This is a genomic window from Rhizobium binae (assembly GCF_017357225.1).
Taxonomy (GTDB): Bacteria; Pseudomonadota; Alphaproteobacteria; order Rhizobiales; family Rhizobiaceae; genus Rhizobium; species Rhizobium binae.
The window spans coordinates 337,059-450,401 of record NZ_CP071606.1 but is presented as its reverse complement, the minus strand read 5'-3'; the positions used below and the strand labels follow the sequence as shown (position 1 = coordinate 450,401).

Annotated in this window: 108 protein-coding genes and 2 pseudogenes (2 of these 110 running past the window's edge); 51 read left to right on the top strand and 59 right to left on the bottom strand. The window is 61.9% G+C overall.

All coding sequences use genetic code 11. The annotated features are described in order from the left end of the window. Positions 1–284, top strand: the 3' portion of a protein-coding gene (locus tag J2J99_RS26660) for an ABC transporter substrate-binding protein (protein WP_168297753.1). Its footprint begins 700 nt before the window's first position; 284 of the gene's 984 nt are visible here — the last part of the coding sequence; the start codon falls outside the window, past its left edge; the stop codon is at positions 282–284. 9 nt (positions 285–293) lie between these two features. Beyond that, positions 294–1,064, top strand: a complete 771-nt coding sequence (locus tag J2J99_RS26655) for an ABC transporter ATP-binding protein (RefSeq protein WP_168297754.1) — start codon at positions 294–296, stop codon at positions 1,062–1,064. Between the two features lie 90 nt (positions 1,065–1,154). Here the strand turns inward: J2J99_RS26655 and J2J99_RS26650 are convergent, their stop codons facing one another. Further along, positions 1,155–2,969 (bottom strand): chloride channel protein, encoded by a 1,815-nt coding sequence (locus tag J2J99_RS26650; protein WP_168297755.1) that lies wholly within the window; start codon positions 2,967–2,969, stop codon positions 1,155–1,157. A gap of 205 nt (positions 2,970–3,174) precedes the next feature. Here J2J99_RS26650 and J2J99_RS26645 point away from each other — a divergent pair, with 205 nt between their 5' ends. Further along, positions 3,175–3,612, top strand: coding sequence for a MarR family winged helix-turn-helix transcriptional regulator (locus J2J99_RS26645; RefSeq protein ID WP_168297756.1), 438 nt, complete (start codon positions 3,175–3,177; stop codon positions 3,610–3,612). A gap of 91 nt (positions 3,613–3,703) precedes the next feature. Here the strand turns inward: J2J99_RS26645 and J2J99_RS26640 are convergent, their stop codons facing one another. The 5 genes from J2J99_RS26640 to J2J99_RS26620 form a co-directional block, all read right to left on the bottom strand. Continuing rightward, on the bottom strand, positions 3,704–4,612 hold the full coding sequence (locus J2J99_RS26640; protein WP_168297757.1) for a homocysteine S-methyltransferase family protein: 909 nt from the start codon (positions 4,610–4,612) through the stop codon (positions 3,704–3,706). Between the two features lie 112 nt (positions 4,613–4,724). Continuing rightward, complete coding sequence (locus J2J99_RS26635) at positions 4,725–5,414, bottom strand: ABC transporter permease (protein ID WP_168297758.1); 690 nt, start codon at positions 5,412–5,414, stop codon at positions 4,725–4,727. Between the two features lie 15 nt (positions 5,415–5,429). After that, positions 5,430–6,155, bottom strand: coding sequence for an ABC transporter permease (locus tag J2J99_RS26630; RefSeq protein ID WP_168297759.1), 726 nt, complete (start codon positions 6,153–6,155; stop codon positions 5,430–5,432). 12 nt (positions 6,156–6,167) lie between these two features. Then, on the bottom strand, positions 6,168–6,941 hold the full coding sequence (locus J2J99_RS26625; RefSeq protein WP_168297760.1) for a transporter substrate-binding domain-containing protein: 774 nt from the start codon (positions 6,939–6,941) through the stop codon (positions 6,168–6,170). Positions 6,942–6,989: 48 nt separating this feature from the next. After that, on the bottom strand, positions 6,990–7,769 hold the full coding sequence (locus J2J99_RS26620; protein WP_168297761.1) for an ABC transporter ATP-binding protein: 780 nt from the start codon (positions 7,767–7,769) through the stop codon (positions 6,990–6,992). Between the two features lie 160 nt (positions 7,770–7,929). Between J2J99_RS26620 and J2J99_RS26615 the strand changes: the two genes are divergently transcribed. From J2J99_RS26615 to mctP, 5 genes are all read left to right on the top strand, one after another. After that, on the top strand, positions 7,930–8,394 hold the full coding sequence (locus J2J99_RS26615; RefSeq protein WP_168297762.1) for an Lrp/AsnC family transcriptional regulator: 465 nt from the start codon (positions 7,930–7,932) through the stop codon (positions 8,392–8,394). Positions 8,395–8,474: 80 nt separating this feature from the next. Next, the gene (gene mctS / locus J2J99_RS26610; RefSeq protein ID WP_168297763.1) at positions 8,475–9,848 is read left to right on the top strand and encodes a two-component system sensor histidine kinase MctS; all 1,374 of its coding nucleotides are present in this window, start codon (positions 8,475–8,477) and stop codon (positions 9,846–9,848) included. Beyond that, a complete protein-coding gene (mctR, locus tag J2J99_RS26605; RefSeq protein ID WP_168297764.1) occupies positions 9,845–10,516 on the top strand; it encodes a two-component system response regulator MctR in 672 nt (223 codons plus the stop codon). Before mctS ends, mctR begins: the two co-directional genes overlap by 4 nt. Positions 10,517–10,763: 247 nt before the next feature. Next, positions 10,764–10,961 (top strand): DUF3311 domain-containing protein, encoded by a 198-nt coding sequence (locus J2J99_RS26600; RefSeq protein ID WP_168297765.1) that lies wholly within the window; start codon positions 10,764–10,766, stop codon positions 10,959–10,961. Further along, positions 10,951–12,426, top strand: a complete 1,476-nt coding sequence (gene mctP, locus J2J99_RS26595) for a monocarboxylate uptake permease MctP (RefSeq protein WP_168297766.1) — start codon at positions 10,951–10,953, stop codon at positions 12,424–12,426. The genes J2J99_RS26600 and mctP overlap by 11 nt, the downstream gene beginning before the upstream one ends. Before the next feature lie 66 nt (positions 12,427–12,492). Here the strand turns inward: mctP and J2J99_RS34205 are convergent, their stop codons facing one another. Then, the gene (locus J2J99_RS34205; protein ID WP_246638496.1) at positions 12,493–12,729 is read right to left on the bottom strand and encodes a hypothetical protein; all 237 of its coding nucleotides are present in this window, start codon (positions 12,727–12,729) and stop codon (positions 12,493–12,495) included. Between the two features lie 5 nt (positions 12,730–12,734). On the opposite strand from J2J99_RS34205, the gene J2J99_RS34200 reads away from it, so the two are divergent. Continuing rightward, positions 12,735–13,052, top strand: coding sequence for a GGDEF domain-containing protein (locus tag J2J99_RS34200; protein WP_246763162.1), 318 nt, complete (start codon positions 12,735–12,737; stop codon positions 13,050–13,052). A 10-nt stretch (positions 13,053–13,062) separates the two neighbouring features. Here J2J99_RS34200 and J2J99_RS26585 read toward each other — a convergent pair whose 3' ends face one another. From J2J99_RS26585 to J2J99_RS26555, 7 genes are all read right to left on the bottom strand, one after another. Continuing rightward, positions 13,063–13,422, bottom strand: a complete 360-nt coding sequence (locus J2J99_RS26585) for a hypothetical protein (protein ID WP_168297767.1) — start codon at positions 13,420–13,422, stop codon at positions 13,063–13,065. 94 nt (positions 13,423–13,516) lie between these two features. After that, complete coding sequence (locus J2J99_RS26580) at positions 13,517–14,614, bottom strand: ABC transporter substrate-binding protein (RefSeq protein ID WP_168297768.1); 1,098 nt, start codon at positions 14,612–14,614, stop codon at positions 13,517–13,519. A gap of 49 nt (positions 14,615–14,663) precedes the next feature. Then, positions 14,664–15,704: an ABC transporter permease gene (locus J2J99_RS26575; protein WP_168297769.1), complete on the bottom strand. Its 1,041-nt coding sequence runs from the start codon at positions 15,702–15,704 to the stop codon at positions 14,664–14,666. An 18-nt stretch (positions 15,705–15,722) separates the two neighbouring features. Further along, on the bottom strand, positions 15,723–17,219 hold the full coding sequence (locus J2J99_RS26570) for a sugar ABC transporter ATP-binding protein (RefSeq protein WP_168297770.1): 1,497 nt from the start codon (positions 17,217–17,219) through the stop codon (positions 15,723–15,725). A 104-nt stretch (positions 17,220–17,323) separates the two neighbouring features. Beyond that, the gene (locus J2J99_RS26565; RefSeq protein ID WP_168297771.1) at positions 17,324–18,217 is read right to left on the bottom strand and encodes an NAD(P)-dependent oxidoreductase; all 894 of its coding nucleotides are present in this window, start codon (positions 18,215–18,217) and stop codon (positions 17,324–17,326) included. After that, on the bottom strand, positions 18,207–18,761 hold the full coding sequence (locus tag J2J99_RS26560; protein WP_168297772.1) for a gluconokinase: 555 nt from the start codon (positions 18,759–18,761) through the stop codon (positions 18,207–18,209). Before J2J99_RS26560 ends, J2J99_RS26565 begins: the two co-directional genes overlap by 11 nt. A 13-nt stretch (positions 18,762–18,774) precedes the next feature. Next, on the bottom strand, positions 18,775–19,539 hold the full coding sequence (locus J2J99_RS26555; protein WP_168297773.1) for an SDR family oxidoreductase: 765 nt from the start codon (positions 19,537–19,539) through the stop codon (positions 18,775–18,777). Between the two features lie 135 nt (positions 19,540–19,674). On the opposite strand from J2J99_RS26555, the gene J2J99_RS26550 reads away from it, so the two are divergent. Further along, positions 19,675–20,616: a 2-hydroxyacid dehydrogenase gene (locus J2J99_RS26550; RefSeq protein WP_168297774.1), complete on the top strand. Its 942-nt coding sequence runs from the start codon at positions 19,675–19,677 to the stop codon at positions 20,614–20,616. A gap of 10 nt (positions 20,617–20,626) precedes the next feature. Next, a complete protein-coding gene (locus J2J99_RS26545; RefSeq protein WP_168297775.1) occupies positions 20,627–21,658 on the top strand; it encodes an L-idonate 5-dehydrogenase in 1,032 nt (343 codons plus the stop codon). A 12-nt stretch (positions 21,659–21,670) separates the two neighbouring features. Here J2J99_RS26545 and J2J99_RS26540 read toward each other — a convergent pair whose 3' ends face one another. After that, positions 21,671–22,741: a LacI family DNA-binding transcriptional regulator gene (locus tag J2J99_RS26540; protein ID WP_168297776.1), complete on the bottom strand. Its 1,071-nt coding sequence runs from the start codon at positions 22,739–22,741 to the stop codon at positions 21,671–21,673. Between the two features lie 180 nt (positions 22,742–22,921). Between J2J99_RS26540 and J2J99_RS26535 the strand changes: the two genes are divergently transcribed. Then, a complete protein-coding gene (locus J2J99_RS26535) occupies positions 22,922–23,848 on the top strand; it encodes an SMP-30/gluconolactonase/LRE family protein (protein WP_168297777.1) in 927 nt (308 codons plus the stop codon). Positions 23,849–24,005: 157 nt separating this feature from the next. Here J2J99_RS26535 and J2J99_RS26530 read toward each other — a convergent pair whose 3' ends face one another. Together J2J99_RS26530 and J2J99_RS26525 are read right to left on the bottom strand one after the other, a co-directional pair. Continuing rightward, positions 24,006–26,066, bottom strand: coding sequence for a vWA domain-containing protein (locus J2J99_RS26530; protein ID WP_168297778.1), 2,061 nt, complete (start codon positions 26,064–26,066; stop codon positions 24,006–24,008). After that, complete coding sequence (locus J2J99_RS26525) at positions 26,066–26,593, bottom strand: RNA polymerase sigma factor (RefSeq protein ID WP_168297779.1); 528 nt, start codon at positions 26,591–26,593, stop codon at positions 26,066–26,068. The genes J2J99_RS26530 and J2J99_RS26525 overlap by 1 nt, the downstream gene beginning before the upstream one ends. A gap of 265 nt (positions 26,594–26,858) precedes the next feature. Here J2J99_RS26525 and J2J99_RS26520 point away from each other — a divergent pair, with 265 nt between their 5' ends. After that, positions 26,859–27,770: an alpha/beta hydrolase gene (locus J2J99_RS26520; RefSeq protein ID WP_168297780.1), complete on the top strand. Its 912-nt coding sequence runs from the start codon at positions 26,859–26,861 to the stop codon at positions 27,768–27,770. Between the two features lie 3 nt (positions 27,771–27,773). On the opposite strand, the gene J2J99_RS26515 is transcribed toward J2J99_RS26520, so the two are convergent. From J2J99_RS26515 to bcoG, 10 genes are all read right to left on the bottom strand, one after another. After that, positions 27,774–29,777: a CocE/NonD family hydrolase gene (locus J2J99_RS26515; protein ID WP_168297781.1), complete on the bottom strand. Its 2,004-nt coding sequence runs from the start codon at positions 29,775–29,777 to the stop codon at positions 27,774–27,776. A gap of 26 nt (positions 29,778–29,803) precedes the next feature. Continuing rightward, positions 29,804–31,435 carry an ABC transporter ATP-binding protein gene (locus J2J99_RS26510; protein WP_168297782.1) on the bottom strand — a complete coding sequence of 544 codons (1,632 nt, stop codon included), beginning with the start codon at positions 31,433–31,435 and terminating at the stop codon, positions 29,804–29,806. Continuing rightward, on the bottom strand, positions 31,428–32,255 hold the full coding sequence (locus tag J2J99_RS26505) for an ABC transporter permease (protein WP_168297783.1): 828 nt from the start codon (positions 32,253–32,255) through the stop codon (positions 31,428–31,430). The genes J2J99_RS26510 and J2J99_RS26505 overlap by 8 nt, the downstream gene beginning before the upstream one ends. Continuing rightward, a complete protein-coding gene (locus tag J2J99_RS26500) occupies positions 32,252–33,259 on the bottom strand; it encodes an ABC transporter permease (RefSeq protein ID WP_168297784.1) in 1,008 nt (335 codons plus the stop codon). The genes J2J99_RS26505 and J2J99_RS26500 overlap by 4 nt, the downstream gene beginning before the upstream one ends. A gap of 94 nt (positions 33,260–33,353) precedes the next feature. Then, entirely contained in the window at positions 33,354–34,943 is a 1,590-nt protein-coding gene (locus J2J99_RS26495) for an ABC transporter substrate-binding protein (protein ID WP_168297785.1), read from the bottom strand. A 118-nt stretch (positions 34,944–35,061) separates the two neighbouring features. After that, the gene (locus J2J99_RS26490) at positions 35,062–35,844 is read right to left on the bottom strand and encodes a carnitinyl-CoA dehydratase (RefSeq protein ID WP_168297786.1); all 783 of its coding nucleotides are present in this window, start codon (positions 35,842–35,844) and stop codon (positions 35,062–35,064) included. A 6-nt stretch (positions 35,845–35,850) separates the two neighbouring features. Beyond that, positions 35,851–37,905 carry an acetate--CoA ligase family protein gene (locus tag J2J99_RS26485; protein ID WP_168297787.1) on the bottom strand — a complete coding sequence of 685 codons (2,055 nt, stop codon included), beginning with the start codon at positions 37,903–37,905 and terminating at the stop codon, positions 35,851–35,853. A gap of 4 nt (positions 37,906–37,909) precedes the next feature. Further along, positions 37,910–39,070, bottom strand: a complete 1,161-nt coding sequence (locus tag J2J99_RS26480; RefSeq protein WP_168297788.1) for an acyl-CoA dehydrogenase family protein — start codon at positions 39,068–39,070, stop codon at positions 37,910–37,912. A gap of 10 nt (positions 39,071–39,080) precedes the next feature. After that, a complete protein-coding gene (locus tag J2J99_RS26475; RefSeq protein WP_168297789.1) occupies positions 39,081–40,568 on the bottom strand; it encodes a carnitine 3-dehydrogenase in 1,488 nt (495 codons plus the stop codon). Positions 40,569–40,575: 7 nt separating this feature from the next. After that, on the bottom strand, positions 40,576–41,478 hold the full coding sequence (bcoG, locus tag J2J99_RS26470) for a 3-dehydrocarnitine:acetyl-CoA trimethylamine transferase BcoG (protein WP_168297799.1): 903 nt from the start codon (positions 41,476–41,478) through the stop codon (positions 40,576–40,578). Between the two features lie 106 nt (positions 41,479–41,584). Between bcoG and J2J99_RS26465 the strand changes: the two genes are divergently transcribed. Beyond that, complete coding sequence (locus tag J2J99_RS26465) at positions 41,585–42,574, top strand: GlxA family transcriptional regulator (protein ID WP_168297801.1); 990 nt, start codon at positions 41,585–41,587, stop codon at positions 42,572–42,574. Here J2J99_RS26465 and J2J99_RS26460 read toward each other — a convergent pair. Then, positions 42,552–43,424 carry a LysR substrate-binding domain-containing protein gene (locus J2J99_RS26460; RefSeq protein ID WP_168297803.1) on the bottom strand — a complete coding sequence of 291 codons (873 nt, stop codon included), beginning with the start codon at positions 43,422–43,424 and terminating at the stop codon, positions 42,552–42,554. The genes J2J99_RS26465 and J2J99_RS26460 overlap by 23 nt on opposite strands. Before the next feature lie 111 nt (positions 43,425–43,535). On the opposite strand from J2J99_RS26460, the gene J2J99_RS26455 reads away from it, so the two are divergent. Further along, positions 43,536–44,441, top strand: a complete 906-nt coding sequence (locus tag J2J99_RS26455) for a DMT family transporter (protein WP_168297804.1) — start codon at positions 43,536–43,538, stop codon at positions 44,439–44,441. A 115-nt stretch (positions 44,442–44,556) separates the two neighbouring features. Here the strand turns inward: J2J99_RS26455 and J2J99_RS26450 are convergent, their stop codons facing one another. After that, a complete protein-coding gene (locus J2J99_RS26450) occupies positions 44,557–44,991 on the bottom strand; it encodes a hypothetical protein (protein ID WP_168297806.1) in 435 nt (144 codons plus the stop codon). A gap of 601 nt (positions 44,992–45,592) precedes the next feature. Between J2J99_RS26450 and fdhA the strand changes: the two genes are divergently transcribed. Next, complete coding sequence (gene fdhA, locus J2J99_RS26445) at positions 45,593–46,783, top strand: formaldehyde dehydrogenase, glutathione-independent (RefSeq protein WP_004674667.1); 1,191 nt, start codon at positions 45,593–45,595, stop codon at positions 46,781–46,783. A gap of 108 nt (positions 46,784–46,891) precedes the next feature. On the opposite strand, the gene J2J99_RS26440 is transcribed toward fdhA, so the two are convergent. After that, positions 46,892–47,698 (bottom strand): ABC transporter substrate-binding protein, encoded by an 807-nt coding sequence (locus J2J99_RS26440; protein WP_168297808.1) that lies wholly within the window; start codon positions 47,696–47,698, stop codon positions 46,892–46,894. Positions 47,699–47,822: 124 nt separating this feature from the next. Here J2J99_RS26440 and J2J99_RS26435 point away from each other — a divergent pair, with 124 nt between their 5' ends. The 3 genes from J2J99_RS26435 to J2J99_RS26425 all read left to right on the top strand — a co-directional run bounded on the left by J2J99_RS26435 (position 47,823) and on the right by J2J99_RS26425 (position 51,362). Continuing rightward, positions 47,823–50,195, top strand: coding sequence for a putative bifunctional diguanylate cyclase/phosphodiesterase (locus J2J99_RS26435; RefSeq protein ID WP_168297809.1), 2,373 nt, complete (start codon positions 47,823–47,825; stop codon positions 50,193–50,195). Between the two features lie 171 nt (positions 50,196–50,366). Further along, complete coding sequence (locus J2J99_RS26430; protein ID WP_168297811.1) at positions 50,367–50,951, top strand: cysteine hydrolase family protein; 585 nt, start codon at positions 50,367–50,369, stop codon at positions 50,949–50,951. Between the two features lie 150 nt (positions 50,952–51,101). Beyond that, positions 51,102–51,362: a hypothetical protein gene (locus J2J99_RS26425; protein ID WP_168297813.1), complete on the top strand. Its 261-nt coding sequence runs from the start codon at positions 51,102–51,104 to the stop codon at positions 51,360–51,362. A gap of 79 nt (positions 51,363–51,441) precedes the next feature. On the opposite strand, the gene J2J99_RS26420 is transcribed toward J2J99_RS26425, so the two are convergent. The 4 genes from J2J99_RS26420 to J2J99_RS26405 form a co-directional block, all read right to left on the bottom strand. Continuing rightward, positions 51,442–52,704, bottom strand: a complete 1,263-nt coding sequence (locus tag J2J99_RS26420; RefSeq protein ID WP_168297815.1) for an MgtC/SapB family protein — start codon at positions 52,702–52,704, stop codon at positions 51,442–51,444. Positions 52,705–52,854: 150 nt separating this feature from the next. Further along, positions 52,855–53,181: a hypothetical protein gene (locus J2J99_RS26415; protein WP_168297818.1), complete on the bottom strand. Its 327-nt coding sequence runs from the start codon at positions 53,179–53,181 to the stop codon at positions 52,855–52,857. Between the two features lie 164 nt (positions 53,182–53,345). Next, positions 53,346–53,801 carry a pyridoxamine 5'-phosphate oxidase family protein gene (locus J2J99_RS26410; protein WP_168297820.1) on the bottom strand — a complete coding sequence of 152 codons (456 nt, stop codon included), beginning with the start codon at positions 53,799–53,801 and terminating at the stop codon, positions 53,346–53,348. Between the two features lie 169 nt (positions 53,802–53,970). After that, positions 53,971–54,309 carry a TraR/DksA family transcriptional regulator gene (locus tag J2J99_RS26405; protein WP_168297822.1) on the bottom strand — a complete coding sequence of 113 codons (339 nt, stop codon included), beginning with the start codon at positions 54,307–54,309 and terminating at the stop codon, positions 53,971–53,973. Between the two features lie 214 nt (positions 54,310–54,523). Between J2J99_RS26405 and J2J99_RS26400 the strand changes: the two genes are divergently transcribed. Next, complete coding sequence (locus tag J2J99_RS26400) at positions 54,524–55,348, top strand: universal stress protein (protein ID WP_168297824.1); 825 nt, start codon at positions 54,524–54,526, stop codon at positions 55,346–55,348. Between the two features lie 89 nt (positions 55,349–55,437). On the opposite strand, the gene J2J99_RS26395 is transcribed toward J2J99_RS26400, so the two are convergent. The 4 genes and pseudogenes from J2J99_RS26395 to adhP all read right to left on the bottom strand — a co-directional run bounded on the left by J2J99_RS26395 (position 55,438) and on the right by adhP (position 58,901). After that, the gene (locus J2J99_RS26395) at positions 55,438–56,394 is read right to left on the bottom strand and encodes an ABC transporter transmembrane domain-containing protein (protein ID WP_168297825.1); all 957 of its coding nucleotides are present in this window, start codon (positions 56,392–56,394) and stop codon (positions 55,438–55,440) included. Positions 56,395–56,474: 80 nt separating this feature from the next. Continuing rightward, on the bottom strand, positions 56,475–56,858 hold the full coding sequence (locus J2J99_RS26390) for an SPW repeat protein (RefSeq protein WP_168297827.1): 384 nt from the start codon (positions 56,856–56,858) through the stop codon (positions 56,475–56,477). A gap of 17 nt (positions 56,859–56,875) precedes the next feature. Further along, complete coding sequence (locus J2J99_RS26385; RefSeq protein WP_168297829.1) at positions 56,876–57,598, bottom strand: CBS domain-containing protein; 723 nt, start codon at positions 57,596–57,598, stop codon at positions 56,876–56,878. 247 nt (positions 57,599–57,845) lie between these two features. After that, positions 57,846–58,901, bottom strand: a pseudogene (gene adhP / locus J2J99_RS26380) (alcohol dehydrogenase AdhP). A 188-nt stretch (positions 58,902–59,089) separates the two neighbouring features. On the opposite strand from adhP, the gene J2J99_RS26375 reads away from it, so the two are divergent. Further along, on the top strand, positions 59,090–59,926 hold the full coding sequence (locus J2J99_RS26375; RefSeq protein WP_168297831.1) for a universal stress protein: 837 nt from the start codon (positions 59,090–59,092) through the stop codon (positions 59,924–59,926). Positions 59,927–60,001: 75 nt separating this feature from the next. Then, on the top strand, positions 60,002–60,985 hold the full coding sequence (locus J2J99_RS26370; protein ID WP_168297833.1) for a zinc-dependent alcohol dehydrogenase family protein: 984 nt from the start codon (positions 60,002–60,004) through the stop codon (positions 60,983–60,985). An 81-nt stretch (positions 60,986–61,066) separates the two neighbouring features. Here the strand turns inward: J2J99_RS26370 and J2J99_RS26365 are convergent, their stop codons facing one another. Further along, the gene (locus tag J2J99_RS26365) at positions 61,067–62,134 is read right to left on the bottom strand and encodes an ABC transporter ATP-binding protein (RefSeq protein ID WP_168297835.1); all 1,068 of its coding nucleotides are present in this window, start codon (positions 62,132–62,134) and stop codon (positions 61,067–61,069) included. A gap of 339 nt (positions 62,135–62,473) precedes the next feature. Between J2J99_RS26365 and J2J99_RS26360 the strand changes: the two genes are divergently transcribed. The 6 genes from J2J99_RS26360 to J2J99_RS26335 all read left to right on the top strand — a co-directional run bounded on the left by J2J99_RS26360 (position 62,474) and on the right by J2J99_RS26335 (position 68,696). After that, a complete protein-coding gene (locus J2J99_RS26360) occupies positions 62,474–64,114 on the top strand; it encodes an extracellular solute-binding protein (RefSeq protein WP_168297836.1) in 1,641 nt (546 codons plus the stop codon). Positions 64,115–64,186: 72 nt separating this feature from the next. After that, positions 64,187–65,305, top strand: coding sequence for a carbohydrate ABC transporter permease (locus tag J2J99_RS26355; RefSeq protein WP_168297839.1), 1,119 nt, complete (start codon positions 64,187–64,189; stop codon positions 65,303–65,305). Beyond that, on the top strand, positions 65,305–66,216 hold the full coding sequence (locus tag J2J99_RS26350; protein WP_168297841.1) for a carbohydrate ABC transporter permease: 912 nt from the start codon (positions 65,305–65,307) through the stop codon (positions 66,214–66,216). Before J2J99_RS26355 ends, J2J99_RS26350 begins: the two co-directional genes overlap by 1 nt. 16 nt (positions 66,217–66,232) lie before the next feature. Further along, on the top strand, positions 66,233–67,261 hold the full coding sequence (locus J2J99_RS26345; protein ID WP_168297843.1) for a LacI family DNA-binding transcriptional regulator: 1,029 nt from the start codon (positions 66,233–66,235) through the stop codon (positions 67,259–67,261). Between the two features lie 44 nt (positions 67,262–67,305). Further along, complete coding sequence (locus tag J2J99_RS26340; RefSeq protein WP_168297845.1) at positions 67,306–67,767, top strand: RbsD/FucU family protein; 462 nt, start codon at positions 67,306–67,308, stop codon at positions 67,765–67,767. Continuing rightward, a complete protein-coding gene (locus J2J99_RS26335) occupies positions 67,764–68,696 on the top strand; it encodes a ribokinase (protein ID WP_168297848.1) in 933 nt (310 codons plus the stop codon). Before J2J99_RS26340 ends, J2J99_RS26335 begins: the two co-directional genes overlap by 4 nt. Before the next feature lie 57 nt (positions 68,697–68,753). Here the strand turns inward: J2J99_RS26335 and J2J99_RS26330 are convergent, their stop codons facing one another. Both J2J99_RS26330 and J2J99_RS26325 read right to left on the bottom strand, forming a co-directional pair. Then, on the bottom strand, positions 68,754–69,479 hold the full coding sequence (locus J2J99_RS26330) for a response regulator (RefSeq protein WP_168297850.1): 726 nt from the start codon (positions 69,477–69,479) through the stop codon (positions 68,754–68,756). Positions 69,480–69,624: 145 nt separating this feature from the next. Further along, positions 69,625–69,936, bottom strand: coding sequence for a hypothetical protein (locus J2J99_RS26325; RefSeq protein ID WP_168297852.1), 312 nt, complete (start codon positions 69,934–69,936; stop codon positions 69,625–69,627). A gap of 311 nt (positions 69,937–70,247) precedes the next feature. Here J2J99_RS26325 and hemN point away from each other — a divergent pair, with 311 nt between their 5' ends. Further along, positions 70,248–71,600, top strand: a complete 1,353-nt coding sequence (gene hemN, locus J2J99_RS26320; protein ID WP_168297854.1) for an oxygen-independent coproporphyrinogen III oxidase — start codon at positions 70,248–70,250, stop codon at positions 71,598–71,600. 515 nt (positions 71,601–72,115) lie between these two features. Further along, on the top strand, positions 72,116–72,310 hold the full coding sequence (locus tag J2J99_RS26315) for a hypothetical protein (protein WP_168297856.1): 195 nt from the start codon (positions 72,116–72,118) through the stop codon (positions 72,308–72,310). Positions 72,311–72,556: 246 nt separating this feature from the next. On the opposite strand, the gene J2J99_RS34195 is transcribed toward J2J99_RS26315, so the two are convergent. Beyond that, on the bottom strand, positions 72,557–72,775 hold the full coding sequence (locus J2J99_RS34195; RefSeq protein ID WP_168297858.1) for a hypothetical protein: 219 nt from the start codon (positions 72,773–72,775) through the stop codon (positions 72,557–72,559). A gap of 1,224 nt (positions 72,776–73,999) precedes the next feature. Between J2J99_RS34195 and J2J99_RS26310 the strand changes: the two genes are divergently transcribed. Continuing rightward, positions 74,000–74,149, top strand: coding sequence for a hypothetical protein (locus J2J99_RS26310; RefSeq protein WP_168297860.1), 150 nt, complete (start codon positions 74,000–74,002; stop codon positions 74,147–74,149). A gap of 163 nt (positions 74,150–74,312) precedes the next feature. Here J2J99_RS26310 and J2J99_RS26305 read toward each other — a convergent pair whose 3' ends face one another. Next, on the bottom strand, positions 74,313–79,868 hold the full coding sequence (locus tag J2J99_RS26305) for a trifunctional serine/threonine-protein kinase/ATP-binding protein/sensor histidine kinase (RefSeq protein ID WP_168297862.1): 5,556 nt from the start codon (positions 79,866–79,868) through the stop codon (positions 74,313–74,315). 761 nt (positions 79,869–80,629) lie between these two features. Continuing rightward, positions 80,630–81,268 carry a response regulator transcription factor gene (locus J2J99_RS26300; protein ID WP_168297864.1) on the bottom strand — a complete coding sequence of 213 codons (639 nt, stop codon included), beginning with the start codon at positions 81,266–81,268 and terminating at the stop codon, positions 80,630–80,632. A gap of 520 nt (positions 81,269–81,788) precedes the next feature. On the opposite strand from J2J99_RS26300, the gene J2J99_RS26295 reads away from it, so the two are divergent. Both J2J99_RS26295 and J2J99_RS26290 read left to right on the top strand, forming a co-directional pair. Then, on the top strand, positions 81,789–82,184 hold the full coding sequence (locus tag J2J99_RS26295; protein ID WP_168297866.1) for a response regulator transcription factor: 396 nt from the start codon (positions 81,789–81,791) through the stop codon (positions 82,182–82,184). Positions 82,185–82,444: 260 nt separating this feature from the next. Next, positions 82,445–82,756: pseudogene (locus J2J99_RS26290) on the top strand (DDE-type integrase/transposase/recombinase); the annotation flags it as partial. Positions 82,757–82,968: 212 nt separating this feature from the next. Here the strand turns inward: J2J99_RS26290 and J2J99_RS26285 are convergent. The 4 genes from J2J99_RS26285 to J2J99_RS26270 form a co-directional block, all read right to left on the bottom strand. After that, positions 82,969–83,448 (bottom strand): NUDIX hydrolase, encoded by a 480-nt coding sequence (locus tag J2J99_RS26285; protein WP_168297868.1) that lies wholly within the window; start codon positions 83,446–83,448, stop codon positions 82,969–82,971. A 396-nt stretch (positions 83,449–83,844) separates the two neighbouring features. Beyond that, the gene (locus J2J99_RS26280; protein ID WP_168297871.1) at positions 83,845–84,288 is read right to left on the bottom strand and encodes a pseudoazurin; all 444 of its coding nucleotides are present in this window, start codon (positions 84,286–84,288) and stop codon (positions 83,845–83,847) included. 321 nt (positions 84,289–84,609) lie between these two features. Next, the gene (locus J2J99_RS26275; protein ID WP_168297873.1) at positions 84,610–86,535 is read right to left on the bottom strand and encodes a hybrid sensor histidine kinase/response regulator; all 1,926 of its coding nucleotides are present in this window, start codon (positions 86,533–86,535) and stop codon (positions 84,610–84,612) included. 26 nt (positions 86,536–86,561) lie between these two features. Next, a complete protein-coding gene (locus J2J99_RS26270) occupies positions 86,562–87,293 on the bottom strand; it encodes a Crp/Fnr family transcriptional regulator (RefSeq protein WP_168297875.1) in 732 nt (243 codons plus the stop codon). A gap of 236 nt (positions 87,294–87,529) precedes the next feature. Here J2J99_RS26270 and ccoN point away from each other — a divergent pair, with 236 nt between their 5' ends. From ccoN to hemA, 15 genes are all read left to right on the top strand, one after another. Then, complete coding sequence (gene ccoN, locus J2J99_RS26265) at positions 87,530–89,152, top strand: cytochrome-c oxidase, cbb3-type subunit I (RefSeq protein ID WP_168297877.1); 1,623 nt, start codon at positions 87,530–87,532, stop codon at positions 89,150–89,152. 8 nt (positions 89,153–89,160) lie between these two features. Continuing rightward, positions 89,161–89,895, top strand: a complete 735-nt coding sequence (gene ccoO, locus J2J99_RS26260; protein ID WP_168297878.1) for a cytochrome-c oxidase, cbb3-type subunit II — start codon at positions 89,161–89,163, stop codon at positions 89,893–89,895. An 8-nt stretch (positions 89,896–89,903) separates the two neighbouring features. Continuing rightward, positions 89,904–90,056 (top strand): cbb3-type cytochrome c oxidase subunit 3, encoded by a 153-nt coding sequence (locus J2J99_RS26255; protein ID WP_168297880.1) that lies wholly within the window; start codon positions 89,904–89,906, stop codon positions 90,054–90,056. A gap of 1 nt (position 90,057) precedes the next feature. After that, a complete protein-coding gene (gene ccoP / locus J2J99_RS26250; protein WP_168297882.1) occupies positions 90,058–90,921 on the top strand; it encodes a cytochrome-c oxidase, cbb3-type subunit III in 864 nt (287 codons plus the stop codon). A 10-nt stretch (positions 90,922–90,931) separates the two neighbouring features. Next, positions 90,932–91,117, top strand: coding sequence for a hypothetical protein (locus tag J2J99_RS26245; protein ID WP_168297884.1), 186 nt, complete (start codon positions 90,932–90,934; stop codon positions 91,115–91,117). Positions 91,118–91,287: 170 nt separating this feature from the next. Further along, positions 91,288–92,856, top strand: a complete 1,569-nt coding sequence (ccoG, locus tag J2J99_RS26240) for a cytochrome c oxidase accessory protein CcoG (RefSeq protein ID WP_168297886.1) — start codon at positions 91,288–91,290, stop codon at positions 92,854–92,856. Beyond that, a complete protein-coding gene (locus J2J99_RS26235) occupies positions 92,853–93,338 on the top strand; it encodes a FixH family protein (RefSeq protein ID WP_168297888.1) in 486 nt (161 codons plus the stop codon). Before ccoG ends, J2J99_RS26235 begins: the two co-directional genes overlap by 4 nt. Beyond that, complete coding sequence (locus tag J2J99_RS26230) at positions 93,335–95,623, top strand: cation-translocating P-type ATPase (protein ID WP_168297890.1); 2,289 nt, start codon at positions 93,335–93,337, stop codon at positions 95,621–95,623. The genes J2J99_RS26235 and J2J99_RS26230 overlap by 4 nt, the downstream gene beginning before the upstream one ends. Then, positions 95,620–95,778, top strand: coding sequence for a cbb3-type cytochrome oxidase assembly protein CcoS (gene ccoS / locus J2J99_RS26225; protein WP_010029083.1), 159 nt, complete (start codon positions 95,620–95,622; stop codon positions 95,776–95,778). Before J2J99_RS26230 ends, ccoS begins: the two co-directional genes overlap by 4 nt. A gap of 27 nt (positions 95,779–95,805) precedes the next feature. Then, positions 95,806–96,471 (top strand): Crp/Fnr family transcriptional regulator, encoded by a 666-nt coding sequence (locus tag J2J99_RS26220; RefSeq protein WP_168297893.1) that lies wholly within the window; start codon positions 95,806–95,808, stop codon positions 96,469–96,471. A gap of 22 nt (positions 96,472–96,493) precedes the next feature. Then, positions 96,494–96,934 carry a c-type cytochrome biogenesis protein CcmI gene (gene ccmI, locus J2J99_RS26215; RefSeq protein WP_246735384.1) on the top strand — a complete coding sequence of 147 codons (441 nt, stop codon included), beginning with the start codon at positions 96,494–96,496 and terminating at the stop codon, positions 96,932–96,934. Further along, the gene (gene ccmE / locus J2J99_RS26210) at positions 96,931–97,443 is read left to right on the top strand and encodes a cytochrome c maturation protein CcmE (RefSeq protein WP_207600987.1); all 513 of its coding nucleotides are present in this window, start codon (positions 96,931–96,933) and stop codon (positions 97,441–97,443) included. Before ccmI ends, ccmE begins: the two co-directional genes overlap by 4 nt. Continuing rightward, positions 97,440–97,577 (top strand): hypothetical protein, encoded by a 138-nt coding sequence (locus tag J2J99_RS26205; protein WP_207600986.1) that lies wholly within the window; start codon positions 97,440–97,442, stop codon positions 97,575–97,577. The genes ccmE and J2J99_RS26205 overlap by 4 nt, the downstream gene beginning before the upstream one ends. 116 nt (positions 97,578–97,693) lie before the next feature. Further along, positions 97,694–98,371: a CBS domain-containing protein gene (locus J2J99_RS26200; protein WP_168302104.1), complete on the top strand. Its 678-nt coding sequence runs from the start codon at positions 97,694–97,696 to the stop codon at positions 98,369–98,371. A 510-nt stretch (positions 98,372–98,881) separates the two neighbouring features. Beyond that, entirely contained in the window at positions 98,882–100,096 is a 1,215-nt protein-coding gene (gene hemA / locus J2J99_RS26195; RefSeq protein ID WP_168302125.1) for a 5-aminolevulinate synthase, read from the top strand. A gap of 121 nt (positions 100,097–100,217) precedes the next feature. Here hemA and J2J99_RS34190 read toward each other — a convergent pair whose 3' ends face one another. Next, entirely contained in the window at positions 100,218–100,421 is a 204-nt protein-coding gene (locus J2J99_RS34190) for a hypothetical protein (protein ID WP_168302105.1), read from the bottom strand. 127 nt (positions 100,422–100,548) lie between these two features. Between J2J99_RS34190 and J2J99_RS26190 the strand changes: the two genes are divergently transcribed. Next, positions 100,549–101,112: a threonine transporter RhtB gene (locus J2J99_RS26190; RefSeq protein WP_168302106.1), complete on the top strand. Its 564-nt coding sequence runs from the start codon at positions 100,549–100,551 to the stop codon at positions 101,110–101,112. A gap of 157 nt (positions 101,113–101,269) precedes the next feature. Here the strand turns inward: J2J99_RS26190 and J2J99_RS26185 are convergent, their stop codons facing one another. The 5 genes from J2J99_RS26185 to J2J99_RS26165 all read right to left on the bottom strand — a co-directional run bounded on the left by J2J99_RS26185 (position 101,270) and on the right by J2J99_RS26165 (position 106,630). Next, entirely contained in the window at positions 101,270–102,184 is a 915-nt protein-coding gene (locus J2J99_RS26185) for an SMP-30/gluconolactonase/LRE family protein (protein ID WP_168302107.1), read from the bottom strand. A gap of 14 nt (positions 102,185–102,198) precedes the next feature. Further along, a complete protein-coding gene (locus J2J99_RS26180; RefSeq protein WP_168302108.1) occupies positions 102,199–103,149 on the bottom strand; it encodes an ABC transporter permease in 951 nt (316 codons plus the stop codon). Beyond that, the gene (locus tag J2J99_RS26175; RefSeq protein WP_168302109.1) at positions 103,146–104,093 is read right to left on the bottom strand and encodes an ABC transporter permease; all 948 of its coding nucleotides are present in this window, start codon (positions 104,091–104,093) and stop codon (positions 103,146–103,148) included. Before J2J99_RS26175 ends, J2J99_RS26180 begins: the two co-directional genes overlap by 4 nt. Further along, positions 104,090–105,541 carry a sugar ABC transporter ATP-binding protein gene (locus J2J99_RS26170; RefSeq protein ID WP_168302110.1) on the bottom strand — a complete coding sequence of 484 codons (1,452 nt, stop codon included), beginning with the start codon at positions 105,539–105,541 and terminating at the stop codon, positions 104,090–104,092. The genes J2J99_RS26175 and J2J99_RS26170 overlap by 4 nt, the downstream gene beginning before the upstream one ends. Before the next feature lie 72 nt (positions 105,542–105,613). Further along, the gene (locus J2J99_RS26165) at positions 105,614–106,630 is read right to left on the bottom strand and encodes an ABC transporter substrate-binding protein (RefSeq protein ID WP_168302111.1); all 1,017 of its coding nucleotides are present in this window, start codon (positions 106,628–106,630) and stop codon (positions 105,614–105,616) included. A 276-nt stretch (positions 106,631–106,906) separates the two neighbouring features. On the opposite strand from J2J99_RS26165, the gene J2J99_RS26160 reads away from it, so the two are divergent. Both J2J99_RS26160 and J2J99_RS26155 read left to right on the top strand, forming a co-directional pair. After that, complete coding sequence (locus tag J2J99_RS26160) at positions 106,907–108,214, top strand: GAF domain-containing sensor histidine kinase (RefSeq protein WP_246638713.1); 1,308 nt, start codon at positions 106,907–106,909, stop codon at positions 108,212–108,214. A gap of 13 nt (positions 108,215–108,227) precedes the next feature. Then, positions 108,228–108,950, top strand: coding sequence for a response regulator transcription factor (locus tag J2J99_RS26155; RefSeq protein ID WP_168302112.1), 723 nt, complete (start codon positions 108,228–108,230; stop codon positions 108,948–108,950). A 40-nt stretch (positions 108,951–108,990) separates the two neighbouring features. Here the strand turns inward: J2J99_RS26155 and J2J99_RS26150 are convergent, their stop codons facing one another. The 5 genes in view from J2J99_RS26150 to J2J99_RS26130 are tightly spaced (at most 58 nt apart) and all read right to left on the bottom strand, a layout consistent with a single transcriptional unit that may run on beyond the window. Next, positions 108,991–109,716 carry a ribonuclease activity regulator RraA gene (locus J2J99_RS26150; RefSeq protein ID WP_168302113.1) on the bottom strand — a complete coding sequence of 242 codons (726 nt, stop codon included), beginning with the start codon at positions 109,714–109,716 and terminating at the stop codon, positions 108,991–108,993. A gap of 12 nt (positions 109,717–109,728) precedes the next feature. Continuing rightward, the gene (gene araD / locus J2J99_RS26145) at positions 109,729–111,465 is read right to left on the bottom strand and encodes an L-arabinonate dehydratase (protein ID WP_168302114.1); all 1,737 of its coding nucleotides are present in this window, start codon (positions 111,463–111,465) and stop codon (positions 109,729–109,731) included. 38 nt (positions 111,466–111,503) lie between these two features. Further along, on the bottom strand, positions 111,504–112,373 hold the full coding sequence (locus tag J2J99_RS26140; protein WP_168302115.1) for an ABC transporter permease: 870 nt from the start codon (positions 112,371–112,373) through the stop codon (positions 111,504–111,506). A gap of 4 nt (positions 112,374–112,377) precedes the next feature. Continuing rightward, on the bottom strand, positions 112,378–113,196 hold the full coding sequence (locus J2J99_RS26135; RefSeq protein WP_168302116.1) for an ABC transporter ATP-binding protein: 819 nt from the start codon (positions 113,194–113,196) through the stop codon (positions 112,378–112,380). Between the two features lie 58 nt (positions 113,197–113,254). Continuing rightward, a protein-coding gene (locus J2J99_RS26130) for an ABC transporter substrate-binding protein (RefSeq protein WP_168302117.1) crosses the window boundary here: on the bottom strand, positions 113,255–113,343 show its final stretch. The gene runs 916 nt beyond the window's last position; the window shows 89 of its 1,005 coding nt (coding positions 917–1,005); the start codon falls outside the window, past its right edge — the gene reads right to left on this strand; the stop codon is at positions 113,255–113,257.

Here is a 113,343-nt window from a genome sequence, read left to right as displayed (position 1 = left end):
CCGCGAAGATCTTCGTCGAGCAATCGGCCCGCGCCCTCGACTATGCCCGCGAACATCCCGAGGAAACCAAGAAGATCCTGGCGAAGGCCCTGGCCGAACGCGGCGAAAACTCTGATATCGCACAATATTTCCGCGGCTACGGCGTACGCGCCGGCGGCCTGCCAGTCGAGCGCGACATCCAGTTCTGGATCGACGTCCTGGTTCGCGAGGGCAAGCTGAAGCAAGGCCAGCTGGCGGCCAAGGACATTCTCTTTACCGCCGATAGCAAGCCGGCCAGCAACTGAGGAAGCGTGATGAGCGTCGCTGAGGATATTCGCCGCGGAGAGGTGACGATCCGTCACCTCTCCAAATCCTACAGGCTGAACGGCAAGCCGCTGCAGGTTCTGAAGGATATCAATCTCCATATCCGCTCCGGCGAAAGCCTCGCCATCGTCGGCGCCAGCGGCTCGGGCAAGACGACCCTGCTCCGGGTTCTCGCCGGTCTCGAAGAGTCCGATACCGGTGAGGTGCTCGTCGACGGCGAGGCAATCCGCGGCGTCGGCGCGGAACGCGCCGTCATCTTCCAGGAGCCGCGCCTTCTGCCCTGGCTTGATGTGCTCGGCAACGTCGCCTTCGGGCTGGAAACGAGAGGTCTCACCCGCGAGCAGGCGAGGGGACGGGCGCGCCACTACGTCAAGCTTGTCGGCCTGCAGCAATTCGAGACCGCCTATCCCCGCCAGCTCTCAGGAGGCATGGCGCAACGCGTCGGCATCGCCCGGGCGCTTGCCGTTCAGCCGGAAATCCTGCTGCTCGACGAACCGCTCGGCGCGCTCGATGCGATGACCAAAATCGGCATGCAGCAGGAGCTCGCCCGGATCTGGCGCGACGAGGATGTGACGACCATTCTCGTCACCCACGATCTCGAGGAGGCGATCTATCTGGCCGACCGGATTCTGATCCTGCCGCGGGAGAAGGGCGGCGAGCCGCGCCTGATCGACATCGATCTGCCGCGTCCGCGCGACCGCAGCGCGCCGGAATTCGTCCGGCATCGCGAAGAGCTGCTCAATCTGTTCGGGCTGCATTGAAGGCCTTCAGACGCAAACACGCGTCGCATGGGACCTGATTCATGCGACGCGTGGCAGCTGCGGCAGAGATGCGAAAGAAACCGCAAAACGCTACCGCAACTTGCTCCTCGGACCAGCAGCAAGATAGGGCCGCCGGTCCAGTTCCGCGGACCTTAAGGAACTTCGCAGCCGCAGCAGATCCTTTCGGGCGATCAGGCCGCACAGTCTGCCCGATGCCGGATCGATGATCGGGATACGGCCATTGTCGGTCGACAGCATCAGATCGGCAATGAAGGCAACGGTATCGTCAGGGTGCCCGGCGGGAACGGAATCATCCGTGACGGTTTCGCCAAGCGTCTGGGCGGCGAGGTCGGGCTTGCCCTGCCAGAGCAGGGCATCGGCCCGCGAGACGATACCGGCCAGTTTTCCCTGAGCATCGACCACCGGGTAGATCCGGTGCGTCTTCTGCTCGGAGACGAAGAAATCGCAGGTCTCGCCCACCGTCATGGCAACGGGAAGCGTGTCGACATCGGTGATCATAATTTCCCTTGCCCGGGAGAGCTCGAAAGGATCGACGCCATATTCGCGGGAGATGTGCTGCCCGCGGCGCGCGATCTTTTCGGTGAGGATCGAGCGGCGCAACAGCAGCACCGTGACGGCATAGGCCACCACCGTTGTGGCGAGCAGGGGAACCAGTGCGCCGACGTCGCCAGTGATCTCCATCGCGAAGAAGGTGCCCGTCAGCGGCGCGCGCATGGTTCCGCCCATCATCGCCGCCATTCCAAGCAGCGCCCAGAAGCCGGGATCATTGCCAGGCATGACAAGCCCGACCAGCCAGCCGAGAGCGCCCCCGAAGATGAGAAGCGGCGCGAGCACACCGCCCGAGGTGCCCGACGACAGGGCAAACAGCCAGATGATCGTCTTCACCAAGAGGATCGACAGTACCGCCGGCGCAAGCAGCCGGTTGTTGAGCAGGCTGTCGATGATGTCGTAGCCGACACCCATCGCCCTGGGTTCGATAAGGCCGCCGAGGCCGATGACGAGACCGCCGAGCGTCGGCCACCACATCCAGTGGATCGGCAGTGCCTCGAACAGATCCTCGATCCTGTAGAGCAGCGTCGTCAGCAGCCCCGACTGCAGCCCAGAAATGATGCCCATCGCCGCACAGGCAAGAATCCCCCACCAGGGCAAGGTGACCTGGAAATGCGTCGGGAACAGCGGACCGACGCCGAAGAGCAGCGGGCGCCAGCAGATCGACACGCATGCGGCGACGGCGACGGGAATGAAGCTGCGCGGTTTCCATTCGAACAGCAGCAGTTCAACCGCCAGCATGACCGCGGCGATCGGCGAGCCGAAAATCGCCGTCATGCCGGCGGCGGCACCCGCGACGAGCAGCGTCTTGCGCTCGGCGGCGCTCATGTGAAAGAACTGGGCGAACAGCGATCCGATCGCCCCTCCGGTCATGATGATCGGCCCCTCGGCGCCGAACGGGCCGCCGGTTCCGATCGAGATCGCCGAGGATAGCGGCTTCAGGACCGCAACTTTCGGCGACATCCGGCTGCCGCCGATCAGAATGGCTTCGATCGCCTCCGGAATGCCGTGGCCGCGGATTTTTTCCGACCCGAAACGGGCCATCAGGCCAATGGCGAGCCCGCCGAGCGGCGGTACCAGCACCACCCAGAGCGACCGCGGCACGGCCGCCAGGGAAGCCGGCTCGATGCCGATCTCTCCGAACCAGACGACATTCGTCACCAGCGCAATCAGGCTGACGAGGCACCACGCCGCAAAGGCGCCTGATGTGCCGACGATGACGGCCATTCCGACCAGCACGAGGACCCGCCTGTCGGTGGTGAAATCACCGGCCTCGCGCCGGGAGAGACCGCCGGTGAAATCATGCGGCCGGTTGCTTGGTTGATGCTGCGCCATGGAAGCCTCTGCTACACGGAAAAGGGTCGGTTTGTGCGGGTCATTATATCGTATTACGATATAAATCAACCGAGGAACGTTGGGAGGCGAAAATGTCGCGGCAGGTACCTGACTTGACCGGCTTGCGGCTGCCCATCTATTCGGGATCTGCAATAGTGCGCGCAAGGATCGCTTGCTGCGAACCAAGCGGCAGAGGAGAACGAGTGTGAAGAAAATCCCGCCGCCGCTGAGACAGGAGGATTACGAGGCGCTCGCCGACCTCAGATTCGCGCTTCGCCAGTTCATGGACTTCAGCGCCTCAGCCGCCCAGTCGGAAGGATTGCCCGTCCAGCAGCATCAGGCGCTGCTGGCGATCAAGGGACAACGCGGCGCTGAAGCGATGACCATCGGCATGCTGGCGGAGCGGCTGATCATCGCGCCACATACGGCAACCGAACTCGTCGGACGACTGTCGGATGCCGGGCTCGTCGAACGCCATGCCGACCCGACCGACAGGCGCCGCCAGACGATCCTTCTGACCGAGAGGGCCGACGAGCTTCTGACGAGGTTGAGCGCCGTCCACCTGTCAGAGATCAGGGTGATGGCGCCGAAACTGATCGAGATTCTGCTCGAGCTTCAGAAGACGGCGCCGAAGGCGGAATAATTGGTTTCGACGCCCGCAGGCGAGGCCACCGAAAGAGCCCGAGCGCTGGGTGAGCGCCGGCAGTTCCCTCTCGGACGATCAAGCTTCAACATCAGCTTCGAAGCATCTTGCCGAGGCGATGGATATGGGCAGCGCCGATGCCGCAGCAGCCGCCGATGATCGTGGCACCAGCTTCGGCCCAAGAGCAGGCAAAGCGCGAATAGGCGGCATCGTTCAGATCGTCGCGCGTCTCGTGCAGGCCTTCATTGGCGGCCGATGCGCCCTGTTCCCCTTCGAAGGCATTGGCATAGACGCCGATTTCGATCTGGGCGGCCGCCTTCCGAAACGTCTGGGCGGCCGTCTCGACGGCGCGCTGCATGACCTCGGGCTTGCTGCAGTTGAACAGGAAGGCCTCAGCACCCGACGACACCGCCCAGAATGCCGCCGCCTCGACGCTTTCGCCGGAACGAAGCTTCGGCTCGCCGCTTTCGATATCCGACTTGTCATCGGCCAGCGTGAAGGAAATCCAGAAGGGTTTGCCCGATGCCGCCACCGCCTCGCGGACGGCCTCGGCCTCGGCGACCAGACTCAGCGTCTCGCCGAGCCATATGTCGACGAAGGGGGCGAGGTTTTCGACCAAGACCTTGAGATAGTCCTGCACCCGCTCAGGCTGAAAATTCTGCGGCTCGTAGGAACCGAAGATCGGCGGCAGCGAACCGGCGACCAGCACCTTGCGACCGGCAGCGGAATCGGCCGCCTCACGCGCCAGGCGGCCGGCAAGACGGATTAGTGCTGCGCCCTCCGTCTGAAACCGTTCCTCGCCGATATGGAAGGGCACCAGCGCATAGCTGTTCGTTGTAATGATCTCAGAGCCGGCGGCGATGAATTCCTGATGCACCTCGCGGACGATATCCGGCGAATTGATCAGCGCCAGGGCCGACCATTCCGGCTGTTTCAACTCGGCGCCGAGCCGCAGCAGTTCGCGGCTCATGCCGCCATCGAGGATTCGTGTCGTGCTCATGAAGGTCTCCATTCAGGCTGGCGCGCCGTTGCCGGCGGCGGGCTTTTCATAAGAAGCAAAGCGAGGCGCGCGTCGATACGCGCCGGGGTTCATCGCCGGTCCCTTCTCTCGGCTAACGCCGCACCGGCACCTGCGCTTCGAGACCTCGAAAGACGCGGGCGATGACGGCGGTCAGGGCGAGATAGAAAAGGGTGACGACAAGCAGCGGCTCGTAGACGAGCAGCGTGTCCTGGCGAACCTTGTTAGCCACGGCATAGAGATCCATCACCGTCACCGTGAAGGCGAGCGGCGTCGCCTTCAGCTGCATGACGATCTCGCCGGCAATCGTCGGCAGTGCGATGCGGATGGCGCGCGGCAGCCAGATGCGGCGGGTCAGCTTCCACGGCGACAGGCCGAAGGCCCGGCCGGCTTCGAGTTCGCCTTTGGGAACGGCGAGCAGGGCGCCGCGCAGCACCTCCGCCTCATAGGCGGCATAGTTCAGCGTGAAGCTGACCGCAGCGAAGAAGAAGCCTTCGCGCAGGATCGGCCAGAACAGGCTCTGGCGGATGCCGGGAACCATCGGCAGCAGCGAGCCGACGCCATAATAGAGGAGCCAGAGCTGGATCAGCAGCGGCGTGCCGCGGAAGAAGGTGCAGTAGCCGCGGGCGAGAAGCCGTGTCAGCCTGCCGCCGCTGACCTGCGCGAAGGCAAGACCGATCGCGATGATGAAGCCAAACACAACCGAAATGACCAACAGCGACACAGTCTGCCAGGCGCCGGTCAGAAGAAGCGGCCAATAGGAAGAGATCCAGGCGAAGCTCATGCGGCGGCGCTTTCTTCAGGCAAGACGAGGCTGTCCGCGTCGCACCCGTCCCTCGATCAACTTGAAGGCAACGTTGGAAACGAGCGTGATGGCGAGGTAAAGAAGGGCCGAGGCGAGGAAGAAGACGAAGTAATGCTTGGTGCTTGCACCGGCAAGCCGAGTGGCGAGCGCCAGTTCCTGGTAGCCGACGACGGCGACGAGCGCGCTGTCCTTGGTGACCGACATCCACAGATTGGCAAGCCCGGGCAGCGCGTTCGGCAAAAGCGCCGGCAGCAGGACGCGGCGAAACCGCAGCACCGGCCCCATGCCGAAGGCCTTGGCCGCCTCGATCTGGCCGGTGGGAATGGCGAGGATCGCGCCGCGCAGCACCTCGGTCATATAGGCGCCCTGTACGAAGCCGAGGACGGCAACGGCGGCGACGAAGCCGTTCACTTCGACCGGCGGCAGGTCCATCGCAGCCAGCAGCCGGTTGAGGCCGTCGGTGCCGGCATAATAGAGGCCGACGATCAGGATCAGCTCGGGAACCGCGCGGATGACAGTGGTGTAGAGATCGAGCACGAGGCGGAGCGCGCGATTGCCCGAAAGCTTTCCGAGCGCGCCGCCGGTGCCGAGCAGCAGGCCGATGGCGAAGGCACAGGCCGAGATGGCGACCGTGGAGACTGCACCTGTCAAGAGAACGCCGCCCCATCCCGGAGGATAGGGAGACAGCAGGTCCAGAATGCCTTGTTGCGCAGCCGCCATCGTTCCGACTGCTTACTTCGCGCCGTAGATGTCGAAGTCGAAGTACTTCTTGGTGATGGCGTCATACTGGCCGTTGGCGCGAACGGCGGCAATCGCCGCATTCAGCTTGGCTTTCAGCTCCGTGTCTTCCTTGCGCAGACCGCCCGAGACGCCGGCGCCGAGAATCTCCTTGTCGTCGGCGACATCGCCCATCTTGGCGCAGCAATCCCTGCCGCCGTCGCTTTTCAGGAATGCGTCGAGCGCCAGGGAATCACCGAAGACGTAGTCAATGCGGCCGGAAGCCAAGTCCTGGAACGCCTCGTCTAGCGTCTGGTAGGTCTTCTCCTCGGCAGCCTCGGCGAAATACTTCTTGTAATATTCCGACTGGATCGTCGACACCTGGATACCGATGGTCTTGCCCTTAACGTCTTCGGCCGTGGCGCCCGGCTTCTGGTCCTTGGGACCGATCAGGGTGCTCGGAGTGTTGTAATATTTGTCGGTGAAATCGATCACCTTCGAGCGCTCGGCGGTGTTCGACATCGACGACCAGATCACGTCGAACTTCTTGCTCTCAAGCGCCGGAATGAGCCCGTCCCAGGAAATCTCGACGATCGAGCATTTTTCCTTTATCTCTGCGCAGACGGCGTTCATCAAGTCGATTTCCCATCCCTGCCACTCACCCGACGCATCCTTGGCGAAGAAGGGCGGATAGGATTCGTTCATGACGCCGAAGCGGACTTCGGCCTGCGCGGCGACCGCCGAAAGCGCAAGGGCCGCGCCGGCAAAAAGCGTAGGGAGCAGTTTCATTCGCGGGGTTCTCCTGGTTCGTGTGTTGTCGATGATGGCTGACGTGGATCAGTGGGCGCTGAGACGGGTAAATTCCCGGCAGCGGGCGCTGACCGGCGCCCCGAAAACTTGCTCGGGCGGCCCTTCCTCTTCGATCCGCCCCTGATGCAGGAAGAGGACGCGGCTCGAAACATCGCGGGCGAAACGCATTTCATGCGTGACGATCAGCATGGTCCGACCTTCATCCGCGAGATCGCGGATGACCTTGAGGACCTCGCCGACCAGTTCCGGATCGAGCGCCGATGTCGGCTCGTCGAACAGCATGACGGCGGGATCGACGCAGAGCGCCCTTGCGATTGCCGCGCGCTGCTGCTGGCCGCCGGAGAGAAAGGCGGGATAGGCGTCGCGCTTGTCGAAGAGCCCGACCTTGTGCAGCAGGGCTTCCGCCTTTTCGATCGCTTCGCGCCTGGAAACGCCCATGACATGCACCGGCGCCTCGATGACGTTTTCGAGCACGGTGCGATGAGCCCAGAGATTGAAGCTCTGAAAGACCATGCCAAGTCCGGTTCGCAGACGCTCGACCTGCCGCCAGCTTTGCGGCTGCAGCCGCCCGCCGCGGCCGGTTTTGAGCGCGACCTCTTCGCCGTTTACGGCGATGCTCCCGCGATCCGGCGTTTCCAGGAAATTGATGCATCTGAGGAAGGTGCTCTTGCCAGAACCCGACGAGCCGATAATGGAGATGACATCCGACTTGCGGGCCTCGGTCGAGATACCCTTGAGAACCTGTTGCGAGCCGAAGCTTTTGTGGAGATCTTCGACGCGAAGAGCAGGAAAGGGTTGGTCCGACATGCATGGTTCCGGCTGAACTTGAGATGCGAAGGATAATGATAAATTGCGCGGTTTTTTCGCGCAATTTCGATCTCTTTTGCATTTTCTATGCAAAATAATCTTTCTCACGCGGCGAACACGGCAGAATGCGCCGCGCGAAGAGTTGGAAGTGGACAGGGCAATGGAACAACTGGATCGTTTTGACCGCGACATTCTCGATATCGTTCAGCGCGACTGCCAGCTGAAGGCGGAAGCGATTGCCGAGCGGATCGGCCTATCCGTCTCGGCCGTGCAGCGGCGGTTGAAGCGGCTGCGCGAGGAGGGGATTATCAAAGCGGAGGTCGCCGTCCTCGACCGGAAGGCAACGGGAACGTCGATGGTGTTCATCGTCGGAATGGAGATCGAGCGGGACAATTACGACGCGCTGGCGAAATTCCGCGTCTGGGCGGAGAAGCAGGATCATATCCAGCAGGTCTATTACGTCACCGGCGCGGTCGATCTGATCGCGATCGTCACCGCCCGGGATGTCGAGCATTATGACGACATCGCCGCCCTGATCATGGCTGACAATCCGCAGATCCGGCGCATGCACACCAATGTCGTGCTGCGCGACGTCAAGCTCGGCCTGTTCGTGCCGCTGGAATAGGATCGCGCCCGGGCAAGCGACTGGACTCAGATCGGGCAAAGGGCATAATTCCGGGCGCAGATCCTTGGGAGGAATGACCGTTGACGCTACGACACCAGATCATCGCATTGGCGATCGTTCCGCTCGTCATCTCGATCCTCGCGATCACCACCTTCATCACCTGGCAATCGGCAAACCTTGCCAAGAACAGCATCGACACGTTCGAGCAGAACATGCTGAAGACCAAGGAAGCCGAGATCCTCAATCTGACCAATCTTGCCCTATCCGCCATCCAGACGATCTATGACAAGGCCGGGGCCGACGACGAAGCCGCCAAGCAGCAGGTGGCGGCGATCCTGACCTCGCTCGACTACGGCAAGGACGGCTATTTCTTCGTCTATGATTACGACGGCAACAATATCGTCCATCCCCGCCAGAGTTTCCGGCATGGGCACAATTGGCTCGATCTCACCGATCCGGATGGCGATAAGGTCATTGCCGAACTGATCGCCACGGCAAAGGCCGGCGGCGGCCTGCACCAGTACAAATGGCAGAAACCATCGACCGGGCAGATCGCCGACAAGCTCTCCTTCGTCGTCAGCCTCGACAAATGGCAATGGGTCGTCGGCACCGGCGTCTATCTGGATGACGTCTTTGCCCAGAGCGCCGCCGCCAACAAGGTAATGCGCGCCAACATCAGGCGGACCTTCGTCATCGTTGCACTGATCGCCGTGCCTTCGGTGCTGGTGGTGTTCACCACCTGCATGCTGCTGACCTTCCATGAGCGCCGCATGGCCGACAGCCGGCTGAAGGAGTTGACGCAGCGGGTCATCGACACCCAGGAAGAAGAGCGCACACGGCTGGCGCGCGAGCTGCATGACGGCATCTCCCAGACCCTCCTCGGCGTGCGTTATGCGATGGATCTCGCCGGCCGCAAGGTCAGGACCAATGTCGACGATGCGGCGCTGACCATCGAGCGCGGCGTCGAGGCGCTGAACGGCGCGATCAAGGAAATCCGGCTGCTGTCGCATGATCTGCGCCCCCGCGTACTCGACGATCTCGGCCTGACGGCTGCGCTGGAGGCACTGTGTCATCACTTTGCCGAACGCACGGGGATCGAGACGGAGATCGACGCCTCGGGCTTTGCCGGCATGCTGAAGGCGGAAGCCAGTACCGCCCTTTATCGCGTCGCCCAGGAGGCCTTCAACAATGTCGAGCGGCATTCGGGCGCCTCGAAGCTTTCGGTCAAGCTTTGGAGCGACGGCGGCCGCGCCCGCATGACCATCTCCGACAACGGCACCGGCTTCGATGGCGCGTCCGGCGGCTCAGGCCTCGGCCTGCGCAACATGCAGGAGCGGATGGCGCACTTCCGGGGCCTGCTCCTCATCAACAGCAGCGAGACCGGCACGACGCTGACGGCGATGATGCCGAGATCGGCCAATATTGCCGCCGGCAAGCAGGCGGAAGCCGCATGACGGAACGCCCGAAAATCAAGGTGCTCCTGATCGACAACCATCCGCTGGTGCTGGACGGGCTGAAAGCCGTGCTCGAAACCTTCGATCACATCGAAGTCGCCGGCACCGCCGGCCTCGCGCAGACCGGGCTCGATGTCGCCCGGCAGATCCAGCCGCAGGTGGTGCTGATGGACATCAACATGCCGAAGCTCAGCGGCATCGATGCGATCGAGCTGTTCATGAGCGAACTTCCGCAGACCCGCGTCGTGATGCTCTCCATGCATGACAGCCGCGAGTATATTTCCTCGTCCGTCATGCATGGCGCCGCCGGCTACGTCCTCAAGGACGTCTCGACGGACGAGATCGTCGCGGCGATCGAAACCGTCGCCGGTGGGGGCACCTACTTCTCGTCGGGCGTCTTCGATGCATTGATGGGCGAACGCGCGGATGATGGGAGCGATCCCCTGACGCCACGCGAGCGCGATACGCTCGGGCTGATTGTTGCCGGCCGGAGCAACCGGGAAATCGCCGAGGCGCTCGGGATAAGCGCCGCCACGGCGGAAACCCATCGCAAGAACCTGAAGAAAAAGCTTGGCATCGCCACAACGGCGGGCCTCATCCGCTATGCCCTCGACCACGGCATCGCCTCGAAAATCGACGTGAATTCGCGCCTACCCACTTCTGGGTAGGTCCCGGTATTTCGCCACCGCGTGCGTCTTGTGAGGATAAAACCAACGCCCTAGGACTCCATTCGCGGCTTGCCAAGTGCCAAGCCGTTGGGAGGAATTCACATGCGTTACATCAGCTTCCGATCCGCCGGAAAAGCTCGAGCGACCCGAACCGGGTCTGCTGCCGCCGCCGGCTGACAGACCTGCCTTCCACGCCGACAACTGGAACATGGCGACCGCAACTGCGGCACCTGAAAGGTACTCCGACATGGAAAAACCACGTAGCAAGGCAGCGCTGTGGCTGCTGATCATTCCTTACATCGGTCTGCTCTGGCCGCCATTTTACAATCTCCGCGAGCCGTCGCTTTTCGGCTTCCCCTTTTTCTACTGGTATCAACTTCTCTGGGTGCCGATCACGGCAATGCTGACCTGGATTGCCTATCGGAGCGTTCGCCATGACGACTGACATCAACGGCACGGCGCTTGCCGTCTTCATCTTCTTCTTCGCCCTCGTCACCGTCATGGGCTTCGTCGCCAGCCGCTGGCGCAAGCCCGAGACGCTCGCCCATATCGATGAATGGGGCCTCGGCGGACGCAACTTCGGCACCTGGATCACCTGGTTCCTCGTCGGCGGCGACTTCTATACCGCCTATACCGTGATCGCGGTCCCGGCGCTGGTCTATACGGTCGGCGCCTACGGCTTCTTCGCGCTGCCCTATACCATTGTCGTCTATCCCTTCGTCTTCATGGTCATGCCGGTCCTGTGGAAACGCGCCAAGGAATTTGGTTATGTCACGGCCGCCGACGTCGTTCACGGGCAGTATGGATCACGCGGTCTCGAACTCGCCGTCGCGGCAACGGGCGTCATCGCCACCATGCCTTACATCGCCCTCCAGCTCGTCGGAATGACGGCGGTGCTGAAGGCGCTCGGGCTGCATGGCGAACTGCCGCTTGCGATCGCCTTCATCGTGCTGGCGCTCTATACCTATTCGGCGGGCCTGCGCGCCCCGGCGCTGATCGCCTTCGTCAAGGACATCATGATCTACATCGTGGTGATCGCGGCGGTCGCGCTCATCCCGTCGAAGCTCGGCGGATATGCCAATGTCTTCGCCTCAGCCGACGCGGCCTTCCAGGCCAAGGGCGCCGGCAACCTGCTGCTTGGCGGCAATCAGTACGTCGCCTATGCCACGCTTGCTCTCGGCTCGGCGCTCGCGGCCTTTATGTATCCGCATACGCTGACCGGCATCTTTGCCTCCAACAGCGGCAAGACGATCCGCAAGAACGCGATCATGCTGCCCGCCTATACGCTGCTGCTCGGCCTGCTGGCGCTGCTCGGCTATATGGGCCATGCCGCCAACCTGAAGCTCGACAGCGCCAATGACGTCGTTCCCACGCTGTTCAAGACGCTGTTTTCGGGCTGGTTCTCCGGCTTCGCCTTTGCAGCGATCGCCATCGGCGCACTGGTGCCGGCGGCGGTGATGAGCATCGGCGCGGCCAATCTCTTCACCCGCAATTTCTGGAAAGCCTATGTCGACCCCAAGGTCAGCGATGCGGGCGAAGCCAAGGTCGCGAAGGTGACGTCGCTGGTGGTGAAGGTCGGCGCACTTCTCGTCATCATCTTCCTGCCGACACAGTTCGCCCTCGACCTGCAGCTGCTCGGCGGCATCTGGATCCTGCAGACGCTTCCGGCCCTGGTCTTCGGCCTCTACACCAACTGGTTCCGGGCGCCCGGCCTGCTTGCCGGCTGGTTCGTCGGTTTCTGCGGCGGCACCTTCCTCGTCTGGGATGCCGGCTGGAAGCCGCTGCACCTGATCAGCCTCGGCGGCGAACCCTTCACCGTCTATACCGGACTGCTGGCGCTTGCGGCAAATATCGGCGTCGCCGTCATCGTCAACGCCCTGCTTCCGGCCAGGGCTCCGGTTCGGGCCTAAGATAAAAATACGAAGGGCAGCAATCGCTGCCCTTCGTTACTTCATTTTTCCCGATTGCCGTGTGGTTTAGAACTCTTCCCAATTGCCGGCCAATGCTGCGTCGCCCTGGATTGCCTTCCTGCGGCTCGCCGCCGAACAGCACGAGGCGGTGCTGGCATCGCGCGCCGATCCCTTCCCGGCCTCGGCAATCGGCGTGAACTGCAGCTCAAATGCGGGGATTGGCTGGAATCCGGCACAACCCATGCAGCCTTGCTGCTGTTCGACATCGACCATTTCAAACGTATTAACGACATCTTTTCCCATGCGTTGTGCGGCAGCTTGCCGGACTGCTGGGCAGCATCCGGCCGCAAGGCAGTCTGGCGATCTGCATGGGCGGCGAAGAATTCCTGCTCCTATTCCCCGGCACGCCAGCCGGCGATGCCTTTGCCGATGCCGAGCGGCTGCGCCTGCGGGTGCAGGACCATGACTGCTCCGAGATAGATCCGAAGCTCGAAGTCACCTGCTCCGTCGGCTTGGCGGACTGGTCTTTGACGGACAGGCTGGAGGCTGCGCTGCATATCGCGGATGCCAGCCTTTACGCCGCCAAAAATGCCGGCCGCAACCGCTGCATGGCGACGGCGGCGTAACGGTTTACGCTCACCGATTACCCGCCCGATGTCCGGCAATGGCCGGCGGGTATTCGTTGGCCGAGAAGACGTGATGATGCACCTTGCCCGTGAAAAGCTGCAGAAGCTCGCCGGTCACCTCGCGGCTCTGGAACCGCACGTCGGAGAGAAGCGCAGCGTTCACAGCCTCCATGTGAGGATAGCGAATGGCCAGGGCCATCGCATAAACAGGCGCGCCCTCATCGCGCTCCATGCCGTCCAGCACCCGGATTTCCTCCGCACCCGGAAATTGCGTCCAGAGAGGAACGAGCCGCTGTCGCACAAAATCGCGGAACTCCTGTTCCCGACCAGGATGGATTTCGCCCTCAAACAAAGCATAACGAATGATCATAGTTCTCTCTTCCAAAACTCGTCGGAGCTGGATCGGTATTGATTCGGTGTCGGGATGTCAGGGCGTACCGGTCGATACGCCCTGCTTGATAGGCTTATTTGCCCCAGATCTTCTTGTATTGATCGCGATAGCCGTTGTCGGGATCGAAGCTGTTTTTCGGTCCTCCGTCGAACTCGACGTTCTGACTGGTCACCACGTGCAGCGGCGATACATAGCCCGACCACGGGGCACCGGCAAAGGCGCGGTTCAGCTCATCGACCAGCTGCCAGCCCTGCAGGTTGAGCGGCTCGGCAACGGTGACGGCCTGATACTGCTTGGCGCGGATACGCTGATAGGCGCTCTCCGAACCGTCGCCGGCCGCGACATTCACCGGCTTGCCGTCGCCGGCGATGCCGGCCGAGGCAAGTGAGGGTCCCATGAAATCGTAATAGAGATCGTTGATCGCCAGCGAGTGCGTCCACTTCGCCCCGTACTTCTGCAGCAGCGACGTGGTCAACTGCGGCATGCGCTGCGAGGTTTCGGCGATCGGCGTGTCGACATATTCGAGCACGGTGCCGCCGAGATCCTCGATCTCCTTCTTCATGCGGTCGGCCTTGGCAATCGCGATCGCATAGGTCGAGTCGGTGAAGATGATGACACCCGGTTTGCCGCCGGCATCGGCGAAGGCCCAGTCCGCCGCGGACTTCGACACTTCCATCGCGTCGGTGGTCACATTGGCGAAAACGCCGACCTCAGGAACCGGGCCGACGGCCGAGGCGGCGTGCCAGGAAACCATCGGAATGCCGGCCGCCTTGGCCGCTTCCATCGCCGGCTTCTGTTCGACGGCGTCGAAGCCGTTGATGATGATACCATCGGGCTTCAGCGCCATGGCCTGGCCGAAGGCCGCCGTCCGTCCGCCGATCGAACCGGCGCCGTCCAGCGCCTTCACCGTCCAGCCCAGTGCGCCTGCCGCTTCCTCTACGCCGTTGACGACGCCGAGAATGCCGCCGTTCTTCATATCGGCGGCAAGAATGACGATGTTCTTGCCGCTCGCGCCCTTCGGGCCGCTCGTCGGGCCATCCCAGGCACTCACCTTGGACGCGTATTTGGCGACCACGGCCTTGGCGTCGGCCATCGAATCCGCCATCGCCGGCACGCTGAGCATAAGAGCGACGGTTGCGACCGTTGCCCGCATTAAAGTTCTGCGCTTCATTGTTCACTCCTCCATATTGTTTGTTATGAATGCCGGTGAGCCGGCATCCTCATTTGGATGCGGGCGTGATCCTCCTCACAGCCCCGCGCTTGCGCTGGGCGTAACCTGCAATGCCGATGGCAATCAGCAGGGTCACGCCGTTGAACAGCGGTTCGACGAAGAACGACCCGCCGAATTGCTGAATTCCTGAAATCCCGACCGCCAGGATGATGACGCCGATCAGAGTGCCCCAGACGTTCACCCGGCCCGGCTTAATCGTCGTCGATCCCAGGAATGCGCCGACCAGCGCCGGCAGCAGATATTCGAGGCCGACGCTCGCCTGGCCGATGCGCAGCTTCGAGGCGAGAAGCACGCCGGTCAGGGCCGCCATGAGGCCTGATGTGACGAAGGCGCCGATCACGAATTTGCGGACCGGAATGCCGTTGAGGGCGGCGGCCTTGGGATTGGCGCCGATGGCGTAGAGGTAACGGCCGATCGGCAGGTATTCGAGCACGACCCACATGCAGATCGCGATCAGGAGCACGTAGAAGCCGGTGATCGGCAGGCCGAACAGCATGGTGCCGTTCAACGCGTAGAAACCATCCGGCAACACGCCGACCACCTGCCGCCCGCCGGTGTGCCAAAGGGCAAGCGCGTAGAGGACGGTTCCGGTGCCGAGCGTGGCGATGAAGCTGTCGATCTTGGCGACTTCGACCAGCAGGCCGTTGATGAAGCCCGTGAGGACGCCGAGTGCGAGAACGATGACGACCGCGACCGGCCAGGGCAGGCCGTAGACCGTCTGAAGGCTGATGGCGAGAATGTGCCAGAGCACGATGCCGTAACCGACGGTCAGGTCGATGCGGCCCGCTGCCATCGGGATCATCGCGGCGAGCGACAGAAGCGCGATGATCGCTTTGTCGGAGACGATCGAGCGAACATTCAGCACGGTCGGGAACGTATCGGGCAGGAGGATCGAGAAGAGCACGATCAGGCCAACGGTCAGGATGACCAGCCCGTAGACCGGGATCAGGCGTCCGATCTTCTGGCCGGTGGACAGGCCGGCCATTTCGCTCTTGGTCGGCTCCAGCGCGGTGGATTCAATGGATTGCATGGCTGTTCTCCCGATGGCTCAAGCCGCTTCCGACGCAGAGGCGGCCGTGATGACCGCCTCCGTCGTCAGAGCGCTTCCACTCAGTTCGCTGACGATTTTGCCGCGCGAGAAAACCAGCGCGCGGTGGCAGATATGGGCGATTTCCTCGAAATCCGTCGAGACCACGACGACCGCGAGACCCGCCTCCAGCGCCTGGGTGATCAGGCGGTAGATTTCGGCACGCGCGCCGATGTCGACGCCCGCGGTCGGGTCTTCGGCGACCAAGAGCTTGCGGCCGGTCGCCAGCCAGCGTCCGACGACCACCTTCTGCTGATTGCCGCCCGACAGCGCTTCCGCCGGCAGATCCGGATCGTTCGGCCTGAGGCCGACGGAACGTCCGATCGCATGGGCGAGATCGGCTTCGCGGCGCGGCGACAGGAAGGAGAAAAGCCCGCGGCCGACGGCGCCCGGATTGAGGTAGGTGTTTTCGCGGATGGACAGCGACAGTGCGACGGATTCCTCGGTCCGGTCACGGGCGATCAGACCAATGCCCGAGGCCATGGCCTGCCGCGGGCTGGAAAGGTCTGGCGCCCGCTCATGCAGCAGAACCGAACCGTTGAACGGTTCGCAGCCGAACAGCGCCCGGCCGATCCGCTCCTGGCCGGCGCCGCGCAATCCGGCGAGGCCCAGCAACTCGCCCTGACGGATATCGAAGGAGATCGGGCTCGTGCCGGCGCAGACGAGGTCGCGGACCTGGACGATCGCCTTGCCGGGCTTGATCTCCGCCTTCGAAAACAGGCTGTCGCCGCTGCGGCCGATGATCATCGTCACCAGTTCGTCGGGCGTGGTCTCGCTGACGGGCTTCTGCCCGACCATGCATCCGTCGCGTAGGACGGCGACACGATCGGCAATGCGGAAGATCTCGTCGAGCCTGTGCGAGACGTAGATCATCCCGACGCCGCGCTCCTTCAGCGGGCGGATCGCGTTGAACAGCCGATCGACTTCGTCGGCGGGAAGGCTTGCGGTCGGCTCGTCGAGCACGAGAACATCGGCTTCGACGGCGAGCGCGCGGGCAATGGCGACGAGCGATTTTTCGGTGCGCGACAGGGCCGAGACCCGCGTCGTCGGATCGAAATCGCAGCCGACCAGCTTCAAGGCCTCCCGGGCGCGCGCCTGCGTCCTTCCCCAGTCGATCAGGCCGCTGCGCATTGAGAAGCCCTGCGACAGACCCATATTCTCGCCGACCGTCATCCACTCGATCAGACCGAGATCCTGATGGATGAAGGCGACCGGCTGCCGCTCGTTCGGTTTCGGCGGGCGATGATGGTAGCTCTGGCCACGAAAGAGGATGTCGCCATTATCCGGCTTGTAGATGCCGGCAAGCGTCTTGATCAGCGTCGATTTCCCGGCGCCGTTTTCGCCCAGCAGTGCCAGGATCTCGCCCTCGCGCAGATCGATCGATACGTCACGCAGCGCCTGCGTGCCGCCGAAGCTCTTGGTGATCGATTGGAACTCCAGCAGTCTCTTGGCTTCCACTGTGGCTCCTCCCAAAGCTGCAGCTATCCTCACGAAACGATGTTATCGATAACATTCGTCGGTAGTCAAGCGTAAAGTGACAATCTCCAAACGCCGTCGAAGAGTCAGTCGGCCGGCAATCCATCGAGAAGGCGCATCATCTCGGCCGAGTCCTTCGGCCCCAGGCCGGCGGCGCAGAGCAGGCGGTGGATCTCCACCACCGCACCGGTCATCGGCAACGGCGTCTTGGTCTTCAGCGCAAAGGCCTGGAGCGAATCCAGGTCCTTCAGCATATTGTCGATCCGGCCTGTCGGCGAGAAATCCCGGGCGGCGAATTTCGCCATGAATTCCTGCAATATCCGGCTGTCCGCCCTGCCGCCGGCAAGGGCTGCCGGAATTGCGGCGGGATCGACAGCGCCGGCTTCGGCGAGCTTGACGGCTTCGGCAACCGCCTGGAACAGCACCGCGCAAAACAGCTGATTGATCAGCTTGGTGGTCTGCCCGGCGCCGGAGGCGCCCATCAGCGTGTAATTGGCGGCAAGATGCCGCATCACCACCCGCGCCCGCTCGAAATCCTCGGGGCTGCCGCCGGCCATGATCGTCAATTTGCCGCCGAGCGCGCCGGGCACACCGCCGGAAAGCGGGCAATCGACCCATGCCATGCCCGTTTCCGTACGCAGCCGCTTCGCCATGTCGGCCGTCTCGGCGGGGTCAATGGAGGACATGTCGATCAGCAACTTGTCTACGCTGGCCGCCGCCGCGACCCCGTTCTCACCGAAGACGACGGCGCGCACGATGTTGGCGTGATTGAGGCTGAGAATGCAGAATTCCGAGGCCGAGACGGCACCCGCGACAGAGCTCGCCGCATGCGCGCCCTTGTCCACCAATGCCGCGACCTTTTCGGCATCGAGATCGAAGACCGATACTTTGTGGCCGGTCTCGATCAGTCGCGTGACGATCGCCGTTCCCATGATGCCGGCGCCGATGACGGCGACGTCTGCTCTATAATCATCCTGCATCAAACCCTCCCTTGATGGCCGCGCTCTTCAGCCCCTCACAGGCCAGCGCGACCATATCATCCAAACCCATATCGATCGCCACCGTGACCACACCGGCTTCACCGGTCGGCGGCTCGAGCGTCTGCATCTGGCTGTCGAGCAGCGACGCCGGCATGAAGTGGCCCTGTCGGGCCTGCATCCGCGACAGCAGCAGGTCGCGCGAGCCCTCCAGGAAAACAAAGGTCAGGCGCCCGCCCGCCGCCTGTCTCAACCGGTCACGATAGCTGCGCTTCAGCGCCGAGCAGGAAATCACCAGACCCTGCGACGCCTTTTGTGCGGTCTTTATTTCCTCGCCGATCCGGTCGAGCCAGGGCAGCCGGTCATCGTCGGTGAGCGGCATACCCTGCGCCATCTTCTCGACGTTTCGCGTCGGATGGAGTTGGTCGCCCTCCACAAACCGCACGCCGTTTCGCGCGGCGACGCCCGCTCCAACCGAGGATTTGCCGCAGCCACTCACGCCCATGACCACGACGGCCGGAAGCGGCGCTTGTTTCTCGAGCTCCATCGTCGCGTCTCTGTCAGAGGCAGGTGGTGATGCCGCCATCGACATAAAGCGTGTGGCCGTTGATGAAAGACGAGCCGCTGCCCGAGAGGAAAACGGCGGCACCCACCAGTTCCTCGACATTGCCCCAGCGTCCGGCCGGCGTCCGCTTCTCCAGCCAGCACGAGAATTCGGGATTGTCGACAAGCGCCTGGTTCAGCGGCGTCTTGAAATAGCCGGGCGCGATCGCGTTGATCTGCAGACCGTACTTGGCCCAGTCGGCGCACATGCCGCGCGTCAGGTTGCGCACTGCGCCCTTGGTTGCCGTATAAGGCGCGATGCCGGGGCGGGCGAGTTCGCTCTGCACCGAGGCAATGTTGATGATCTTGCCCTGACCGCGGGCGATCATGGCTTTGGCGACCGCCTGGCCGACGTAAAACACGCTCGAAATATTGGTGGTCAGCAGCAGTTCCCATTTGTCCGCCGGAAAGTCTTCCAGCGGCGTGCGAAACTGCATGCCGGCATTGTTGATCAGGATGTCGAGCGGCCCGATATCGGCCTCGATCGCATCGATACCCTGTTTGGCGGCGTCCTTGCTGGTCACATCGAAGATGGCCGCATGGGCAGACAGGCCTTGAGCCTTGAGGCTCTCGACGGCCCGTTTGACGCTTTCTGGCGTGCGGCCGTTGATGACGACCTCGGCGCCATGCTGCGCCAGGCCCTCGGCCAGCGCATACCCGATGCCCTGGCTCGAGCCGGTAATCAGGGCAAGCCGTCCGGTCAGATCAAACAGGTTCTTCATGCAAATAACTCCTCCGGTGTCGCTGCGAATGACGGCTTATACCGCCACTTCAGGTGAAACTCACTTGACATCGCTTGTCCGGATTATATGTTATCGATAACATAATCAACTATCAAAATGCGGGACGGAGACGGAATGCCTGAGGCAGAGATCTTGATGACCGGAGCCTATCCGGAATGGGATATGGTCGATCTGGAGGCGAAATATCGTGTTCACCGCCTGTGGGAAGCGACAGACCGGCAGGAACTGATCACAAGGGTCGGCAAAGATGTTCGCGCCATCGCGACGCGCGGTGAAATCGGCGCGTCCGCCGAGCTGATGAAGCAGTTGCCGAAGCTCGAGATCGTCTCCTGCTATGGGGTTGGCACCGACGCCATCGACCTCGCCTATGCCCGCGCCAACGGCATTCGCGTCACCAATACCCCCGACGTGCTGACCGAGGACGTCGCCGATATCGCCATCGGACTGTTGCTTGCCACGGCGCGGCAGATTCCGCAGGCCGATGTCTTCGTCCGCGCCGGCCAGTGGGGCAATGTCGCCATGCCGCTGGTGACGCGGGTCTCCGGCAAGAAGGTGGGACTGGCCGGCATGGGGCGGATCGGCAAGGCGATCGCCAGGCGGGCTGCCGCCTTCGGCTGCGACATCGCCTATTTCGCCCGCAATGAACACGCGGATGTCGCCTATGCCTACCAGCCGGACCTGGTGGCGCTTGCCGATTGGGCCGATTTTCTGATCGTCATCGTCCCCGGCGGACAGGCGACGATGAAGATCATCGACGCCGAGGTGCTGAAAGCCCTCGGTCCCAACGGCATGCTGATCAATGTTTCGCGCGGGACGACGGTCGATGAAGAGGCGCTGATCGCTGCCCTTGAGAACGGCACCATCCAGGCTGCCGGCCTCGACGTGTTCCTCAACGAACCGAAGATCGATGCGCGTTTCCTGACGCTGCAGAACGTGGTGTTGCAGCCCCATCATGGCTCCGGTACCGTCGAAACCCGCAAGGCCATGGGCCAGCTGGTCAGAGACAACCTCGCTGCGCATTTTGCCGGCAACCCGCTTACAACCCCCGTCGTGTGAGAGTTTCGCTATGAAAGCCATCGTCATTCATGCCGCCAAGGATCTCAGGATCGAGGAGCGCGAGCCCGAGGTTGCGGGGGAGGGGCAGGTGGAAATCGCCATCGAAGCCGGCGGCATTTGCGGCTCCGACCTGCATTATTACAATCATGGCGGCTTCGGCACCGTGCGTCTGCGCGAGCCGATGATCCTCGGCCACGAAATCGCCGGCACGGTCAAGGCGCTCGGCGCCGGTGTGAGCGATCTTGCCGTCGGCGACCGGGTTGCGGTGTCCCCGAGCCGGCCGTGCAATCGTTGTCAATATTGCCTGAAGGGACAGCAGAACCACTGCCTCAACATGCGGTTTTACGGCAGCGCCATGCCGATGCCGCATATTCAGGGCGGCTTTCGCCAGCGGCTGGTAGCGGAGCGCTGGCAATGCCACAGGGTTGCCGACGGCATCTCCATTCACGAGGCGGCCTTCGCCGAACCCTTTGCCGTGACGCTGCATGCCGCCAGCCGCGCCGGATCGCTGCTGGGCAAACGGGTTCTCGTCACCGGCTGCGGCCCGATCGGCATGCTGGCGATCGTTGCGGCGCGGGTTCTCGGCGCCCGCGAAATCGTCGCGACTGATGTGACCGACAGCGTTCTGGCGATCGCCCGCACCAGCGGCGCGGATCGAACGATCAATGTTGCCACGCATGCCGCCGACCTGGCCGCCTACGGCGCCGACAAGGGATATTTCGACGTCATGTTCGAAGCATCGGGCAATGAGCGGGCGGTGCGCGCCGGCCTGGAGGCGCTGAAGCCCCGTGCCGTTCTCGTGCAGCTCGGCCTCGGCGGTGATGTCTCCATCCCGCAGAATATGATCGTCGCCAAGGAAATCGAGATGCGCGGAACATTCCGCTTTCACGAGGAATTTGCGCTGGCCGTCGAGCTGATCAACGCGCGCCGCGTCGATTTGAAGCCGCTGCTCACAGGGGTCTTCAAGATCGATGAGGCCGTCGCCGCCTTCGAATTGGCGAGCGACCGCAGCAAGTCGATGAAAGTCCAGATCGCCTTCTGAGATCGGCTCTCATTATCGGGCGCGGCGATCCGTGCTTTCGCGCAGGACGACCCTGTAGCTGGTCAATGTGATCTCGTCCCCGGTCGCCTCGCTGTCCGCCTGCAGGGCATCCAGCAGGCGGACGGCTGCCTGGCGGCCGATGCCGTAACAGTCGACATTGATCGTGGTGATGCTGGGATGACAGATCGACGAGATCTCGTAATCGCCGAAGCCGGCAATGGCGATATCTTCAGGCACGCGCATCCCCCTGCGCTTGCACTCCATGATCGCGCCGAAGGCGGAAAGGTCGGAAACGCAGAGCACGACCTCCGTGTCGGGCCAGCGCTCCAGGAGGCTGACGACCGCCTGGCCGCCCTGTTCCATGGTAATCGGCGGCACACCGAAGGAAATCGCCCTGCCCGGTCCCAGGCCGAGTTCTTCGACAGTCTTCAGGAAACCGCTTCGCCGCTGGCTGCCGCGCGTATCGCGCGCTGTCGTACCGCCGATATAACCGAACCTGCGATAGCCCTGGCTCGCAAGCGTCCGCACCAGCAGCGACATCGCCTCGCTGTTGGAAAAGCCGACGACGTGATTGATCGGTTCTTCTGGAATTTCCCAGGTTTCAACCACCGGAATGCCGGCCTTATCCAGCATGCGCCGCGCCCGGGCGGTGTGCGAACCGCCTGTCAGGATAATGCCCTCGGGGCGCCGGCGCAGCATCGCCTCGATCAGCTTTTCCTCTTTTTCGGCGGAATAATCGGTATAGCCGAGAAGAAGCTGGAGGCCGGTATTTTCCAGGGCATCGGTGATGCCGCGTGCAGTGTCGGAAAAATTCGAATTGTTGATGGAGGGCACCAGCGCCACGATGAAGCCGCTGCGCCGCGACGAGAGACTGCCGGCGGAAAGGTCGAGTACGTAGCCAAGCGCATCGACCGCCTCCATGATGCGCTTGCGCGTCTCTTCGGAAACGCTTGCATCCTGGCGAAAGGCGCGCGAAACGGTCATGGCCGATACGCCGACATATTTGGCGACCTCAGCCATCGTCAGCTTTTGGGCGTCTCCTCCTTTGAGGCGCTTGTCTTTTGGCTCATCCTCGTTTTTCACTTGTCTCCGCCCCCAAACAGCTTCCGAGCTGGCAGTTGAGCACACGATAAAGTTATCGCTATCATCGCACAATCGATATTATTGCAGGAATGCAGCGTTCCACAGTCCGTCGTCCTCTGTACGAAGTCCGCGAAACCGGGCAGAATGATATCGCTAACAATTTGACACGAGGGGAGCATCATGTTCGGGGAAATCGAGGGTACGGGTTTTGAAGTTCTCGACCCGCGCTTTGAAAGCTGCTTCGTCGGCCATGCCCGCGTCGAGCGGCTTTGGACGGGCGGCCGCTGGCTGGAGGGACCGGCCTGGTTTGCCGCCGGCCGTTATCTGGTTTTCTCCGATATCCCCAACAATCGCATGATGCGCTACGACGACACCAGCGGGCAGACATCGGTCTTCCGCTCGCCCAGCAACAATTCGAACGGCAACACCGTCGACAACCAGGGGCGGCTGATCACCTGTGAGCATCTGGCGCGCCGCGTCACGCGAACGGATTTCGACGGCGGGATCAGCGTGCTGGCCGACCGCATTGCGGGCAAAAGGCTCAATTCGCCGAACGACGTCACCGTGAAGTCCGACGGCACCGTCTGGTTCACCGACCCTAGCTACGGCATCCTCCACGACTATGAGGGTGATTACGGCGAGGAGGAAATCGGCGGATGCCACGTCTACCGGCACGATCCGGCAACAGGCGCCACCGATCAGATGACCTCGGATTTCGTCAAGCCGAACGGGCTGGCTTTCTCCCCCGACGAAACGGTTCTTTATATCGCCGATACCGGGGCATCGCACCTGTCCGGCGGTCCGCGCCATATCAGAAAGCTCGCCGTGTGCGATACTGGCAAGCTCAGCGACCTCGGCATTTTTGCCGAATGCACCGCTGGCTTTTTCGATGGTTTTCGCGTCGACCGGAAGGGAAGGATCTGGACGAGCGCTGGCGACGGTGTGCACTGCTATGACCCAGATGGCACACTGCTCGGCAAGATCCATATTCCCGAGATCGTCTCCAATGTCGCTTTCGGCAGCGAGAAACGAAACCGCCTCTTCATCACCGCAACCACTTCGCTCTACGCTGTCTATCTCACGGCCAACGGCTCAAGGCTGGGATAGAGCGCGCGCATCGTCCCTTTCTCGGGTGGGGTTTGATATCAGAATCAGCCTGTGACCTGTATAAATGCGCGTGCCATTCAACTCATTGGCTGATTTTTTATATTCGCAGCAGAGGCCCGCCTTTGCAGGGCGGCCTCCGTCCTGTGATACCTCGCCTTTATCGCTGGCTGAGACCGTCAGCCAGTCTGACGAGACCGAGGAAGTCCGATCTGTAGCCGAAGGGATCGGCCCCCCGCGATGCCGCAGCGAGATCGGCAATCGCCTGATAAGGATAGGCATCGAGGGCGCTGGCACGGCTGAGTTTCTGGCCGAAGGCAGCGACGGCCACCGAGAAGCGAACATCTTGCGGCGCGGCGTCGATCGTGGCGACCGCGTTGGCGTCACCGACCGGCGTGGTGATCAGGGCGCTCTTGTCTTCGCCTGGCCGCTTGTAGCGCATCTTGACGAAGGCGAGCTCGCCCTGATGCGCGCTGACCGATGTCTCGGCCGGTGCCTTATTGGGCAGGCCGTACCGCAGATCGTCATTCATGACCGCGGGACTTCCCTTGGGCGTGATCTCGTAAATCGCCGTGACGCTGTGACCGGAGCCGATATCGCCGGCATCGACGCGATCATTGTTGAAGTCCTCGCGTTTGAGGGCGCGCGTCTCATAGCCGATCAGCCGGTATTCGGCGATCCGTTCCGAATTGAACTCGACCTGGAACTTGACGTCCTTCGCAATCGGAAACAGCGTCGATCCGGCTTCTTCGACCAAGGTCTTCTGCGCTTCCGCCAGGGTGTCGATATAGGCGGCACTGCCATTGCCATTCTGGGCGAGCGTCTGCATCAGGGAATCGTTGAGGTTGCCGCGGCCGAAGCCGAGAACGGTCAGGAAGATGCCGTCCTTGCGTTTCTCCTCGATGATGCGTTTCAGATCCTCGTCGCTCGACGGGCCGACATTGAAGTCGCCGTCCGTCGCCAGCATCACCCGGTTGACGCCGTCCTTGACGAAGGCCTTTTCGGCAAGATCGTAGGCCGCCTCGATGCCCTCGGCGCCGCCGGTCGAGCCTCCAGCCTCCAGCCTGTCGATCGCCGAAAGGATCTTCGCTTTCTCCGCCACCCGCGTCGGCTCGAGCACCGTGCCGGCATTGCCGGCATAGGTGACGATCGAGACGGTGTCGTCGGCCTTCAGCCTGTTGACCAGCAGCCGGAAGGCGCTCTTCAGCAGCGGCAGCTTGTCCGGCTCGTCCATCGAACCCGAGACGTCGATCAGAAAGACCAGATTGGCGTGCGGCGCGGTCGCCGGCGCGATATCATACCCCTTGATCGCCACGTGCATTAGTTCCGTGTCGTGGTTCCATGGGGTCGGCATCACCGTCACGGTCGCCTTGAAAGGCTGGTCGGCCTTCTCGGGACCCGGCCAGTCATAGGGGAAATAATTGATCATCTCCTCGACGCGAACCGATTGCGGATCGGGCATCGCCCCGCCGGTGAGCGATCGGCGGACAAAGGAATAGGAAGCGCTGTCGACATCGGCGGAGAAGGTCGAGACCGGATGGGTCGCGACACTCATGATCGGATTTGCCGCGGCATTGGCAAACCGCTCGCGGCTGGGATCGAGCTGGAGCTGGGCCCGTCCATCCGCCGGCGGGACAGGTGAGGGGGCGACGGCCATCGGCTCGGCTGGCTGCTGATCTGGGGCGACGATACCTTGTGCGATAGAGCGCTTGGCCCCTGCTGCTACCGTCCCGCCAGACTTGTCCAGCAGCGTCGTCGCTTCCTTGGCATCGAACTCGGCGATCTCAGCGCTCGTGGGTTTCGCGGCGGTCTGCGGCTCCGAGACTTGAGCGCTGTCGGCCGCCGCCTCGGGAAGCCGAGGCGCAGCCGTGACCGGCCCGGCCGGTTTCGTCACCTCATTTTTCGAAACAGTGCCGGCGATCTTTTCATGGTCGATAATCGATCGGTTTCGGGTCAGCTCGACGGTGAGATAACCCGCAGCGGGAATGATGAGCAACGTCGCAAGGGCTGAACCGGCGAGGAATTTCTTATTCACGGCAGGGCTCCATATCCAGTTGATGATGGAGCTTGGACGCCAGTCTTTTGCAATTCCTTGGGCTGCCGCTGCATTATTTTCCGCGCTGTCGAAGGCCTGCATCGCCGCCGCAAGGGCGCGCGCCCGCGCCTGCGGATCGAAGGCCGGCGGGGTGAGGCGGGAGAGTTTTTCGAGTTCCTTGTCCATCACACCTCTTCCTTGCCGAACATGGCCTTCAGCCGCTTGCGCGCCTCGTGGACCTGCCAGGACACGGTCGCCTCCGAGCAGCCCATGACATCGGCGGCGGCCGAGTGGCTGAGGCCTTCACCATAGACGAGCATCACGGCGTCGCATTGCCGTTCCGGCAAAGCGCGCACGGCCGCCCATAATGCGCTCGACATCTCGTCGTCTTCTCCGCCCGGCGCATCCGGCTGCTGCGGTTCGGCAGCATAGGCGCGGAATGTCTGCTGTTCTCGTACGCGTTTGCGTCTGTGATCGCGAGCGGCGTTGAGCGTCAGCGTATAAAGCCATGTCCTGAAGCGGCTGGTGCCGCGAAAGCCGCGGATGGCGGCACCGATTTTGACGCAGACCTCCTGGGCGATATCGTCCGCATCCGTGGAACTGCCCGACCATCGCCACGCCGTCGCGCGGACGAAATCATAGTGGCGTGAGACCAGTTGCCCGAAAGCCTCCCTATCGCCGCGCTGTGCTCGTTCTATGAGCTCCGCATCCAATGCGCACCTACCCCCAAGCTATCAAGCAAGATGCTATTTCAGGATTGAGACGTTTCTCCGATAGCTTTCCTTGGGTCGGCGACGAAAAAATTATCGGATCTTTTTTGAAAAAACGGCAAAGCCTTGGAAAGGCAGGGCCAAAATAAGAGAGCATCGCGACATCCACGGGTCGCGGCCAGACCGATTGCCTCCGCCGCAATGGCGCATGATGGACGCAGAGTCGGCCAAGGGCATGATCCACATGTCCCAATCGAAAGGACCCTCAATGTCCGCTCCATCGCCCGTCCCCACCGAAAAGGGCATCCTGCAATTTCTCCAGATTTGCGATAACCTCTATCCCGCGGACGCCGTCGAGGCGCCGGTCGAACAGCAACGGCGTTGGTACGATGCTCTTTGCGCGCGTTTCGATCGCCCGCTGCCCCCGGATATTATCTTTGCGGACGGTATGGTCCAACGCATACCGATCCGGCGCTACCGTCCGCGGAAAATCATCACCCGGACCATTCTGCTCTATATCCATGGCGGCGGCTTCGTGGTCGGTTCGCTCGAGAGCCATCACGCCATCTGCGCCGAGATCGCCGACTTTGCCGGCGCCGAACTCGTTTCCGTCGATTACCGGCTGGCCCCCGAATATCGCTGGCCGGCACAGACGGATGACGGCTTCGCCGTGCTCAAACATCTGCTTGCCGCCGGCAACAAAGTCGTGCTGATCGGCGACAGCGCCGGCGGCAACCTTGCGGCGGGCCTTGCCTTGCGGGCGCGCGATGAGGCGCTATCAGGCGTCGTCGGCCAGGTGCTGATCTACCCCACCCTCGGCGGTGACATGGACGCAGGATCCTATTTGGAAATGGCCGCCGCACCCGGCCTGACGACGGCCGATGTCGCCTATTATCGCGAGATCCTGCGGGCGCCTGAAGGAAATGAGATCGCCGAGCCGCTGCGGGCATCGTCCGTTGCCGACCTGCCGCCGGCCTTCATCACCGTCGCGCATTTCGACCCCTTGAGGGACGACGGCCGGCATTATGCCGCCCGGCTGTCCGCGGAGGGCATCGAAGTCTGGTTCCGGGAAGAGCCGCAGATGGTGCATGCCTGGCTGCGCGCCCGCCATATGAGCGATGGCGCGCGCGACGGGTTCCGTGCGGTCTGCGAGGCCATCGGGCATTTCGCGATGCTTTGACGATCACATCAGGTCGCGCGCAATCTTCTTTTCCGCGAAGATCTTTTCGAAGATCTGCACGTCGTCCTCGAACGCAGTGACGACGGCGCTGACGATCCAATCGGTTGCGGTACAGGCAATCCGCGCCGTTGCCACGCTCCGCACGAACCAGCCGGGACGGTGCATGTCGCAGGTCCAGGTGGACATGCCGGTCATCGACAGCGGATCATTTGGCGAAATCGACCAGACTTCCTCGCGCAATTGCCGGGTCGACAGGCCCGTCTCGGGATGTTCGTAGAGCCCGGTATCCTCGTGGATGCGATAGTCCGTCCGGTTGGCCGAGAGATCCCGGACAATCTGCCGTTTCGTCGCGGCAGCCGCGCGCTCGATATATCTCGGCAGGGGATCGGGATTGGCCGGTTCGTCGATCTCGATCCCGCGATGATCGCCGAGCACCGGCAACCCCAGGCCGAGCGAGGCGATATCGATGTCGATCCCTTCGTCCTCGGGCGGCGGCAGGATCATCGGCCAATAGGCAGTGGACAGCGAAAGGCGGATGCGATGCCCCTTGCGGAAGCGATAGCCGCAGGCATCGAGCACCAGCCGGATCGACATCGCCTCGCCCGGGACCAGCGGTTTCGGATCGGCATTGCCGTCGCGGTGGGTGAGATTGACGACGCCGAAGGCGACGCGCATTGCCGTGCCGTCGGGATGGACGTCGATCAGCCGGGCGCAGAGGTTTGCATGCGCCGCTCGGGAACGCAGCCTAAGTGTCAGCACGGGCCGGCCGAGATAGTCGCAATCAGAGGCAAGCGGCATGGTATCGAAGACCAGCGAGCCGGCATCGTCTGAGCGTTGATCGACCGCCATTTCCGCATCTGGCTTCAGCGTGAAATAGTCACCCGATGCCGTGCCGGTATCGAGAGGAGAACGCACATAGACCGGATGCTCGGGCGCATGCGGGATCGGCATGCCTTCGGTCAGCCTGCCGAATTGCTCGACGTAGAAACATTGCATGTGCGGCGGCGTCCAGACATCCCGCGCGATCCAGAAACCGGGATCGCTGTCGCGCCGCGGCGCCGGGCGGACGGCATCGAGAATATAGGCGCGGGCCTGCGGCAGCCTGTCGATGCCATTGTCCTCGCCACGCAGCCATTTGTTCCACCAGGCGATCGCTTCGCCGTGGAAATCGGCGCGCGGTTTCGGCCAGGCGAAGTGCGGATATTTGTGCACCCAGGGGCCGATCAGCGCCTTCGCCTTCTCGCCCAGACCCTCGACCGCCATCAGCGGCGTATTGCGGTAGCCATCCGCCCAACCGGCAATCACGAGCGTCGGGATTTCGACACTCGAAAAATCCTCCGAGATCGAGCCGTGGCGCCAGAATTCATCGCGCCGCTGATGGGCCAGCCACTCCTCCATGAAAAAAGGTTCGCCTGCCAGGCGCTCAAGCCACATCTCCTTCCAGCGCTCGCCGACAAGAGCCGGATCGGGCGGGCGCGACTGGTAGCCAAGCATCGTCGCCGCCCATGAGAGCTGGGCGGAGAGATGGCAGCCGTTCTTATAGTGGATATCGTCATTATAACGGTCGACGGTCGAGGCGATCGAGATCACGGCTTTGAGCGCAGGCGGGCGCAATGCGGCGACCTGCAGGCTGTTGAAACCGCCCCAGGAGATGCCCATCATGCCGACCGAACCGTTCGACCAGGGCTGCGCCGCGATCCAGGCGATCAGCTCGCAGGCATCGGCCAGTTCACGCTCGGTATATTCGCCGTCGATGACGCCGGCGGATTCCCCCGATCCGCGGATATCGACCCGCACGCCGGCAATGCCGGCGGCGGCGAACACCGGATAGGTCGACTCGTCCCGGGGGCTGGTCCCGTCCCGCTTGCGGTAGGGCAGGAATTCGAAGACGGCCGGAACCGGATCCTGCTCCGCACCGTCAGGCATCCAGATGCGCGCGGCAAGCCGCGTTCCGTCCTTCAGCGTGATCCATTCATTCTCGATGGTGGCGAAGCCGCGTGAGGCCATGCTCATTCCTTTCAGGCATCGGTCCTTCAGTGACCGGCGCTCTCCATACGCCGCGTGGCAAGCACGCGTTCCAGCCAGCCTATTTCCATCTCCGGCACCGATTTCAACAGCAGATCGGTATAATCATCGAAGGGTGGCGACAACGCCGTCGATTTCGGCCCGAAGCGCACCACCTTGCCGCGATGCATCACCGCCACACTGTCGGCGATCGCCCGGACGATCGCAATGTCATGGGTGATGAAGATGTAGGACAGCTGTTCCTCCTGCTGCAGCCGCAGCAACAGCTTGAGGATGCCTTCGGCCACCAGCGGGTCGAGCGCCGATGTCGGCTCGTCGCAAAGGATGAGCTCGGGCTTGGCGGCGAGCGCCCTCGCAATCGCCACCCGCTGCTTCTGGCCGCCGGAGAGTTCCGCAGGATAGCGGTCGATGAAGCCGTTGCCCATTTCGATCTGATCGAGCAATTCCTTCACTCTGGTCGTCTTCTCGGCACCTCTGAGGCCATAATAGAAGGTCAACGGACGGCCGATGATGTCGCGGACCGTCTGCCTCGGGTTCATCGCGGTGTCGGCCATCTGATAGATCAGCTGGATACGCCTGAGGTCGTCGTTCGGCCGGTTCTTCAGATCGGGCACCAGTGGCTTTCCGTCGAAGACGATGCGCCCGCTGCTTGGCGGCAAGAGGCCGGTAATGGCGCGTGCCAGGCTCGATTTTCCGGAGCCGGATTCGCCGACGACGGCAAGCGTCTGCCCCTTTGGCACATGCAGCGAGACATCATGCAGTACCTTGAAGCCGTTGGAATATTCGGCGCTTACATTCTCCACTTTGAGAAGTGCCGTGGACTGATCGGCGGCTTCCTCGCGATAGGCCTGCCTGACATTGACGAGAGCGCGGGTATAGTCTTCTCGCGGCGCCTCGATGATCTGCTGAACGCTGCCATACTCGACCTGCTTGCCATGACGCAGGACCATGATGTCGTCCGAAACCTGCGCGACGACAGCAAGATCATGGGTGATGTAGAGGGCAGCCGTATGAGTCTCCTCGATCGCGTGTTTGATTGCCGCCAGCACGTCGATCTGCGTGGTGACGTCGAGCGCCGTGGTCGGCTCGTCGAAGACGATAAGTTCAGGGTTCGAGCAGAGCGCCATCGCCGTCATCGCACGCTGCAGCTGGCCGCCGGAGACCTGATGAGCAAAGCGCTCGCCGAAGGTTTCAGGACTGGGCAGACCGAGGACCCGGAACAGATGAAGCGCCCGCTTGCGCGCCTGCTCCCTCGTCATCAGTCCATGCTTGACCGAAGCTTCGATCACCTGGTCGCCCAGCCTATGCGCCGGATTGAAGGCGGCCGCCGCCGATTGAGCGACATAGCAGACCCGGGCGCCGCGGATTTTCCGGATGCCGTTCTTGCCGAGCACCAGAATATCGGTGCCATCGAGCCGAACCTCGCCGCCGGTGATTTCGGCGCCGCCGCGGCCGTAGGCGAGCGCCGAGAGGCCGATCGTCGACTTGCCGGCGCCCGATTCTCCAATCAGGCCGAGAACCTTGCCCTTCTTGAGGTCGAAGGAAACGCCGTCGACGATCGTTACCCGCTTGGGCGGCTCGCCCGGCGGATAGCTGGTCGCCTCGATCTTGAGATTGCGAACGGAAAGAAGCTCAGGCATCGCCGCGCCCTCCCTTGAGGCTGGATGTGCGTTTCAGCAGCCAATCGACGACAAGGTTAACGCAGACGGCGAGCACAGCGATCGCCGTGCCCGGCACCAGTGCGGCCGATATGCCGAAGATGATGCCGTCCTTGTTGTCCTTGACCATGCCGCCCCAATCGGCCGCCGGTGGCTGAATGCCGAGGCCGAGGAAGGATAGCGTCGAGAGGAAGAGAATCGAGAAGGCGAAGCGCAGTCCGAACTCGGCGAGCAGCGGCGACAGGGTGTTGGGCAGGATTTCGCGGAAGATGATCCAGAGCTTGCCTTCGCCGCGCAGCTTGGCCGCCTCGACGAATTCCATCACCGCGACATCGAGCGCCACGGCACGGCCGAGACGGTAGACGCGGGTGGAATCGAGGACCGCCATGACAAGGATCAGGACGATGATATTCTGCGGCAGAACCGCAAGCACCACCAGCGCGAAGATCAGCGTCGGGATCGACATCATCAGATCGTTGAAGCGCGAGAAGACAGTGTCGATGAGGCCGCGCGAGACGGCGGCGGTGAAGCTCAGGATCACACCGAGCGAGAAGGAGATGATGGTGGCGGCGGAGGCGACCAAGAGCGTCGTGCGCGCGCCATAGATCAGGCGCGAGAGGATGTCGCGGCCGAGATTATCGAGTCCGAAGATGTATTTATCATCCGGCAGCTGCCAGACGTCGCCGACGACTTGCGTCTCCCCATAGGGGGCGATCCAGGGTGCGAAGATTGCGAAGATGAAGGCCAGGGTTATGCCGGTTATGCCGATCCAGGCGGTGATGGGAATGTCTCTCAATCTCATCGCGGATGCCTCAGCCTTGGATTGGCGACGATCGCTAGGATATCCGCCGTCATGTTGAGGAAGATATAGACGGCCGCGAAGATCAGGCCGCAGGCCTGTACCACGGGCATGTCCCGCACCGTGACTGCGTCGACCATGTATTGTCCCATGCCGGGATAGACGAAGACGACTTCGACGACGACCACACCGACCACGAGATAGGCGAGGTTCAGCGCGACGACGTTGATGATCGGCGCCAGCGCGTTGGGAGCTGCGTGTTTGACGATCGAACGGAAGGCGCTGAGGCCCTTCAACTCCGCGGTTTCCATATAGGCGGAGGACATGACGGAAAGGATCGCCGCCCGCGTCATGCGCATCATATGCGCGAGCACGACGAGCACCAGCGTCGCCGTCGGCAACGCGATCGCCTTCAACCGCTCGACGAAGCCCATGCTGTCGTAGACGGTCGCCGGAAAGGTCGCCATGCCGAACTTGACGGCGAAGAAGAGGATCAGCAGGTAGCCGATGAAAAATTCCGGCAGCGAGATCGCCGCAAGCGAGATCACGTTGATGATCTTGTCAGGCATGCGATTGCGGAAGTGCACCGACAGCATGCCGAGGCCGACGGCGAGCGGCACCGAGATCACCGCCGCGAAACCCGCCAGGAAGAGCGAATTGCCGAGGCGCTTGCCGATCTGTTCGCTCACCGAATTCTTGCTGGCCCAGGACGTGCCGAAGTCCCCCTGAACGGCGTTGCCAAGCCATTCGACGTAGCGCGTCGTCACCGGACGGTTCAACCCAAGATCCTCACGGATATTGGCAACGGCCTGCGGTGTTGCCGACTGGCCGAGATAGGTGGTGGCAAAATCGCCGGGCAGGGCTTCGAGCCCGCCGAAGATCAGGATGGAAACGGCAAAAAGCAGGACAAGGCTGAGCACAAAGCGCTCGAGGATAAGGGCAAGCAGCGGAAAACGCTGCCGAAACCCGAGGCCGGGCAAAATATTGCTTGGGGCAGGATCGGTCATGGCGAGGACCTCGCGCTTAAACGTCGGGAGGACCGCGGGTTTCACCCACGGTCCCGGCTGCGTTGGAGATCGGAGGGGCAAACGCCCCTTACCCTCAGGCGTCCAGCCAGACGCGCGTCGCGACGTAGCCGTTCGACATGTCGTTGCCGATATCGTGGACATAACCCTTCACCTGCTTGGTGGAGGCGTTCACGAAGTCGTTGAACATCGGCAGGATCACCCCGCCTTCGTCCCGCACCATCATCGCCATCGTGCGGTACATGTCCTTGCGCTTGGCTTCATCAAGTTCGGAGCGGGCCTGCAGGAGCAGCTTGTCGAAGTCAGGACGCTTGAACTTGGTGTCGTTCCAGTCCGCCGTCGAGAGATAGGCGGTGGAATACATCTGATCTTGCGTCGGACGGCCGCCCCAATAGGAGGTCGAGAAGGGCTGGACGTTCCAGACATTGGTCCAGTAGCCATCACCTGGTTCGCGCTTGACCTCGATCTCGATGCCGGCCTTCTTGCAGCTTTCCTGATAGAGAACGGCCGCGTCGACGGCGCCGGGGAAGGCGACTTCGGAGGTGCGCAGCAGAACCGAGCCGCTATGACCCGACTTCTTGTAATGGAAGGCGGCCTTGTCGGGATCGTAGGCGCGCTGCTCGATGCCTTCGGGAAACAGCGCATAGGTCGCATTGATCGGAAAATCGTTGCCGACCTTGCCGTAGCCGCCGAGGATTTTCTCCACCATGGTTTCGCGGTCCATGGCGTATTTGAGCGCAAGCCGCAGGTCGTTATTGTCGAACGGCGCCTTGTCGCAATGCATGATGAAGACATAATGGCCGCGGCCGGCGGTCGAGAGGATCTCGACGTTGGGGGCGCGTTTCAGGAGGTTGACCGTCTTCGGATCGACGCGGTTGATATAGTGCACCTGGCCGGACGAAAGTGCGGCGATGCGGGCGGTGGCGTCGTTCATGCCGATGATCTCGATCGAATCGACATAACCGCGGTCGCTGCGCCAGTCGTCGTTATTCTTCTCGAAGGTGGCGCGCACGCCCGGTTCGAAGCTCGTCAGCTTGTACGGGCCAGTGCCGATCGAGGCGAGGGGATCGTCGACGCCGCCATTCGGCTGGATGACCAGATGGTAGTCCGACAGCAGCAACGGCATGTCGGCGTTGCCTTCGCTGAGCGTCAGCACTAGATTGCCGCCGTCGGCCTTGATCTCCTTGATCGAGCCGAGCACGCCGAGCGCGCCGGATTCCGACTTTTTGTCGGTGTGACGCTTCAGTGTGGCGACGACGTCGTCGATCGTCAGTTCCTTGCCATCGTGGAACTTGACCCCCTTGCGGATCTTGAAGGTCCAGGTGACGGCGTCCTTCGAGGGTTCCCAGGATTCTGCGAGCGCCGGCACGGCCGCACCCGTCAGCGGGTCTGACTCAACCAGCATGTCGCCCCAGCAGCGGCCGACGCAGAACATGAATTGCGACAGAAATTTCGCCGGGTCCTTGGAATCGGTGGCGGCACCGCCTTCGAGACCGAGCTTCAGGTGGCCGCCGCGCTTCGGTTCGGCCGCTTCGGCGCTTTCGGTAAAGAGCTTGTCGGCGACGGCGAGTGTGATGCCCGCCGCCATGGCACGTCCCATGAATTCGCGGCGGCTGAGTCCGCCTGCGGTGACGCGGCTTGCGAGGTATTTCGTATAGTCGTTCATTCCCCAGTTCCTTCTTTGTAGTGCGTTGACAGAACTTCCGGGCAGGATCGCAGGCGGTTTCCTCTCCACCTCCGGTGCCCGCATCATGCGGGAAAATAGTGCGGTTGCCGCCGCCTCGTTATTTTCCTTTCCAAATGGGGCTTCGCTTTTCCGCGAAAGCCCGCGCGCCTTCCAATTGGTCTTCGCTCGAATAGAGCCGGTCGACCGTTTCAAACTGCCGCTTGGTGATCCTGTTCATGACAGTCTGGAACGTCGAACCTTCAGCTTCGCGCACGATCTCCTTTATCGCCGCATAGACGAGCGGCGGCCCGCCTGCGAGTAGCCGGGCAAGCTCCCAGGCCCGCTCCATCATCCTGTCGGCCGGCAGGACCTCGTTGACGAAACCCCAGCGATGCGCCTCGTGAACGTCGAGCCAGCGCCCGGTCAAAAGCATGTCCATGGCGATGTGATAGGGGATGCGCTTCGGCAGCTTGATCGAGGCGGCATCGGCAACGGTGCCCGAACGGATTTCCGGCAGGGCGAATGTCGCATGTTCAGCGGCGATGATCAGGTCGGCAGACAGTGCGATCTCCAGCCCGCCGCCGCAACAGATACCATTGACCGCTGCGATGACAGGCTTGTTGAGGTCGCGCAGTTCCTGCAGCCCGCCGAAACCTCCGACACCGTAATCTCCGTCGACCGCGTCGCCTGATGCAGCCGCCTTGAGGTCCCATCCGGCGCAAAAGAATTTTTCGCCGGCGCCCGAGACGATGGCGACACGCAATTCAGGATCGTCGCGAAAATCGCGGAAGATCAATCCGAGGGCACGGCTCGTCGCAAGGTCGATGGCGTTTGCCTTCGGCCGGTCGATGACGACTTCGAGCACGCCGCCGTCATGTCGCGTGCGAATGTGGTCGTTCAACCTATGCTACCTCCTCCGCCGTATCAGGACATCGACCGCGGCAACGCCGCGCCCTTCGGGAAGAACCATCAGGGGATTAATGTCCAGTTCCTCCAGGCATGACGCGTTCTTTACGACATAATCTGCCGCTGCTGAGATAACGGCGATTGCCGCTTCGACATCGCCTCTTGGCCGTCCGCGATAGCCATTCAGCAACTTCGCAAGTTTGAGGCGCGAAATCGCCGCATGGATCTCGGTTTTCGTCGCCGGAAGCGGCAAAATGACGGAATCTTCAAGCAATTCAACGAAGATTCCGCCCGCTCCCAGGGTCAGCGACAATCCGAAGACCGGGTCGCGGACGGCGCCGACAATGAGCTCGGCGACCGGCGGATCGATCATCTTTTCGACGAGATAGCCATCATTCGGCGGCATTGCCGCCACCGCATCCGACACGGCTTCAATATCCCATAGGTTGAGCGCAACGGCGCCAGCCTCGCTCTTGTGGGCAATGCCGAGAGCCTTCAGCACGACCGGAAAGCCGAGCCGTTCGGCCTGCTCGGCGGCCTCGTGGGAAGAAAAAGCCTGCAGCCCCCGGGGAACGGGAAGGCCGCAGGCAGCAAGTTCCGTCTTCGCATCAGCTTCCGTCAGCGTCTCGATCTCGCCGCCCCTGCAGGGCACGTCGAGTAGCGGCAGGGGAGGCGGCGCGTTCCAGGCGCGGCCGATGCCGGCTGCGACCTCCACCGCGGCAATGGTTTCGTCTATGCCTGAGAAGGCGACGATGCCATTTGCGAGCAAACGTCGGGCGATCGGCTCCGGCATGTTTTCCGGAAGCGTCGCCAGAATGCCGGCCAGCGCGCCGGTTGCGGCAGCCGCCATCGTGACGGCGTCCGCCGTCATCGCCCATTCGGCCGCATCGCAGCGATCAGCGCGCGGGAAGTCGAGAACGACGAGATTGAGAGCATAGCCGCCTTCGAACATGGCGCTGAAGGCTTCGGTCTGGCGGGCGAGATCACCCCAGACGAAGGTGTGGTAATCGAGCGGATTGGAAAGCGTCACCATCTCGCCGAGCGCCTGGCGCAGACGCGGCAAATGCTGCGGCGGCAGTGCGGAAAATTCGACATCGTGGCCGACGGCGGCGTCGGCCATCAGCGATGCCTCGCCCCCGGAGCAGCTCATCGAAGAGATCGAGCGGCTTTCGAGCGGCCCGGCGACATGCAGCAGTTTCAAGGTTTCAAGCAGTGCAGGCAAGGTGCCGACGCGGCCGATGCCGAGGCGGGCGAGCACGGCGTCGGCGACCGCATCGCTGCCGGCAAGCGAGGCGGTATGCGACACCGCCGCCCGTTTTGCCTGCTCAGACCGGCCGACCTTCAGCACGATCACAGGCTTCCTCGACTGGCGGGCGATGGCGGCCAGCCGTTCGAGGGAGGCGAGATCGCCGAAACCTTCGACGTGAAGGCCGATCGCCGTCACACGCGGATCGTCGATCAGCGCGCAGGCAACGTCGGCAAGCGAAGTCTGCGCCTGGTTGCCTGCCGTGACCACATAGGCGATCGGCAGCCCACGGGTCTGCATGGTCAGGTTGATGGCGATATTGGAAGACTGGGTGAGGATCGCCACGCCGCGCTCGATACGCTGCATACCGTGTTGATCGGGCCACAGCAATGCGCCGTCGAGACCGTTGATGAGCCCGTAGCAGTTCGGTCCGAGGATCGGCATGCGGCCGGCTGCCGAAAGCAGGGCCTGCTGCAGTTCGGCGCCATCGGCAAGTTCCGCCGTCGCCTCGCTGAAGCCCGAGGCATAACAGACCGCGCCGCCTGCGCCGGCCTCTGAAAGGCTGCGCACGATCTCGACGGTCAGCGTCCTGTTGACGCCGACAAAGGCAGCGTCCGGCGCGGAAGGCAGATCGGCGACGGAGCGATAGCAGCGGCGCCCGAGCACTTCGTCGAGCTTAGGGTGGACCGGCCATATCTCGCCGGCAAACCCCATGCGGTCGCATTGCTCGATGACCCTGCGCGCCTCGCGACCGCCGAAGACGGCGATCGTTTGCGGTCTGAGCAGGCGGTCGAGCGGGCTGGATGTCATCGGCTCAGGCTCCCAGAGGCCGAAGCAGGTCGCGGCTGATGATATGCCGCTGGATTTCCGAGGTGCCGTCCCAGATGCGCTCGACGCGCGCGTCTCGCCAGAAGCGGGCAAGCGGCAGGTCGTCCATCAGGCCCATTCCGCCATAGATCTGGATCGCCTCATCCGTCACGCGAGCCAGCATTTCGGAGGCATAGAGCTTGGCCGAAGCGATCTGCCGGTCGGCGGCAAGGCCGGCGTCGAGCCGCCAGGCGGCTGAAAGCGTCAACCAGTCGGCCGCGTCGATCTCGGTGATCATATCGGCAAGCTTGAACGACACGCCCTGATTGGCGCCGATCGGCCTGCCGAACTGCTTGCGTTCGGCGGCATAGGGCAAAGTCATATCGAAGACGCGCCGCGCCCGGCCGACGCAGGTGGCGGCGACCGTCAGCCGCGTACCGTAAAGCCATTGATTGGCGATATCGAAGCCGCGATGCACCTCGCCCAGTACCTGGGCTTCAGGAATGCGGCAATCTTCGAAACTGAGCGTCGAGTTGTGATAGCCGCGATGCGAAACGGAATCGTAGCCTTTGAGGATTTGAAAGCCCGGCGTGCCGCGATCGACGAGAAAGGCGGTGATCTTCTTCTTGATGCCCTTCGGCGTTTCCTCCTCGCCGGTCGCGGCAAAGACGATGACGAAATCGGCGACGTCTGCATGGGAGATGAAATGCTTCGTGCCGTTCAGCACGAAGTCGCCGCCATCGCGGCGGGCAGTGCATTTCATGCCGCGCATGTCGGAACCGGCATCCGGCTCGGTAATGGCAAGCGCGTCGATCTTCTCACCGCGCACCGCCGGCAGAAGATAACGCTCGCGCTGCTCGCCCTCACAGGCCATCAGAATGCCGGAGGGCCGGCCGAAGAAGACCGTCAGCCCGAGCGATCCGCGGCCGAGCTCCCGCTCGACCAGCGTGAAGGTAACATGGTCGAGGCCGGCGCCGCCGACCTCCTCGGGAAAATTGCAGGCGTAAAATCCGAGATCGAGGCATTTGCGCTGGATCTCGCGGCCGAGCTCCGGCGGGACGACACCGGTTCGCTCGACCTCGTTCTCGTGCGGATAGATTTCGGTCTCGACGAAGGCGCGGACCGTCTCGACGATCATTTCCTGTTCTTCGCTGAGACCAAGATTCATGCCGCTCCTCCTAGCGTTTCTGGCCGACGTGGCGGCCGGTACCGTCGGGCGCAGCCAGCTTCGCATGCGCTGCGGCGATCGCCATGGCCTTGCCGAGGACGGCGGCCGGCGCCGCCACCGCCTTGCCCGCCTTGCTGTCGACATGCAGCAGCATATGTTCGCCGGTAGCCAGGGCTTCGCGGGTCGCCGTGTCGTACAGCGTGTGGAAGACATGCAGCCGTTTCTCATCGACCGACAGGATCTGGCAGGTGGAATGGATTGCCTGGCCGAGCTTTGCCTCGCCGAGATGGCGGATGTGGCTTTCCACCGTGTAGTAGCTGTACCCTGCCTCGACATAGGCGAGATCGACGCCGATGAGGCGCAGCAATGCGTCTGATGTATCGCCGAACAGCTGGAGATAACGGTGCTCGGTCATATGGCCGTTATAGTCGACCCAGGCGGGACTGACCTTCGCGTCGACGAGCCTCAACGGCTTCGTCGGATCGAAGGACGCCGTCCCGCCGGCCCCGGCCCAGAGCGATTGCTCGAAGTCCTTCAACAGCTTGCCGGCGCCCCAGCCCTTGCCGCCGTGACCGCCCTTCAGCGCCTGGAGGATACCGACGAGGTTTTCGTCGCGGATGCGCTCGAGCTCGCGGATCGACAGGCCAGCCGCCTGTTCGTCGGATTGCCGGCCGATCTTTTCGATCAGCGCATCGTCGAGATCGACGACATCGGTGAGCTTGGTCCAGGGCCAGGCAAGGCAGGGGCCGAACTGGGCGAGGAAATGACGCATGCCGGCCTCGCCGCCGGCGATACGGTAGGTCTGGAAGAGGCCCATCTGCGCCCAGCGCAGGCCGAAAGAGTAGCGGATGACGTCGTCGAGCGTCTCGACCGTGCAGATATCGTCGTGGATGAGCCAGAGGGCCTCACGCCAGAGCGCCTCGAGCAGCCGGTCGCCGACGAAGGCCTCGATTTCCTTGGCGATGTGGACGCCCTTCATGCCGATCGGCGCCAGTCTTTCGATCGCCGTCTGGATTGTCGCCGCGGAGGTCTTCTCGCCGCCGACAATTTCGACGAGCGGCAGCAGGTAGACCGGATTATAGGGGTGAGCAACGAAGAGGCGTTCGGGATGCCTCATGTCGCGCTGCAGATCGGTCGGCAGCAGGCCCGAGGTGGAAGAGCCGATCAGCGCGTCCTGATGCGCCGCGGCATCGATCTCGGTCAGGACGCCGCGCTTGAGATCGAGCCTTTCCGGCACACTCTCCTGGATCCAGTCGGCACCCGCAACGGCTTCGGCGAGCGTCTCGCAGAAGGTCAGCCTGCCGCGCGGCGGCAAGGGCGCGCCGGTCAGCATGGAATAGGCTTTTTCGGCATTGGCTATCACTTCGCCGACGATGCGGCCTGCTTCCGGATGCGGGTCGAAGACATCGACGTCGATGCCGGCCAGCAGGAACCGGGCGATCCATCCGCCGCCGATGACGCCGCCGCCGATACAGGCCGCTTTGCTGATCTTGGTCATGATATCCTCAGCGCTTCGTCAGCTTCAGCTTCTTGCGGACATCCTCCGGTCCAATGATGCGCGCCCCCATGCCTTCGACCACCTGCACCGCCTTTTCGACGAGCTGCGCATTGGTGGCGAGCTGGCCCTTGCCGACGAAGAGATTGTCTTCAAGTCCGACGCGCACGTTGCCGCCGGCCAGCACCGCTGCCGCCGGATAGGCCATGGCGTTGCGGCCGATCGAAAAGGCCGAGAAGGTCCAGCTCGGAGGCACGTTGTTGACCATCGCTATGAAGGTGTTGAGATCGTCTGGCGCACCCCAGGGAATGCCCATGCAGAGCTGGATCAGCACCGGGTCTTCGATCAGGCCTTCCTCGGCGAGCTGCTTGGCGAACCAGAGATGGCCGGTGTCGAAAGCCTCGATCTCCGGCCGCACGCCGAGATCGGTCATCTTTTTCGCCATGGCCCGCAGCATGGCCGGCGTGTTCGTCATCACATAGTCGCCGAGGTTGAAGTTCATCGTGCCGCAGTCGAGCGTGCAGATCTCGGGCCGGCATTCGGCGACATGGCTGACACGCTCGCTGGCGCCGGCCATATCGGTGCCTTTCGCATTGAGGGGCAGGGGGCTTTCGACATTGCCGAAGACCAGATCCCCGCCCATGCCTGCGGTCAGATTGAGCACGACATCGACATCCGCCGAGCGGATGCGGTCGGTGACTTCCCTGTAGAGATCGTTGCGGCGGCTGGCCGCCCCCGTTTCCGGATCGCGAACATGGCAGTGAACAACGGCCGCCCCAGCCTTGGCGGCGTCGATCGCGGATTCCGCGATCTGCTTGGGAGTAATGGGAACGTGGCTGGATTTGGAAACCGTATCGCCGGCGCCGGTGACAGCACAGGTGATGAAAACATCGCGGTTCATCGCAAGCGGCATGTTTTTGTTCTCCTCGTCTTGTCAAGCATTAGGCGACAGGATGGGCTGCGATGCTTTGCATTTTCGGATCTCATCGATACATTATCGGAAACCGTAGGAGGTGGCCTTGCTGCAGCGATCGACGGAACGGCTCGATATCGACCTTCTCGTCCTGCCGGATACGAACCTGATCCTGATCGCATCGGTCATTGAACCGCTGCGCGGCGCCAACCGCATTGCCGGCAGCGAGCTTTACCGCTGGCGGCTGCTGACGCCGGACGGCGCCCCGGTGCCAACCACCAGCCACATCGCCATCCCGGCAGAAGGCACCTTCCAGGCCACGAACGAGGAAAAGCCGCTCTTCGTGCTGGCAAGTTACAACTGGCAACTGAGCGCGACGCCGGCGCTGAAGATGCAGCTTTCCAAGGTTGCCCGCTACCGCAGGATCATTGCCGGCATCGAGTCCGGCACGTGGCTGCTCGCCGAAGCAAGCCTGCTAGACGGGCTGCGGGCGACTGTTCATTGGGAGGATTACGAGGAGTTTGCACTCGCCTATCCTGAGGTCGGGGCCGTCAAGGATCGGTTCGTCATCGACGGCAAGCGGCTGACGACATCGGGTTCGCTCCCGACCGTGGACCTGATGCTGGAGGTGATCCGGCAGCGGCAGGGTTATTCGCTGGCGCTGGAAGTCAGCCGGCTGTTCCGCTATGAGCAGCCTTCCTTCCATGCCGGCGAAATGCTTTCCGCCGCTTCGGCGGGACTGCGCGCGCACGATCCGCGCGTGACGCAGGCGGTGCATCTGATGGAGGAGCATATCGAGCAGCCTCTGGTTTTGGCCCGGCTCGCCCGCAGGGTCGGCGTCAGCGCCCGGCATCTGCAGGATCTCTTCCAGCAGAGCATCGGCGCGCCGCCGCACGTGCATTATCTCGCCCTTCGCCTGAATACGGCGCGACGCAAGGTGATCGAGACGACGGCCTCCTTCGCCGACATCGCGGCGGCAACCGGCTTCAATTCAGCCTCGGCCTTTGCGAGAAGCTACCGGGCGAGTTTTTCCGAGAGCCCATCGGAAACGCGGCGCCGCTTGCGCCGCCGCATCATACCATCGGCGCCGACATAGGCTGGAATGCGTCCCGCAGCATTTCGGCCAATTCCCGCACGGCCTCGCTAGAGCGGAAACTATTGCGACGCAGCACGACCTTCGAGGAATCGACCGGCGGGAAGCCATCCTCGGCGGTCAGCTCGCGGCAGCCGGGCGGAATGCTGCTGCGGGAAAGCGTCGTGACGGCGAGGCCGGCGGTCAGGGCATTCTTCAGCCCCGAACCGGTGTCTGCGATGAAGGCGACCCGGTAGCTGCGGCCGATCTGCTCCAGCGAGCGGAGCGCAAAATCACGTGACCAGGAAGAGTTGCGATAGGTCGCAACCGGAAGGGGGTCGATGTCGTGCAGCCGGTGCACCACGGATGTCACCCAGACGGTCGGATCGACGCAGAGAACCTCACCCTTGTTCTGGTCGCTCCAGTCAAAAACGACGGCGAGATCGAGCTCGTCCCGTTCCAGGGCGGCGAGGTTGCGGGCCGTGTAGTCGCAGGAGACCGTGACTTCGACCGCCGGATGTCGAACCGCAAAAGCCGCAAGCGCTGCCGGCAGCACCGTCTGGCTATATTCCTCGGGAATTCCGATGCGCACCGGCCCGTCGAGCGGCTTGCTGCGGATCGTCGCGGCCGCCTCGTTGAGAAGATCGATGACCCTGCGGGCATAGGGCACCAGCTGAATGCCTTGGCGCGTCAGCAGCACGCCGCGGGCACCGCGCTCAAAAAGGCTTTCGCCGATCGCCGCCTCGAGCCTTTTGATCTGGGTGCTGACGGCAGATTGCGTCCGCCCGATACGCTGGGCGGCCGCCGAAAAGTTCGATGTCTCGGCGACAACAAGGAAGGTTCTGAGGAGGTCGCTTTCGATCGGCTCTTGCATCGGCAGTCATAGAAAAATTCGATGATAGCTATCACTACTATTCGTTTGTCTAATGTCAAATGCTGGCGCAGAAATGAGCGGCGTTCGACTTCCTTCTTTGAGAATCCCTGCGTGACCATTCAAAATCCGCCAAGACAGCTCGCAGGCAGCGAGCACGAGAAGGGTGTGCTTCTCATTGTTGCCGCGACACTTGCCTGGAGCGCGAGCGGCGTTTACTCGCGACTCCTCACCACCGACGTATGGACGGCGATCGCCTGGCGGTCGCTGTTCGGAGGCCTGTTCCTGCTGATCCCCTGCCTTTTCCTCGAAGGGGGCATCTCGCGGCGGCAATGGCGTTCCGTCTTCCATCCGTCAGGTCTTGCGATGATCGCATGCCAGACCTTCAGTCAGGGATGTTTCATTGGGGCGCTCTACATGACCACCGTCGCCAATGTGACGATGATCTATGCGACGACGCCCTTCATCGCGGCTCTGTTCGGCTGGCTCATCCTCAGGGAGAGGGTTGCCAGGCGAACGCTGATCGCCGGCGCCGTGTCCCTCTTCGGCGTCGGCGTCATCGTCGCCTCATCAATCGGCGGCGGCACCGGCTGGGGCGATCTGCTGGCGCTCGGCATGACCGCCTCCTTCGCGCTCGTCATCATCATTCCGCGCATCAATCCCGGCGTGCCGAGCCTGCCGCCGACCGTGGTCAGCGCCTTCCTGACCCTCGTCATCTTCGCGCCTTTCAGCTCGGTCGGCTCGCTCGACCTGCACAATTGGGTTGTCCTTGCCGCCTTCGGCGCCACAAATTTCTCGCTGGCGCTGGTGCTCTTCCTCGCAGGGGCAAAACGGATGCCGCCGGCGGAAGCCGCACTGATCGGCACGATGGAAATCGTGCTCACGCCCTTCTGGGTGTGGCTGCTATTTTCCGAAGAGCCGCCCGTCGCCACCTATTTCGGCGGCGCCATCATCCTCGGCGCCGTGCTCTGGCATACGGCAATCGACGCTAGACGAAGCCGTTGGTCGCACGACCGCTAAGCCGGACGGTCGTCGACCTACTTGGCCGGGTAACAGCGCAAGTCCCTGCAGGCCGGACAAGGCCGCAGATTTCACGCCGCTGGCGCGGCCGCCGTCGCGAGCTCTTTAGCCCCAATCAGCTAAAGAACGCACGAAGCTGAGCGAAAAACCCGCCCGATCTCGGATCTGCGATCCTTCGCACGCGGCGAGCAACTGCTGCAGCGCTGACGCTTTCGCCAAAATGACAGAAGCAGACAAGCTCGTGCAACTGTTCGTCGCTGAGTTCGAAGAACCGTTTCGCTTCTCCATAGCTGTCATTTTCCATTCCGGCCGCCCGCAGAATGGGATCAGCGAAAGCAACAGAGATCGGGGTGTCGTCATCCCGCAGGGCAATCCGATCTGCGATCGGCTGATATTCTGTTTCGTGAAGCGTCTTCAGAAACGGTTTGGGGCTGCGTTCGAGACTTTCGGCCCACCGTTCAATGCGTTCGCGCCGTGTCAGTTCAAGGCGCTTAAGGCTCGTGCTGATCTTGGCAACTGTTTTCAGCTGCTCCAGTGCGTACTGTTCCATTCCGGCCTCCTATCTTCGGAGAAATAGACGGTCCGCTCCCAGCAAATAGCGTGGCTCAGGTCGCAGCCGATGTCCAATCACGATTGACGACGGTTTCTGCCTCTTGCCGAACGGATATGATCACCTCAGGCCGGACGACTTTGCCGATTGTCGTCTTGAGGGGCACCCGTGTCGTTTTTCCGGGCTCTGTTTTTCGTCAGGCATGGTTTTCTTGTCATGTTCACGGCGCTGCCTAGCAAGCCAGCGACATGAAGTATGGCAGGCAGGCCGCCGGCGCGCTGCCCCGCGGTGATAGAAGAACTGAAATCCTCAGGAATCACCGGAAAGCGATCCTGACGGATCGAAAGGAGGTTCTGTAGCCTAACCAGCTCTTTCGCAGCAGATCTACGGATTGCGGCGGGCGAAGACGAGCGACACGACAGGCCAAGCCTATCGTGTTCACTCTCTCCTCGATCCAGTCTGTCCCCGCCTATCTGCGAAATTCGAACTTCGCCCGATGCGGCGTGTGAATGCCGGACTGCAGAGGAGGCAGCCCGGAGAAAGCTAATGCCATCGGCTGCATCGGCTGCAGATCCAGGCATTCAACAAATGGGAGGAATCCATGAGCAAGAATAGAGGCGTCGTTTACCTGAGGCCGGGCAAGGTCGAAGTTCGCGACATCGACGACCCGAAGCTGGAGGCGCCCGACGGCCGCCGCATCGAACACGGCGTCATTCTGAAAGTGATCTCGACCAACATCTGCGGCTCCGACCAGCACATGGTCCGCGGCCGCACGACGGCGATGCCGGGCCTGGTCCTCGGCCACGAAATCACCGGCGAGATCATCGAGAAAGGGATCGACGTCGAGATGCTCGACATCGGCGATATCGTCTCGGTGCCGTTCAATGTCGCCTGCGGCCGTTGCCGCTGCTGCAAATCCCAGGATACCGGCGTCTGCCTGACGGTCAATCCGGCCCGCGCCGGTGGCGCATACGGCTATGTCGACATGGGTGGCTGGATCGGCGGACAGGCACGCTATGTCACCATCCCCTACGCTGATTTCAACCTGCTGAAGATCCCGGATCGGGACAAGGCGATGGCGAAGATCCGCGATCTCACCATGCTCTCCGACATTCTGCCGACTGGCTTCCATGGCGCAGTGCGCGCCGGCGTCGGCGTCGGCTCGACGGTCTACATCGCCGGCGCCGGCCCTGTCGGCCTTGCGGCAGCTGCTTCGGCCCGCATCCTCGGCGCGGCCGTTGTCATGATCGGTGATTTCAACAAGGATCGCCTGGCGCATGCGGCCAAGGTCGGTTTCGAACCGATCGACCTCTCCAAGAGCGACCGTCTCGGCGACATGATCGCGGAGGTCGTCGGCAGCAACGAGGTGGACAGCGCCATCGACGCCGTCGGCTTCGAGGCCCGCGGCCATTCGGGCGGTGAACAGCCGGCGATCGTGCTCAACCAGATGATGGAGATCACCCGCGCCGCCGGCTCGATCGGCATTCCCGGCCTCTACGTCACCGAGGATCCGGGCGCCGTCGACAATGCCGCCAAACATGGCAATCTTTCGCTTCGCTTCGGCCTCGGCTGGGCCAAGGCGCAGTCCTTCCACACCGGCCAGACGCCGGTGCTCAAATATAACCGCCAGCTCATGCAAGCGATCCTCCACGACCGCTTGCCGATCGCCGACATCGTCAACGCCAAGGTCATCCCGCTCGACGAAGCCGTCCAGGGATATGAGAGCTTCGACCATGGCGCGGCGACGAAGTTTGTTCTCGATCCGCATGGAGAGGTCGCGAAAGCCGCCTGACGCTAAAACATGTCGCGCTAAAGTGGGCCGCGGCGCTTGAGCTAAAAAAGGAGATGGCCGGGAAGAACCGGCCATCTCGCAGCAGTCACACGAAAATTCTGTTGTCTGCTACTGGATGCTGAACGGGAAATATTTGGCATTGATCATGTCATAGGTCCCGTCTTCCTTGATCGCCTTCAACGCCTCGTTCAGGCGTGCAAGACGCTCCTTGTCGTCCAGACGCACCGCAATCCCGGCACCTTCGCCAAAATAAGTGACGTCGAGCAGATCCGGCCCCTTGAACGCGCAGCAGGTTCCCGCCTTCGTATTGGCGATCCAGTCGTAAATGGCGAGCTTATCCTCTAGGATAATGTCGACGCGCCCGTCCGACAGCCCTTTGTACAGTTCCGGCGACGACCGGAATACCGTCTTTTTCATGTCGGGATAGAAATGGTTGGCATAAGATTCCTGCGCCGTCGACGACGTCACCCCGAGATTTTTGCCACTGAGGGCGGTAGGGCTGATGTCACTGATCGGCGAATCCTTCCGAGCGATGAACACTGTCGGGCTGTTGTAATATTTCTCGGTGAAAGCGACCTTCTGACGCCGCTCCAGGCTCATCGACATGGATGAGATGATCGCGTCGTATTTTCCGGCAATGAGATCGGGAATCATGTCGTCCCACTTCTCGATGATGAACTCGCATTCGAACTTGCCGGTCTCGCAGAGGGCATTGGCAATATCGATGTCAAAACCCTGAAGTTTGTTGTTCGCATCGAGATAGTTGAAGGGCGGAAACGCACCTTCGACGGCAATTCTCATCGGCATTCGCTCTTGCGCGGCCACCGGCTGCGGCGAGACCGCAGCCAAAACGATACCCACTGCGCCCACCATCAGCGCTCCGCGCAATAAAGTCTGAATGGATATTCGCAACATCGCCGGAACCCCCTGGGCGTAATCGATCTCGCCCTATAGTGCGCCGCAGCCTTTAATTCTACGTGAACGCTTATTTGTTAGCGTTGGCGAACGCGCCCGTATCGAGGTGTCCAGGGGTCCAGGCTTGCACATCGTCGTTCCTTCCAGCTCCAACACGTTTCAGAAGTCCTGGATCGCCTCGGGAAGAATTCTCTTTCTGATCGCTATCAGCGGGCTCGGAGCGATTGGACTCGTCGTGCTATCGGCGCTTTGGGCGGGAACCGAAAGCGACGCTGCGGCCCTTGATCGCCAGCGTCAGCTGGTGAATGCCCGCCTGCGGGAACAGGTCGATCAGGTCGCCCATGTCATCGGTCAGTTCGGCAACGGCTATCTCGCCCGCGTTTATCCCGCGTCCCGGTCGGCAGATGTTTCCTCCAGCCTCGATACGGTTCTGACCGGGGCGGCCGGCAGTGCAATCAGCGAAACCGCAATGTCCGCCTTCGGATACGACCAGGCCTTTGTCGTCGACGAGAAGGCGCAGCTGAGCATGCTGACCGACGCGAAAACGGAAAAACGCTATCGCTGGATGAAACCCCTCTTTTTGCCGCTTCTTAAGGATAGCCGTCTTACGGCAAGCCAAAATCCGATTTTCAGCGACCGAACGCCATCCTCGCTGGAGAGTCGTCGGGCGAGCGCGGTTCGCCCCAACCATGCGCTGGCCAATCTGATGCGGCTGGAGGGCCGACCGACGATCGTCGGCATCGTCGCCATCAACGAAGCTCCCGGGGGACATCCGCAGCCGATGCGGCAATTCCTGATCGTCGTTCGGTTTCTCGATGGTGCCGCCCTCGACGAATTGAGCCGGCAGCAGGGTCTCAACGGGGCGCGCTTTGCCCGCACGGCCGATGCCGACGAAAATGAGGTCGCGTTCCAAATCGACGCGACGGCAAATGGTGAACCGATCGGCTTCATCGTATGGCGACCCGATCTGCCGGGTTCACGGGTAATCGGTCGATTGATGCCGGCGCTTTCGATTGCCGCCCTGGTGATCGCCGTGCTGTTTTCAGTGCTGCTCGTGCGGCTTCGGAGCAGTCTCGGCGAACTGAAGAGAAGCGAGCTGCATGCACGGCAGCTCGCCTTGCATGACGTGCTGACCGGCCTTCCCAACCGCGCTCTATTCGCCATGCGGTTCGAGGAGTGCGTGACCCAGACGCGGCATTCGACCGAGCGCTCGGCCGTGGCGCTTCTCGACCTCGACCGCTTCAAAGCGGTGAACGACACGTTCGGCCACGCCGCCGGTGATGAACTCATCAGGATGGCCGCGGAGCGGATCCGCTCTGTCCTTCGCCCTGATGATACGCTCGCCCGCCTCGGAGGCGATGAATTTGCCCTGCTTCTCCGGGACATCAAGGATGATGATCATATCCTGCGATCGATATGCGACGCGATCGTCGCCGAACTTGGCAGGCCCTTCCCGCTTCTGAGGGGTGAAGCGGTCGCCCGGGTTGGCGGCTCGATCGGCATCACCATCGTGCCGGATGCCGGGCGAACTGCCGATGACCTCATGCGTTATGCCGACGTCGCGCTTTACGAGGCAAAGATGGGCGGCAGAGGCCAATGGCGCGTCTATTCCCCGTCCATGGACGGCGGCAGGAATGCGCGCGACATCCTCAAGAACGAATTGCGCGAAGTTCTGGCCAAAGGCACGGCCGCGTCCGCCGACAGTCCCCAACCCGGCCCGGGCGGCAGCAAGCCGGATTTCGGATCGCTTGAGGTCTATTACCAGACGGTGCATCGCGCCGAGGGCGGATATTCGGCCTCCGGCGCGGAAGCCCTCGTGCGCTGGCGTCACAGCCAGCGCGGACTGCTGACGCCGGCCAGCTTCATCCCCGCAGCCGAGGAGGGCGGCCTCATCGACGCCCTCGGTTTCTGGGTCCTGCGCGAAGCCTGCAGGGCCGCCTGCAAATGGCCTGAAGACACCTTTGTAGCGGTCAACGTGTCGCCGGCCCAGCTCAGAAGACCAAATTTCGCCGGGGAAGTCTTCGCCGTCCTCGAAGAGACCGGCCTGCCGCCATCCCGCCTCGAGCTCGAGCTCACCGAGTCCTCGCTGATCGAGGACAATTCGGATGTCCATACGGTGCTGAAATCACTGCGCAGCCGGGGCGTTCAAATTTCCCTCGATGATTTCGGGACCGGCTTTTCATGCCTCAGCCACCTGGTGCGTTTCGACATCGACCGCATCAAGATCGATCGTTCTTTCGTCTCGCAGCTCGGCGCCAAAGCCACCGGAGCGGCCATCATCGGCGCCATCGTCACCCTCAGCCGCAACCTCGGCATTTCGACGACGGCGGAAGGGGTCGAAACCGAATATCAGCGCGACTTCCTGACCGCCCTCGGCTGCACCGATCTGCAAGGCTATTTCTTCTCCAAGCCGGTTCCTCTTCGCGAACTCGACTGCTTCGCCAAATCGGAGAGTGGCGCCGGATCACGGACGATCGCTTCAGGAGCCACTGCCTAAAGCGCATCACGATCTTTCAGATTCGCGCCTCAGAGCTTGGTTTTACGCATGTCATTTACCCAAGACCGCTGCACACTTCTGCGCGACATGCCCTGGAGGCTTTGATCTTCCACCCCTCGGGAACTTTCGTTCCGGGCAACGGTTGACGCCCGAAGACGAAGGGAGGATGTGATGGCCGGGATCGGCGAGTGGCGGCATCTTTGCGTCGACATGCAGCGCATGTTTGCCGAAGACACCCCATGGCACGTGCCCTGGATGGCTCGGATCTCTCCACAGATCGAGGAACTTGCCGGCCGGCATCCGTCCCGGACGATTTTTACCCGCTTCGTGCCCCCCGAGCATCCGGACGCGATGCCGGGAAAATGGCGCGACTACTATCAGAAATGGTGGATGATGACGGGCGAGCATCTGCCGGCCGAGCTCGTCGATCTGGCATCCTCGCTGGCCTCGCTTGTTCCGCCGGCGCGATACTTCGACAAACGCACCTATTCGCCCTGGATCGACGGCCGCCTCCATACGGTCCTTCAGTCGGAGCGGGTCGACACCCTTGTGATCACCGGTGGGGAGACGGATGTCTGCGTGCTTGCGACGGCCCTCGGCGCCATCGATCTCGCCTATCGTGTCATCGTGCTGAAGGACGCCGTCTGCAGCAGCGCCGACGACACTTATGACGCGTCGCTGGAACTGCTGCATGATCGATTTTCCGTCCAGCTGGAACTCATGGAGACCGATGAGTTCTTGAGCGGCCTCGGCTGAGAAGGCGTAAGGTGTCCTGTGGGCGATTTTACTTGATATGCGTCAAGGCAGGTTGCCCGGCATCACGACAGAATGTCCGACAAACTGCGCCAGGAGCCCGGCAGCTTCCCGCGGCAGGTCTTACGAAATCAAACGATGCGGAGAAAAGCGATGTCTTTGAAGCTGATCAGTGGAATGATGAAGTCGTCCGGCGAGGAAGCGCTGCTGGTCATGGATGCGGACGGTACGAACCAAATGGTCGTTATCGACAGGCAAGCCCTTCTTGAGGTTGCCGCGCCACCGCGTTGCGACGAAAGCCGGCTTCAGGAAAACATCGACCTCTTCAGCCGGATTGCCTGCGCGAAGTACGATCGCGGGGATGTCGAGCGGGATGGGCGCATCCACATTCATGCAGCCGACCTTGGCGTATGACGAGGGGAGGCGGCGCGATCCGCCTCAGCTGTCTGATGGGCCCAGCTCCACGGCGCGTCCAACCGGGCGCGCACGAGGTCTAAGCTAGCAGCAAGCCGGCGGCGCCGGCGAGCGTCGCAATGCAGCTCGCGACGCCGAGCCGAACCACATAGACCAGGCTTCCCGCGCTGGCAGCAAGACCTGTCTTCGCAAGAAGATTGGCGAAGGCGGCAACCGCGATGGCATGGGCGGCCGCATCCGCTTGCACGTTTGACGACGGCAGCTTCGCAATCGACAGGGTTATCGCGTCTAGATCGCCGAGGCCGGTGATGAAGGCAACGGCAAACAGCGATTGCGTTCCGAAATATGCCAGCGTCGCCCGCGTCACGATGGTCACGATGGCAAGCAGCAGAGCAAAACGCAATACGACCATCACCTCCAAAGGATTTTTCGGTGAATAGTCGGGGCCGTGATCGGAGCGCGGCGAGAAGGCGGCGAGGCCGCCGCCGATGGCGAGCACAGCGGCAGCCGGTCCGAGCAATGCCGCAAGCTCGATCAGCACCGCCGGCGCGATGACGCCGCAGATCAAAAGCACCCGGCTTAGGGATACGGCCCCCGCCAGCATCGCTCCGGCCGCAAGCAGCGGCGAGAGGGCAGGCGTCTGCTTCGATTGACGGGCAAAGGAAAGCGTCAGGGCCGTCGAGGAGACGATACCGCCGCAAGCACCCGTCAGCAGCAGGCCGGCTCTGGCGTCGCTGAGCCTGATCATCACATAGCCCGCAAATGAAACCGCTGCCACGAATACGGTCAGCATCCACAGCTCGAAGGGATTGATCATATGCCACGGATCGATGGCCTCATTGGGAAGAATTGGAAGAATGACGACCGTCATCGTCAGCAAGATCAGGGCGGCTCTGAGCTCGAGCCAGGTCAGCTTGCGCAGAAATCCGTGCAGCGGCTCCCGCGCCGCCAGGAGCGCTGTGATGGCGACTGCACTCGCCGCGGTCATCGTCATGTCCGCGACGACGGCGCCGAAGCCTAGGGCAAAAACCGTTATCGCGGCGATGGCGCCCGTTGCGCTGTAGTCCCGCTCGCGCAGTGCCTGCACGCCGCTGAAGCCAAGGATCGTGATGCAGAAAAATACAAAGATGATGGTCGGCAGGATCGGCCCCGTGATGGGGTGCAGCAAACCGCAAAAACCGCCGAGGAAGCTTGAGAGCCCATAGGTGCGGATCCCGGCCACCCTCTTGCCCGGTGCGGCCTCGCGTTCGCGCCACCCGCGCTCGATACCGACGAGAATGCCGATCGCCAGCGCGAGGCCGAGACGTTGGAATGCGTCGGTCATCATGATTGACGTCATCATGCGCGGATCCAGATATTGCCAGTCGTCTGGCCTCTGGGGAAACTTCTATCGGACATGCCGCAATAACCGTCTATTTCAATCTGCCCATCCTCGAACCCACCCACAGGCAGCCCTTGATCGTAATGCGAGAAGGAGATGAAGCAGTTGCTGCTAGCTGCTCTTACGCAGATTATGGCGACCGGCTCGTCCCTCATCTTCTGCCTCTTCCAGAGCTGCACTCAACAGCTGGAGCGCGAACTCCTTTGCGGCCTTTTCGTCATCTGCACATAGCTTCAGCGGCACGCACCTCTCCTTCAGATTGCGCAGGAGCTTTCGGCGAAGCCTGAAAACCAGATGCGGGTCCGTTTTTGCCAGAAGCTCCTGCAGGCAGGTGACGGCCACCACCTCGAACATCAGCAGCCTGCCTTCGACTTCCCCTTGCGAAGGAATGGGGAAGCGCTCACCGCCCCGCTTCAAGTCTCGCTCTGTCGAAAGCATCTATGCCTCCCAAACCGATGGTGGAACTTCGCTGCTCGATGAAAATCCCTATCGCAATCCACGGCCACTCCTGTGTGAAGAGGCAGCCTACAAGGTGAAAATCGGCCTCGCTTTGACAAAGGTCAAGCAACGCGCTGGGGTTTGAGAACCAGAAGGCTCTCCACCTAGTCGATGGCAAAAGCGGCGCGGCCCGACAATTTCCGGACAAGGACTCCAAAGAAGATGTGCGGAGATTCGGCAAGCACAGGAACCTCTTTCGGCTTGAGCGAACCGACTTCCCACCAGTCAGAGTGCTTCTGCAACATTTCCCAGGCATGCAGGCGTTCGCTTCGCCAGAGTGCGGTGTCAGGAAATTCCTCAAACCTTCCTTCAACGATGACGCTCGTCCAGCCTCTGCCCACCCGCCGATCTACCTGCAGGCAAACACTGTCGTTTTCCCGCATCCACTCCAGTTTGCGGCCGGGCATCGAAAAACAGTAAGCGACGCCTTTTTCGTAAGAGAAATAGATCGGCACGACATATGGTTGGCCATCTTTGCAGCAAGCCAGATGCCCAAATCGTGCTTCTTCCAACATGGCATAGCATTCAGCCAGCGTTAATTCCCGTAGACCCAATGACATGAGACGCTCCTTTTAGCTGACTCGAACATCACCGTAGGCCGACGTTCATTTCGCGCATTGATAAAGAGCAATTTCGACTTGGATCCGCCACGTCCGGCTGGAGGCTCAGGCCATCGAGACAGGAGCTGCCATGCTGAGACCACGAGACAGCTGCGCTCCTTGTTCCACCTTACGAGGAGCGCTTCTCAGCCGCTAGGCGGGCGCAGGTCGCGCAGTAGGGCGTGTGGGGAATAACATCCAGTCGGGCGGTTTCGATAGGAGCAAGACACCTGACGCAGCGGCCAAACGTTCCATGGTTCAGGCGCTCGAGAGCCGCGTCGATCGATAGGATTTGCTCACGTGCTTCCTTGCGCATTTCCGTCAGCACCTGATCGTTCTCGAGCTGGGTAACGCGATCTTCGCTATCCGGATCCAGTGCGGCGCCGAGATCGGCATCGATCGCCGACAGCCGGCGTTGCAGGTCCGCTTTCGCGGTCTTCAGTTTGTTTTCCAGATCTTCGTGCTTCATCGATCGCTTTCCGGGAACGGCGGCACATGCCCGCCTCTGCCAGCCCATTCAACCGACCGATCGTCGGTTATCGAGCAATGGTGATCACGCTACGGCCACCGCGGAACGCTGCATTGATCCGCGTCAAGGTGCCCGGTTTGAGGCATGTCAATGCGCAAGTTTGGCCGGGCGCCAGAGTGGGGTATCAGACGCTCATTCTCCTGCGGAGTACACCATGAAACGGCATATCTTTCTTCCGCTCCTCACCTATCCGGATGCGACGTCGGAGTTCATGATCGCCAACGCCGTTGCCCTTGCGCGTCACATGCAGGCGACGCTTACAGTCTGCGCGGTTGAGATTACCGTTCCCGATGTCTCCAATGCACTGTCTTCGCTGATTATCGATGCGGCGCAGATGGCTCGGCAGGCGGGCGCGCTGAGCCGCAAGCGCGCTTCGGTGCTGACGCAGAAGGCGGTGGACGAGGCAAGGGCGGCTGCCGTCGATCTGCGTACGCGCGCGATCAAGGTTGAAGAGCCTTTCGTCGTCGAAGCGCTGGCGGAAGCCTCGCGCGCCTACGATCTCGCGCTTCTGGAACTGGCGGAACTCTCGCGTCCGATCGTCGAGGCAGTGCTGTTCGGATCCGGTCGACCGCTCATCCTTTATCCCCCCGCGCCTTTCGGCGGCCGGATGGATAACATCGCCATCGCCTGGGACGGCAGCCGGGCCGCCGCTCGGGCCGCCCACGACGCCTCGGTCTTCCTGGAACGGGCGTCCAAGGTCTTCCTGCTCTCCGTCATCGACGAGAAGCCCGTGACATACGAGACGGGCGATTATCTCATTGAGAATATGCTCAAGAGCGGCGTGATGGCCGAGGCGACACGGGTGCGCGCACACGGCGAGCCGGTCGGAGAGGTATTGCAGGGCAAGGCCTCCGAGATGCGGGCCGATCTTCTTGTCATGGGCGGCTTCGGCCATTCGCGCCTGCGTGAATTCGTGCTCGGCGGTGCCACTCGGGCCGTGCTGACCAGCATCACCCTGCCCGTCCTGCTGTCGCACTGAGGCACCGAGTGCGATAGCCAAGGCTAGGGCGCTAAGGGAGCCGTCCAGACCAATCTGCTGACAACGGCGTGCCTTGCACGGTCACCTCTTCAGGCCATCCTCTCCGGAACGAGGATTTCATCCTGCACCTCCGCGGCAGCGCTCGCATCGCGGATCATGGCATATTTGACCTGCGTGACCCTTAGATCGCGATACCAGTCGACGAGTTCTCCCCACGGGTCCCGGATCTTGGTGAGGCCGGATATAAAGACAACAACGGTACCGATCTCGGTTTTGCCGGTGACGACATAATAGCCGCCGAGTGCGAAGATGCCGGCGTAGCCGAGCTGCGTCATCAAGTTCATCATGAAGTTCATCGTGAACTTGATTTTGTAGATACCCATATTCAGCGAGAACAGCCGCTGCACCCGAGTTCCCTGAGCATCGAACGCGTCGTTGCTGGCGACATGCTGGATCATGCTCTGGCTGACATGGCGTGTGACGGTGATCTTGGTCTCGACCCGACGATTGATTGCCGATTGCATCAGCGGCACGAAGCCGATCTGCGGCAGGAAGACGACAGCGACGGCAAGCGCCATCAGAGGCTGCAGAAAGATCATGTAGCCGCCGACGGCGACAAGGATGCCGGCCTGCAGCAACGGCTCGGAGATGCTGGTGCCGACGAAGCCGCCGACCGGTTCGGCCTCGGCGATGAGGATCGACAGCTGAACGCCTTCGGCAAGCGCGTCGAAGGGAGTCTCCTCCGACTCTCTCGAGGCGGCAAGCGCCGACTTGCGCAGCCAGCGGACCGCGACCTCACCGATCCAGCCGCGATAGAGGTTCAGCATCAACTTGGTCAATCCCTCCAGCAGCACCAGGCCGAGATAGGCAAGGACGAGGATCAGGATCGCCCGATAGGGGGCGCCCTCGGTGGCGGCATTGACAATGCGCCTCTGGATTTCGAGCGGTGCGGTGCCGGCGAGGAAGAGAACGATGGACAGGGCTGCAATCGCCATCTGGTGATAGCGGCCGATGAGGAACACGAAACCGAGCAAAGTTTTCGGCATTTTAATGTCTTGCCCCGTCCTTGTCTGTGCGGGAAGTTTGATCAGGTCGCGGCCCGCATTGCGACCGCTCGCCTCGCGTGTCAGAAGGGCCGGCGCCATTGCGATCGGCGAGTGCAGGCTTCCGCTTTTTGCGGCGTCTCCTGCCGGCTCGCCAGCCAGGCGGCGGGAAGAAAGAGGAGTACGGCGCAGGCGACCGTCGGCCAGAGGCTTACCCCGACATGGTCGAAGCCCAGCACCCATGGCGAAACGGCGAGCCATGTGGCAATCGTCACCTGCTCCCGCCGCCGCGCTGCGACATCCCGGCCGCGGCCGGTGCGCAGCAAAAGCCCGCAGAGCGCGAGATTTGACGAACTGAGGGCAAGCTTTTCCATATCGGAAAGGAGCAACGGGAAGGCCGCCGACATGACAAACATCAAGGCCGCGAGCCGTTGTGCCATGCGATCATTGAAAGCGGGACGTTCCATAATTTATCTCCTTGAGTTCAGGCCTGCCTGGTTTCGGCATCCGGCGGCGGCAGCGCGATGCCGTAATAAGGATCGACCCAGACGAGCTGATCCTTGACCGACGTGACACCTGCAACATTCTCGACGGCGACTTTTGCGGCGAGACGCTCCCGTTCGTCGAAGATGGTTCCGGTGAGCTCGGCAATCCCGTCGGTCACGCGACAGTGGATGAAGCCGTTGCGGCTCCAGCTCTGCTTTGCCAGCTCTGCCTCGATCGCCGCCTGGATCTGCGCATCTCCGGCGGAAACGGAAGCAGCCGGCAGCGCCTGCGAAAGCGCGCGCAGCAGGTCGGAGCGGGCGACGATGCCGACGAGCTTGCCACCCTCCACCACCGGCAGGCGCTTGATGTCCCGGCGCTCCATCAGCCTGACCGCATCGGAAATGGAGGCGGTCGGGGCAATCGCGCTGACGGTCGAGGTCATGACCTCCTCCACCCGCCGCCCGTGCGTGCGCACATATTCTGCGGCGATCTTTCCCGAGCTTGTCAGCCATTCGAGCAACCAAGACCGTTTGCGCTCGGTGTTCAGTTCGCTGCGACGCAGAAAATCCCCTTCGCTGACGATGCCGACAAGCGCGCCGTTGGCATCGACGACCGGCAGGCCGCTGATCCTGTTGTCGAGCATCAGCCTGGCGGCTTCAGCCACGGAAGCGGATGCGGTGATGGTGATCGCCGGCGAGGTCATGATGGCTTGAACGAGCATGGTCGACTCCTGATGAGACAAGATTCCGCGTCACGTCGCGGACATGGCTCCGAACATCTGAATGCGCCGGAATTTTCCGACGAGATCCGCGGGAATAAGCTAGCCGCGATACAGCCGGAGTTCTTTGATCAACGTCAAAACTGAACGTCGGCGACCCTCTGCTCGTCGCATCGTCGCGGCTCTCACCGGAAATGCGGACGGTTTTCGCCGCCCTTGTGTATGGGAAGAGCGGCGGACTGCAGGCACACTATTGCTCCGCCGCTGCGGATGCGCCCGCCTGTCCTGCGAGATCGAACACCATGCGACCCTCGATCGTCCCCGCCTTAAGGCCGGTGAAAATATCGTTGACATCGTCGAGCGGCGCCTTGGCGATCGCGGCCCGGATTCGGCCTTCCGCGGCGAAGGCAAGCGCCTCGTCGAGGTCGCGGCGCGTTCCGACGATCGAACCGCGGACGGTGATGCGCTTCAGTACGACATCGAAGATCGGTGTTGGAAAATTGCCCGGCGGCAGGCCGACGAGGCTGACGGTGCCCTTGCGACGCACCATGCCGATAGCCTGGGAGAAGGCCGGAGGCGAGACGGCGGTGACGAGGACGCCATGCGCGCCCCCGCTCGTCGCCTTCAGCACCGTCTCCACAGTATCCTCGGAAAGCGCGTTCAGCGCGAGATCGGCGCCGACATGGCGGGCGAGATCGAGCTTGGCGGCGGCGATATCAAGGGCGATCACCTTGAGACCCATGGCCTTGGCATATTGGATCGCGACATGGCCGAGGCCGCCGACGCCTGAAATTGCAACCCACTCACCGGGCCGCGCCTCGGTTTCCTTCAGTCCCTTGTAAGTCGTCACGCCGGCGCAGAGGATCGGCGCAATCTCGGCGAAATCGACACCGGCAGGCAGGCGGGCGGCGAAGGCGGCCGAGGCGATGACATATTCGGCCGTTGCAGCTGTAGCCGGTATTGTGCTGGTGCTCGCAAAGCGTTTCCCAGCCGGTTTCGCAATACTCGCAGCGCAGGCAGGCGTCGTGCAGCCAGGCGACGCCGACAGCATCGCCTTCGTTGAATTCGGTGACGCCGGGACCGAGGGCTGCGACAATTCCGGCCGCCTCGTGCCCGGGGATGAACGGAGGCGTCGGCTTGACCGGCCAGTCGCCCTCTGCGGCATGCAGATCGGTATGGCATACGCCGCAGGCGACGACCTTCACCAGTATCTCGCCTGGGCCTGGCCAGGCACTGCTACGCACTCGATTGCGAGCGGTTTGCCGAATTCGCGCACCACCGCCGCCTTCATCATTTTGCCCGGCATGATCCTTATCCCTTTCCCGTGATTGTCCGGCGCGGATGATGCTGGCGTTGCGAGCCCCGCACATTGACCCATCGCAAAAAAGGGCGGAAGATTGGACCGGAGCGTGCCCCGAACTTGACGTTGATCAAAGCGTGCTCGGCCCTCGGGGATCATCCTGCCGCTATCTGACAGCGAGAAGGGGTGGGATCATGCCATTCAAGACCGTACTGAATATCATCGGCGTGAATCAGAGTGCCGACGACGTCCGTTCGGCTGTCGAGCTTTGCCGGCAGGCGGAGGCCCATCTTTCCGTGCTGGTGGTTTCGCTTATCTCGCCGCCGCCGTTCGCCGGCTACGGAGAAATTGTCCTGAACTCCTGGCTGGAGGAGCGCCGGAGCGACATCGCAAGGCTCCAGGAGCAGGCGGCGGCGATAGGGGGCCTGCTCGAGCGGCAGGGCATTTCCTTCGGCGTAGAGACACTCTATGTCGAAGTTGGCTGGGCCGATACCCAGATCGGCGAACGGGCGCGTTATGCGGATCTGGTGGTGATGGGCAGCCATGCCCGAAGCGACGCGGCCCTCGGCCGATACGCTCTGGAGGGCGCGCTTTTCCAATCGCCGGCGCCGGTTTTCTTAATGCCGGCGGGCCATGCGTCAACGCTCCAACCGCGCAGCGTGATGATCGCCTGGGATTCGCGGGACGAGGCGGGGCGCGCGATCCGTTCGGCGTTGGAACTGCTGGTCCAGGCTGACACAGTCAATATCGCAATTGTCGATCCGCAGGCCTCGACCAATGCCAACGGCGAGGAACCGGGTGCCGATATCGCCACCTATCTCGCACGGCAGGGCGTCAGAGCCGCGGTCCAGGTGCTGGCGGGCGGCGGTCGGACGGTGGGCGAAGTGCTATGCCGCCATGCCCGCGACATCGGCGCCGAGATGATCGTCATGGGCGCTTATCGCCACTCGCGCATGCGCGAGCGCATCTTCGGCGGGGTCACCCGCTCTATGCTCGAGAATGCCGATCGTCCGCTCTTCCTCGCGCATTGAATGCGCAATATGCTCCGGTTCACCGCCATCTCCGGCGTTTCCGGCGGAAATGGCACCGCAGATGAGGAGGAGCTGATGAAGGCAATGATCCTTGAAGCGATCGGGTCACCTCTTCGGCCAGTCGAGTGGCCCGATCCCGTGCCGGGAAAGGGAGAATTGATGCTGAGGGTGGAGGCCTGCGCCGTCTGCCGGACGGATCTCCACGTCTGCGACGGCGACCTTGCCCACCCCAAGCTTCCGCTCGTTCCCGGCCATGAGATCGTCGGCATCGTCGAAGCGGTCGGGGAGGGGATCTCCGCGCTGCGGATCGGACAAAGGGTGGGCGTGCCGTGGCTTGGCCACACGTGCGGCGGCTGCTCCTTCTGTCGCAACAGCGAGGAGAACCTTTGCGACCGGCCGCAATTCACCGGCTATACGCGCGACGGCGGTTTTGCCACCCATGTCGTCGCGGATGCCGACTATGCCTTCGCGCTGGACGAACAGGCTGATCCCGTCGCCCTTGCACCGCTGCTCTGCGCCGGTCTCATAGGATGGCGTTCGTTGAAGAAGGCTGGCGACGGCGCCAGGATCGGGATTTACGGGTTCGGTGCGGCCGCTCATATCATCGCCCAAATCTGCCGCTGCCAGGGCCGTGAGGTCTATGCGTTCTCGAGAGCAGGCGATGATACGGCGCGCCGCTTTGCCCTCAGCCTCGGCGCCGTCTGGGCAGGAAGCTCTGACGAAAGCCCGCCCGTCGCTCTCGATGCAGCCATCATATTCGCTCCGGTCGGAGCGCTCGTGCCGGCGGCCTTGAAAGTCGTGCGCAAGGGCGGCAGGGTCGTGTGCGGGGGGATCCATATGAGCGATATCCCGGCAATGCCCTATGCCTTGATCTGGGGCGAGCGAAGCGTCGTTTCGGTCGCAAACCTCACGCGTGGCGACGCGGAGGAATTCTTTCCCGTCGCTCGTCAGGCAGGCGTCAAAACCCACACGACCGGCTATCCGCTTGCCGCCGCCAACCGGGCGCTCGATGATCTACGCGCCGGCCGGTTGAGCGGGGCAGCCGTACTGACGCCGTGAACGGCCAGCCGTCCGCGTGACTATAGCGTCATGGTTCCCCGTCCGCCGGCGCCGCCTGCAGATCGCCGAAACATCCAGATCTTAATCTTGCCGCAGCGTCTGACCGGACTCCGCATCGAACAGATGCAGCTTGCCCGGCCGGGCAGCTACCGTCACGACCTGACCCGGCTCGAAATCGTGACGTTCGGACAGCACCGCGACAAGCTCGCCGGATCCGTAGCGCAGAAATACCATCGTCTCGTGGCCGGTGGGTTCGGTGACGTTGACGGTCGTCTTCAAGCCGCTCGGAGCGAGCGACAGATGTTCGGGCCGCAGGCCGAGAAGCACAGCCTGGCCGTCGGACGCCTGCGGCGTGAAGCCCAGCGCAATCTCGTCGCCTGTTTCCGTGACGAAGGCCGCGCCATCGGCCTTGTAGCGGCCTTTCAGCAGATTCATCGACGGCGAGCCGATGAAGGTCGCCACGAATATATTGCGCGGACGATCATAGAGTTCCAGGGGCGTCCCGGTCTGTTCGACCTTGCCGCCCTGCATGACGACGATCTTGTCGGCCATGGTCATCGCTTCGACCTGGTCATGGGTGACGTAGATGGTCGTGGTTCTCAGGCGTTGGTGGAGTTCCTTGATCTCCTTGCGCATCTGCACGCGCAGCTTGGCGTCGAGGTTCGACAGGGGCTCATCGAAGAGGAAGACTTGCGGCGATCGGACAATGGCGCGTCCCATCGCCACGCGCTGCCGCTGGCCACCTGAAAGCTGGCGCGGATAGCGGTCGAGATAGGGGACGAGATCGAGGGTTTCGGCCGCCGCCTGCAGGCGCTGCTTGATGACATCCGCCGGCTGCTTCTGCAGTCGCAGCGCAAAGACCATATTTTCGGCAACAGTCTTGTGCGGATAGAGCGCATAGCTCTGGAAGACCATCGCGATATCGCGGTCCTTCGGCGGCAGATTGTTGACGATCTTTCCGCCGATCGAGATGGTGCCGCCAGTAATGCTCTCAAGGCCCGCGACCATGCGCAGCAGGGTCGACTTGCCGCACCCGGACGGGCCGACCAGCACCACGAACTCGCCATCGCGAATGTCTATATTGACCCCATGCAGGATATTTAAGGCGCCGTACGCCTTCCGCGCCTCAGAAATATTGACCTCAGCCATATGCCTCCCACTCGCTTTCCGGTCACCCCCGGCACACATTCCAGGGGATGAATCTCTCGACAGTATCCAAGGTGCAGGACCCAGCGAAAGCGCGCTCTGCCACGACCCGAAACACCTGCGAAACCTCCTCCATGAAACGTTTCATTTTTTATTGACTTTTCCCGCTTCCCGTCTAATGCTCACGGATGAGACCGGGAGGAGCGGTTTCGAACAAGAATTATGAAACGTTTCATTTTCTTGTTTACCAGATAGTTCTGTACGAGACCAGTCCCAAATTCGGGCCGGAGCCGATCCGGAACACTGGCTGGCGGCAGCGCACCAAACGTGGAGGAGGAAGACATGAAAGTCGAAATATACGATGCATTGATGCGCCGTCAGGCAAGCCGCCGCGACATTTTGCGCGGAACGGCAAGTGCGGCGGCTCTGCTCGGCCTGTCCGGCGCGATGGGCGGATTTGCCGGCAGCGCATTCGCCGCCGATGATCTGCGCGCCCAGCTCCTGCAGATCCCGGGCGTCGGCAAGGGTTCGCCCACGGACGCGGACTGGCAGAAAGTCGGCGATCTCTGCCTCGGCCCGACCAAGGCCAATGTCAAGCAGGGCGAATTCACAGGTGTCGAGCTGACCTTCATGGGGCTCAACAACCAGAATCTGCACAACTTCCTGTTCCGCGGCTTCCTGAAGCCTTGGGAAGCCTATACCGGCGCCAAGATCAACTGGATCGACCTTGCCCAGGCCGATTACAACGCCCGCCTTCAGCAGTCGATCGCAACCGGCACGGTTGACTACGACATATTGGAAATGGGCGCACCCTTCGAAGGCGACACCGCCGGACGCGGGCTTCTCGACGAGATGCCCGACTGGGCTGCAAAGCAGATCGAAGCCGACGACCTGGTGAACTACCTGAAACCGCCGGTCGGCACCTGGGACGGCAAGACCTATCGCGTCACGATCGATGGCGATTGCCATACCTTCGCCTATCGCAAGGACTACTTCGGCGAAGGCTCGATCAGCGGCATGGCCGAGCCGCCGAAGACCTGGCAGGACGTCAACGCAGCGTCCAAGGCGCTGATCGGCAAGACCGATCCGCTGACCGGCCAGCCGGCCTACGGCTATCTCGACCCGCTCAAGGGCTGGGGTGGCTTCGGCTTCTACTTCATCGAGAACCGCGCGACGGCCTATGCCAAATATCCCGGTGATCCGGCGTGGCTGTTCGACCCAGAAAACATGAAGCCGTTGGTCAACAACCCTGCCTGGGTCCAGGCGATCCAGGACGTCCTGGATCTGATCGCAGCAAAGGCATATCCGGCCGATCAGATCAATGCGGATCCGAACACAACGGCCTTTTCGCAGTTCCTGGCAGGCACCGGGGCCATGCTGATGTGGTGGGGCGACGTCGGCTCCAGCGCGCGCACCTCGGACACCTCGGTCGTCGGCGACGTGGTCGGTTTCGGCATCAACCGCGGCTCCAACCGCGTCTACAACCGCAAGTCCGGGCAATGGGAGGACAAGTATAACGAAGCGCCCAACATGGCCTATCTCGGCTGGGGCATCTACGTCACCAAGCGGGTCTCCAGCGACGAGAAGAAGCGCAAGGCGGCCTGGTCTGCTGCCGCCCATCTCGGCGGCAAGGATCTGTCCCTTTGGACGTCGGCCTATCCGTCCGGCTTCCAGCCCTATCGTCAGTCGCACTTCAACTACGACGAATGGGAAAAGGCAGGTTACGACCGCGCCTACATCGAGGACTATCTGGGCTCGAACGCCGACAGCTACAACCATCCGAACGCTGCGATCGAGCCGCGCATCCCCGGCATCTTCCAATACTACTCCGTTGCGGAGGACGAATTGGCGAAGGGCTTTGCCGGACAATACAAGTCGGCACAGGAAACCGCGGATGCGATTGCCGCCGCCTGGGAAAAGATCACCGATCAGATCGGCCGCGACAGCCAGCTGAAGCTCTATCGGGCGAGCCTCGGGCTCTGATCGATTGACATAAACGCGCTGGCGGACTGAAAGGCTCCGCCAGCGCCCATCCCGTCCGGGCGAGGAATATCAATGTCGATAGTCGAAGGCGACCTGCTCCACACGGTCGAAACCGGCTCCATTTCTGCAAGCCGCCGTTTCTGGGGCCGCGTGGCCCTGTGGCTGAGCGCCATATGGTTCATGGCATCCTTTGTATTGCAGGCTGTCCACGAATTTGGCTGGAGCGATTGGGGCTTTGCCAACTGGCGGCCGGTTCTCTACGCCTATTTCATCTGGGCCGTGGTCCTCTGCGTCACCCGCGTCGTCATCTACGGCGAGGCCGGCAAGAAGGCGCTCTTTGTTCTGCCGGCGGCGCTTTTCGTCGTATCGATGGTGGTCTTCCCGCTGCTCTTTGCGTTCTGGATCGGCTTCTCGGACTGGAACCTCGCCTCTTCCACCGGGCGGCGGTTCAACGGGCTCGACAATGTGCGCCGGATGATCTCCGATCCGTTCTATGCCAACGCCTTGTTCAACATGATCCTTTATTGCCTTGCGATCGCTGTAGAATATGCAATTGCCTTCGGGCTGGCGCTGCTCCTCAACCAGGAAATCATTGCCCGAAAGTTCTGGCGCGTCACTTTCCTCATGCCCTTGATGTTGTCGCCGGTGGCGGTGAGTTGGATGGTCGGCAAATCGATGCTGGAGACCCGCTTCGGCCCGATCGCGCGCATGGCTCGCTGGCTCGGCTGGGAAAACCCTTCCTTTTTCGGCGAGCCGCTGACGGCGCGGCTTTCGATCATGATCATGGATGCCTGGACCTTCATTCCCTTCATGATGATCATGCTGCTGGCCGGGCTGCAGGCCTTGTCGAGGGAGGTGCTGGAGGCGGCCGAAGTCGACGGCGCTACCAAGTGGCAACGCTTCTGGCAGGTGATTTTTCCGCTGATGCTTCCGGTATCGGTCACGGCGGTGATGATCCGCATCATCTTCAAGCTCAAGCTCGCCGACATCATCATCACGGTGACATCGGGAGGTCCCGGAGGAGCGACGGATTCCGTCACCAGTTTCATCTACCGCGAATATCGTGATCGCTCGAATGTCGGTTACGGAACCCTGCTCGCGCTCGTCTATCTGGTGATCATCGTCGTCGGCATGACCGGGCTGATGAAGATCTCCGACCGCATCGTGAAGCGGATGACAGGAAGGCTCTGATGGTTCGCATCGATTTCGAAAAATACGGACGGGGCCAACGCATTCGCTGGTGGGCCATGCGTTTGGCCGTCTACGGGCTGCTCGTCATCTGGGCGTGTGTCTGTATCTTCCCGCTGTTCTGGACGGTGTCGACCTCGTTCAAGACAGCCGCGGATGTCATGCGCGGCAACCTCATCCCGTGGTTCAATTTCGCGCCGAACTGGCTCGGCTGGCGCTCGCTCGGCCTCTCTCCCGATACGATCTCGCAGATTTCGACAGTGCGTGACGAATTCATGCGCAGGCTCTGGAACAGCGTCATCATCTCCACCGCCGCATCCGCCCTGGCCGTCGTGCTCGGATCGCTGGCAGCCTATGGCCTTAGCCGCTTCTCCTATAGATTCGGCCATATGCGCAATTCCGACATCTCCTTTTTCTTCCTGTCTCAGCTCATCATGCCGCCAGTCGTCCTCGCCCTGCCATTCCTGGTTCTCTACAAGGAACTGGCGCTGCTCGACACCTATGCCGGCATGATCGCCGTGTATACGCTGATGGTTCTGCCGATCGTCGTCTGGATAATGCGCGATCAGTTCGCAACCATACCGGTCGAGCTCGAGGAGGCCGCGCTGGTCGACGGCCTGTCGATCTGGGGAGCGTTTACCCGCATCATCGTGCCGCTCGTTCTGCCGGGCATGGTTGCCGCCTTCCTTTTGGCACTGATCCTGTGCTGGAACGAATATTTCTTCGCCGCGCTGCTGACTTCCACCAACACCAACACGCTGCCGGTGATGATCGCCAGCCAGACAGGCAGCCAGGGCATCAACTGGTGGTCGATGGCTGCGCTATCCACCGCCGGCATTCTGCCGCTGGTCGTCGTCGGGGTCGTGCTGGAAAAGCATATCATCGCCGGGATGACCGCGGGCGCCGTAAAATAGCTGCGGGATGTTGGAAATGGCGAAGATGCCGACAGTCAAGGACGTTGCCGTACATGCGGGCGTATCCGTGGGCACCGTTTCGCGCGTGTTGTCGGGCGAAGCCGCGGTCAAACCGGTGCTGCGCGAAAAGGTCAACGACGCCATTTCGGCGCTTGGTTACCGGCCGAACGTCACTGCAAGGGCGCTCCGCACCAGCAGAACCGACGTCATCGGTCTCGTCGTTCCCGACATCACCAATCCTTTTTTTGCGCAGCTTGCGGCAAGCATCGAGCGCGCGGCGCTCGAATGCGGTCATAGCCTGATGCTGGCAAGCTCGCACAACGACAGCGAGGCGGAGCAGAGCCATGTTTCGGCCTTTCTCGACCGATCTGTGCGCGGCATCATCGTCGTGGCTTCGAGCGACGGTTCGGGGCTTGCTCTGCCGGCCTCGGTGCCGGTCATATCGCTGGACCGGCGTTTCGGCGCCTTTCCCCTGGTGTCGACCAACCATGCGCAGGCGGCCACGCTGATTGCCGATCATCTCTATGGGCTGGGGCACCGGCGCATCGCCTATATTGCCGGGCCGACCGACACCGAAGCCGGGCGCATACGCAAGGAGGCCTTCGTCAGTCGCCTGGACGGATTCGCCAAGACTGGCGAGGCCGTTGACCTGGAAATCGCTTACGGCAGATTCGACTACGAGTCCGGCGAAAGAATTGCCCGTAGCCTGCTGTCGCGCCCGGCGCAGGACCGGCCAACGGCGATCGCGGCCGCCAGCGACCAGCAGGCTATCGGCGCATTACGCGCGGCCCGCGACCTCAAGATCGACGTGCCGCGAAAACTATCCGTCACAGGTTTCGATGACATTTCGCTCGCCAATCTCGTCGTGCCGCGGCTGACGACCATACGGCAGCCGGCCGAAATGCTGGCACGCCGCGCGGTCAGCCTTCTGCTGGAGGAGCCACCGGGCACGGCAGACGAAATGGTCGACGGATCGCTGATCGTGCGCGGTTCCAGCGGCCCATGCCCGCAACCCAAGCCGGACATGACGGGACATATCAAGTGAAGCATGGCCGGCGCTCCGGCCACGGGAACAGGATGGAAAGAACAATGCTCAAGGGAATCAGGGCCGAACTCAACGGCGACATTCTGCAAGCACTTTGCAACATGGGACATGGCGATTATCTCGTCATCTCCGACATGAATTTTCCGTCGGATTCGATCGCCCGCCAGACGCGTCTCGGAAAATTGCTGACCATGGAGAACATTCCCGCACCGCAGGCAATCGACGCGGTCCTGTCGGTCTTGCCGCTCGACACCCCCATCCAGCCGTCGGTGGGGCGCATGGAAGTGATCGGCAAGCCGGATGAAATTCCGCCGATTCAGCAGGAAGTCCAAGCGATCGTCGACCGCGCCGAGGGCAAGCCATCGCCGATGTATCCCGTCGAACGCATGGCCTTCTACGACATTGCCAAGAAGGCTTATTGCGTGATCGCAACCGGGGAACTGCGGTTCTATGGATGTTTCCTTCTGACCAAGGGCGTCATTCCAGCGGAGGAGGCGATCCGATGAGCGAGAAAAGCGGGATCGTCATCCTGGGCATTTTTGCTGCCGACACGGCCTATAAGGCAAAGCGCCTGCCCCATATTGCCGAGACGCTGATGGGGTCCGGTTTCACGCTCGGGCCGGGGGGCAAGGGATCCAATCAGGCAATTGCGGCGGCGAAGGCGGGCGGCAAGGTGACCTTCATTTCACGGCTCGGCAACGACCCGTTCGGCGCGATGGCGCTGTCAGCCTATGCGGAGGCGGGCGTCAAAGCCAATGTGATGAAGATGGACGGCGTTTCCAGCGGCGCCGCCTTCATCTTCGTCGACGAGGTGAGCGGCGACAATGCCATCATCGTCGCGCCGGGTGCGGCGGGCCTCATCGGTATCGAGGATGTCGATGCGAACCGGGCGGAGATCGAAAGCGCCGCCATTTTCATGACCCAGCTCGAACAGCCGCTCGAGGCTGCCATGCATGGATTGTCGATGGCGAAAGGGGCGGGGGCCACGACGATCTTCAACCCCGCGCCGGCACGGGTGATACCGGACAGCATCTACAGCCTGTGTGATTTCATTGTCCCCAATGAAGTCGAAGCAGCGGAATTGGTGGGCCATGCGATCGAAACCGATGATCAGGCACGTGCTGCAGCTCGCACACTGGTCGATCGAGGGGCGCAAGCGGTGATCATCACGCTCGGCAAACGCGGGGCATACTATTATCACGCGGCCGGGCAAAGCGAATTCGTCCCCGCATTTGCCGCGGGAAATGTCATTGACACAACCGGCGCCGGCGACGCCTTTCTCGGTGGGTTCGCGACGGCGATTTCCGAAGGACAGGCGCCGATCGAAGCCGTCCGTTTCGGCTGCGCGACCGCTGCCATTGCGGTCACACGGCATGGCACGGCCCCCGCCATGCCTTCACGCGCCGAGATCGACGCCCTGCTGCGGTCCTTATGAGCGGCTGATGCGAAGGCTCCGAAAGAGCAGCGACGCCACCGCCCTCCGCTGAAACCGTCAATCCAGTCTTGCGGTAAAGACGTAGCCGACGCCGCGAACCGCCTTGATGAATTGCGGCTTCTTCGGGTCCGTCTCGATCTTGCGTCGCAGCCGGACGATCTGGGCGTCGATCGTCCGGTCGAAGGCTTCGAGGTTTCGACCCCTGGTCAGGTCCATCAGCACGTCGCGGGTCAGGACCCGGCCGGCATGCCGCACGAAGGTCGTCAGCATATCGAATTCGCCGGTCGTCAGTTCGATTTCCGTGCCCTCGGGGTCGAGCAGCTGGCGGCGGCTGAGATTGAGCTTCCAGTCCTCGAAGCCGATGATCTCCTCGCTGGCCGCTTCGGCGTCGCGCGCGGGAGGTTGCCGGCGGCGCAGGATCGATTTCAGGCGCGCATGAACTTCCCGGAGATGGAAGGGCTTGGCGATGTAATCGTCGGCGCCGACCTCCAGACCGACGATTCGGTCGACGACGTCGTCGCGGCCGGTCAGCATCATGATCGGCACGTCGGACTGGGCCCGGATTTCCCGGGCAAGATCAAGACCGTCCGTGCCGCCCGGAAGAACGAGGTCGAGCAAGACGGCGTCAAAGTTCTGCTGGCGCAGGCGCACTCGCATCTCGGTGCCGTCGGCGGCAGACGAGACCGTATAACCCTCATCCTCGAAATAGCGCGTCAACATCTGGCGTATGCGCGGGTCGTCATCGACGACGAGAAGGTGCGCGTCGTGTTGAGGTGCTGTCATCGTCCATCCGCCAAGCCGTTGCTCGTTACAGACCGTATCAGGCACCGTCTTTAACATGCCGGTCAAGCCGGTGTCATCAGCAAGCGGTCGGTTGTCCTCATCGGAGACCGGCAACCGATTCGGCCGAAATCATCCGGATCTGGCATCACGGATGGCGAGCCGTCTGAATTGGCACCGGGCTTTCCGAGATTTGCCAGGCGCAGAGCCATCTGCGGACATCGTTGGCGGTGATGCGAAGCGTGTCGCCGTTGGTGGAGGCGAGGCGGCGAGCAGCGATCTGGCAGAACGTGTCGACGTGCTGGAGAAGGCGGAGTTCCGTCGCCCGTGGCGGCGACGCCACCGACAGCAGGGCGCGCCGCGAAACGACGAGGGTCTTGATCTCAGGTCCGAACCGGACGTCGATACGACCCGACTTATCTTTCGCGTCCAGGCTCGCCGTGACGATTTCATATGGCATTTTATCCCTCCGGGTCGTGGGCTCGTCGCCGCGGCTGCCGCCAGACTTCCCTGCAGGCTAAGGATCCGGCTGAAAGATGCTTTGACTTCGATCAACCGAAGAGGGCGAGGGGATCGGCGCCGAACATCGCGCTATGGCCGCCAAACAACAGTGCAATGGCGAGCATGACGAGCGGCGAAGCGGGGTGGACCGTCCTGCCACGCGGACAAATATCCGGATGATTCCGGGAAGACATCATCATTGATTTGGGACAAGGAAGACAGCACGGCCGCAGGTCATAAAGCATCCTGCTTTTGAAAAGGGATGCGACAATGTCCGATGATCTGATCGCCAAATATGGCGATGCGCGGCTTCCGCGTTATACGAGTTACCCGACGGCGCCGGCTTTTTCTGCGGCCGTGGGGCCGGATGACTATGCCAGCGGCCTCGCCGCGATCGCCAAAGCCGGCCCTGTTTCGGTCTATCTCCACGTCCCGTTCTGCCGTTCGATGTGCTGGTACTGCGGCTGCCACACGACCATCACCCGGCAAGATGCTCCGGTCGCCGACTATCTTGATGTGATGAGCCAAGAGATCGAACTGGTTTCCTTTGCGGCCGGAAACGATCTGCCCGTCAGGAACGTGCATTTTGGCGGCGGCACGCCGACGATCATGAAGCCGCAGGAATTTTCGGCGCTGATGGCAAAGCTCAGGAGCGCCTTCTTATTCGAGGCGGATGCCAGCGTCGCCGTCGAGATCGACCCGCGCACATTGGCCGCTCCCATGATCGATGCACTCGCCGAAAACGGCGTCGACCGCGCAAGCCTGGGCGTCCAGAGCTTCGATCCGATCGTACAGGCGGCCATCAATCGGCTGCAGTCCTTCGAGCAGACGGAAACGGCGGTCGTCGGCCTGCGCTGTTCAGGCGTGAGCAGCATCAACTTCGACCTGATTTATGGCCTTCCGAAACAGACCGTCCAATCCTGCATCGAAACGGTCCGGCTGGCTGCAGCGCTGCGTCCCGAACGTTTCGCCGTTTTCGGTTATGCCCACATACCCGCCTTCAAGAAACATCAGCGCCTGATCGACGAGACCACGCTGCCGGACGCAAATCAGCGCAACGAGCAGGCGGAAGCCATCGCCGCTGAGCTGCAGAAGGCCGGATATCAGCGCATCGGGCTCGATCATTATGCACTGCCGGACGACCAGCTGGCGCTCGCCGCCCGCAATGGCGCGATGAGAAGAAACTTCCAGGGCTATACCACGGATGATTGCGACAGCCTGATCGGCCTCGGCGCTTCCGCGATCGGGCGGCTGCCGAGCGGCTATATGCAGAACCACGTGCCTCTCGGTCTTTACGTCGAACGCGTTGCCTCCGGCGTGCTGCCGACGGCCAAGGGATATCTTCTCAGCGAAGAGGACAAGCTTCGGGCGAGGATCATCGAAAGGCTGATGTGCGATTTCGAGGTCGATCTCGGAAAGGTGAGCAGCGGGTCGGGTTTCGAAACCGGCTTCCTTGTCGAGCGCAACGACCGTCTCGGCGATCTGGTGGCCGACGGCGTCGTGACGATCAGCGGCGAGCGGATTGTCGTGTCCCAGCAGGCGCGTTTCATGGTCCGTGCCGTCGCGGCCGCATTCGACGCCCATTTCGGCTCGCACGGACGCACGCATAGCAAGGCAGCCTGATGCATGTCGCCCGGAAGTTTGCAGCGGTTCGGGGACAACGACATGTAGGAGAACAAAGAGTTAAAGCCGCGTTGCACGAAAACAAGGAATATCAAGCCAGACCGGAGGCGCCAATCGGGCGGCTCCGGCCTGTTCGCGCATGTCCTCAAGCGGCAGCTTTAGCAGAAATGCGGTCAGAGACGCCACCGACCGATTGCCAACGCTGCCGGGCGGCAACAAATCCTCTGGTCGCTTATACGAGTAGATAACATGCCTGATTCCAATGCATCTCTTCATTGGCAGGTACAAAAATGCTTTACTGCGAGGGCCTTCTTAAAGGCAACGAGCCACCTAGCTCTCTGTGGGGCAGGGGTTTCTGTACCAGCCGCTGAATGCGAGCCCTCGTTTCTCTGCCGAGCTACTGACTACCCATCACGAGCCTCGCAGATGTCCAGGACCGCCGGTCAGTCATGTCTGAAATTGAGAAAATCGGGATAAGGCAAGGCCAACTTTGCCGCATCCGGAGGCAGTTCACGATGACAGCGCAAAGATATAGCCTTTGCAAGAACCTCAACATTTTCTGGACGGTGTTCGATAACGTCATCGGAAAGCCGGCCGTTATCGATGGGTTTGTCATGGACATGCTCACCGCCGAGGAGGCCGATACCCTGGTTAATCTGCTAAACCGTGGCCACCAGGCGAGTCTCTGGTGTTTTCCCGAATGGCTTTAGAAACAACTGGCCATTTGCGCAACGCTCCTGCCCCTTTGCACGGTTGTGACTCTGGGCCGATTCTGCATGGGCTCCTGTTCTTGCAGCCAGTTCAGGAAGGCGAGCAGGCGGCCGTCAATGAGCCGCCGCCAGCAGCTCTGGGGAAGCCATAGTGACGTCTTCTTTCAACATTCTATTGCTTGAGGACGATTCCATTGACGCAGCGCTCGTTCATCGAGTTGGATAATCCTCGTTGGTTCAATTGCTTTAGAACGCTCGGCCGAGAATATTGAGGGCGTCTTGCAATCTTAGGGCAGCCACCGCGTTCGTTGCCTCCTCGGCGGGCCATCCTGCTTCCATTGCCGCCGAAAGCAAGGTGGAATCGGTGCGAAGCTCCAGTCTTTCGTAAAGGGGCTCAAGCGCCTCGCGGGCGGTGACAACGTGCCCGTCTGGCGGCGTGATAGCAGTCGGAGATACCGTCGGCATTGTGCGTCCTTCCTAACGGTTTTGGAACCTGAGACCGGCCACCGGTTCCAACGTTCTGTGAATGGGTAGCGACGCCGGTGCGAACATGAGCAGCCTGGCGGAGTTAGCACTTATGAGCAAACGTTAAGACAAACTGCATAGGCCCGCCATCATACTTGCGTATACGGAAACTATACGGACACAGCAGATGGGCGGGCTGCCAGGGGCCATGCCGGGCTCAGCCACTCATTTCGAGCATGAAGTGTCCACGCATTACCCTGTGTTCTCCCAGCGGGTCGCGCTCAAGACGACGGATGCAGCGTGACGATTGACGTGCTGTAGGACAGGGCCCCACAGTCTCGGCGTCTCGCCTCATACACCGCAATGGCGCTTAACACCCTCGTACAAGGCAACTTCGGGACGACATCTATCTGGTCGATGTCATTGGCCGAAAAGGAGCGCGATATCGGCATCATGTCGGAGCGGGTGATGGCCGAGTTTCTAGCGGAGACATCACGCCGTCTGCGTACCTCCGATTAAGGACTCCTAAACCCTCGTATAAGTCATCCCCTCCCTCTCCGTTACTCGACCTTCCTCCTGATCAATAGAAGGTCGAGGAGCGTCCTGCTACGGTACGGATACATTCTCCGGCGCCGCAAACGATCAAGGCGCTTCGGGACGCGGGGCCGCCTGGATGGACGGAGACACTATTCGGAGCGGAAACTGGACGAAGGGAAAAGCTTCAAGTCTAGGTGCGCATTATGCGCAAGCCAGCGGCTGATTCTTTGCAGTCGGGATCGTTGCTCCGACGGCAGTTTCACAGATACACGGTGCGGGCGAGTGCTGGCCTCAACGTTTGCATCTTCGTTCCTCAGCGTTCCTTCTAGGGATTGACACCATGACGCATGAATTCAACCGCATCGAAATCGATTTGGTCCCTTTGACGTCATTTCCCAGCGCATATGGGAAAGCTGGGCCCTGGCTTGCGGGCTATCCGCTCCAGATTCCACTAGATGGTTCATCATCGCCGAATACGGCCTTTGGGGCTCACTTGATGATGTTTTCCGTCATGCGAGGTGAAACAACCACGCCTGTCTGGGGCCGAGCTTTGCACGCCGGGAGATCTGCCTTTACCCTGTACCTGACCGGGACGCCAATCGGTCTATGGTGCTGCTCCCTCGGGCTTGTCCGTCTTGTAGAGGACTTCGAGGAATTTTGCCCTTCAGGGAGTTCCATGAACATGAATTGAGCCAGGCGATCCGCGTCTTGGAAAGGGTCTTTGGTCCGCACTTGAGGATCATCGAGCTTGATGGCTGGCACCTTTTAGCTGGTGCCAACACGTTGATGCTCTCAACCGCGTCGTTCAGCTTCCTGTCGCACGATTTCGCACCATGATCGACGCGCTTGTTGCTTTCGCCACTGCTGCCCCTGTTGGCCCGATGACCGCGTCGTGAAGGTGAATTCAGCTTCGGCCGCAACTCAGTCGTCTCGTGATGGAGGAGGGGTTTACGCCGATGGCCTTCACACTTCGCTGAGACCTGCCCAGGCTGCGAGAGCTTCAGCCAGTTGTCGGTCCTATCAGTTTCCCAACATTGCCGTTTGCGCCATGCTTTGCGCCAGCGGTCTCGTCTGGTTCGAGAGGCAGGGTAAACAGAAAGACTGCCCCGCGAGGTTCACTAGCGGTTGCCCACATCCGACCGCCGTGAGCCTCGATAATCGAACGGCAGATCGCCAGGCCCATGCCCATGCCGCTCGATTTGGTCGTGTAGAAGGCCTCAAAAACACGGTCTATGGTTTGTGGGTCCAGGCCTGGACCCGAGTCGCGCACGCCGACAACCACGCCTCCTGCGGCCCCTATCTCGGTGCTAATCAGCAGTTCGCGCTGTTCCTCATTATTGCCGCTCATCGCCTCGATGGCGTTCATGATGAGGTTTAGGATCACCTGTTGCAGCTGGACGCGATCTCCTTGTACGGGCGGGAGGCCCGTTGCGAATTCTGTCCTCAGCGTGACGCCCTGTCGGAGCACCTCACTGCCGGTCAAGGCAATTACGTGACGAATGGCTTCATTGAGGTCGAATCGCTCCTTGCGAGCCGGCTCCTTCTTGATCAAAGCACGGATCCGGCCGATGACATCGCTGGCTCGATTGGCGTTCTCGACGATCCGGCCCAGCGCCTGAGTCGCCTCCTCCAAATTGGGCGGATGGGTGCCGAGCCAGCGCAACCCCGCCTGGGCGTTGGTGAGCGATGCGGCGAGCGGCTGATTGACTTCATGGGCGATGGACGCTGTGAACTGGCCCATTGTGGCGACGCGATTTGCATGGGCCAGTTGTCCCTGCACCTCGCGCAAGGCTTCCTCGCTCTCCCGTAACGCCTCTTCGGCCTGCCGCCGCTCTGTCAGATCGAGGACGAAAGAGACACCTTCGTTCCTGCTTTCTTCTAGCAGTGCACCGCCGATCAGCACGGGCAGACGGGTGCCATCTTTCCGAAAATACTCCTTCTCGAACGGTTGGACTGCCCCCCTCATCCTCAGCTCTGCGACGGTCCGTGCGTCGCGGTCGCGCCATTCGACCGGCGTCAGGTCCGTCCATGATAGCCGACCCGAGGCAAGGTCCTCTCGGTCGTATCCCAACATGCGGAGGAACGCGTCATTGGCTTCAAAAATGCGACCATCGATATCCCAGATGATAATGCCGATGATGTTGGCCTTGACGAGGCGACGGAACCTGGCTTCGCGCTCAGCGAGATCGCGGTACAACCGTGTATTCTCCAGTGAGATTGCTGCCTGCGAGGCGAGCAGCTTCAGCACCGCGATTCGAGCCGGCGCGAAGACCCGAGGGGCGAGGTTATTTTCAAGATAGAGTACCCCGGTCAGTTGGCCTTGATTGAGCAGCGGCGCACAGACAACAGAACGAGCGCGGTGCTGACAAACATATGGGTCCGCGGCAAATGGATTCTGAGCTGCTGCGTCGTCGAGGACCACGGTTTCGTTCGTGCGCAAGACATAACGAAGGAGCGATTGTGGCAGCGTGAACTGTGTGACTATCTCGTCGAGCATATGCACCGCGACCGCTTCACCGCAAGTCGTGGCCTCCGCCGCGATTCGTGACTCACCGCCATGCGGTAGGATCAACAGGCCGCGCTCGGCGCCCGCCTGCTCAACGGCGGTGCGCAAGACAGTGTCGATCAGCTTTTGAAGGACAATCTCGCCTGACACGGCCTGCGAGATCTTGATTACGGTTGCAAGATCGAGTTGCTCGACCGGTGCACCAATAGTGCTTGTTGGAGTCGGACCGCGTTCGTCCCCTCTCAGGTCCGGATAGAGTTGGTCGAGTTGCCTCACCTTACCGTCGGCGCCCCAGCGTAAATAACAGCCTCGCGCGTTGCGGAGATAGAGACGACTGAAGTCCTCGAAGCCCCCCTGCGCATAAAAGCGGGCGGCGAGTTCATATGCGAGGGCTTCATGATGAAGGAAGCCGTTGGTGCGCGCTGCGCGGATCGCTTGTTCGTATAGGCGCACGGCGTCGATTTCGCGGCCTTCAAGGCGTGCTATCTCGGCGCCGACAAGGGCGGCGCGGTTCTCGAAGTTTTCCGGGCAATTCTTCGCGTAGATCTGAAGCTGTCGGTGGTGGAAAACCAGAGCCTCCATATGCCGCGCCCGCCGGTCTGCCACAGCATCGTCGCAGCACGCGGCGCGGGACAGGGCGCCGTAGAAATGATGCTCCGGCGTTTCTTCGAAATGCGCCACCGATGTCCATGGCAGCCTCTGCGCCCGCAACGACGCATCGACGGCCGCCCCATAGTCGCCCGCGAAGAATCTGGCCTGGAGTTTTCTGACGAAGTAGCAGATTTCCGCAAGATTCGGATTTTCCGAAAACCGGCGTTCGGTCTCAATTTCGTCAAATCCGTCGTCGTCAAAGGAACCGAATTTCCGGGTCAACCCGCGCAGTGTCCGAACGAGCCCGACCTGCGCGCTGGTGAGATCGATGACGAACTGGAACTGCACCTTTTGCGCAAATGTGAGGCCGATCTCCGCTTGCTGTTGCACTTCCATAAGCGGATCTCCTGCCGCCAGCAGATTCGAATTCAAACTGGCATAGCTGTATCCGGCAAACGTCAGGTCGCCGCTTTGATCGGCAATTTCAAGGGCTCGCCGCAACATGTCGCGGCCGCTTCGGACATGTCTCGTCCACGGTATGACGTGAGCCCCGAAGTCTTTGTAAGTCCTCGCCTGAAAGCGCTTGAGGTCGTGTTTTTCGACCAGTTGGCAGCCTAGCTGACCGAAGCGGAAACCGGCCTCATAGTCACCGAAGCGCGGCCCAGCAATATACCCAAGCGACACATAGTGGTAGCAGGAGCCGTCGCTGTTGCCGCGCTCGAGGCTCAGATTCACAGCCAGGCAGATTGCCATACATGCCAGGTTCGCGTCGGTATGCCATACCGCCCCCACGAGCCGGGTGAGAATATCCAACGTCGCGGAGGATGCTGGGTCGCTCATCAACGGCAGATCAATGAGATCCTTGATCGCGCGGCTCCCGAGCTGCGACCAGATCCGGTCATATTCTCGTTGCACCTCTGCGGCGGCCGGATGCGGCGACCAGTCGACGCCGAGATACTGCCTCAGGTAGTCGAGACCGACGTCTGCGGAGCGGCTGGTCTGCCCGAGCGCAGCATACAGATCAATGCGCAGGCAGGCGACAGCAGCCTGGTCGTCGGAGCCGACAGCACAACTGGAAAGCTGGGCTAACCGGTTCTCCGCATCCGGTAGCGCGCCAAGCAGGAACTCGCATTCGGCCCGGTTCAGCTCGAGCGCAAATGCAAGTTGGTGCTGGCGCTCCCAGCGGTCTCCGGAAAGCATGATCGTGCCACCAACGAAATAGTTCAGAGCGGAAGCGTATGCCGTCGAGGCCTTGGCGCGCTTGCCGGCCATCAGATTGAACTCTGCCAGTTGCTCGCGCTCCTCAGCCGAGGTGATCAGTGCGGCTCCGCGATTAAGCTGGCTGACAATCTCGAAGACATGATCGTCAATCCGCTCCGGCGTAGTATTCGCTGCAAGTAGTCTGCCTATATGAAGGTGTAACTCGCCGCGTCGATCCTCCGGGATAAGCGAATAGGCGGCTTCCTGAACGCGATCGTGGACGAACCGGTAAGTGCCTGCCAGACGCTCGAGCAGTTCGTGAGCGACGGCAGGCCATAAGGCCCCGGCGACTTGCTCCTCCGGGGTCCCGAGCACGAGTGAAAGCACCCTGATATCTGCGGTGTTTCCAAGACAGGCGAACTGCTGCAGCGCCTTCCGCGTTTCGGGCGGCTGACGCGAGAGCTTGCCGACCATGAGGTCCACCACGTTGTCGGTGTATCCCTTGGCGTGAATGCGCTTGAGATCCCAGGACCAGCATGCTGCGCGATAGTCGAACGCGAGCACTCCCTCTTCGGCGAGCGAAAACAGGAACTGACGGACGAAGAACGGATTGCCGCCGGTCTTGTCGTGCATCATTCGAGCGAGCGGGGCCACACGATCGGGCTGACAGTGGAGCGTATCTGCGATCAACTGCTGGAGATAGTATTTAGTGAGCGGCGCAAGCGTGATCTCCGAGACCTTGCCGCCGGCGGTCCCGATCACGTCAAGCGTCCGCATCAGCGGATGGTCGGCGGTGACTTCGTTGTCGCGATAGGCACCGATCAGCATGAGGTGTTGCAGATCCGACCGTGTCAGCAGATCCTGAAGCAGATCGAGCGTTGCGGCGTCGAGCCATTGGAGATCGTCGAGGAACAGCGCCAGAGGATGTTCGGGCCGGGCAAAAACACTGATGAACCGCCGGAATACCAACTGGAATCGCCGCTGCGCGTCCTGTGGTGGAAGTTCCGAGACCGAAGGCTGGTCGCCGATGACGAGCTTCAATTCGGGGACGAGATCGACCATCAGCTTTGCGTTCGGTCCCAGCGTCTCGCTCAGCGCCTCGCGCCACGGTGCTAATTCCGCCTCGCTCTTGGCGAGGAGCCCCTCGAGCAGGCCCTGAAAGGCCTGCGCCAGGGTCGCATAGGGGATGTCCTGTTTGTACTGGTCGAACTTGCCGGATGCGAACAGCCCGCGCGGCGGCACCAATACCTTGTGGAGTTCGTTGACCACCGCCGACTTGCCGATGCCGGAATAGCCACCGACGAGCACCAACTCCGGGCCTCCGCCCAGCACCACGCGGTCGAAGGCAGCGAGCATGGTCTCGACCTCATGCTCCCGCCCGTACAGCTTCTCTGGAATCAGCAGCCGGTCCGGGATATCGCGTTCGCCGAGCGGGAATGCCTCGATCCGGCCGTGCATTTCCCATTGGCTGAGACAGCGCCTCAGATCGCGCTCGACGCCGCCTGCCGTCTGGTATCGTTCCTCGGCCGTCTTGGCGAGCAGCTTCAAGACGATGGCCGAGACTGCCGGTGAAGCGTCCGCCGTCCGCTCGTTGGGCGGCATCGGCTGTCGTGCAATATGGCAATGCACCCATTCCATCGGGTCGGAAGCGGCAAAAGGCAGGCTCCCTGTCAGCATCTCGTAAAGCGTCACGCCGAGCGCATAAAGGTCGCTGCGGGAGTCGATCGAGCGGTTCATGCGCCCGGTCTGCTCAGGGGCCATATAGGCAAGCGTTCCCGCGACCACTTCGGGCGGCTCGAGCGCTTGCCGCTCGCGGGATAGGCGTGAGGCGATGCCGAAGCCGGTTAGCCGCACCTCGGCGCCCGTGCCCGTTACCAGGATATTGGCCGGTTTGATGTCCTTGTGGACCAGGCCGCGCTGGTGGACTCTGCCGAGCGCAGCGGCAATGCTGATCGCTAGGCGCAAGAAAAGTCCCGTTTCCATTGCAGTTCCGAGCCGCCGGGCGAGCGGTTCGCTGCCCGGATCTTCAAGCACCAGCATGGTCCGGCCGCCTTCGCGCACCAACTCAAGCGGTCGCACCGCCCATGCGCTATCGAGCTCATCCTTCAATCCGTATTCATGGTCGAGGCGACCGAGGCTTGAAGGTGTCGGGTACTCAAGGGCCGAAAGCACGACCAGTACCGGGTTCCACTTGCCGTCGGCACCCAGGCGCCGTTGCCTGTGGAACACGCGATCACCGTCCTCCCAAAGAACCTCCAAACTCCCATCTCCACCAACGCCGAAGAAAAAGGATGTGCCCGCTTGCCGACTTCGTCACGTCGCCTGTCGCAATTGGCACAGCCACTTTCGTTTCGGAGATCCGTCCGGTCAAATTGGCCAAAGCGATGACGAACGGCAACCACTTCCTCACTTCTTACCACATCTCGCCTGTTCGTCCCAACAACGAGCGGCCATCACCCGCCCGGTCGATACTCGGTCTACCTCTACGAAAGACCGCCCAGCGGCTGCTGGGCGGTCGGGCGGGCGTGGACCCGCAGAGCTTCGGATGGAGGGAGCGCCGAAGCTTGGTGGTAGCAACGGGGGGATTCGCTACCTGTCTCGCGAGGCAACGAGTAGAGTCTAGCGATGGAAGGGACGACGGGACATTATACTGTGGTTTCGCTTTGCGATACTTTGGAATAGCGGCACGGATACCCATCAGCGGACTTCTGCTCAGCGATGTCGACGAAGTCATCCTAGCCCGCAATGGCTGGGGCGATTCTGAGCTACTCCACCGCGCGCACGAGTGCCGTCAGTTGCGATTCGGCGTCGGTGTTGGAGTCGAAAGTGTCCTGCCGGGACTGAGGCCAAAAAGAAGCCTCCCGCGGGGTGGGAGGCCAAGGCGGGCCGATCGGTAGCGATCCGGCCTGGGAGGGGGAGGATCACGCACCATAGAGGAGGGCTTCCCTAGGGGCTATTGGCCACCAGGAAGGATCGATTACCAATGAGGAAGGGGTGACCTATACGCGCAGCCAAGACCTTTATGAGTTCGTTTGAGACTTTCCTGGCGCGAGCATCAGCTTGTCAGCCATACGCGCGAGTTCGGGCAGGGACCTGGTGCCCATCTTCTGCATGACCTGGCTGCGGTGAACCTTCACGGTAATCTCGCTCACGCCTAGGGCGCTGGCAATCTGCTTGTTGAGCCGTCCTGTCACCACCAAAGCCATCACCTCGCGCTCCCGTGGGGTCAGGCTAGCGAAACGAGCGCGCACCGTCGCCAGCGCCTTTTCATTTTCAAGCCATTCGCGGTCGCGCGCCAAGCCGATGTGAATGGCGTCGAGCAAGTCCTGGTCCCGGAACGGTTTCGTCAGGAACTCGACCGCGCCCCCTTTCATCGCCTTGACAGACATGGGGATGTCGCCGTGCCCGGTGATGAAGACAATCGGCAACTGAATATTTTCTCGCGCCAGCTCGAGCTGAAAATCAAGACCGCTTTGTCCCGGAAGCCGGACATCGAGCACGAGACAAGTCGGTCCATCGGGTCGACCGGACCTGAGGAAGTCGCCCACGGAAGCGAGGAGATTGACGGCAAAGCCGACGGAACGCAGCAAACTCCCAAGCGCCTCCCTGACCTCGGGGTCATCATCGATAACAATGATGGTCGCTAGCGCCTCGGTCAATCGTCAGAACCCCCAATGTGAATCGACGTTGGGATAGTTTCCTATTTACGCCGGACTGGCCACGCGATGAGAAAACCAATGCCGAAACGGGTTTCCTTTCGCACGCCATTAATGCGCGATAATCATCCCGGCTACAAGGGTGGATGCGGGCGGCCGCTAAGGGCGTTTGCGCACCCTGGAGCCTGCCACCGGCGAACGAACCTTAGTTGTTTCGGGAAAGTTGGTAGCCTGCAGTGCGGCTCTCCACCCTTTCGGCGCGGGCACATCGAGATGACCGTCCTCCAGCCCACATTTTCTGCATCAACGAACTTCCCACGCGCGTATGGCTCCGTTTGCGCAGCGCGCGTCGGTCTCCTCATCTCCAATGTTCCGCGCGTTTAGATTCCCAGTTCTCGCAGAACGTTTAGCAGCGTATACGAGCGTATAGCTTGCGATGCCTTTGTCGCCGCCCGATAATAAGTCCAGTTGCGCCATAACGCCAATTACGCGCGACGCCAGTCGGCGAAGTCGGGAGGCGGCAGTGCCAACCAAGAAACCTCTGATTGCGATCGTCGACGACGACGAGTCGATCCGGGAGGCTATCAAGGGACTCATGAGGTCGATGGGATTTGACGCCGAGACCTTTGCATGCGCGGATGATTTCTTGAGATTCCCCAATATCGCCCGCACGGCCTGCCTCGTGACGGACATCAATATGCCTGGAATGAGCGGGCTCGATCTGCACCGTCGGCTGGTCGCACTGGGCAAGAGCATTCCGACTGTTTTGATCACCGCCTTTCCGGAAAAGAATGTGCGCGCGACCGCGTTGGGCGCGGACGTCGTCGGCTGCCTGACCAAACCGTTTGGCGAACAGATTTTGCTTGATTGCATCCGTTTTGCGCTGGCTCTCAATAGCGAGGGCCAAAGCGGTTCGTGAGGTCGCAAAAGCCAACGGAATCTCGCCTCAGACGGCTTCGGGCAGTGAGGCGACAACGACCATGGCGAAGCGTCTCTGCCGACAGCCACGCTTGTCGTCTATCGGAGGCTGGAAATTCGGCAGTAAAGCACCCGGTGAAGGCTGCATTCTAGGCTGCATGAGCAGTCCGTTTGGCTGTTGCGTGGACCTGACCGTCGGAAGCCGCTGGGGCCAGCCATCCCGGGCTGCCACGTGGCTGCTTATTCGGCTGATGAGGCCTTCCCAAGCGCATCGTCACCGACAAACTCCGGCCTTACGGCGCTGCACGGCGCCAGACAATGCCGGCGGTCGAGCATCGATCGCACAAAGGGTTGAACGACCGCGCCGAAAACTCGCGCCTGCCGCTACGAAAACGGGAGCGCGAGATGCAACGGTTCCGCTCACCCGGCGCGTTGAAACGTTTCGTCAGCGTTTTCTCCGCGTTCCGAAATCTCTTCGTCCCTGGGCCTTCCAAACGCTCAGCCATAGATGTCCATCTCCATCGCCTGAGAGCGATCGCACATTGGAGGGTTGTGGTTGGAATAGCCGCATGATCGCTCAGAGGCTCCCGGATTCGCACTTGATCCGATCAACCTGACATCACCTTCGGGACAATTGCACGAGCAACCGCGAGGCGGGTCGCAGGTCGGAACGCGAAATCATGCGATTGGTGCAGCGGGCCATGGCGACTGCGGCGTGTTTGGAAAATGCGATCGAGGAAACGGAAGCGGCCTGAGCGATAACTGGAATTCTAAGTGACCGCGCCTCAGGAAAGCGCTCGCCGCCGCACGCGCCGGAACAGGCTTTTCAATTCCGGCTCGTTCACCAATGACGCCGCCCCGAGAGGCGGCATCCAGGCCAGCTTGCGTTCCCGCCGTTCCGGGAAGTTAGCCTTGGTGCGGCGGACCGTCATGATGTGAACCGTCACGAACGATGGTACCTGCGTGCCATCTTGGAACGTCTTGAGATAGGAGAAACAGCCGAAAGCGCGCTTCTTCGCCCGCCCTTTCACGCCCGCCTCTTCCCAAGCCTCACGCTCGACCACCTCATGCGGGGCGAGCCCCTTGATCGGCCAGCCCTTGGGAATGGTCCACCGGCCGGTTTCGCGCGTCGTGATCAACAGAACTTCCAAACCGCCTGCTCCCTGCCGCAGGCAAAGCGCGCCGAATTGCTCCAGCGCCTTGCCGAGGAGGATCGTCTCGGCATGACCGGCAAGCTGGGACAGGAGTGTCGGCGCCTTGTTCATCCCTTAAAGATGGGTCGGTTGTTCACGACCGGCAAGTAGACGCCGTGGTTGAATTTCCGCTACGACCGCTAGTTCGACAGGCTGCCTTCAAGATACACGGAATGGAATCGTCGATGAGCAATTCCAGATCCGCCAACCAGCCTTTCGGGTCCCTCACGGGAAGGCCGCTTGCCTTCCAGCTGGGTCCGGCGCTTTGGTCAGTTCGAACTTTATCGGTTCGATAGCGGCTTCCGGGTTCTTCAGGCGGAGAACGACCTGCCGGGGATTGAGCGCGCCGAAAACGCGAGCCATGACGGGGACGCGAATGTCAGCGCTCCCGTTGCTCAGGCTTGAACATCTGGTTCTCCAATATGCGGGATGGCAGCACAAGCGCGGCCATCCGCAACTGTTCACTGATCACTGGATGATGTGGGTGAGGTCGGCATCGAGCCGCTTGCGCACCATGTTCGGTACCTTTACGGTTTTGATAGCTTCGAGATTGGCCGGGTTGTCGCCGACCTGGATCAGGACAACCATGCCCATGCCGGCATGCGGCGTGCATTTCAGGACATAAGCGCCCGGAACGTCGAATTTCGCCTGATATTGCTCGTTCGGCTTGGACTTGAATTCGGCAACGCCATCCGGAATGAGCCCCTTGAAGGTCTCGACATTGTGGCTCTTGTCGGTGGGAATGAAGGTGATGGTGTCGCCGGGGGCGATCTTCAGGAAGCCGGGCTCGAAAACCATCGCGCCGTCCGTGCCCTTGTTGAGCATCTGAACCTGGTGGTCGGCTGCCATCAACGGCGCTGCCGAGACAATCAAGGCTGCCGTTGCAGCGATCAGACCGAATTTCAAACGCATTTGCAATCTCCTGTTCTGCGAGGCTCGATCGGCCTCATGAACGTCTTTTAGGAGATGCCGGGATTGGCTTCTTTGACGCCCGTCAAGTTCGCGAGAAAGGCCGGCGATCGGATTTCGGCTGCCGGATCGGCATTGCGTCAAGCCTGCGTCGGGCAACCGAAGCGGTGTAGTGCCGGTTGCCCCTGCTGGTAATGTCGGATTTTCGAAGGGGAATTGCGATATTCCAGCCTGATCGGCGGAAGCCATCGGAACTGCCGGAAAGACGCTCGCCTGGCGAACGTCAGTCCGACGCGATAGTTCGGATGATCGCGAGCCTGGAGCTCACCTCGCGTCGAGAAGCTCGCGGAGCTTCGACGCCAGCTCCCTTGCCGTATAGGGCTTGCGCAGCCATTGTGCGCCGGGTACGATTCCTTTGCCCGCAAGACCCGGCTCGGAATATCCCGACGTGAACAGAACGGCGATGTCGGGCCGCAAGACGCGCACCTTTCGTGCGAGCTCGTCGCCCGTCATCCCGCCCGGCATCACGATGTCGGTGAACAGGAGCGCGATGTCGGCATTTTCCCTGAGGAGACCGAGTGCGCGGTGGCCGTTTTCGGCTTCGCGCACTTCATAGCCCATCGAAGCGAGCCTGGCGACGGCGACGCGGCGGACGCGGGCGTCATCCTCGACTACCAGCACCATCTCGTCACCGCGGGGCAGCTGGCTCTCGCCGGCGTCCTGATCCGGCACGGATTGGCGGGGCTTCGCCTCGTTGACGGCCGGCAGATAAATCCGAACCGTCGTGCCGCGGCCCACCTCGCTGTAGAGCTGAAGGTGCCCGCCCGATTGCTTGACGAAACCATAGACCATGCTGAGGCCGAGACCGGTGCCGGAGCCGACTTCCTTCGTCGTGAAAAACGGTTCTATCGCCCGCTTCCTGACCTCCTCGGTCATCCCGGCGCCGGTATCCGTCATGGTAATGAGGACGAAATTGCCGCTGCGCACCTCGGGGTACATTTTTGCATAATCGGCATCGAGGTGGACGCGCGAAATCGTCGTGGTGAGACTGCCGCCCTTCGGCATGGCGTCCCTTGCGTTCAGGGCGATGTTCAGAATGGCGTTCTGAAGCTGCGAACTGTCGACCAGTACGTCGAGGCCGGATCCGTCGATGACGGTCGACAGCTTGATATCTTCGCCGAGGGTTCGGCGCAGCAGGTCCGCGAAGCCGGTGACGAGCTGACCGAGATCGGCATGCTTCGGGTTCAGCGGCTGGCGCCGGCCGAAGGCCAGCAGCTGGCCGGTGAGAATCGCTCCATCCTGCGCTGCGGCCTGGGCCTCCTTGAGAAGATCGCGAAGGCTGCCCGGCGGCAGCTTGTCCTCGATCATTTCGAGGTTGCCGCTGATGACGGTGAGGAGGTTGTTGAAATCGTGCGCGATGCCCCCGGTCAGTTGCCCCACCGCTTCCATCTTCTGTGCCTGGCGAAGATCCTCCTCAATCTTGAAACGGCTCGTCAAGTCCCGGACGAAGCCGGTGAAGATCCGCTCGCCGTTGACCGTCGCCTCGCCGACATGAAGCTCCATCGGGAATTGCGAGCCGTCGGCCCGCTGCCCAGTCACGACGCGCCCGTAGCCGATAATGCGCTTCTCGCCGGTTTCGATATAATGGTCGATATAGCCGTCATGAGCATCGCGGTAGGGGTTTGGCATCAGGTTGTTGACGTTGCGGCCGCAAATCTGATCCGATGACATTCCGAACAGTTTCTCGGCAGCCTTGCTGAACGACAGAACTGTCCCCTTGTGGTCGATCACCACCATTGCATCGGGGACGGTGTCAAGGATTGAACTGAGATGCGCCTCACGAGACTTGACCGCCTCTTGAGCCCGCCTCAAGGCGCTGACGTCGCTGTTCGTCTGGATAACGGCAAACTCCCCGTCCGAGAGATTGACCAGCACGCAGCGGGACGCGACATGAATCTCGTGGCCGCTCTTGTGGCGGTGAATGACCTCGCCCTGCCAGAAACCGCGTGATTTCAGCTGGTCGCGGATGTTTTCCGCCGGTTCGGGAAACTTCGTCGCCAGCAGGTCGTAGACTTTCTCGCCGACGGCCTCCTCTCGTGCCCAGCCATACATGTTCTCGCAGCCGATGGACCAGTGCGTGATCGTCCCGTCGAAACGATGGACCAGGATATCTGCGCCGTCGAGCACGTGCACCATGGCATCCAGCTCCTGCGGCGATGCGGTTCTCGGTGACACGAGGCGATGAGGCATGAATGTCGATCCTGCGGCTTGTTGCATCAGTGCAGGTTGACCCTATGACAGGAATCCCCCGAAAAATCATCAGCGTCGCCGGACAACTGCACCAGTCGGGCGAGATTGACGATCCTGAGGTCATGCCTGCCCTCGGGAACAACGATGTTGCGCGACGCAAGTTTCGTGATCGTGCGGGAAACGGTCTCGATGGTCAGGCCGAGATGGTCGGCAATGTCCTGGCGGTTCATGGGGACACGCAGCAAGCCTTGCCGCGGCCGCGGGTTGCGGCGGGATGCCAGCTTGACGATGAAGCTGCAGAGGCGCTCCTCGGCATTCTTCTTCGACAGCAGGACCATCTGTTCATGCGCGGCGGCTGCCTCCTGGCAAAGTAGCGAGATGTAGGCGGGGCCGAGCGCATCCGACCGGGCGACTTCGTCGTGGAAACTCTTGCGCGATATCCGGCGGATCTTGCATTCGGTGACGGCCTCTGCCGTGAAAATGAAATCATTCTGCAACGACGCCCCGATGAGGTCACCGGCGAAATGAAACGCAGTTATCACCCGGCGCCCCTCGCCGATGATGCGGTGCAGGCGCACGACTCCTTCTACCACCTGGAAGAGATGGTTGGCCTTATCGCCCTCCCAACAAATCGCCTTGCCGGCCGCGACGGCCTCGGCGGTCGAACTTACGAAGAGCGACGATAGCGATTCGCCGGCATGAAGGGCTTCTAACGTCTTCTCGGTATTGTCGAACGCGTGGTTGTTCTGCATCAGCATCGTCGTGTCCCCTTGTGGCAGTGCGTGCAGTAGAAAGCCGCTGTGTCACACATGAATGAGCAGACGGTGCCAAAGGGTGAAAGTTTGTAACAGTGTGTAACAGCGGCGGTTCGTCCGACGCTTCCAGTCCCTTGTTGATGTAGATCAAGGAGCTAGTCCCGGCTTCGTGACAGTCCTGCCTCGAAATCCGAGAAAGCCGGCCGCGAGGCGGTCGCCTGTGCACTGGGGACGACATCATGAATTACACGACGGAAACGGTGGTGGTCGCGGTCGCAGCGTTTCTAGCGCTGCTCGCAGCCGCATTCGCGCACGACCATCTCTTTGCGGTCCATATGGGCATACTCTGCCTCTGCCTGGTGGCGGGAACGTTGCTGCTTGTCAGGAACGTCGAGTTTTCACCGGCTGACCAACAGCGCAAAGCCGACATATCCGGTTACTTCGACGAGGTGGTCCGCTACGGCCTGATCGCCACGGTGTTCTGGGGCGTCGTCGGCTTCCTCGTCGGTGTGATCATCGCGCTGCAGCTGGCGTTTCCCGACCTCAACATTGCGCCCTATCTCAACTTCGGAAGATTGCGGCCGGTTCACACCTCGGCTGTCATCTTCGCCTTTGGCGGCAACGCGCTGATCATGACCTCGTTCTACGTGGTGCAGCGCACGTGCCGCGCGCGCCTCTTCGGCGGCTCGCTCGCCTGGTTCGTCTTCTGGGGCTACCAGCTCTTCATCGTCATGGCCGCGACCGGCTACGTGCTCGGCATCACCCAAGCCCGTGAATATGCCGAGCCCGAATGGTATGTCGACCTGTGGCTGACCATCGTCTGGGTTGCCTATCTCGCCGTCTATCTCGGAACGATCCTGAAGCGCAAGGAACCGCATATCTATGTGGCGAACTGGTTCTATCTCGGCTTCATCGTCACCATTGCGATGCTGCACGTGGTCAACAATCTTGCGGTTCCGGCGTCGTTCCTGGGCTCCAAGAGCTATTCGCTCTTCTCCGGCGTTCAGGATGCGCTGACCCAATGGTGGTACGGCCATAATGCCGTCGGCTTCTTTCTCACCGCCGGCTTCCTCGGCATGATGTACTATTTCGTGCCGAAGCAGGCCAACCGGCCCGTCTATTCCTACCGGCTGTCGATCATCCACTTCTGGGCTCTGATCTTCATGTATATCTGGGCCGGTCCGCACCACCTGCATTACACGGCGCTGCCCGACTGGGCGCAGACGCTCGGCATGGTGTTCTCGGTCATGCTCTGGATGCCCTCCTGGGGCGGCATGATCAACGGCCTGATGACCCTTTCGGGCGCCTGGGACAAGATCCGCACCGACCCGATCATCCGCATGATGATCGTCGCCATCGCCTTTTACGGCATGTCGACCTTTGAAGGCCCGATGATGTCGGTCAAGGCCGTCAATTCGCTCAGCCACTATACCGAATGGACGATCGGCCACGTGCATTCCGGCGCGCTCGGCTGGGTGGGCATGATCACCTTCGGAGCGATCTACTACCTGACGCCGAAACTGTGGGGACGCGAGCGTCTCTACAGCCTGCGGATGGTCAACTGGCACTTCTGGCTCGCGACCCTCGGCATCGTGATCTACGCCGCGGTCCTGTGGGTCGCCGGCATCCAGCAGGGGCTGATGTGGCGCGAATACAATTCCCAGGGCTTCCTCGTCTATTCCTTCGCGGAGACGGTCGCGGCGATGATCCCCTACTACGTGCTGCGCGCGGTCGGCGGAGCGCTTTACCTGGCGGGCGGCCTCGTCATGGCCTGGAACGTGTTCATGACGATCCGCGGCCACCTGCGCGACGAAGCTGCAATCCCGACCACTCTCGTGCCCCAGGCACAGCCTGCCGAATGAGGTGAGACATGGCATCGATACTTGATAAACATAAGATCCTCGAGAAGAACGCGACGCTACTTCTGGTCGGTTCGCTGCTCGTCGTCAGCATCGGCGGCATCGTCGAAATCGCACCGCTGTTCTACCTGCAGAACACGATCGAGAAAGTGGAAGGCATGCGGCCTTACACGCCGCTGGAACTCGCCGGGCGGAACATTTACATTCGTGAAGGCTGCTATCTCTGCCACAGCCAGATGATCCGGCCGTTCCGCGATGAAGTCGAACGGTACGGCCATTACTCGCTGGCTGCGGAATCGATGTACGACCATCCTTTCCAGTGGGGATCCAAGCGAACTGGACCGGATCTGGCCCGCGTCGGCGGACGCTACTCGAACGAATGGCACGTCCAGCATCTCGCAAATCCGCGCGCCGTGGTGCCTGAATCCATCATGCCGAGCTACGCCTTCCTCAAGGAGCAGGAGGTGACGGTCAAGGGTGTCGGAATGGACCTCAAGGCCAATGAGGACGTGGGCGTGCCTTACAGCGACGAGATGCTGGCGAATGCCGAGGCCGACATGCGTGCTCAGGCCGATCCGAATGCGGACACGACGGCCCTACTTAAACGCTATCCGAAGGCGAAGGTCGGCGATTTCGATGGCGACCCGGCCAGGCTGACCGAAATGGACGCCCTGGTGTCCTATCTGCAGATGCTCGGTACGCTGGTCGATTTCTCGACCTATGACGACGCGACCGGCTACCGGTGAGGGAATCCATGGAAACCTATACTGCAATGAGACACTTCGCCGACAGCTGGGGCCTCCTGGCGATGGCAGCATTCTTCGTCGGCGCGGTCGTGTTCACCCTTCGCCCAGGCAGCAAGCAGGCGGCGAAAGAAGCCGCCGATATTCCCTTGAAGGATGATTGAGATGTCGGAAAAACATATCGATGAATTAAGCGGCGTCGAAACGACCGGGCATGAATGGGACGGCATCCGCGAGCTCAACAATCCCATGCCGCGGTGGTGGGTCTGGACGTTCTACGTCACGATCCTGTGGGCGATCGGCTATGCCATCGCCTATCCGGCCATCCCGATGATCACCTCTGCCACGAAAGGTTATTTCGGCTACTCGACGCGCGCCGAACTGCAGCAGAACCTCGATCTTGCCAAGGCATCCCAGACGAAGGTCCATGATCTGATCGCTGCCAAGACAGTGCAGGAAATCGACGCGGATCCGGCTCTTCGTGAATTCGCCATCGCCGGCGGCGCGTCCGCATTCAAGGTCAATTGCGCGCCGTGTCATGGCTCGGGCGCGAGTGGCGGCCCGGGGTTCCCGAATCTCAACGACGATGACTGGCTGTGGGGCGGGGACCTTGACGCCATTCAGACCTCGATCGCTCATGGTATCCGCTTCGACGGCGATACGGATACCCATGCTTCCGAGATGCCGCCCTTTTCCGATGTCCTGCAACCCATCCAGATGAAGCAGGTGGCCGCCTATGTCTGGGGACTGACCAATACGCCATCGGACCCCGCGCTCGCGGAGGCGGGAAAGCAGGTCTTCATTGACAATTGCGCCGCATGTCACGGCGAGGATGCCAAGGGCAAGGCGGAAATGGGGGCGCCGGATCTCGGCGACGCGATCTGGCTGAAGGCGCGCGGCGAAGACGCCATCCTCCGCCAGGTCGCCTCTCCCAAACATGGCGTCATGCCTGCCTGGGCGGCGCGCCTCGGAGACACGACGATCAAGGAGCTGACCATTTTCGTCCATTCGCTGGGCGGCGGGACCTAAGGAGAAAGCGATGACAACCCACGACCACAATCCCGTCCTCGGTCTCTACGGCACACCGCGTGCTGTTATCCGATCGCGTGTCTCGGCGCGCGCCAAACCGACGCCTGCGCCTTCGGAGCAGGACGACCCGGCAAAGATCGGCAATTCGATCGTGAGTTTGACCAGCCTCAAAGATCAAAAGCAGACGAGCCGATAGTGACAGCTCCTGTCGAGGACGTCCCAGCGGTGTTTCTCCCCCGCTGTCCTCCGGCCGCGCCCCTCACCCCGGGCGTGGCCTTTTCGCTTCTGGAAGGTCATTCTTGATCTGCATCAAGGAATGGATGCACCGCCGATGGGACAAGAGCGGGTGAAAACCGGACAGGTCCCATGAATCTTTATACCGCCCCCGATCCAAATGACATTGAGCGCGTCAGCGTCGAGCCGGTCAACGCCCGGCGCAACCGCCAGCCCCTCTATGCGCCGCGAAAGAAGATTTTCCCAAAGCGCGCCGAGGGGCGATTCCGCCGGTTCAAATGGATCGTGATGCTGATTACGCTCGGCATCTACTACCTCGCGCCGTGGATCCGTTGGGATCGCGGCCCCTACGCGCCCGACCAGGCAATCCTCGTCGACCTGTCCGCGCGGCGTTTCTTCTTTTTCTTCATCGAGATCTGGCCGCAGGAATTCTACTATGTCGCGGGCCTGCTCGTCATGGCGGGTTTCGGCCTCTTTCTCGTCACCGCTGCGGTCGGCCGCGCCTGGTGCGGCTACGCCTGTCCGCAGACCGTCTGGGTCGATCTCTTTCTCGTCGTCGAACGCGCCATCGAAGGCGACCGAAACGCGCGGATGAAGCTCGACGCCGGCCCCTTCACCTTCGACAAGATCAGGAAGCGGCTGACCAAGCATGCGATCTGGCTCCTGATCGGCGTGGCCACGGGCGGGGCGTGGATCTTCTATTTTGCCGACGCGCCGAGCCTGGCGGCGTCGCTGTTTGCTGGCAGTGCTCCTGCGGCCGCCTATGCCACAATCGCCATCCTGACCGCCACGACCTATGTGCTCGGCGGCCTCATGCGCGAGCAGGTGTGCACCTATATGTGTCCGTGGCCGCGCATCCAGGGCGCGATGCTCGACGAGAATTCGCTTGTGGTCACCTATAACGACTGGCGGGGCGAGCAGCGGTCGCGCCACGCCAAGAAAGCCCAGGCCCAGGGTTTGCCAGTCGGCGACTGCGTGGATTGCAATGCCTGCGTCGCGGTCTGCCCGATGGGAATCGACATTCGCGACGGCCAGCAGATGGAATGCATCACTTGCGCGCTCTGCATCGACGCCTGTGACGGGGTCATGGACAAGCTCGGAAAGCCGCGCGGCCTGATCGCCTATGCGACGCTCAGCGAATATTCGAGCAACATGTCGCTTGCAACGGATGGAGGCCGGACGGCCATCCAGCCCTCCAATGTCCGCGACGACGACGGAAGCTTCATCTCGGCGGTCCGGCATTTCGACTGGCGCATCATCTTTCGCCCGAGAATCGTCTTCTACGCCGTCGTCTGGGCATCGATCGGCATCGCCATGGTAATCCATCTCGCCTTCCGCGAACGGCTCGAGCTCAATGTCGTTCACGACCGCAACCCCCAATATGTTCTGGAAAGCGACGGCTCCATCCGCAACGGCTACACGCTTCGCGTCCTCAACATGGTGCCGACCCCGCGCGACGTCACCGTCACCCTCGTCGGGCTGGAGGGGGGCATGATGCGCATTCCCGAGTTCGGCCGGCAGGATGGCCGCAGCTTCACGGTTCATGCCGAACCCGACGCGGCCACGACGCTCAAGGTCTTCGTCACACGCAAGCCCGACGGAGCCGAGATCAATGAATTCCTCTTCGTCATCGAAGATACGGGCCATGCCGACCGGGCAACCTATCGCGCCGCGTTCAATGCACCGGGAGACGTGAAATGAGGGCTTCCACTCAAGGTTTTACCGGCTGGCACATGCTGCTTGCCACCTCGGCGTTCTTCGCCGTGGTGATCGCCGTCAACGTCACCATGGCCTTTTATGCCTCGTCCAGCTGGAGCGGCCTGGTCGTCGAAAATACCTATGTGGCCAGCCAGGAATTCAACGGCAAGGCGGCAGCGATGAAGGCAATGGCCGCCTCCGGCGTCGCAGGCGCTCTCACCATCAAGGGCCGCGAGATCCGCTACGAGATCCACGACAAGGGGGGCGCGCCCGCAATCGTCGACGATGTCACGCTGAACTTCAGACGGCCCGTCGGCGATCATGAGGATTTCCGCCTGACGCTGCGCAAGACCGGGGAGGGGCGGTTCGAAGCCGAACACGAAGTCGCCGGCGGCGACTGGATCGTCGAGGCCGTATCGAGACGAAACGGCGTGGTCGTCATGCATGAGGCCAAGCGCTTCGATACCGCGGAGTTCGGTCAATGACCTGCTGTTCGATGGATACCGAAAGCGTTCTCGCCCTCAGCGCGACATCGTCCAGCGCCGAGGAAATCCGCCTTGCCAGCCATCCGCTCGAGGCCGGATTGCGCCAGCTCGACCTCAGCGTACCCGACGTCCATTGCGGCGGTTGCATATCGGCCATCGAAGGCGCGCTGTCGGCGCTTCCCTTCGTCCGCAAAGCCCGGGTCAATCTCACCGCCAGGAGGGTCAGCTGCGTCTATCGGGAGGAGATCGAGACGCAGGCGACCGATCCCTCCGAAATCCTCGCGGCGATCGCTGCGGCCGGTTACCGCGCGCATCTTATCACGTCGACGGCGCCCGAAACCGACAGGATCCGAAACCAGCTGCTGCTGGCGATCGGCATCTCCGGTTTTGCCGCCGCCAACATCATGCTGCTCTCGGTATCGGTCTGGTCGGGCGCCGATGCGGCGACGCGCGACATGTTTCACTGGATCTCGGCGATGATCGCGGCCCCGGCGCTGGTCTACGCTGGACGCTTCTTCTTCAAATCGGCCTGGAATGCTCTGAAGCGCGGGCGTACCAACATGGACGTGCCGATCTCGCTTGCCGTGACGCTCTCGTATGCCGTCTCCTTGTGGGAGACCATGCACCATGGTGAACATGCCTGGTTCGACGCATCGGTTTCCCTGCTGTTCTTCCTGCTGATCGGCAGAACCCTCGATCATGTGATGCGGGAAAAGGCCCGCGCGGCGATCAACGGGCTTGCAAGACTGGCGCCGCGCGGGGCGCTGCTGATCATGCCGGACGGATCGCGGCGCTACGTCGCGGTCGAAGAGATCGCGGTCGGAGACGAAATCTCGATTGCGGCCGGCGAACGCATTCCCGTCGACGGTATGATCGTCAGCGGCGAGAGCGACGTCGACCTCTCCATCGTCACCGGCGAGAGCAGTCCGGTCGCCGTCGCGGAAGGCAGCGCGGTGAATTCGGGTGCGATGAACCTGACCGGCTCGCTCGTCCTGCGGGCGACAAAACTGGCGAGAGAGTCGCTTCTTTCGGAAGTCATCGGCCTGATGGAAGCGGCCGAAGGCGGAAGGGCTCGCTATCGCCGGATCGCCGATCGCGCCGCAGCACTCTATTCCCCGGCGGTGCACCTGCTGGCGCTGGCTTCGTTCCTCGCCTGGGGCTTGCTCGGTGGTGACTGGAAACAGGCCATGCTGGTCGCGGTCGCGGTGCTGATCATTACCTGCCCCTGCGCATTGGGCCTTGCGGTGCCGGTGGTCCAGGTGGTCGCCGCGGGCGAGCTTTTCCGCAAGGGCATCATGGTCAAGGACGGCTCGGCGCTCGAAAGGCTGGCCGAGGCGGATGTCGTGGCCTTCGACAAGACCGGCACCCTGACGATGGGCCGGCCCCGCCTCGCGCGCGTCGAAGCGATCGACGCGGACACTACCGCCATCGCCTCAGCATTGGCGGCGCATTCACGCCATCCCCTTTCCCAGGCCTTGGTGCGGGACATGGAATTCGTTTCCTCCCTCGCCTTCGACAGGGTCACGGAAATTCCCGGCGGGGGACTGGAAGCCTGGAGCGGAACGGACGTCTATCGGCTGGGCAACCGGGCCTTTGCCTGCGGAGCCAGCCTCGCGCCTCGCGTGGGCGACAGTCCGTTTTCGGAAGTGGTCCTGTCGAAGAACGGCACCGATCTAGCCCGCTTCCTGTTTGACGACACGCTTCGCCCCGGCGCGGCCCAGGCCATAGGCCAGCTTGCTGCCGCCGGCATTGAGACGCTGATGGTATCGGGCGACAGGCAGACAGTTGTCGACAACACGGCGCAAGCTCTCGGTATCGATCGGGCTCTGGGCGTCCTGACGCCGAAACAGAAGGTCGAGGAATGCCGGAGGCTGAGCGGCGAGGGACACAGCGTGCTCATGGTCGGCGATGGGATTAACGACGCTCCCGCACTTGCCGCCGCGCATGTTTCGATGGCGCCTGCCACGGCATCCGACATCGGCAGGCAGGCGGCCGACCTCGTCTTTTTCAACGACCGGCTCGATGCCGTTCCCGAAGCGATCGCCGTGGCTCGAAGATCCGCCAGCCTGATCCGGCAGAACTTTGCCCTCGCCATCGGCTACAACGTGCTGGCGGTGCCGATCGCGATCGCCGGGCTGGCGACGCCGCTGATCGCGGCGGTGGCCATGTCGACATCGTCGATCATCGTCGTGACGAACGCGCTCCGGTTGAATGCCTTCGGCAAGGGGCCTGGTTTGCGGACCGTGGCGCGCGCCGGCGGGAATGCGGAGGTTAGAACCGCATGAACATGCTGATCTATCTGATACCGATCGCACTGCTGATGGGAGGAATGGGTCTCCTGGCGTTCCTCTGGTCGCTGAAAAGCGGCCAGTATGACGACCTTGAGGGCGCCGCCTGGCGGATCCTCGCCGAGGACGAAACCGATCGGAAAAAATCGTGAACCGACAGGCCAAAGAAAGGACGACCGATGCTTGCGAAAAACCCCATACTTTTGCGGTCTGACCTGTTCGACGGCCTGGATGAGGCGACGATAGAGGAACTCATGGCCACGGCTCAGTTCCGAACCTTCGCACCCGATGGGCGGATCGTCGCCGAGGGCCAGCCGGCGTCGTTCGTCTATTTCGTGATGCGCGGCTTCGTGCGGCTTTCGAAATCTGAGTCCGCCGGGCGCGAAGCAGATATCTGCGTCTGCGAGCCGGGCGACACCTTTGGCGAATATCTCCTGTCGGGCGGCGTCGCCTACGCCTACAGCGCGTGGTCGGCAGACTGTGCGGAGGTCGCCTTGTTCGAACTTTCGCAATTACGAGCGCTTACTGACCGATATCCCGTCATGCATCGCAACGTCATGCGCATCATGGCCCGGCATCTGCTCGGCGCGATGGATTGCATAGCGGAAGACCGGCTGCACACTGCCGCCCAGCGTGTCGCAAATTATCTCGTGAGCCGATGCCCGGCATCAGCCTCGCAGGTGACGTTTCGGCTGCCCTACCGGAAGAGGATTCTTGCCGGCAAGCTGGGGCTTGCCCCTGAAGCCCTTTCGCGGGCCTTCGCTGCTCTTGTTACTGCAGGGGTCGAAGTCAGAGGCAAGGTCATCCTGATCGACAGCGTCGATCTGCTACGCAAAGCGTGTTGAAACCCGATAGCCGCAATGCAATTTGACCGGCGTCAATGTTGCGATGGCCCGCCCCGCTATGTTCAGGCGCAAAAGGCACTTGGACGTCATGCTTATATGGAATGTTTTTGCGGTCAGCGCGACTGCCGTCATCGCCTCCCTCCTTTATTCCCTGGAGCTCGACCGGGAAGTGCAGACGAACCAGCTCGGGCGCAACGAGTACGAATATGCCCGTGCCGAAGTCGCACGGCGGCTTTTCAAAGCAAGCGAACAACAACATGAAGAGCGCCGGAGACGACCCCAGGCCCACAGGTGGCCGACGCTCGCCATCATCGCATTTCTTCCGCTCGCGAGCATCGGCCTTCATGCCCGGCTGGGTTCGCCCGACATGCCATCACAGCCGCTGCAGGCACGGTTGGAGGATCCCGGCCAGAACCTCGCAATGCTGATCGTCAGGACAGAACGCCAAGGAGATTCGAGATGACGCGCAAGCAGAAGCGCCTTGCGGTGATCGCGGGCGGGATGGGTTTCATCCTTGCGGCGGTGCTGTTGGTGATGTTCGCCTTCAGCCGGTCGGTGGCCTATTTCTACATGCCGGCGGATCTGGCCAAGACCCCGGTGGCGCCGCAGACCCGCATCCGGCTGGGCGGCCTGGTCGGGGCAGGCAGCGTCGTGCGCGGCGCCGGCTCGACGGTGGAGTTTGCCGTCACCGACGGCAGCGCCAATGCGGTCAAGGTCCAATATACCGGCATCCTTCCGGATCTGTTCCGCGAGGGCCAGGGTGTGGTCACCGAGGGCATGTTTGCCTCAGGCAGCAACGTCTTTGTCGCCGACACGGTGCTCGCCAAACATGACGAGACCTATATGCCGAAGGAGGTTGCCGACAAGCTGAAGGCGCAGGGCCTGTGGCAGGAAGGCCAAGGCGGACAAAGCCAGGGGGGACAGAGCCAGGGGGGACGGAGCCAGGGGCAGGAGGCAAAGGCGACGCCATGATCATCGAGATCGGCCATTACGCCCTGGTGCTGGCGCTGGCGACGGCGCTGATCGTCTCGATCGTGCCTGTCATCGGCGCCCGCCGTCATGACCAAGCGATGATCGGGCGACAGGGCTTCGCCCGAGGGATGTGACAGGAATGAGGGGGAGAGTTTCAGCCGCCATCCAGAGTTTGACAAAGATCAAAGCGATATGGACGGCCGACCTCTAGCATCTTCTGACGATAATCATGATCAGTGAGGCAGCGACCATGCAAGCAAGGGATATAATGACCACGAATGTGGTTTCGATCAGCCCTGGTGTCAGCGTGCGCAATGCGATCGCGATGATGTTGCAAAACCACGTCAGCGGCCTGCCTGTCATTGACGATCAAAGCCGCGTCTGCGGCATGGTCACGGAAGGCGATCTGCTCTTGCGCCGGGAGGTTCGGTTTGCGCCTCGTCCCGCACGCGCATCGGAACTGATCTCTGAAATCGACCTCGAACGTTATATCGGCAGAAACGGATGGTGCGTCGCCGACATCATGTCCCAGGACGTCATCGTCGCACGGCCGGACAGCGAAGTCTCCGATATCGCCGAAAGCCTGCAGGTGCACCGCATCAAGCGGCTGCCGATCGTCGAAGACGAACGTCTGGTCGGAATCGTCAGCCGAAGGGATATTTTGCGAGTCATCGCCGAGGCGCCAACGGCCGTATTGCCGCGCGGAGACGATGCCATCCGGCTGGCGGTGCGCACCCGGCTGAGATCAGACCTCGGTCTTACTCCGCAGAAGGTGCATGTATCTGTCCGCAACGGCCAGGTGACCGTCGACGGTCAGGTGGAATCCGAGCTCAAGCGCAGGGCGATCAAGGTTCTCGTCGAAGGGCTTGGCGGCATTGCCGGCTACAAGGATCGCCTGCTCGTATCACCTGTTCACAGTCAGGATTGAAGGCTCGGGTCGCATTGGCGCGCCGTCATCGCGCCAAAGTGACGAGGAGGCTTGCTCGATCTATCAAGATCGAGCAAGCCATCTGTCAACTTCCCTGCTTGACACGGAAAACCCCGACTCGCCTTTCGATATTAGCCCGGCCGCCGGGTTTCTTCTTTGAATGGAAAGCAATCACGCCGATGGCGTTTTCCTGTCACGCAGCCGGCGGCTCTCGGCAAGCACGCTGATCTGTCGGCGCAGCGTTTGCGCAGCCAACGATAGCGGTAAGAACGGCCAGGTAGGGGATCGATCGACCGGCGAATGCACGAACCTGGCAGGTTGCGACAGGCCGGCGATCCCGTTCCTAAGATGAAGAAGCGTGTTCGTGAGGCCGGCTTAACCCGAAACCGCTCCGGCATATTGATCCTGGTCAACGGCCGGCAAGCGGGCGACTTTCGCCGAACTTGACGGAGATCAAATACCGACCGGCTGCTCCCATGTATCGCTTGGACCGTGCAAAAGGAGCATATGATGGATTTCGAAGCATTTTTCAAAAACGAACTGGGCGGGCTTCATGCCGAGGGCCGTTACCGCGTTTTTGCCGATCTCGAGCGTCAGCGCGGCCACTTCCCGCGCGCCACCCGCCATACGGCCGATGGCGAAAAGGACGTCACGGTCTGGTGCTCCAACGACTATCTCGGCATGGGCCAGAACCCGAAGGTGATCGAGGCGATGAAGGCGGCCATCGACCACTGTGGCGCGGGTGCGGGAGGCACCCGGAATATTTCTGGCACCAACCACTATCACGTCCTGCTCGAGCGTGAACTCGCCGACCTGCACGGCAAGGAATCGGCACTGATCTTCACCTCCGGTTATGTCTCCAACTGGGCGGCGCTCGGCACGCTCGGCGCCAGGATCCCCGGCCTGATCATCTTCTCCGACGCGCTGAACCATGCCTCGATGATCGAGGGCATTCGTTATGCCAAGTGCGACAAGGTGATCTGGAAGCACAATGACGTCGCCGATCTCGAAGCCAAGCTGAAAGCCGCCGATCCGAAGGCGCCGAAGCTGATCGCCTTCGAGAGCGTCTATTCGATGGATGGCGACATCGCCCCGATCAAGGAGATTTGCGATCTCGCCGACCAATACGGGGCGATGACCTATCTCGACGAGGTGCATGGCGTCGGCATGTACGGCCCGCGCGGCGGCGGCATTGCCGAGCGCGAGGGGCTGATGGACCGGCTGACGGTGATCGAGGGCACGCTCGGCAAGGCCTTCGGGGTGATGGGCGGCTATATCGCCGCCTCGGCAGCGCTGTGCGATTTCATCCGCTCGTTTGCCTCCGGCTTCATCTTCACCACGGCGCTGCCGCCGGCCTTGGCCGCCGGTGCGGTCGCTTCGATCCAGCACCTGAAGGTCAGCCAGTTCGAGCGCGCCCGCCATCAGGACCGGGTGCGCAAGCTGCGCTCGCTGCTCGACCAGCGCGGCATTCCGCATATGCACAATCCCAGCCACATCGTGCCGGTGATGGTCGGCGATGCCGCCAAATGCAAATGGATCTCCGACCTGCTGCTCGACAATTGCGGCGTCTATGTCCAGCCGATCAACTATCCCACCGTGCCGAAGAAGACCGAGCGGCTGCGCATCACCCCGACGCCGCTGCATTCCGACGCCGATATCGCCCATCTCGTCGAAGCCCTGCACTCGCTCTGGTCGCGCTGCGCGCTGGCGCGGATGGTGGCCTGAGCACAGCGACCCACGCCCCGCTGATGCACAAAGGCGGATTTATACGCGGCGGGGCTGCAGTTCAAAAACCCGGCCGGTCTCAAACCGGAACAGACTGCAGCATGACGGCAAGCATTCGGCGCTATTCCTCCAGTAGGAGGGCTGTGGCGAGATACCCCATGCTGATCGTGCTTGCAAAAAGGTAGATGAAGAGCCCCTGTGCCAGAAAGTCCTCAGAGTTGCCTGCCGCAGCAAAACCATTGTGCCACACGAACGATCCCACGCCGCATCCAATTGCGAACCCGGTAGCCAATCGCGTCAGCATGAACCTGATCATGGGAGGCATAACAGCACCTCAGCCTTAACCACTATCAATGTCCCGGCAACGCGAATGTTCCGGCCGAAGAATGATCGTGGTCAACGACCGGCGGACGCCGTCATGCGAGAAGCCGAGGGAAGCGGAGACTGTAACAGTGCATCTTTTCTCTTTCGCAGCGGGCGTTTTCACGCTTCTCATCCTGCCTGGGCCGACCAACGCCATGTTGGCATTGGCATCTCAGGGTCTGACCGTCGGACGCGCTGTCGCGATGCTCCTCACCGTCCTGTCCGCTTATCTTGCGATCGTTCTTCCGGCGTCCGGTCTGGCCGGTTCGTTTCTCCGCAACCACCCCATGGTTTCGCATGGCGTCAAACTTGGCTCTGCAGCCTGGGTACTCTACCTGGCGGTTCGGCTCTGGGGCATAGGATCGAAAGGCGTCGAGACCGTGAGACTCCGGCAGCTGGCAGTGACGACACTGTTGAATCCGAAGGCCCTGATCATCGGACTGACGATGGTTCCGCCCGCTGAGGAGATATCCGGGACAGTGTCGATCGCTATTCTAACATCGGTTGTCCTGGCAGCGTCCACGATCTGGCTGTCTGTCGGAAGGATTATCCTCGGACCTGAAAAGCAGATACCGGCATTTGCCCGCCGATGCGGAGCCGCAACGCTCGTTGCATTCTCCGCGACGCTGACGCTCAGTGCCGTTGGCGGCTGAAACCTGCGGCTATTGCATTGGGTCAGCGCGATCCCACCGGACCCGATCCCGCAATCTCTTCGCGCGCAGATTATCTGCCGTGTCAAACCGCACGAGCGCCAGTATGGGCGAGGGCGATTTCCCCGCTCTCTTCGCCGTGCGCTCTGATACGTGACGCTCACGGCACCTGAGCGCCGGTCGTGGCGACATATACCGAATAAACCGAGCGTGTGGCTGTGATGAACAGGCGGTTGCGTCTGCGGCCACCGAAAGTGAGGTTGGCGACGGTCTGGGGTACGCGGATCTTGCCGATCAGCTTTCCCGTCGGATCGAAGCAATGCACGCCATCACCGGCACTTGACCAGAGGTTCCCGTTCACGTCGGTTCGGATGCCATCAGGAATGCCGTTGTCGATATCGCAGAAGACGCGGCCATTATCGAGCTTGTTGCCGTCGACGACGTCGAAGGCGCGGATGTGGCGCGGCAGGTTTTCGTCGTGGCTTGCCGCCGAATCCGCGACGTAGAGGATCGTTTCATCAGGCGAGAAGGCGAGGCCGTTCGGCTGGATAAAGTCATTGACGACCGCCGACAGCTGACCGGTCGCCGGATCGAGCCGATAGACGTTGCGGGTCGCCTGCTCCGGCTCGGCGCGATAGCCTTCATAGTCGGACATGATGCCGTAGGTGGGATCGGTGAACCAGATCGTGCCGTCCGACTTGACCACCACATCGTTCGGCGAATTGAGCGGCGCACCCTCGAAACGGTCGGCAAGCACGGTGATCGAACCGTCGATTTCGGTGCGCGTCACCCGGCGTCGGCCATGTTCGCAGGAGATCAGCCGGCCCTGCCGGTCGCGCGTGTGGCCATTGGCGAAGTTGGAGGGTTGGCGGTAGACAGAGACGCCACCCTCGGGCGTCCACCGCAGCATGCGCTGATTGGGAATGTCGCTCCATAGAAGCTGGTTGGCGTCGTTGAACCAGACCGGACCCTCCGCCCAGCGGCAGCCGGAATAGAGTTCGTCGAGGCCGGCGCTCGTCACGATCATCTGCCGGAAGCGCGGGTCGTGAATTTCGTAGATGCTGGCCTCTGCCATGATGGTCTTTCCGTTTATCGCATGCCGGCCCGCCGGCCGCCGGCAAGCATGATGATGCTGATGATGATGAGGCCGGTCATGATGAGGCGGATACCGGCGCCCAGCCCGTAGGTGTTGAGCATGGAGACGACAAGGAACATGAAGAGCGATGCGCCCCAGATGCCCGGCACATTGGAATCGCCGCCGGCGACCGCCGTGCCGCCGATCACGACGACGGCGATGGAGGTCAGGAGATATTCCGAGCCCATGTTGAGCGCCGCGCCGCCGGAGAAGCAGGCAAGCAGATAGCCCGCGACGGAGGCGAGCACGGCACAGAAGAGGTAGGTGACGAAGCGCGTGCCGTCGACCGGTATTCCGGCCATGCGCGCGGCCGGCATGCTCTGGCCGATCGCCGAGATCCAGCGCCCGTAGATCGTTTTCTCGAGCAGGAACCAGGCGATCAGGGAGATGAGCAGCGCGACGATCGCCACGTTCGGCACACCGAGTGTGGTCGACGTGGTGAATTCCGCCAGCAGGCTCGGGGGTTTGATGCGCAATCCGCGGTTCGTCCAGATCGCGGCGGACTGCACGATAAAGCTCATGGAAAGCGTGGCGATGATCGGCGGAATCCTGAGCGCCTTGATGAGCACATAGTTGCCGAGGCCGACGGTGAGGCCGATGGCGATTGCAATGATGAGCCCCGGCAGGATCATTCCGTTTTCAACGTTCATCAGTTTCAGCGCCACCGTACCGGCCAGCGTCATGGTGGCGGGAACCGAGAGATCGATGTTGCCGGGACCGAGCGTGATGACGAACATCTGGCCGATGCCGACGATGACCGAGAAGGCCGCGAAGGTGAGCGCTGCCTGCGACAGGCCGAGGGTGCTGGCACCGAACGTGACCATGATCGTCAGGAACCAGACGGCGAAGGCGGCAAGCCACGACCAGATCCAGGGTTTGCCGAAAAGGCTGGCGAGCGATGTCATCGGCGTTTCTCCCGCTTTTCCAATCGGTTGAGCATCAGGCGCAGCGCAAGCACGATGATCAGGATGGCGCCTTGGGCGCCAATCTGCCAGTCCGGCGAGATGCGCAGGAAGGACAGGAAAGAGCCGGCGAGCGTCAGTGTCAGCGCGCCGATGACGGCGCCGATCGGAGAGACGCGACCGCCGATGAACTCGCCGCCGCCGAGGATGACGCCGGCGATCGACAGCAGCGTGTAGCGCAGCGCGATGTTGGCGTCGGCCGAGGTCGTGAGACCGACGAGGGCGACACCGGCGAGCACGGCGAAAACGCCGGCAAGCCCATAGGCCGCGGCGCGGGCTGCAACAATCGACCAGCCGGCGCGTTCGACCGAGCGCTGGTTGCCGCCGATGCCCCGGATCAGCACACCAAGCGAGGAGCGCGTGACGAGAAGATGCGCCACGGCGGCAATGACGATGCTCGCAACGATCGCCATCGGCGCCAGCGGCGGCTTGACGGTCATCAGCCAGCGCACCCAGTCCGGCGCCTGCCCGCCCGGCGCCGGCAGCAACAACACGGCAAGGCCGCCCCAGACGAAGCTCATCCCGAGCGTCACGACGATGGATGGCAGGTTTCGCAGATGGATGACGACGCCGAGTGCGGCATAAGACGCAATTGCGCCCGCCAGGATCAGGATGCCGATGACAGGGGTATCGCGCAGAAAGGTGGCGCTGACGCAGGCGACGAAGCTGACGAAGGTGCCCATCGACAAATCGAGATCGTTGACTGCCATGACAAGCATCTGGGCGATCGTCGCAAGCGCGATCGGCACAGCCAGATTAAACAGCAGGTTGAGCCCGACATAGCTCATGGCGCGCGGCTGCAGCCAGAAGACGGAAGCGAGCAGCAGGGTCAGCGACAGAGCCGGAATGGCAAGTCGCATGGCGTCCGAGGAGAGCCGGAACGTCATGCGGCCACTCCTTCGAAGGAGGCTGCGATGATGTTCGTCTCGTTGACGGCATCGCCGGCGAGTTCCGTGGTAATGCGGCCTTCGCGGAAGACGTAGACGCGGTCGCAGAGGCGAACCTCGTCCATCTCGGTCGAATACCAGATGAAGGTGCGCCCGCGCGATGCTTCCTCGCGGATGATGGCATAGACTTCCTGCTTTGTTCCGACGTCGACGCCGCGCATAGGGTCATCCATCAGAACGACGGGCGCACGTGTCGAAAGCGCGCGCGCAAACAGCACCTTCTGCTGGTTGCCGCCGGAAAGCGAGAGGATAGGGTTTTCCATGTCAGGTGTACGGATTTCGATGCGGCGCTTCCAGTCGGCCCCCTTCCTCTGCTCCGCATCCGCGAGGATGAGTCCCCGTCGCGACAGATCGCCGAGCGAGGCGATCGAAAAATTGCGCAGGATGCTCCACAGTTCGAAAATGCCGTTGAGTCGACGGTCGCCGGCGACGAAGGTGACGAGCGGATCGCGTTCGGGCAGCCAGTTGCTGGCCTGGGCGGCGTGCAAGGCGAGGAGAAGTTCGGTCTGCCCGTGGCCGGCCAGCCCCGCCAGTCCGATGATCTCGCCCTTGCGGGCGGCGAAAGACCGGCTCGCCGTCTGATGCGACAGAATGAGTGGAGCGTCGGACTGTACGCGCGCCGGGCGATCGCCGGTGTCTTCCCTCGCAACGGTGCCCATGGCCTCCACAAGGCCATGATGGTCAAATTCGTGCGCCGGACGTTCGGCAACGACGCGGCCATCCTTCATGACGATGATGCGATCGGCGGTTTCGAGGATCTCGTGCAGGATATGCGAGATGAAGATGACGGAGCCGCCGGCGGCGACGAAGCCGCGGACATAATCCAGCATCTGGCGGGCGAGGCTTGCGTCGAGCGACGAGGTCGGTTCATCGAGGATCACCAGCCGCGGCGCGATGCCGGCATCGGAAAAAGCCATGGATATTTCGACCATCTGCCGCTCGGCGATCGATAGGTCGCCGACGGCGCGGCCGCTGTCGATGCCATGGCCGGGAAAGACGGCATCGAGGCTTTTCTCGATGATCCTTGCCGCTCGCCTGCGCCAGCCGAAACCGCCGAGATGGCGATGCATGATGCGCGTGTTTTCTACGATGGAGAGATTGGGGCAGAGAGACAGTTCCTGGAAGACGCAGCGCACGCCGCGAGAGCGCGCGGCGTTGATGCCGTAACGCTCCAGCCGCTCGCCATCGCTCGCCACGCTTCCTTCATGCGGCGTCAGCCCGCCATTGATCACGCTGACGATCGTCGATTTGCCGGCGCCGTTGTGGCCGACGAGACCGACGCATTCGCCCGGCATGACACGCAGCGTGACGCGATCGAGCGCCCTGACGGCGCCGAAGCTCACCTTGGCGTCATCGACGGCGATCACCGCCTGCAAAACGTCATCCATGCTTGCCTGCCACACCTGATCGCAAACGATTGCAGCGCGGCCATTTGCGGCCGCGCTGCAATCGCCGGGAGATTACTTTGCCGACTCGATGACCTTGATCGCGTCCGCCTGCGTGTACTCGACGTTGGCGACGCCACCGGCCTGGGTATTGGCGAGGTTGTTTTCGAGGTTGTCCTGGTCAATCCGCAGGAAGGGCACGACGAGATCCTTCTTGACCTGCTTGCCGTCGAGGATCTGCTGGGCAACCCAGAAAGCAAGCGTGGAAACTCCGGGTGCGATGGACACGGACATGGTCTCGTAGCCGTTGGCGTCCTTCTGCTCCTTCCACCACTTCAGTTCGTCTTCGCGGTTGCCCATGATAATGATCGGCATCTTGCGATCGGTCGCGGCAATCGCCTGGGCGGCGCCATAGCCGTCGCCGCCTTGCGTCACCACGCCGACGATGTCGGGCAGGCTCGGCAGGATACCCGCGACGGCCTTCTGCGCCACGTCCTGCGCCCAATCGCCGTGGACGGAGCCGACAACCTTGAACTGCGGGAACTGCTTGACGCCGTCGTGGATGCCGGCCGAAATCTCGTCATCGACGAAGACGCCGGCAAGGCCGCGGATTTCGAGCAGATTGCCCCCTTGCGGGAGTTTCTTCGACAGGTATTCCACCTCGCTGCGGCCCATTTCCTTGAAATTGACGGCGATGCGCCAGGCGCAGGGTTCAGTGACGATGCCGTCGAAGGAAACGACGGTGATGCCGGCATCGCAGGCTTCCTTGACCGCGCCGTTCAGCGCCGTCGGCGAGGCGGCGTTCAGGACGATCGCATCATAGCCCTGCAGGATCATGTTCTGGATCTGCGCCGCCTGTTCCGTCGCCTGGTTTTCGGCGGTGGTGAAAGGATCGGCTGCGGCGACGACGCCGGCCTTCACGGCTTCGCCCGTCACCTTGCCCCAGCTCGTCAGCATGGCTTGGCGCCACGAGTTGCCGGCATAGTTGTTGGAAAGGGCGATCTTCTTGCCCGAGGTATCGGCAAAGGCAGAAACGGGCATCGCGGCGCAAGCAATAGCGGCCGATGCCAGAAGCATCTTACGAATTGTCATGTCTTCCTCCCTCATGATCGCACCGGTCGGCCGATCGCTTCACTCCCATGGGCCCAAGGGGTCCGAGTGAAAATTGTTCTTGCACTGAGCTTCCTCCTCTCAGTAAGGGCAGGATGGGGGAGATCGACAGGCCTGTACAGTGGCAAGGCGGCAAGTCGTTTGCGGGTTTTGCGCAACAAGCTGCGGGTTTACGCAAGACGGCGGCGTTTCTGCAGCGCTTACTGGGAAACGATCCCGACAGGATGAGGAGCCTGTCGTGACGGGGAGGAACTGACAATGCTGCAACCAGCACCCGCAGCCCTGTTCGACCACTATCTCGGCATTTCCCGGCTGCTTGCCGGTCAGCTCGATTTCCGCTCGGCGATCCGCTCGGTCGCGGCCGAGGTCGCCCATATCATCCCGCACGACCATCTCGACGTCTGCGTGCTGCTTGAAGGCGGCAACTACCACACGGCCTATGAGACCGGCATCGAGACCGCCTGGGGCGAGATCGCCGGCGCGCCGGTGGTCAACAGCCCCATTCGTTCACTGTTGTGGGGCGAGGTCGACTTTCTGCTTACCGACGATGCCATGACGGATTCGCGTTTCCATTTCGAGGGTGCGTTCAAGCGGCCGATCGTCGAACAGTCGCTGAGAAGCCGCCTGCATGTCCCGATGAAGGTGCAGGGCACGATCATCGCAGCGCTGTCCTGTTCGTCTCACAAGGCGGGCGTCTATACGATGGAGGATATCGAGCGCGCCCGCACTATCGCCGACCTCCTGACGCCCTATTTCTTCGCGCTGCAGGCGGCCGAGCAGGCGCAACGCTCGGCGATCGTGGAGGCGGAGGCCCGTGCCCGGGAGGAGGGATTGCGACAAGGCGCCCTGAAGCTGACGGAAGCCCTGGAGCAGGAGCGTCAGCGGATCGGCATGGACCTTCACGACCAGACGCTTGCCGACCTGACGCGGCTGGCGCGCCGGATCGATCGGCTGTCGCGCAACGGCGAGGTGACGGCCGAGGCGCTGGAGCCCGTTTCACGATCCCTGCAGCATTGCATGCAGGACCTGCGGCAGATCATCGAGCAGGCAAAACCATCCGTTCTCCAGCTCTTCGGCCTCGCCCAGGCAATCGAGCATCATCTCGACCGATCGACGCGCGATGCCGGATCGACGATCGAATGGGGCCTGGTCGATGAAACGAATGGCGCGCTGGAGCAGCTGGAACCGACCGTCAGCGTCGCCTTGTTCCGGATCGCCCAAGAGGCGATCAACAATGCCGTGCGCCATGCCGCGCCCCTGGCAATCATGGTGCGGCTCGATGCCGACACGGAACAGCTATCGATCGAAATTTCCGACGATGGGACGGGGCTATCCAAGGTCCGGGGGCGTATCGGCGGCGGCATCGACAACATGAAGACCCGCGCGCGGCTGATCTCGGCGCGCTTCACGACGGGACCCGGCCATAACAACCGCGGAACCGCGGTCCGCGTCGTGCTGCCGCTGGAACAGGGTGATCTAGGCACGGTCGGCCTAAAATCTGAATCCTGTTCCAAATTAAAGAGTTCGAGCATGATGCCGAACGGCCCGGCGGGCGAACCAAACTGAGGAGCAAGACGAAATGAAGGTTCTGATCGTCGAGGACGACCCGTTGCACCGGTCCTACCTGCACGAGGCCGTCAATTCGGCCCTGCCGGAATGCGACACGGTGATCGAGGCCGAGAATGGAACCGCTGGCGAAAAGCTCGCCCGCGACCACAAGTCGGCGCATATCGTCATGGATCTGCAAATGGCCAATAGAAACGGCATAGAAGCGGCGCGCACGATCTGGAAAGAGCGGCCGGAGACACGCATCCTGTTCTGGTCGAATTATTCTGATGAAGCCTATGTGCGCGGCGTCTCGCGCATCGTGCCGGACGGCGCCGCCTATGGCTATGTGCTGAAATCCGCTTCCGACGAGCGGCTGAAGCTGGCGTTGCGTTCGATCTTCATCGAGAGCCAGTGCGTCATCGATCGCGAGGTACGGGGCCTGCAGCAGAAGAGCCTCGGCCAGACGAACGGATTCACCGATTCCGAATATGAGATCCTCGTCGATATCGCGCTCGGCCTCACCGACCGTGCGATCGCCAAACGCCGCGGCCTGTCGCCACGCAGCGTGCAGAACCGGCTGCAGCAACTCTATGACAAGCTCGATGTCTATCAGACCGCCGGCGACGACCACGAAGATGGCCGCTTCAACCTGCGCGCCCGCGCCGTGACAATCGCATTTTTGCGCAAACTGCTGAATTACAGTGCGCTGGAACGGGCCGAAGCCGAGCTGCAGGAGTGGCTTGACGGAAAATAGTCGAACACGGGGCCGGTTGGCGCGGCCCCGTCCTGCAAATTCAGCGGCCGTTTTCTTTTCGCCAGGCCTGGAATTTCTGCTGGTGTTCGTCCTTGGTGCAAGGATAGAGGCCGATGATCGTTTCGCCGGCCTTGACCTGCTCGAGCACGAAGTCCTCGTAGCTTTCCATATTCGTGCATTCATCCGCGAGTTCATCGGCCAGATGGGCGGGGATGACCATGACGCCATCGCGGTCGCCGACCAGGACGTCACCGGGAAACACAGCGACATCGCCGCAGGAAATCGGCACATTGATATCGAGCGCTTCGTGCAAGGTGAGATTGGTTGGCGCCGACGGCTTGGCGTAATAGGCCGGCATATCAAGCGCCCCGATCCCTTCGGCATCGCGAAAACCGCCGTCGGAGACGACGCCTGCCGCGCCGCGGAGCGCCAGCCGCGTGATCAGGATGGAGCCCGCCGTCGCAGCCCTTGCGTCCTTGCGCGCGTCCATCACCAGCACCTGCCCCGGAGGGCACGTCTCCATCGCGACTCTTTGCGGATGATTTGGGTTTTGAAAGACGGTGATCGGATTGCGATCTTCACGGGCGGGAATATAGCGCAGCGTGAATGCCTGCCCGACCATCGTCTCGGCTTTGGGCGCCACCGGCACGACCCCCTGGATGAACTGGTTTCGAAGGCCGCGCTTGAAGAGGGCTGTGGCGATCGATGCCGTCGAGATCTTCTTGAATTTCGCGCGTGTCGCCTCGCTCAGTGCGTAGTCGGTCATTCCCATCCCTCCTCAATAGATATCCGGCTCGCCGGCGGCTCTGCCGAAGCTTGTTTCTAGAAAATCGAAGTCGCAGCCCTGGTCGGCCTGCGTCACATGGCGAGAAAACATCCAGCCGTAACCACGTTGGAAATGCGGCTCCGGCGCATTCCACGCATCGCGGCGCCGGACGAGCTCGGCCTCGTCCACCAGCATGTCGAGCCGACGGTTGGGCAGATCAAGGCGCACGATGTCACTGGTTCTCAGCAGCGCAAGCGGGCCGCCGATATAGCTTTCCGGCGACACATGAAGAATGCAGGCGCCGTAGGAGGTGCCGGACATGCGGGCGTCGGAAATGCGCAGCATGTCGCGATGGCCCTGCTTGATCAAAGCCTTCGGGATCGGCAGCATGCCCCATTCCGGAAAACCAGGACCGCCGAGCGGCCCGGCATTGCGCAGCACGAGGACGTGGTCGGGCGTGACGTCGAGATTTTCGTCGTCGATCGCCTTCTTCATCTCGGGATAGCTGTCGAAGACCAGCGCCGGCCCCTGATGCACATGATATCTCGGATCGCAGGCCGCAGGCTTCATCACGGCGCCGTTAGGACAGAGATTGCCGCGCAGGACGGCGAGTGATCCCTCGTGATAGACCGGGTTCGAAAGCGGCCGGATGACATCGTCATTATAGACTTCTGCGCCCATGAGGTTTTCCCCCATGGTCTTTCCGGTGACGGTCATGGCCGTCAGGTCCAGCCGGTCCTCGAGCTGTTTCATCAGCGCCCGCAGGCCGCCCGCATAGAAGAAATCCTCCATCAGATAGTCTTTCCCCGAGGGACGGACGTTAGCGATGAGCGGCGTCACCCGTCCCAGCAGGTCGAGATCGTCGAGTGTCAGGTTGATGCCGGCGCGCCGGGCCATCGCGATCAGGTGGACGACGGCGTTGGTGGAGCAGCCGGTGGCCATGGCGACGATAGCGGCATTGCGGCATGCCGCTTCCGTGACGATCCGGTCGGGCGTCAGATCCTCCCAGACCATCTCGACGGCGCGCCGGCCGCAGGCGGCCGACATTCGCTGGTGGTTGGCATCGACGGCAGGAATGGACGAGGCGCCCGGCAGCGTCAGCCCCATCGCATCGGCAATCGCCGTCATGGTGCTGGCGGTGCCCATCGTCATGCAGGTGCCGGCCGAGCGGGCGATGCCGCCTTGAACGCCGAGCCACTCGGCATCGGTGATGTTGCCGGCGCGGCGCTCGTCCCAATATTTCCAGGCGTCAGAACCGGAGCCGAGGATTTTGCCGGCATAGTTGCCGCGCAGCATCGGCCCGGCGGGAAGGTAGATCATCGGCACGCCGGCCGACATCGCCCCCATGACGAGGCCCGGCGTGGTCTTGTCGCAACCACCCATCAGCACGACGCCATCGAGCGGGTGCGAACGGATCGTCTCCTCCGTCTCCATCGCAAGCATGTTGCGGTAGAGCATGGAGGTGGGCTTCGTGAAACTCTCGTCGACCGACAGCGACGGCATTTCAACCGGGAAGCCGCCGGCCTGCGAGACGCCGCGCTTCACGTCCTGCACGCGCTCCTTGAAGTGGGAGTGGCAGGTATTGAGCTCCGACCAGGTGTTGAGGATGCCGATGATCGGCTTGTCGCGAAAATCCTCCTCGGCATAGCCGAGCTGCATCATGCGCGAGCGGTGGCCGAAGCTGCGCAGGTCATCCGGCGCGAACCATCGCGCGCTTCGCAGCATGTCCGGCGTTTTTCTGTGTGTCATGAGGATACCTTCTCGGGATGGGAAAATCGCATTCGCGGCTATTCCTTCATTCCCCATTTCTGGATGGTGTGCCGCTCGATCGTCTGGAAGACCAGGTTCTCGACGATCAGGCCGATGATGATCACGGTCAAGAGGCCGGCGAAGACTGCCGGAATATCGAGCAGGTTGCGGTTCTCGAATATGAACCAGCCAAGGCCTCCCTGGCCCGATGAGACGCCGAAGACGAGCTCGGCGGCAATCAGCGTGCGCCATGCAAAGGCCCAGCCGATCTTCAGCCCGGTGAGAATGGAAGGGAAGGCGGCCGGCACGAGGATTCGCAGCACATAGGAAATCCCCGTCAGGCCGTAATTGGCGCCGACCATGCGCAAGGTGCGCGAAACGCCGAGGAAACCGGAATGGGTGTTCAGCGCCACCGCCCAAAGGACCGAATGCACGAGCACGAAGACCAGGCTGGAGGCGCCGAGGCCGAACCAGATCAGCGCCAGCGGCAGAAGCGATATGGCCGGCAGCGGATTGAACATCGCCGTCATCGTTTCGAGAAAATCCGTGCCGATGCGCGTGTTGATGGCGAGCACGGTCAGCAATGCGGCAAGCACCGTGCCGAGCGCATAACCCATGAACAGGATCTGCAGCGTCGTCCAGATGCGGGCCGGCAGCGTGCCGTCGGCGAAACGGTCGATCAGCGTGACGATCGTGTCGCTCAGCGTCGGAAAGAGAAGAGGATTGTCGAGGTAGGAGGCGTAGACCTGCCAGACGATCGCCAGCGTGACGATCAGCAATGCCTTACGCAATGCGCCGATGCCCCAGAGCGTTTCGAATGCACTGAGCCTCTGTTCGACCGGCTTGACGTTGTCGTAGGGCTTGGCGACCTCGACATCGGGCGCAAGGATGATGTTTGCGGACAACATGGCTTTATTCCTTGTGGCCGGGTTCCGAGGAGAACAGCAGGTTATGAATGTCGCGCTCGAGCGCTGCGGCGCTGCCGTCTTCGTGGCTGACCTTGTCGACTTCAACCACTTCCGCCTTGACCCTGCCGGGGTGCGGCGACAGGAGCAGGATCCGGTTCGAGATCTTGATCGCTTCGGCAATCGAATGGGTGACGAAGATGACGGTGAACTTGGTGTCTTCCCAAAGTTGGAGCAGCTCGTCCTGCATCTGCCGGCGGGTGAGGGCATCGAGCGCTGCGAAAGGCTCGTCCATTAGGAGGATATCCGGCTGCATCGCCATGCCGCGGGCGATGGCGACGCGCTGCTTCATCCCGCCGGATAGCGTGTGGGGATAGCTGTCGACGGCGCGGGTCAGCTTCACCTTGTCGATATATTCGCGCGCCAATATTTCCGCTTCACCCTTCGGCAGCTTGCGGGCGACCAGCAGCGGGAACATGACGTTCTCAAGCACAGTTTTCCAGGGCATGAGCTGGTCGAACTCCTGGAAGACCATCATGCGATCGGGCCCCGGACACTTCACCTGACGCCCGTTGATGTGGATCGAGCCTGCCGACGGGGTCATGTAGCCACCGACGGCTTTGAGAAGCGTTGACTTGCCGCAGCCGGATGGACCGAGCAGCACGAACCTGTCGGATTGGCGGACGGAAAAACTCACGCCCTCGGTGGCGGTGACCAAGAGATTCGGGGTCTTATAGCGCAGCGTCACATTGTCGACCTTGAGGAGGGGCTCTCTCTCAGCCGCCGGCGCGGTCTCGTTGCCGGTGCGGGCAATGGCCTGAAGCATTGGAATTACTCCTTGAAGGGGGCAGCGGCGGGATTAAGGCGCCGCTGCCTGAATGCCGTCAGTTACCGTTTAGATAGGCGGAATCGGGCAGGTAATAGTCGGTCCAGGCCTTCGGCATGGTCTTGAGCGTACCGATCTTGTGCAGGT

What these genes read in the sequence shown, in the direction of transcription:
- J2J99_RS26655 (WP_168297754.1), top strand. Translation starts at nt 294, where the DNA reads ATGAGCGTCGCTGAGGATATTCGCCGCGGAGAGGTGACGATCCGTCAC.
- J2J99_RS26650 (WP_168297755.1), bottom strand. Translation starts at nt 2,969, where the DNA reads ATGGCGCAGCATCAACCAAGCAACCGGCCGCATGATTTCACCGGCGGT.
- J2J99_RS26640 (WP_168297757.1), bottom strand. Translation starts at nt 4,612, where the DNA reads ATGAGCACGACACGAATCCTCGATGGCGGCATGAGCCGCGAACTGCTG.
- J2J99_RS26635 (WP_168297758.1), bottom strand. Translation starts at nt 5,414, where the DNA reads ATGAGCTTCGCCTGGATCTCTTCCTATTGGCCGCTTCTTCTGACCGGC.
- J2J99_RS26630 (WP_168297759.1), bottom strand. Translation starts at nt 6,155, where the DNA reads ATGGCGGCTGCGCAACAAGGCATTCTGGACCTGCTGTCTCCCTATCCT.
- J2J99_RS26625 (WP_168297760.1), bottom strand. Translation starts at nt 6,941, where the DNA reads ATGAAACTGCTCCCTACGCTTTTTGCCGGCGCGGCCCTTGCGCTTTCG.
- J2J99_RS26620 (WP_168297761.1), bottom strand. Translation starts at nt 7,769, where the DNA reads ATGTCGGACCAACCCTTTCCTGCTCTTCGCGTCGAAGATCTCCACAAA.
- J2J99_RS26615 (WP_168297762.1), top strand. Translation starts at nt 7,930, where the DNA reads ATGGAACAACTGGATCGTTTTGACCGCGACATTCTCGATATCGTTCAG.
- mctR (WP_168297764.1), top strand. Translation starts at nt 9,845, where the DNA reads ATGACGGAACGCCCGAAAATCAAGGTGCTCCTGATCGACAACCATCCG.
- J2J99_RS26600 (WP_168297765.1), top strand. Translation starts at nt 10,764, where the DNA reads ATGGAAAAACCACGTAGCAAGGCAGCGCTGTGGCTGCTGATCATTCCT.
- mctP (WP_168297766.1), top strand. Translation starts at nt 10,951, where the DNA reads ATGACGACTGACATCAACGGCACGGCGCTTGCCGTCTTCATCTTCTTC.
- J2J99_RS34205 (WP_246638496.1), bottom strand. Translation starts at nt 12,729, where the DNA reads ATGGGAAAAGATGTCGTTAATACGTTTGAAATGGTCGATGTCGAACAG.
- J2J99_RS26585 (WP_168297767.1), bottom strand. Translation starts at nt 13,422, where the DNA reads ATGATCATTCGTTATGCTTTGTTTGAGGGCGAAATCCATCCTGGTCGG.
- J2J99_RS26580 (WP_168297768.1), bottom strand. Translation starts at nt 14,614, where the DNA reads ATGAAGCGCAGAACTTTAATGCGGGCAACGGTCGCAACCGTCGCTCTT.
- J2J99_RS26575 (WP_168297769.1), bottom strand. Translation starts at nt 15,704, where the DNA reads ATGCAATCCATTGAATCCACCGCGCTGGAGCCGACCAAGAGCGAAATG.
- J2J99_RS26565 (WP_168297771.1), bottom strand. Translation starts at nt 18,217, where the DNA reads ATGCAGGATGATTATAGAGCAGACGTCGCCGTCATCGGCGCCGGCATC.
- J2J99_RS26560 (WP_168297772.1), bottom strand. Translation starts at nt 18,761, where the DNA reads ATGGAGCTCGAGAAACAAGCGCCGCTTCCGGCCGTCGTGGTCATGGGC.
- J2J99_RS26555 (WP_168297773.1), bottom strand. Translation starts at nt 19,539, where the DNA reads ATGAAGAACCTGTTTGATCTGACCGGACGGCTTGCCCTGATTACCGGC.
- J2J99_RS26550 (WP_168297774.1), top strand. Translation starts at nt 19,675, where the DNA reads ATGCCTGAGGCAGAGATCTTGATGACCGGAGCCTATCCGGAATGGGAT.
- J2J99_RS26545 (WP_168297775.1), top strand. Translation starts at nt 20,627, where the DNA reads ATGAAAGCCATCGTCATTCATGCCGCCAAGGATCTCAGGATCGAGGAG.
- J2J99_RS26535 (WP_168297777.1), top strand. Translation starts at nt 22,922, where the DNA reads ATGTTCGGGGAAATCGAGGGTACGGGTTTTGAAGTTCTCGACCCGCGC.
- J2J99_RS26530 (WP_168297778.1), bottom strand. Translation starts at nt 26,066, where the DNA reads ATGGACAAGGAACTCGAAAAACTCTCCCGCCTCACCCCGCCGGCCTTC.
- J2J99_RS26520 (WP_168297780.1), top strand. Translation starts at nt 26,859, where the DNA reads ATGTCCGCTCCATCGCCCGTCCCCACCGAAAAGGGCATCCTGCAATTT.
- J2J99_RS26515 (WP_168297781.1), bottom strand. Translation starts at nt 29,777, where the DNA reads ATGGCCTCACGCGGCTTCGCCACCATCGAGAATGAATGGATCACGCTG.
- J2J99_RS26510 (WP_168297782.1), bottom strand. Translation starts at nt 31,435, where the DNA reads ATGCCTGAGCTTCTTTCCGTTCGCAATCTCAAGATCGAGGCGACCAGC.
- J2J99_RS26505 (WP_168297783.1), bottom strand. Translation starts at nt 32,255, where the DNA reads ATGAGATTGAGAGACATTCCCATCACCGCCTGGATCGGCATAACCGGC.
- J2J99_RS26500 (WP_168297784.1), bottom strand. Translation starts at nt 33,259, where the DNA reads ATGACCGATCCTGCCCCAAGCAATATTTTGCCCGGCCTCGGGTTTCGG.
- J2J99_RS26495 (WP_168297785.1), bottom strand. Translation starts at nt 34,943, where the DNA reads ATGAACGACTATACGAAATACCTCGCAAGCCGCGTCACCGCAGGCGGA.
- J2J99_RS26485 (WP_168297787.1), bottom strand. Translation starts at nt 37,905, where the DNA reads ATGACATCCAGCCCGCTCGACCGCCTGCTCAGACCGCAAACGATCGCC.
- J2J99_RS26480 (WP_168297788.1), bottom strand. Translation starts at nt 39,070, where the DNA reads ATGAATCTTGGTCTCAGCGAAGAACAGGAAATGATCGTCGAGACGGTC.
- J2J99_RS26475 (WP_168297789.1), bottom strand. Translation starts at nt 40,568, where the DNA reads ATGACCAAGATCAGCAAAGCGGCCTGTATCGGCGGCGGCGTCATCGGC.
- bcoG (WP_168297799.1), bottom strand. Translation starts at nt 41,478, where the DNA reads ATGCCGCTTGCGATGAACCGCGATGTTTTCATCACCTGTGCTGTCACC.
- J2J99_RS26460 (WP_168297803.1), bottom strand. Translation starts at nt 43,424, where the DNA reads ATGCAAGAGCCGATCGAAAGCGACCTCCTCAGAACCTTCCTTGTTGTC.
- J2J99_RS26450 (WP_168297806.1), bottom strand. Translation starts at nt 44,991, where the DNA reads ATGGAACAGTACGCACTGGAGCAGCTGAAAACAGTTGCCAAGATCAGC.
- fdhA (WP_004674667.1), top strand. Translation starts at nt 45,593, where the DNA reads ATGAGCAAGAATAGAGGCGTCGTTTACCTGAGGCCGGGCAAGGTCGAA.
- J2J99_RS26440 (WP_168297808.1), bottom strand. Translation starts at nt 47,698, where the DNA reads ATGTTGCGAATATCCATTCAGACTTTATTGCGCGGAGCGCTGATGGTG.
- J2J99_RS26430 (WP_168297811.1), top strand. Translation starts at nt 50,367, where the DNA reads ATGGCCGGGATCGGCGAGTGGCGGCATCTTTGCGTCGACATGCAGCGC.
- J2J99_RS26425 (WP_168297813.1), top strand. Translation starts at nt 51,102, where the DNA reads ATGTCTTTGAAGCTGATCAGTGGAATGATGAAGTCGTCCGGCGAGGAA.
- J2J99_RS26420 (WP_168297815.1), bottom strand. Translation starts at nt 52,704, where the DNA reads ATGATGACGTCAATCATGATGACCGACGCATTCCAACGTCTCGGCCTC.
- J2J99_RS26415 (WP_168297818.1), bottom strand. Translation starts at nt 53,181, where the DNA reads ATGCTTTCGACAGAGCGAGACTTGAAGCGGGGCGGTGAGCGCTTCCCC.
- J2J99_RS26410 (WP_168297820.1), bottom strand. Translation starts at nt 53,801, where the DNA reads ATGTCATTGGGTCTACGGGAATTAACGCTGGCTGAATGCTATGCCATG.
- J2J99_RS26405 (WP_168297822.1), bottom strand. Translation starts at nt 54,309, where the DNA reads ATGAAGCACGAAGATCTGGAAAACAAACTGAAGACCGCGAAAGCGGAC.
- J2J99_RS26400 (WP_168297824.1), top strand. Translation starts at nt 54,524, where the DNA reads ATGAAACGGCATATCTTTCTTCCGCTCCTCACCTATCCGGATGCGACG.
- J2J99_RS26395 (WP_168297825.1), bottom strand. Translation starts at nt 56,394, where the DNA reads ATGCCGAAAACTTTGCTCGGTTTCGTGTTCCTCATCGGCCGCTATCAC.
- J2J99_RS26390 (WP_168297827.1), bottom strand. Translation starts at nt 56,858, where the DNA reads ATGGAACGTCCCGCTTTCAATGATCGCATGGCACAACGGCTCGCGGCC.
- J2J99_RS26385 (WP_168297829.1), bottom strand. Translation starts at nt 57,598, where the DNA reads ATGCTCGTTCAAGCCATCATGACCTCGCCGGCGATCACCATCACCGCA.
- J2J99_RS26375 (WP_168297831.1), top strand. Translation starts at nt 59,090, where the DNA reads ATGCCATTCAAGACCGTACTGAATATCATCGGCGTGAATCAGAGTGCC.
- J2J99_RS26370 (WP_168297833.1), top strand. Translation starts at nt 60,002, where the DNA reads ATGAAGGCAATGATCCTTGAAGCGATCGGGTCACCTCTTCGGCCAGTC.
- J2J99_RS26365 (WP_168297835.1), bottom strand. Translation starts at nt 62,134, where the DNA reads ATGGCTGAGGTCAATATTTCTGAGGCGCGGAAGGCGTACGGCGCCTTA.
- J2J99_RS26360 (WP_168297836.1), top strand. Translation starts at nt 62,474, where the DNA reads ATGAAAGTCGAAATATACGATGCATTGATGCGCCGTCAGGCAAGCCGC.
- J2J99_RS26355 (WP_168297839.1), top strand. Translation starts at nt 64,187, where the DNA reads ATGTCGATAGTCGAAGGCGACCTGCTCCACACGGTCGAAACCGGCTCC.
- J2J99_RS26350 (WP_168297841.1), top strand. Translation starts at nt 65,305, where the DNA reads ATGGTTCGCATCGATTTCGAAAAATACGGACGGGGCCAACGCATTCGC.
- J2J99_RS26345 (WP_168297843.1), top strand. Translation starts at nt 66,233, where the DNA reads ATGGCGAAGATGCCGACAGTCAAGGACGTTGCCGTACATGCGGGCGTA.
- J2J99_RS26340 (WP_168297845.1), top strand. Translation starts at nt 67,306, where the DNA reads ATGCTCAAGGGAATCAGGGCCGAACTCAACGGCGACATTCTGCAAGCA.
- J2J99_RS26335 (WP_168297848.1), top strand. Translation starts at nt 67,764, where the DNA reads ATGAGCGAGAAAAGCGGGATCGTCATCCTGGGCATTTTTGCTGCCGAC.
- J2J99_RS26330 (WP_168297850.1), bottom strand. Translation starts at nt 69,479, where the DNA reads ATGACAGCACCTCAACACGACGCGCACCTTCTCGTCGTCGATGACGAC.
- J2J99_RS26325 (WP_168297852.1), bottom strand. Translation starts at nt 69,936, where the DNA reads ATGCCATATGAAATCGTCACGGCGAGCCTGGACGCGAAAGATAAGTCG.
- hemN (WP_168297854.1), top strand. Translation starts at nt 70,248, where the DNA reads ATGTCCGATGATCTGATCGCCAAATATGGCGATGCGCGGCTTCCGCGT.
- J2J99_RS26315 (WP_168297856.1), top strand. Translation starts at nt 72,116, where the DNA reads ATGACAGCGCAAAGATATAGCCTTTGCAAGAACCTCAACATTTTCTGG.
- J2J99_RS34195 (WP_168297858.1), bottom strand. Translation starts at nt 72,775, where the DNA reads ATGCCGACGGTATCTCCGACTGCTATCACGCCGCCAGACGGGCACGTT.
- J2J99_RS26285 (WP_168297868.1), bottom strand. Translation starts at nt 83,448, where the DNA reads ATGAACAAGGCGCCGACACTCCTGTCCCAGCTTGCCGGTCATGCCGAG.
- J2J99_RS26280 (WP_168297871.1), bottom strand. Translation starts at nt 84,288, where the DNA reads ATGCGTTTGAAATTCGGTCTGATCGCTGCAACGGCAGCCTTGATTGTC.
- J2J99_RS26275 (WP_168297873.1), bottom strand. Translation starts at nt 86,535, where the DNA reads ATGCCTCATCGCCTCGTGTCACCGAGAACCGCATCGCCGCAGGAGCTG.
- J2J99_RS26270 (WP_168297875.1), bottom strand. Translation starts at nt 87,293, where the DNA reads ATGCTGATGCAGAACAACCACGCGTTCGACAATACCGAGAAGACGTTA.
- ccoN (WP_168297877.1), top strand. Translation starts at nt 87,530, where the DNA reads ATGAATTACACGACGGAAACGGTGGTGGTCGCGGTCGCAGCGTTTCTA.
- ccoO (WP_168297878.1), top strand. Translation starts at nt 89,161, where the DNA reads ATGGCATCGATACTTGATAAACATAAGATCCTCGAGAAGAACGCGACG.
- J2J99_RS26255 (WP_168297880.1), top strand. Translation starts at nt 89,904, where the DNA reads ATGGAAACCTATACTGCAATGAGACACTTCGCCGACAGCTGGGGCCTC.
- ccoP (WP_168297882.1), top strand. Translation starts at nt 90,058, where the DNA reads ATGTCGGAAAAACATATCGATGAATTAAGCGGCGTCGAAACGACCGGG.
- J2J99_RS26245 (WP_168297884.1), top strand. Translation starts at nt 90,932, where the DNA reads ATGACAACCCACGACCACAATCCCGTCCTCGGTCTCTACGGCACACCG.
- ccoG (WP_168297886.1), top strand. Translation starts at nt 91,288, where the DNA reads ATGAATCTTTATACCGCCCCCGATCCAAATGACATTGAGCGCGTCAGC.
- J2J99_RS26235 (WP_168297888.1), top strand. Translation starts at nt 92,853, where the DNA reads ATGAGGGCTTCCACTCAAGGTTTTACCGGCTGGCACATGCTGCTTGCC.
- J2J99_RS26230 (WP_168297890.1), top strand. Translation starts at nt 93,335, where the DNA reads ATGACCTGCTGTTCGATGGATACCGAAAGCGTTCTCGCCCTCAGCGCG.
- ccoS (WP_010029083.1), top strand. Translation starts at nt 95,620, where the DNA reads ATGAACATGCTGATCTATCTGATACCGATCGCACTGCTGATGGGAGGA.
- J2J99_RS26220 (WP_168297893.1), top strand. Translation starts at nt 95,806, where the DNA reads ATGCTTGCGAAAAACCCCATACTTTTGCGGTCTGACCTGTTCGACGGC.
- ccmE (WP_207600987.1), top strand. Translation starts at nt 96,931, where the DNA reads ATGACGCGCAAGCAGAAGCGCCTTGCGGTGATCGCGGGCGGGATGGGT.
- J2J99_RS26205 (WP_207600986.1), top strand. Translation starts at nt 97,440, where the DNA reads ATGATCATCGAGATCGGCCATTACGCCCTGGTGCTGGCGCTGGCGACG.
- J2J99_RS26200 (WP_168302104.1), top strand. Translation starts at nt 97,694, where the DNA reads ATGCAAGCAAGGGATATAATGACCACGAATGTGGTTTCGATCAGCCCT.
- hemA (WP_168302125.1), top strand. Translation starts at nt 98,882, where the DNA reads ATGGATTTCGAAGCATTTTTCAAAAACGAACTGGGCGGGCTTCATGCC.
- J2J99_RS34190 (WP_168302105.1), bottom strand. Translation starts at nt 100,421, where the DNA reads ATGCCTCCCATGATCAGGTTCATGCTGACGCGATTGGCTACCGGGTTC.
- J2J99_RS26185 (WP_168302107.1), bottom strand. Translation starts at nt 102,184, where the DNA reads ATGGCAGAGGCCAGCATCTACGAAATTCACGACCCGCGCTTCCGGCAG.
- J2J99_RS26180 (WP_168302108.1), bottom strand. Translation starts at nt 103,149, where the DNA reads ATGACATCGCTCGCCAGCCTTTTCGGCAAACCCTGGATCTGGTCGTGG.
- J2J99_RS26175 (WP_168302109.1), bottom strand. Translation starts at nt 104,093, where the DNA reads ATGACGTTCCGGCTCTCCTCGGACGCCATGCGACTTGCCATTCCGGCT.
- J2J99_RS26170 (WP_168302110.1), bottom strand. Translation starts at nt 105,541, where the DNA reads ATGGATGACGTTTTGCAGGCGGTGATCGCCGTCGATGACGCCAAGGTG.
- J2J99_RS26165 (WP_168302111.1), bottom strand. Translation starts at nt 106,630, where the DNA reads ATGACAATTCGTAAGATGCTTCTGGCATCGGCCGCTATTGCTTGCGCC.
- J2J99_RS26160 (WP_246638713.1), top strand. Translation starts at nt 106,907, where the DNA reads ATGCTGCAACCAGCACCCGCAGCCCTGTTCGACCACTATCTCGGCATT.
- J2J99_RS26155 (WP_168302112.1), top strand. Translation starts at nt 108,228, where the DNA reads ATGAAGGTTCTGATCGTCGAGGACGACCCGTTGCACCGGTCCTACCTG.
- J2J99_RS26150 (WP_168302113.1), bottom strand. Translation starts at nt 109,716, where the DNA reads ATGACCGACTACGCACTGAGCGAGGCGACACGCGCGAAATTCAAGAAG.
- araD (WP_168302114.1), bottom strand. Translation starts at nt 111,465, where the DNA reads ATGACACACAGAAAAACGCCGGACATGCTGCGAAGCGCGCGATGGTTC.
- J2J99_RS26140 (WP_168302115.1), bottom strand. Translation starts at nt 112,373, where the DNA reads ATGTTGTCCGCAAACATCATCCTTGCGCCCGATGTCGAGGTCGCCAAG.
- J2J99_RS26135 (WP_168302116.1), bottom strand. Translation starts at nt 113,196, where the DNA reads ATGCTTCAGGCCATTGCCCGCACCGGCAACGAGACCGCGCCGGCGGCT.